Below are 114572 nucleotides of genomic sequence, written 5' to 3' on the forward strand. Positions count from 1 at the left end.
TGGTCGAGGGCGGCGGCGTTTCAATCAAGGGATCGCTGGAAGTCGACCAGAATGGCGATCTGTTGAATGCGAACTTCCCGACCTACGCGCCGTCTGACGGCGACAAGACCTCGCTGAAAGCCGAACGCGGCGCCGACGGTGTCGTGAAGGTCATGATGCGCGGCGACGTGTTCGACGGCCGCGGCTTTCTCAAGTCGGCGATCACAGGCAAGGAAGCTGATCCCAAGAGCAAGTCCAGGAACATCGACCTCGACATCGACCTCAAGCTCGGTGCGGTGGCCGGCTTCAACGGCGAGGCGTTGCGCAGCGTCGATAGCAAGTTCTCCCGCCGCAACGGTATCGTCAGAGCCTTTACGCTGAACGGCAAAGTCGGGCGCGATACGCCGGTGGCGGCGGACTTGCGCGGCCGCGGACAGGGGCAGGGCCGGGACATCATTGCGCTGCAGACCAATGACGCCGGCGCCTTCTTCCGCTTCACCGACATGTATTCCAAGGTAACTGGTGGCCAACTCGAACTCTTCCTGGAACCGCCGACGGTCGAACCCAGCGCCAAGGAAGGCCTCATCAACGTCCGCAATTTCTCCATCAAGGGTGAAGCCTCGCTCGACCGTGTCGCTGCAGGTGGTTCTACCGGCACTCAGAGCGGCGTTTCCTTCACGGCATTGCGAGCCGAATTCACCCGGCAGAGCGGACAACTCACGATCCGCGACGGCGTTGTGAGCGGGCCGATGATCGGTGCGACCATCGAAGGCAGCATCGATACCGTCGCCAATCAGGTTCGGATGAGCGGCACCTTCATTCCGATGTATGGATTGAACAACATGTTCGGCCGGATTCCGGTGCTCGGCCTGGTCCTCGGCAATGGCAACAATGAAGGCCTGTTCGGCGTGACCTATGAAGTGGTCGGCACCCCCGGCCAGCCCGTGCTGCGCGTCAATCCGATCTCGGCCATGTTTCCGGGCGTGACGCGAAAGATCATGGAATTCAACACCGGCAAGCAAAACAACCCGATCGAATTGCCGCCGAACAACTAGCGCCGCAGCGCCGGCACGACCAGGAACGGGATCATTCCGAGCACCACGGCGACCAGCGCGAAGGCGATGACGGGATCATAGCTGTGGGTCCAGTCGTGGATCAGGCCGCCGGCCCACGCCCCGAGTCCCGAGCCAAGACCGCTGCCGATCGAAATCGTGCCGTAGATCGTACCGACCCGCTCGCCGCGAAAGATCTTCATCGCGGTCGCCGTGATCAGCGGGCCGCGCGAACCGATCATGCTGCCGAAGGTCACGACGAAGGCGGTGAGCAGCCAGAAGTTCGGATAGAACTGCAGGAGCCACAGCAGGACGATGCCTAGAATCGAGATGGCGTAGCTGAGCAGCACCGACGGCCTTCGTCCGATGATGCTGTCGAGTTGCGTCACGCCCAGCATGCCGAACAGCAGCACGATTCCGGAAAAGCCCCAGGCGGTCGCCGCCTGCAGCGGCGGGAAGCCGGCGTCGATCAGATAGGCGACGATCTGCGCGGCAAGCGCATACATCCCCACCGCCGTGAAGAAGAAGGTTGCAAACAGCGCCCAGAATGCGTGGTGGCGCATGGCGCTGGCGAGCGTCCAGCCGGCGTCGACGAAATCGGGATCGGCTTTTCTGGCGATGTGTGGCGAGCCCGTGGAGAACAGCCGCCACGGCAGCAGCAACAACGGCACCAGCAGGCCAAGCGCTGCGACGCTGAAGATCTGGTAGGCGCCGCGCCAGCCGACATGATCGATCAACAGTTGCGAGGCGGGTAGCAGCACCAGCACACCCGCACCGGCCGCGGAATAGACGATTGCCATCGCCGTCGGCAGGCGCGGGCCGAACCAGCGGCCGAGCAGGATCGAATTCGGCACGTTGCCGATGAAGGCGATGCCGATCCCGACGGCGAGGCCGACGCTCAACTGAAATTGCCACAGCGCCTGCGCGTGCGACGCCACCAGGAACGCGCCGCCGAGCAGCAGCAGTCCCAGCGAATAAACGGTGCGGGGACCGTAGCGGTCAAACAGCCGGCCGACCACCGGCGCCATCAGTCCGCCGGCCAGCCAGGTCAGCGAATAGACCGAGACCGCCTGGGCGCGGTCCCAGCCGAAATTCTCCGAGATCGGTTTCAGGAAAACCGTAAAGCTCTCGCCGAGGCCACGGCCGATCAGCGCCAGCGTAAAGCAGAGCGCCAGCACGTTGAGCGCAACCCGCGCTGGCTTGAGCGGCTGCGTCGCGTTCTCCCCGCGGATCTTGTCATCCATGCGAGCAGGGAGCGCGTTTCGGCGGACACCCGCAAGCCTCAAAAACGAATGCGCCTATGCAGGCGGGCGCTGGATTCTTGTCTGGGCATGATCTCTTGGGAAATCCGGTTTCCCGGATCATGCTCACGCCGGCTTGAGCAGGACGTGCTTTTTCTTCCCCATCGAAAGCTTGATGACGCCTTCCGGCGTGAGGTTGGACGGCGTCAGAACCATCTTCTCGTCGGTGACGGCGACATCGTTGACGCGCAAGCCGCCACCCTTGATCTGGCGCCGTGCCTCGCCGTTCGAGGCCACGAGGCCGGCCTTGACGAAGGCGCCCAGGACGCCGATGCCGGCCTCGAGCTCGCCGCGCGAAACTTCCACGGTGGGCAGGCTCTCCGCGATCGCGCCTTGCTCAAAAGTCTGCCGGGCGGTTTCGGCGGCCGTATTGGCGGCGTCGCGACCGTGCAGCAGCGCGGTGGCCTCCGTCGCCAGCACCTTCTTGGCTTCGTTGATCTCGCCGCCCTGCAGCGCCGCCAGCTTTGCGATCTCGCTCATCGGCAGGATCGTGAACAGCTTTAGAAACTTGACGACGTCGGCGTCCTCGACGTTGCGCCAGTATTGCCAGAAATCGTAGGGCGAGAACTGGTCGGCGTTGAGCCACACCGCGCCCTGCGCGGTCTTGCCCATCTTGGCGCCGGAGGCCGTCGTCAGCAGCGGCGTCGTCAGAGCGAACAATTGCGCCGTGCCCATGCGGCGGCCGAGATCGACGCCGTTGACGATGTTGCCCCATTGGTCGGAGCCGCCCATCTGCAGCCGGCATCCGGTGCGCCGCGCCAGCTCGACGAAGTCGTAGGCCTGGCAGACCATGTAGTTGAATTCGATAAAGCTCATCTCCTGCTCGCGTTCGAGACGCAGCCGCACCGAGTCCATCGTCAGCATGCGGTTGACGGAGAAATGCCGGCCGATATCGCGCAGCATCTCGATCCAGTTCAACTTCGTCAGCCACTCGGCGTTGTCGAGCATGATGGCGTCGCTGGGGCCGGAACCGTAGTTCAGTACCTTCGCGAACACGCCACGGATCGAGGCCTTGTTGGCCTCGATTTCCTCGATCGAGCGGATGGCGCGCGATTCATCCTTGCCGGAAGGGTCGCCGACCATGGTGGTGCCGCCGCCCATCAGGGTGATCGGCTTGTTGCCGCTCTGCTGCAGCCAGTGCAGCATCATCATCGTCAGGTAGTTGCCGATATGCAGCGACGGGGCCGTGCAGTCGTAGCCGACATAGGCGGTCGCCTGGCCCTTGGCGGCAAGCGCGTCGAGGCCCTCGAAATCGGAACATTGGTGGATGAAGCCGCGTTCCTGTAAAATGTTCAGGAAATCTGATTTAAATGCGGTCATGGGCAGGCTGCTCTGATCATTCTATTTTCACTGTAATTGTAACGATTTGCGGAAACCATGGCGGAACAGGCTGCCGCAAGGCCGGGCGCTGTGGCATTATAAGATGTCCGTGTTTGGCACAAGCTGGTCGTCGTCGGCGGGACGAATCGAGCAGGGCGTCGCAAAGGCACGATTACAATGATGTTGACGGCACTTGGTCTGATGAGCGGCACCTCGCTGGACGGGGTCGATGTCGCTATGATTGAGACCGACGGCCGCCGGGTGAACGCCCTGGGACCGTCTGGATACCGGCCCTATACCGACGTGGAGCGCGGCCTGCTGCGACAGGCGCTGTACGAGGCCGCCGACCTGCCGGATCGCGCGGCGCGGCCGGGCTGCCTGCGCGAGGCCGAGCGGGTCGTCACGGCAGCGCACGCCGAGGCGGTAGCCGCCTTTACCGCGCAACACCGGCTGCGCTTCGACGACATCGACATCGTCGGCTTTCACGGCCAGACCGTGCTGCACCGGCCCGAGAAAAAGTTGACGGTCCAGATCGGCGACGCGGCCACCCTCGCCAAGCTGATCCACGTTCCAGTCATGTACGATTTCCGCGCTGCCGACGTCGAAGCCGGCGGGCAGGGCGCGCCGTTTGTGCCGGTCTATCACCGCGCGCTCGCCCAATCGCTGGATTGGGAGGGGCCGACGGTCGTGGTCAATATCGGCGGCGTCGCCAACATCACCTATATCGACGGCGACACGCTGATCGCCTGCGACACCGGTCCGGGCAACGCGCTGCTCGACGACTACATGTTCCGCTGGCTGAACCAGCGCTTCGATAACGAGGGCCGCACCGCCGCGCTGGGCAAGGTCGATGCGGCCTGGATCAACCGCGCGCTGCAGATGCCGTTCTTTTCGCTGCCGCCGCCGAAATCGCTCGACCGCAACGATTTCGTCGGGCTGAAGCTCGGCGATGTACCGCCCGAGGATGGCGCGGCAACGCTGACCGCATTTACCGTCGCTGCGATCGCCCGCGTGGTGCCATTGCTGCCGAAGGAGCCGAAGAACTGGATCGTGGCCGGCGGCGGCGCCCGCAACCTGACCATGCTGCGAATGCTGCGCGAGTGCCTGGAGCCCGCGACCGTCCGGGCCGCGGACACGCTGGGCTGGGCGTCCGACGCCATCGAGGCGCAGGCCTTCGGATTCCTGGCTGCGCGGGGCCTGAAAGGCCTGCCGCTGAGCTACCCCGCCACCACGGGGGTGCCGTTTCCCATGACCGGCGGGATGATCGCGCGGCCGTGAGGTCAGACACCCGTCGGCGGTGCACCGCGAGCTCAAACACAAAACTTCGAAAACAACCCCATGCAAAGTAGGAATGGGGCGCCCGTTGGCGCCATCGAAACTGCTTGCATCCGGGGCACGGGACGGCGGGCACACGCCTTGTTGTGTACTCCGGCAGGCGGCCAGTTGACAGATCAATGCATTTGCATCTAAATAGATGCAGGTGCATTAATCTGGAGGATTGCCATGGCCGCTTCCCTTAAGCTCATCAGCCACAAGCTTTGCCCCTATGTGCAGCGTGCGGTGATCGCGCTCACCGAAAAGGGCGTTCCGTTCGAGCGGATCGATATCGATCTCGCCAACAAGCCCGACTGGTTTCTGAAGATTTCGCCGCTCGGCAAGGTGCCGGTGCTGCTTGTCGAAACCGCGGGCGGCGAAGTCGCGCTGTTCGAGAGCAATGTCATCTGCGAATACATCGAGGAGACCCAAGGCGGAACAAAACTGCATCCGCAGGATCCACTGCAGCGGGCGCAACATCGCGCGTGGATGGAGTTCGGCTCGACGATTCTGGGCGAGCTCTGGGGCCTGGAAACAACGGGTGATCCCGCGGTATTTGAAACCAAGCGGAAGGCGGTAGCCGCGAAGTTCGCGCAGGTCGAGAAAACGCTCGGCGCCGGACCGTTCTTTGTGGCCAGGGATTTCAGCCTGGTGGATGCGGTGTTTGCACCGATCTTCCGCTATTTCGACGTGTTCGATCAGCTGATCGATCTCTCGGTGTTCGCCGATACGCCCAAGGTGCGCGCATGGCGAAAGGCGCTGGCGCAGCGGCCGAGCGTGCGTACGGCGGTCGGGCCCGATTATCCGCAATTGCTGCATGCGTTCCTGGTGCGGCATGACGCGCATATGCTGAAGCTGGCGGCTTAGGCACCGCGATGTCGCCGCAGGTCGCCTGGGTCGCGCTCGTCACCGCCGGCCTTCTCGACGTCGGCTGGGCGATTTCGATGAAATATGCCGATGGCTATACGCGCCTCGGCTGGAGCATCGCCTCGCTGGTCATGCTGGCGGCGTTCGTCTTCCTGCTCGGGCGGGCGCTGCAGGTGCTGGAGATCGGCGTCGCCTACACGGTGTGGACCGGCATCGGCGCGGTCGGCACGCTGACCATGGGCGTCTTGTTGTTCGGCGAGGCGCTGAGCCCGATGAAGATCGCGGGCATCATGCTCGTGCTGATCGGGATCGCGGCGCTGAAATTCGCGCCGGGATAATATCGTAGGATGGGTGGAGCGAAGCGATACCCATCATTCCGGCGGCGATGGTGATGGGTTTCGCTTCGCTCTACCCATCCTACGCATCACAACCCGGTCGGTCTCACCGCACGTTGGCGAGCCGCATGTCGAGATAGCCGGTCACCGTCTCCATCAGCGGCTCCAGCTTGCCGTCGAAGAAATGGTTGGCGCCCGGGATGATCTGCTGATCGATCACGATGCCCTTTTGGGTCTTCAGTTTCTCGACCAGCGTGTTGACGTCCTTCGGCGGCACCACCGCATCCTTCTCGCCGTGCACGATCAGGCCCGAGGACGGGCAGGGCGCGAGGAAGGAAAAGTCATAGAGATTGGCGGGCGGTGCGATCGAGATAAAACCTTCGACCTCGGGCCGGCGCATCAAAAGCTGCATGCCGATCCAGGCGCCGAACGAGAAGCCGGCGACCCAGCAGGCGCGCGCTTCGGGATTGATGGTCTGTGCCCAGTCCAGCGCGGAAGCCGCGTCCGACAATTCGCCGGTGCCGTGATCGAACGAACCCTGGCTGCGGCCCACGCCGCGAAAATTGAAGCGCAGTACCGAGAAACCGCGGTGCGCAAACGCGTAGTAGCACTGGTAGACGATCTGGTGATTCATCGTGCCGTGGAACTGCGGGTGCGGATGCAGGATCATCGCGATCGGCGCGTTCTTCTGCTTGGCCGGGTGATAACGGCCTTCGAGGCGGCCCGCAGGGCCGGTAAAAATGACTTCAGGCATTGATGATCCTTGGAAGGCTTCCTTGGGCAACGGACGTGATCTGGCGGAAAAAATGTGATCAAGCGTCGTTGGGCGATGCGCGGACGGGCGCTCCCGTGAACTGGTTGCGGCCTTCTAGCATGAGGCGAGGGGCAAAAAGCAAGCATCTTGAACATCTGGAAGGCCGTTCAAGGCGTTAGACGATGATTGTAAGAGACGGCGCGATCCCCAATTGCGATAAGGCGTCCGGCGCCGACGTGGGGCCGATACTCGCGGAAGCTGTTGGCCGATATAGGTAGTATTGTACGGAAATGCCCGACCGGGTCTATCTCGACTGGAATGCGACGACGCCGCTTCGCCCCGAGGCCAGGCAGGCGATGGCGGCTGCGTGGGAGGTGGCCGGCAATCCGTCCTCGGTCCATGCCGAAGGGCGTCACGCGCGCCGGCTGGTCGAGGATGCCCGCGCCGCCGTCGCGGCGGCCGTCGGCGCCCGGCCGCAGGATATCGTGTTTACGTCAGGTGGCACGGAGGCGAATGCGCTGGCGCTGACGCCGGGACTGCGCCGGGGCCCGGGTGAACCGACCCGCCGGCTATTGGTCTCGGCCATCGAACATACGTCGGTGCTGTCGGGCGGGCGTTTCGCGCCGGAGGCGATCGGGACTATCCAGGTCACCAGATCCGGCCTGATCGACATCGACCATCTGCGGAAGCTGGTTGCTGCGGGGCAGCCGGCGCTTGTTTCGGTCATGCTGGCCAACAACGAGACCGGCGCGCTTCAACCGGTCGTTGAAGTCGCTGACATCGTGCATGAAGCAGGTGGGCTGCTGCACGTCGACGCGATTCAGGCGCTTGGAAAAATACCATTTGATATCAAAATGATGAAGGCTGATCTGGTTACGCTTTCTGCGCACAAGATCGGCGGCCCCAAGGGCGCCGGTGCGCTGGTCCTGGCGGAGGACGTGCAGGGGCTGGAGCCGCTGCTGCGTGGCGGTGGTCAGGAGTTGGGTCGCCGGGCCGGCACCGAGAATGTCGCGGGGATCGCGGCGTTTGGCGCCGCCGTACGGGCTGCCATGGCCGCCCCGGAAGGCGATGCAGCCCGGCTGCGGGACCTGAGGAACCGACTTGAGGCCGGCCTGAAGCAAACGCCCGACATGATCGTATTTTCCGAGGATGCGCCTCGGTTGCCCAATACCACTTTGTTCACGGTTCCCGGGCTGAAGGCCGAAACAGCCGTGATTGGCTTCGATCTCGGCGGTATTGCGGTATCCTCAGGCTCGGCCTGCTCGTCCGGCAAGGTCCAGCCATCTCACGTCCTCGAGGCCATGGGCGTCGGCAAGGAACTGGCGCAGGGAGCGGTGCGGCTCAGTCTGGGCTGGTCTACCACGGAGGCAGACATTGATTTGGCCCTTCAGGCTTGGCGAAAGCTCGCCGATGCCTTACTTAGAGGGCGACGAAACACGGCTTGAAACGTTCTAAGTCTGTTTCGCCGGAACGCTTCGTCACTGATTTGTTTGGAATTGTTCCACCGCGGTCCTTGAAACCGCGAGCGGAGGATTGAATGCCAGCCGTACAAGAGACGGTCGAGCGCGTGAAGCGCATCGACGTCGACCAATATCGATATGGGTTTGAGACACTTATCGAGTCCGACAAGGCCCCCAAGGGTCTCTCGGAAGACACCGTCCGCTTCATCTCCGCAAAGAAGAACGAACCGGCCTGGATGCTGGAATGGCGTCTGGAGGCCTATCGCCGCTGGCTGACCATGACCGAGCCGACCTGGGCCCGCGTCAACTATCCCAGGATCGACTACCAGGATCTTTATTACTACTCGGCGCCGAAGCCGAAGAAGCAGATCGGCTCGCTGGACGAGATCGATCCGGAAATCCTCAAGACCTACGAGAAGCTCGGCATCCCCTTACGTGAAGTCGAGGTGCTGGAAGGCGTCGTCAAGCCGGCAGGCGAGCGCAAGATCGCGGTCGACGCCGTGTTCGATTCGGTTTCCGTCGCCACCACCTTCCAGAAGGAGCTGAAGGACGCCGGCGTGATCTTCATGCCGATCTCGGAAGCGATCCGCGAGCATCCCGAACTGGTGAAGAAGTATCTCGGCACGGTCGTGCCGACCTCGGACAATTACTTCGCGACGCTGAACTCGGCGGTGTTTTCCGACGGCTCGTTCGTCTACGTGCCGCCGGGCGTACGCTGCCCGATGGAGCTGTCGACCTATTTCCGCATCAACGAGCGCAACACCGGCCAGTTCGAGCGCACGCTGATCATCGCCGACAAGGGCGCTTACGTCAGCTATCTCGAAGGCTGCACCGCGCCGCAGCGCGACGAGAACCAGTTGCACGCCGCCGTGGTCGAACTGGTCACGCTCGACGATGCCGAGATCAAATATTCGACGGTGCAGAACTGGTACCCCGGCAATTCCGAGGGCGTCGGCGGTATCTACAATTTCGTCACCAAGCGTGGCGACTGCCGCGGCAACAATTCCAAGATCTCCTGGACCCAGGTCGAGACCGGGTCGGCGATCACCTGGAAATATCCGAGCTGCATCCTGCGCGGCGACAATTCGCGCGGCGAGTTCTATTCGATCGCGATCTCGAACGGTCACCAGCAGGTCGATAGCGGCACCAAGATGATTCATCTCGGCAAGAACACGACGAGCCGGATCATCTCCAAGGGCATCGCGGCCGGCGTGTCGCAGAACACCTATCGCGGCCTCGTCACCGCCCATCGCAAGGCGACCGGCGCGCGCAATTTTACGGCCTGCGACTCGCTCCTGATCGGCGACAAATGCGGTGCGCATACCGTGCCTTATGTAGAGGCGAAGAATTCGTCGGCGCAGTTCGAGCATGAAGCGACGACGTCGAAAATTTCCGAGGACGTGCTGTTCTACTGCATCCAGCGCGGCCTCAGCCAGGAGGAAGCCGTCGGCCTCGTGGTCAACGGCTTTGTGAAGGACGTGTTGCAGCAACTACCGATGGAGTTTGCGGTTGAGGCGCAGAAGCTGATCTCGATCTCGCTGGAAGGAAGCGTGGGGTAGTGCGTCGATGGTTGCAAAGGACGAACTTGTCGCCGCTCACGGTCACAGCATAAACAATCGTGGCCAACTGGATGCGAGCAGTGCGGCTGGATGTTTCTTTTGCAAATCGACGTTCGCGCCCGGCGAGGTAACTGATTGGTGCGACGAAGGGCAGACGGCGCTTTGTCCGAAATGCGGAATAGATTCGGTTCTGGGCAGTCACGCAGGTCTGCCAATTGCTGATCCGGCGTTTCTGGAAGCGATGCACCAGCATTGGTTTGAAAGGTAATTCTGATGTCACTACTCGAAGTCAAAGATCTGAAGGTTCGCGTCGAGGAGCGTGAGATTCTCCACGGGCTGACGCTGACGGTGAACCCGGGCGAGGTGCATGCGATCATGGGGCCGAACGGCTCCGGCAAATCTACGCTGTCCCATGTCATCGCCGGCAAGCCGGGCTATGAAGTGACCGGCGGCGAAATCCTGTTCAAGGGCGAGGACCTGCTGGAGATGGCGCCGGACGCGCGCGCCGCCAAGGGCGTGTTCCTGGCGTTCCAGTACCCGGTCGAAATCCCCGGCGTCGCGACCATGACGTTCCTGCGCACCGCGCTCAACGCCCAGCGCAAGGCTCGCGGCGAGAGCGAATATTCAACGCCGGACTTTCTGAAAAAGGTCCGCGCGGTAGCAAAGTCACTGAACATCCCGCAGGACATGCTCAAGCGCGGCGTCAATGTCGGGTTTTCCGGCGGCGAGAAGAAGCGCAACGAGATCTTGCAGATGGCGCTGTTCGAGCCTGCCGTCTGCATTCTCGATGAAATGGATTCCGGCCTCGACATCGACGCGCTGCGCGTCGCGGCCGACGGCGTCAACGCGCTGCGTTCGCCGGACCGCGCCATGGTGGTGATCACACACTACCAGCGGCTCCTCAATTATATCGTGCCTGATTTCGTGCACGTGATGTCGAAGGGCCGGGTCGTCAAAAGCGGCGGCAAGGATCTGGCGCTGGAACTGGAAGCTTCCGGCTACGCCCAGTTCGAAGACGCAGCCTGACAGGGATCGTGATGAATTTGGCTTTGGCTAAGAACGAGACGGGACGCGCGCTGAGCGACAGCTTTGCCGTTGCGCGCGACCGGCTGCCGGGCACCGGCAGGGTCGCCGAGGCGCGAAGCGCCGCCTTCGAGGCCTATGACCGCGTAGGCTTGCCGCACCGCCGGCTCGAGGACTGGAAATATACCGATCTGCGCGCGCTGATGCGCGAAGTGCTGCCGCTTGCGCCTGCGCCGGATGCGGCGGCGCTGAAGCGAGCTGCAACGGCCGTGAAACTGCAGTCGATCAAGGGCCTGCGCAGGCTGGTGCTGGTTGACGGCGTGTTCGTGCCAAAACTTTCCGAGCTGGACGGGCTGGAGAAGGGCGTTGCCGTCGGAACCTTGCGCGGCGTTCTGGAATCCGGCGAAGCCACTTTGCAGGGCCAATTGTTGACGCTCGACAACGCCAATCCGATGGTCGCGCTCAACACTGCGATGATGACCGACGGCGTGGTGATCCAGATCGCCAATGGCGTCGTGCTGACGCAACCGCTGCAAATCATTCATGTTGCGACGGGTACCACTCCCGCGGCGATGTTCACCCGCTCGCTGCTGCGGCTCGGCAAGGACGCCGGCGCGACGCTGGTGGAAAGCTACATCGCAGCCGATGGGGCGAAGACCTATCAGGTCCACGACTCGCTGGTTATCGCGATCGGTGACAATTCGCGGCTCGACCATGTCCGCCTGGTCGAGGACAGCCGTGAGGCCGTCAATATCTCCTCCGCCGTGTTCACGTTGGGTGCGCATGCGCACCTCAACACCTTCGGCATGACCTCGGGCGCTGCCGTCAGCCGCTACCAGGCGACCATCACCTTCGCCGGCGAGGGCTCCCGGGTCGAGACCAACGGCGTCAATCTGCTCAATGGCCGCCAGCACGCCGACACCACGCTGTTCATGGACCACGCCGTGGCGCATTGCGCCAGCCGTGAGGTGTTCCGTGCCGTCGCCGACGACCGCGCCCATTCGGTGTTCCAGGGCCGCATCATCGTGCGTCCCCACGCGCAGAAGACCGATGCCAAGATGATGACGCGGGCGCTGTTGCTGTCCGACGAGGCCGAGGCCGACAACAAGCCGGAGCTGGAAATCTTCGCTGACGACGTTACCTGCGGCCATGGCGCCACCACCGGCGCGCTCGATGAGAGCCTGCTGTTTTACCTGCGCGCCCGCGGCCTGTCCGAAAAGGAGGCCCAGGCGCTGCTGATCCAGGCTTTTGTGGGCGAAGCGATTGAATCGATCGTCAACGATGACCTGCGCGAACTTGCGATCACAGCCGCGCAGCGCTGGCTGGAGGCAAGGGGATGACAATGCATCCGGCGGTTTCCAACGGTGCATATGACGTCGCCCGCGTGCGGGAGGATTTCCCCGCGCTGGCGATGAAGGTTTATGGCAAGCCGCTGGTCTATCTCGACAACGCCGCTTCCGCGCAGAAGCCGACCGCCGTGCTCGACCGCATGACGGAAGCCTACAAAAGCGAATACGCCAACGTGCATCGCGGCCTGCATTACCTCGCCAATGCCGCGACCGAGGCGTACGAGGGCGGCCGCGCCAAGGTGGCAAAGTTCCTCAACGCCGCGCGCACCGAAGAGATCGTCTTCACCCGCAACGCCACCGAGGCGATCAACCTCGTGGCGTCGTCCTGGGGCGAGCCCAACATCAAGGCCGGCGACGAGATCGTGATCTCCATCATGGAGCATCACTCGAACATCGTACCCTGGCACTTTTTGCGCGAGCGCCACGGCGCCGTGATCAAATGGGCGCCGGTCGATGACGAAGGTAATTTCCTGATCGACGAGTTCGAGAAGCTGCTGACCGACCGCACCAAGATCGTCGCGATCACGCAGATGTCGAACGCGCTCGGCACCATCGTTCCGGTCAAGGACGTCGTGAAGCTGGCGCACGCACGCGGCATTCCGGTATTGATCGACGGCAGCCAGGCCGCTGTGCATCTGGCGATCGACGTCCAGGACATCGACGCCGATTTCTACGTCTTCACCGGTCACAAGCTGTACGGCCCGACCGGCATTGGTGTGCTCTATGCCAAGCATGAGCATCTGGTCGCGATGCGTCCGTTTAACGGTGGCGGCGAGATGATCCGCGAAGTCGCCCGCGACTGGGTCACCTATGGCGACCCGCCGCACAAGTTCGAGGCGGGCACGCCCGCGATCGTGGAATCGATCGGGCTGGGCGCTGCGATCGACTACGTCAATTCGATCGGCAAGGAGCGAATCGCCGCCCACGAGCACGATCTTCTGACCTACGCCCAGGATCGGCTGCGCGAAATCAACTCGCTGCGCCTGATCGGCACCGCGCGCGGCAAGGGACCGGTGATTTCCTTCGAGATGAAGGGCGCCCATGCCCATGACGTCGCGACCGTGATCGACCGGCAAGGAATTGCGGTGCGCGCCGGCACCCATTGCGTGATGCCGCTTTTAGAGCGGTTCAATGTCACAGCCACCTGCCGCGCGTCGTTTGGAATGTATAATACCCGGGAAGAAGTCGACCATCTGGCACAGGCGCTGATCAAGGCGCGGGAATTGTTCTCATGAGTGATACGGCCGAAGTCAAAACCGCCAACATGGAAACCCAGTCGGCGCTGCCGCCGGAGGAGACCGAGCGGCTCGGGACCGAAATCGTCGCCGCGCTAAAGACGGTGTTCGATCCGGAAATCCCCGCTGACATTTACGAGCTCGGCCTGATCTACAAGGTCGACCTCAAGGACGACCGCGGCGTCGACGTGACGATGACGCTGACCACGCCGAACTGTCCGGCGGCCGGCGAACTGCCGACCATGGTGGAGAACGCGGTCGCGAGCGTTCCCGGCGTCGGCGTCGTCAATGTGAACCTGGTTTGGGACCCGGCCTGGACACCGGATCGCATGTCCGACGAGGCGCGCCTCGTTCTGAATATGTGGTGAGTTGCGTGAGGGCTTAACGGCTTTAATGACTGGCATTGAATTGCCGCTGGAAATGATCACATGACTGATATGACACCCGCTTCACCCGCGCCAGCCGCCAAGCCGAAGCCGCGGCCTCGCCCGCAGGTCATGAAACTGACCGAGGCGGCCGCACAGCGGATTACGGAGCTGACCAAGCGCGCCGATTCCGAGATCGTGGGCTTGCGCGTCGGCATCAAGAACGGCGGCTGCGCCGGGCAGTCGTACACGGTGGAATACGCCCATGAGGTTCGTCCGACTGACGAAGTGGTCGAGGACCGGGGCGTAAAGATCCTGGTCGATCCCAAGGCGGTGTTGTTCCTGCTCGGCACCGAGATGGACTACAAGGCCGACAAGATGCAGGCCCAGTTCATCTTCAACAATCCGAACCAGGTCTCCGCCTGCGGCTGCGGCGAGTCCGTGCAACTGACGGCCGCGAAGGTTTAGGTTCACCCACCGACCTCATCCTGAGGAGCGCGCACCGCGCGCGTCTCGAAGGAGGGCCGGAGGCGAGATAGGGGCCTCATGGTTAGAGACGCCGCAAGCGGCTCCTCACCAAGAGGGGATGACGTCGGGGCTGAGGCCACATGGACCGCGATTTCCTGATCGACCTGTTCGCCGATTTCGGTCCGGTCACGATCCGCAAGATGTTTTCCGGCTACGGCATCTCTGCCGACGGCACCAACTTCGCACTCGCGCTGCGCGCTGGGCTTTATCTTCGTGCCGATGAACAAACGATTCCGCAATTCGAAGCCGAGGGATCGCAACCATTCCAATATCAGACGCGGACCAAGACGGTCACTGTGAACTCGTACTGGCAGTTGCCGGCGCGGCTGTTTGACGATTCCGAGGAACTGGCGGATTGGGCGCGGGCGGCGCTGGCCGCGGCGCAACGTGCGGCGCTTCGCAAACGGCCGAAGGCACGCAAGGCGGTGAAGCCGAAGGTTTCGAGCAAGGCTGTGAGCAAGCCGGCTGCTGTCCGCAAGCCGGCGGCGAAGCGGCGGGCAACGAAGGCGAGGAAAGCGCCGCGCCGGTAATTGGCGCTCAGGCGACCTGGCTGCGGCTTTCGGCGGCGTATTCGGGGTCGACTTCGCAGATCACGCGGTTGCGGCCGTTGCGCTTGGCGGCGTAGAGACAGGCGTCGGCGCGCTCGATCAATGAATCCGTATCATCGTCCGGTTTAAGCATGGAGACGCCGACGGAGATGGTGACGCGGCCGAGAATTTCGCCGGTGGATTTCTTCTTCAACTCCTTCGCCATCACGGCGCGGCGGATGTGGTCGGCGACCGTCAGCGCCTGACGCAGCCCCGTGTTGGGCAGCACCACCGCAAATTCCTCGCCGCCATAGCGGGCGGTGATGTCCTGGCCCTTGATGGTCTGCTTCAGCGACATCGCCACCAGCCGCAGCACCTGATCGCCGGTGAGATGGCCGTAGGAATCGTTGAACGATTTGAAATGATCGATGTCGAACATCAGGAGCGACAGCGGCTCGCCGCTTGCCAGCGCCGCCCGAACCGCCATGTCGAACGAGCGGTCGAAATATTTACGGTTGCCCAATCCGGTCAGCGGATCGGTCAGGCTCTCGGCGCGGATCGCTTCGAGGCTGTGCTGAAGATTGCTGATCTCGGTCTTCGACAGCGTCAGGCGATTCTCCAGCGCCTTGTTGGTCTCTTGCATTTCGTGGGTCGATTTCATCAGGCCGTCGACGACCGCCTTGATCTGTTCGCGGCTCGTTGCGTTCCTGAGCTTCTCGTTCGCACCGGTCAGCTTGGCGTCATAGCTCTGCGACATGCCGAGCGCGTCGATGATCAGGGTCATCACGTCGTCGATTTCGCCGATCACACGCGCACCGACCTTGTCGATGCGGTCGGAGGCCTTGATGTGGGAGAGATAGGTTTCGTAGATCTGTTCGAGATCGGACTCGCTCAGCCTGCCGTTGCGAGCCAGGGTCTCGTTGATGATCTTGTTGAGGGCTGCATTGTACCCGGTCGCGTAGACGTACCAGATTTCGTAATTGCGCGGGACGGCGGTTTGCCGGAGGGATTTGATCTGGCCCAACGCCACTTCGGCAAACGCCAATGTGCGTTCGTGTTCGTCCAGCAGCTTGACCACTGATCCGTCCCCAATATCGAGCAGCGCCGCTCGTTGCCGTGCCGCAATGATTAAATTATCGACGGCAGGTTAAGGGAGGAGAATGAACGGCCGGTAAACGGTTCCGGCCGCACGGCGCGTGGCGGATTCGTTCAGACGCGGGCGCGAACCGGCCGCAACAGGAACGCCGGAAGATGCGAGTGATCGGCGGGCTCCGATTCAGCATCGCGCTGGGCGCGCCGTGGTTCCGGACGACCGATCGAGGGCACGCGCGAAGGCTGTGCAGGGGCGGGCGGTGTGAAGGCTGGGGCCGCTGCCTGCGGCTGCGGGCCGGCACTGCGGCCGTTGCCCTTGGCATGCCGCGGTTCGCGTTCGCTGCGCTTGTCAGTACCCTTATCCGCACCTTTGGCGGCGCGCGGTTCGCGTTCGCTGCCATCGCTACCCCTGGCAGCACGTGGCTCGCGTTCACGCCGCGGCTTGCGGCCGCCGCGCGAACCATCCCGGGAACCCTCGCGTGAGCGATGTTCGCGCGGCTGGTCGCTCTCGCCGGACGAATCGGCGGCCACGGCATAATCGCCTTCCGCGGGGGGAATGTTTTGCCCGATCAGCCGTTCGATCGCGGCGATCGATTTGTTGTCGAGCGAGGTGACGATCGAAATCGCGGTGCCGGCGCGTCCGGCGCGGCCAGTGCGGCCGATGCGATGCACGTAGTCGTCGGCATGGTGCGGCACATCGAAATTGAAGACGTGGCTGACGGCGGGAATGTCGAGGCCGCGGGCGGCGACGTCGGAGGCGACCAGCAACGGAATCTCGCCCTTGCGGAATTGATCCAGAGCTGCGGTGCGCGCCGACTGGTCCATGTCGCCATGCAGTGCACCGACGCTGAAGCCGTGCTTCTGCAGCGACTTGTAAACAACGGCAACTTCGCGCTTGCGATTGCAGAAGATGATCGCGTTGTTGAGATCCTTGGCGTCGCGCAACAGGCGGCGAAGCAGTTCGCGCTTCTCGTGCGGCTCGCGTCCGCCGCGAACCTGGAACTGCGATACGCCCACCGCGGTCGTGGCGGGCTTGGAGACCTCGATGCGCTCGGGATTGTGCAGGAAGTCCTGGCTGATGCGGCTGATTTCCGGCGGCATCGTCGCGGTGAAGAACAGTGTCTGCCGCGTGAACGGGACCAGCTTGCAGACGCGCTCGATGTCGGGGATGAAGCCCATGTCCAGCATGCGATCGGCTTCGTCGATGACCAGCAGTTCGACGCCGGTGAGCAAGAGACCGCCGCGTTCGGTGTGGTCGAGCAGACGGCCGGGGGTCGCGATCAGGACGTCGACGCCGCGCGTCAGTTTGGTGTCCTGGTCGCCGAACGAGACGCCGCCGATCAGGAGGGCTACGTTGAGTTTCTGGCCGACGCCGTATTTGTCGAAATTCTCTTTCACCTGTGCCGCGAGTTCGCGGGTCGGTTCGAGGATCAGGGTGCGGGGCATTCGGGCCCGGGCGCGGCCCTTTTCCAGCATGGTGAGCATGGGCAGGACGAAGGCAGCGGTCTTGCCGGTGCCGGTCTGGGCGATGCCGAGAACGTCTCGCCGTGCGAGAACGTGGGGGATCGCCTGTTCCTGGATGGGGGTAGGGGTCGTGTAACCTGAAGCCGCAACAGCGGCGAGAACCTTATCGGAAAGGCCGAGATGGGAAAAAGACATTGAGCCTCTAGTCGACACCGCCGTTCGGAATCGAGGGTAAAAAGGCTGTCGCGTTTTGCCCCGAAACGGCGCGCTTTTGAAAAGCTGGGGGCTCTGACTTACGCAGACGAGCGGCTAACCTAGAGAATCGCGTTTCGATCCAAGGCCGCGTTGAGGGCGAACATAGGGTCGAAATGGCCAAAGTCAATCTGGGAGCGGGCCAAAAGGCCGAAAAGCCTTAATGTTTTCGCACAAATAAGCGCAGAACCCGTCATTTGCCCGTCAAATGAACCGATGCTGGCTGGCCGGATAAAGGGGCGCTGGCAGGCCCGGAAGGAGCGCCTTGCGCCCTGAATTCGCCGGGGGTCATCCCGACAGCGATATGAAAGACCCGATAGAACGTCGCCAGACTCTCGAAGCTGCAGGCGCGGGCGACTTCCGAGACTGGCCGTCTCGGCGCCTCACGGAGCAACTGTCCGCTCAGGCGGATGCGCTGCGCGATCACGGTCCGGGAAAAGCTGTGGCCTGTGCCCTCGAACAGCATGTGCATGTGGCGGACCGAAATCCCAAGCAGGCCGGCGACCATCGCGGCCGAGAGGCTCGCTTGCGACAAATGGCGCGCAATCAGCCGGCGTGCCAGCGACAGGCGGGCCACGCGCAATGCCCGTTGTCCGCGTCGGCTTCCTGCCGCGATCATGCCGCGCTCGATCAGCGCCAGCTCGGCCAGCGCCTTGACCAGTGGCACGGATCGCGTCGTGTCACCATCCGCCATCGCCTCCTTGAAGTCGGCGAAGCTGGCTTCCACAAGGGGTGCCAATCCACGATCGCCTGATGTCTCCCGACCGACGTCGTGGCAGACCAAACCGGGCGCCGGCGTCTTGTGGATCCGTAGGCCAAAACCGTCCGCGACAGGAGGCGAGCCGCCAGGCGCCGATCTCGTATCGCAATCGAGTTCGTGCTCACCATGCATGGCGGAGGACACCTTTGCCTGCGCAAGTGCGCGTGACGTTGGAGAACTCGCTTTTCCCAGATGAACCTCGGCCTGTCCTGAAACGGGGAGCGGAAGTTCTGAAGTTTTTCTGAAATTAGGTGTGATCGGGCGCCAGAAAGGGCGTTTCCAGCCTTTTCCGGCGGATGCCGATCCGTGGTACGGAGATCGTGGCCCGGAGCACCTGACCGATGCGGTGCGATGACGGGAGCCGAGTGATTGAACCGCTGCGGTGGGGAGGCCGACTACGTCATGAAATGGCCGCAGCAGCCGGGATTGGTCGTGCCGGGGGAACCTTGATGAGGCGTTGGATTTCAAGATTTTTGGCGGCGGCCGGAATGGCTGCCGCCTTCGCGGTATCCGCCGTGCCCGCGCACGCGGAAAAGCGCGTTGCGCTCGTGGTCGGCAACAACGACTACCGGAACGTGCCCAAGCTGCAGAAGGCGGTCAACGACGCCCGCACCATGGGCGATACGCTGAAGCAGCTCGGCTTCACGGTGATGGTGGCGGAAAACCAGAACCGGCAGGCGTTCAGCCAGACGCTGCTTGCCTTCGACAGGTCGGTCGAGGCCGGCGACACTGCGTTCTTCTTCTATGCCGGCCACGGCTTTGAAATCGCCGGCCAGAATTTTCTGCTGCCGACCGACGTTCCGGCGGCGACTGAAGGCCAGGAAGAACTGGTGCGCGACGCCTCGGTTCTCGCCGACCGCATCATCGAGCGGCTGCAGAACCGCAAGGTCCGCACTGCCATTCTGGTGTTCGATGCCTGCCGCAACAATCCGTTCGAGCGCGCCGGCACGCGCGCCGTTGCCGGTGGCGGCGGGCTAGCACCGATGACGCAGTTGCCGGAAGGCGTGTTCTCGATCTTCTCGGCGGGGCCGCGGCAGACCGCGCTCGACCGGCTCTCCAACGATGATGCCAATCCCAATTCGGTGTTCACCCGCACCTTCGCGAAGCAACTGACGGAGCCCGGCGCGAACCTCGTTCAGGTTGCGCAGCGCACGCGGCGTCTGGTCAGCGAAATGGCGGAGACCGTCCGCCACAAGCAGATCCCGGTCTATTTCGACCAGATGGTCGACGACGTATTTCTGAACGGCATGGCGAGCAAGGCGCAGCCCGAAGCGGCGGCGAAGCCCGCCGAGCCGCTGCAGAAGCTGGCGGCCCTGCCGCCGGTGCAGCAGCTCAAGCCGCAGAACGATTCCGTCAACGCGCCGATCGCGATGTTCTCGCGCCACAATGGCGGCTGGACCGTGGTGTTCTCGATCGCCGATCCGACGCTCGGCATTTCCTGGCGGCTCGGGGAGGCCGGCGATTTCCGCGAGACCGGCTTCACGGATACGCTCGACCCGCGGACCCGCAAGCGGATGCCCAACCCGTCGGTAGAGCTGCCGGCGGATGCACCTGCGGCCGTGATCCAGGTGCGCTATGTCGACAGCAACGGCGAACTGCAGGGCCCGTTCCCGATCCGCTTCGATCCGGAAGCCGCCCTGATCCGCGACCAGCGCAAGATCCTCGACATGACCGCAACGAGCTGGCTGGCGTTCCGCGAATTCAACGGCCTGCTGGTCTACTACACGCATCTGATGTCGTATCGCTGCGCGATCCGCGAAGTGCGCGTCGGCATCGACTCGACGGTACCCGACAAGGTTCTGAAAATGCCGCCGTGCGATCCCCGGGATCCCAGTGTCATTCCGCACGACGCGACGCCCTATTTGAAGCTCGCCCCGCAGACCCGGTCGGTCTCGGTCGAATTGACGTATCGCGATGGCAGCGTGTCGGAGATCAAGAGTTTCCGGCGGTAGTGTTTCCGCAGGATGGGTGTAGCGGAAGCGATACCCATCGCCCACACGACGGCATTGATGGGTATCGCTGCGCTCCACTCATCTCACCGCGGCGTATTCCGCCAAGGTTGTATGATCCTGATCATCCAATGAGAGGGCGCAGCAATGCCGGCTGCTCGACGGAATAATTTCGCGCGGCAGGCAGGATGACCCAAATCAGCCTGAGTTTGTTCACCAAAACGCCGTTTGCGCACAGCGATACTGGGAGGGTTTCAAGGGGTGGGCTGCGCCGGGAAGCGAGGCCGCGCCGCCGGATATGAGTTCGTCGAGCAAGGTGTATGTAAGTGCGTATCTCAAACGTCCTCTCCAGATCCGGGCCGATCGCCGTAAGGCTGCGTTCGCCGGTATCGCTGCAGTGCTTCCCCGCAGATGATGTCAGTGCAGGCGTGCGATGTCAGAGCTGACCGCACCCGCCGTACGGCTGGGAATCCCCGCGCAGATCGGCACGTGGCCGCAATCCCGGCTCTGGCTTCTCAGTGTCGATCTTTACCCGGCGCTGGCTGCCGCTTCGCTGCCATGGTCCACGACGGCGGTTTCCGTTTTCATGGTGTTGTGGCTGCTCGTGGTCCTTCCCACGATTCGCTGGGAGGAATTTTTCGAGGCGCTGCGCGCGCCGGCGAGCTACCTGCCGCTGGCCTTGCTGGCGTTGGCGGCGGCAGGCCTGCTCTGGACAGACGATTCCTGGCCGGTCGGAATTCAAGGCTTCGTGCCAGTGTCGAAGCTGCTGGCCGTACCGTTGCTGCTCTATCACTACGAACGCTCCGAGCGCGGGCATTGGGTGCTGTTCGCGTTCCTGGCCGCCTGTGTCCTCCTCATGGGATTGTCATGGGTAACGTACTTCGCGGACTGGAAGGTGCAGCCGGGCGGGATCGCTGGCGTGCCCGTCAGAAACTACATCGACCAAAGCCATGAATTCGCGCTGTGCCTGTTCGTCATGGCGCCGCTGATCTTGTCGTTGGCGACCAACGGCCATCGCGCGTGGACCCTCGCTTTCGCGGCCGTCATGCTGGGCTTCTATCTCGACATGCGGTTCGTCGCGACCTCGCGCACGGCATTCGCCTACTTCCCGATTTTGCTGATCGTGTTTGCCGTCAAATATCTGAGTCGGCGACGCGCGACTTACTTCCTGCTGCTTGCGGCAGCCGTCGAATTCGCTGTCCTGCTCTCATCGCCCTATCTGCGTGACCGGGTCGGGCGCACGGTGGAGGACTACAAGGTCGATCGCGACACCAGTGCCGCGACCTCGAACGGCCTGCGACTGGCGTATTGGCGCGTTTCCATCAAGTCGATTTCCGAAGCGCCGGTTTTCGGCCACGGCACCGGATCGACCCTGCAGCTCTTCAGCCGCGAAGCCGAAGGCAAGAGCGGCGAATGGGCCAACATCATTCGCAACCCGCATAACCAGACGCTTTACGTCGCGATCCAGTGGGGCATGCTCGGCTGCCTCGTCCTCTATGCGATGTGGTACTTTCATCTGCAGCTGTTTCGCGGATCCTCTTTTGCATCATGGATCGGCCTGGTGGTCGTGGTGCAGAACTTCATCAGTTCGCTGCTCAATTCCCACCTGTTCGATTTCCACGAAGGCTGGGTATACGTCCTGGGCGTCGGTGTCGCGGGCGGAATGGCCGCTCGCGCGCAGCGTCTATCCGGCACTATGCAGGCTTGGAATAAACGAGCCTGATCTTGGCGACGCGGCTGGTCCCGGCCCGTCTCTCGCTACTTTTGTTGAATACGACCGAGATAGTCGACAACGGCGAGGATGCGTTTTCGCACGACGACTTCCGGGCTTTGCTCCGGCCCGGCCATCTTCCAGTAGGACGGATCAACATAGTGAGGCAGGTTGATAATGGGGTTGAACCGTTCCCCCCAGATTGGCATTTCGCGCGTGCCGTGAGCGGGAACTGTTTTCGATCCATCGATGGTTTCGTAAACGGCGTTGTGGGGAAAGACCCCGTTGTTGTTCCTGGCCAACATCGTCAGATCGGAAGGCGGCACCTTGAGCTGCTCGCGGAGAGGTCCGTTGCCTTTTCCATCCGCGCCATGACAAGTCGCGCACGAAGACTGAAATTCCAACTTGCCGATGTCGAGGTCTTGAGCCTGAGCTGCACCTGCAATTCCGGCGGAAAGGCCGGCTATCATCAACCACTTCAGGCTACTGGCGATCATATCGTGCCCCCGCCGACGGCTTCAGATAGATCTTATAGCGGGCTTTTGCTTGGTTGAGTTTGACGCAGGTCAATGCAGCAGCCGCTTTGGGGCAATCGCGTCACTATCGGCCGACCAGTTCCGGTCCTTGCATCTTCATTCCCAATACTTGCGGTGCGAAGACCGGAAGAACGCGGCTATTCTGGTTCTCGGGCTTCCGCTGGCCACCACGATTTCCATCTATCAACTCAGGGGGTGGACCGCGTTGCGAAGCGGACTCGCGGGAAGCAGCTCTTTGGGCAGCGGAAGGCGAAGCTCGGGAAGCGGAGCTGGAAGGCCCGATGACGGCGCTGTTTTCGGGCGCAGGCTGGAGTTTGAAAACAATTCCCTCAGCAGCCGTCGAATAGCGGGCTCGACCTTCGCGCAGATGAACCAACTGACCAGGACCAGCATGGTTATACTCGCCCATACCGCCAGGGAGGCATCGACGCCGGCATCGGTCAGGACACGGATCATCGCCGTGCCGGTGACGTTGTGGGTCAGATAGAGCGGGTAGGTGATCAGCCCGAGCGTCCTCAGATAAGCCGGCGCTTCAGGCGAAGCGGTGCCGGTAGCCTGCCGGCTTTTCTTCGCGGCGAAGCCAATGAGCAGCACCGCCGCAGCCCAAACGAGGATCGGCAAGAAGACCGGTTCATCCGAAATGGCGGGTATGGCTTTCAGAAGGAAATCGGAGAAATAGTAGATCTCGGCACATCCGGATAGGCAAGCCACGGCCACGGCGACCCATTCGAGAGTCGTCAGTGTTCTATTCGCCGACATGAACAGCCAAATCCCGAGCGCGAAGAAGCAGCCATGGTTCAACATCCATGTTGCGCCCGGCACGCGGAACATCAGGACCATCCAATAGAGCATGTTGGATTCGAACGCACCCGACAGCACCACCATGGAGAAGGCGTTGAACGCGGCGCTATAGATGGTGAGACCCCAGGCCAGATGCCGCAGCGTGACTTTCTTCGTGAGCAGCGTGCAAAACACCAGCCCATAGAAGGCCATTTCCGCCGCCAGCGTCCAATAGACCGCGTCAAGCCACTTACCGTTGATCCCCTTGGGAATGAGCAGCATTGCCTGAAAGTAGGGAAGAATGAGCTCGGATGCCTTGTCACGCAGAAAGATGAGCAGAATGAGCAAGCTCAACGTGGAGGCAATCCAGACCGCCGGATAAAGCCGCAGTGCACGCCCGAACAGAAACTCCTTTGGGGAAGACTTGCTCGCGGAGTTCGCGATCACAAAACCGGAAATGACAAAGAATATTTCAACGCCCACCCAGCCGAACCACGTGTAAGGCGCGGCGTTCGGAAATTGAACGTCGGCGGCGAATAGCTGCTCAAAGCCCTGAGGGGCGCCGATTGAAGCCCCAGCCCAGGAGTAGAACATCAGGTGAAAAACCGCGACGAAGAGAGCGGCCCCGAAGCGCAGCGGATCCAGCAATGAGAAATAGTTTTTCACGGGAATTCACCAGGTTCATGGAGCAATCCCGTTGCAATTATTGGATCCGTTCAACCCGCTCTTTGACGAAGGTCACACAGCAGCTTGGCGAGGCCTCTGGAGGCGCGGCGACAAGCCAAGCTTGTGGGATTGATGCAGCCATCGGCGGCGTGAATGTATGTCTCGGACTGCGCCACTGAGCGGACCTGGCGAAGGTTTCTGCAGGCGCAAAGCGATCATTGTGCGCGGCGGCCGCGACGGGAGGGGATTCTTTTTTGCCCGCCGCCGGTGTTTGCTCCCCGCGGAGGAAGGGCGATGCGGGGATTCCTGGGAGAGGAGATCCGCGAAGGCGCTTTTTCGGACGTCCACGCCTGGGCGCCCGGTCAGGTCGTGAAGCTCTTCAAGGCCAGCGTCCGCCCACGCAATACCCCAGGTAAACCGGCTGCCCATTCCGACGATTGCATGCGCAGCCAGCCTAATTGATCACATCGTTTGTGATGACCATCACTGATTTCCTGCCAGGAGGACAATAGACCCACTGTTGCCTGTCACCGACTGGCCGCCAAACACACGATCGGATCGACGATCGACTGAGACTGACGAGGAAAAGTGACTATCACCACGGAAAATCAAGCCGTCATCCCTATCCATAAGTTGCAAGGGATTGCCTCATCCATAATCGGGGTAACCTCCATCATTTTCAACTTGCTGCTGGTCGGGATGGTAAAGAGCGGCACCGAACCACCAACGCCCATGAGTACCGCCCTGTCGGTGCTTTCCAACGGAATGCTGTGCGTCAACCTGATTGGAATCGCGTTGGGCTTTTTTGGCGCCAAAGATAGCTCGTCGAGAAAACTCTATCCGCTATTCGGGCTTACCCTAAACGTCGCCATCTTAATGTCCTTCCTGGTGCTGGCCCTTGTCGGACTGTCGATGAAAGCTCCCTGACGTCGTACAGGTGCTGGTCCAATGTCGCTGATGGGCCATCAACGGACCTCGGCGTGCTCAATCGCGATGTCCGCTCTGCGCCAATGAGCCGAATTCGTCAGCCTCACAGGTCACTTCCAAAAAGTGCCGACGGCGACATAGCGGGCTCACTCGATCACTTCGTCGGCGTGGGGACGTAGCGGCCGCGCTGGAGGCTCGGCCCGATGTCGATCATGCCCAGATCCACCAGCGTGCGATGGAATCGGCGCTTCCGTTCGGAAGGCGATGCAAAGTAAGTGTCCCGGCAATGCTCAAGCAGGCTGGCGCGGGTGGCAAATATCGGATCGAGCGGCAGCCCGGCTTGCTGCAGCGCAATGGTGCCAAGGAAAGCAATGTCGAGGTCCGCCCCTGGTCCTGGAGCCAGACGATCGGGGCCAGTGTTTAGCGACTCTATCGCATAAAATGTGCGGAACGCGCGCCGCGGATCGGCGGGGAGCTTGAGTTGCCGATCGATCCGCTTCGCCAATACCGGCTGATGGTCCCCGTAGTGCACGATGAGCATCGGACGTTTTGGAAAATTCGTCGTCAGTTCACGCTTGAGCCTTTTCCAGGTCGAGGCGGTCTCGGCAAGCCTAGCGTAATATTCGGCATATTGAGCATCGGGGAGGCTTGATACGGCAAAGGCGCGTTCCCTCTCGAACTGTCCGGGGGCTGCCAAGCTTCGGGTATGGGGGCCGTGATTGAAGTTGGTCAGTGCATATAGAAAGCGGGGCGCCGGGTCGGCTGCGATGGCCTTCGTGTGGGCCGCGAACGCCGCTTCCAGAAAGATGGCATCGGAATTCGTCGTCTCGAACTGGCGGACGTCGAACGGGGGAGGGAAGTCGTCCGCGAAGATGCGTTCGCCAATGCCAATCGAACGGTAAAATTCATCGTAGCTGAGAAAACTGCGACGGCAGCTCGACGCCAGCATGGTCCTGTACCCAAGCGCAGCCAACGCGTGGGGAAGGCTGTTGTGAAACCGGCCTGCGCCCTGCTTGAAAAGGTAATAGGCCTTTGAACCGAAGCTTGCACTGGAAAGACCGGTCAACAGGCTGAATTCGGATTGCCACGAACCTCCGCCGAAAATGTCGACGTTGAGGATTCCATGGAGGCCATTCCCTGGAGACAGAAACGCTTCGACCGTCGGCTCGATCGGAAGTCCCAAGATGCGGGGATCGAAGATCGATTCATGCTGGATGACGATAATGTCGGGGTAGTCGATGGTGCGCGCCGGGACGGCCGCCATCAGCGGCAACGGGTCATTTGCAATATCGCTCAGCGCCAATCCGCCGGCTTGCCGCCAGGAATGTGGATCAATCAGCGAAGCCATGAAGGTCGAATAGAAGCACCGCCGCTGGGCCGTGATCCGCTGGAAGGCAATGCCGCCGCCGCTCAGGCGGAAGGCCATTGCAACGCAAACAAGCGTAACGCTGAACAAGAAAACTCTGACGTCCAAGGGAACGGACGGACCGGCTCCGTGGGTCAGGGTCGCGATGACAACCAGGATGAATGCGGCAGTGCCGGTCAGAACGGCTAATACGGCGCGCGGATACTGCGATACAAAAAACGGAACGGTGCCCGCAAACATCAGCGGCACGTCGGTGACAGTCAGCTTGAGCGCGCTGTGGTCATGCTTGATCGTCGATGCGGCGGTGATGGCTGCGGCCAGCACGCCGGCCAGCAGCATCGCCCTGTCGAAATCGCCAACGAGAAACGAGATTGCGGCCGCGCTAAGGAACAGCGTCGCGATCGCGAATGGCAGGTGCTCGGCGCTGCGTTCCGCCAGCACAATGACACCGATCGCCGCCAGCAATATCAGGGTCAGGATCATGGGAGCAGGGTAGCCGGAGGTGAGCGGAATTCAACCCGCGTCACCTGCCGGCAGCTTGCGATTTGATCGAGACGCCTAGGCGCATGGCTCGTTTCCGGATGCGTTCCGGCGATCGATCCATCGCCTTTGCTATCTGCTCCAGCGTCCTTTTGGATTTGGCTAATTCCAGTAAGCGACGATCGTCCTTGAAGGACCAGGATTTCCGAACCATCGCCAAAAAGCTTCCTCCGCAGACAAACGGCAAGATCGGTACCCAAGCAGTGAGTATGTCGCCGAAAGTTCCCAAAGGTTCATTGAAGACGGCGCCGCCAGCCTTGGGGAGCAGCCTGACTCAGGCTCTTGAACGCGCCGCTCGCCGTTAGGCATTTCGTAAACGGTTGCGCTGTATCTTGGGGGCAATCGCGGATTGCCCCCAAGGCCCCGCGGGATTTAGTAACCGCGTAGGAAGCCCGCCAACTCAACCTGGCGGGCTTCTTGGTTATGGGAACGTTCCTGGCTGGTCGGCAGTTTGGCGGCGACGGAATCTTGCGAGGAACGGAAACGTCCCGGCATCAGGCCATGCAGCGTAACGACCCGCGTCGCCTTTGTCTTGGGGGGGCGGGGCCGCCTCTAGGGTACGAAGCGGCCCCTGATCGCGCAGTACGCAGGCTAACTGGGGGCCAATCTGCGCGACTGCAGGCCACGCTAGACTTGTTTGGATCGGCCGCAACGAAACTCGCATGTTAAGCTTGATGTCCGTCGCGCAGGTTAATTCTGGAACCCGGACGGCATCAGGTGAACAGGTTAACGCCGCTTTGCGCTTCAGGAGCGCGCCGCTCTCGCGCATGGCCGCGGACATCATGGAGAGCCCGGCGCGACCTTTTTCCAGGCTTCGTAGAGGTCTTCACCGTCGTCGCGAGCGCGAAGCCCCTGCAGTTTCATTTCGCGCTGGTTCGGCGGGCGTGCGAGCTCGACATAGCCACGTTCCGCGGAAAGCCCATAGGGGGCGCCATCCTCGTTGGAATAGGCGTAGTAGACGCTCGATACGCCTGACAGGTACATCGCCGTCAGACACATCGGGCAGGGGTATCCGCTGGCATAGACGGTGCAACCGGAGAGGTCGGTGCTGTCGAGCGCCTTTGCGGCGGCGCGCACGGCCTGCATTTCGGCGTGGGCGGTGGGGTCGCACAAATCGTCAACCTGATTGACGGCGCGGGCGACGATTTCGCCTTGCCGGGTGATCACGGCGCCGAAGGGGGCATTGGTGCGCCGACGGACGTTCTCCATCGCCAGCCGGATCGCTTCGATGAGATGCGCTTCCGCTTTGGGGTCCTGGTCCATTCCAGCCTCCTGTTGTTTCAACTGCCGCGATAGGTAGAGAAAAACCACGGCGAGCACAGCATCGGTACGTGATAATGCTGGGCAGGGTCAAAGATGGCAAAGCGTACCGGAACCACGTCGGACAGCCCGTCGGTCGCCTTGAAGTGATCGCCGACATGGAAGCGCAGTTCAAACTGCCCGGTGCGCGCGGACGCCGCTGGCAGAATGGGCGTGTCGGTCCGCCCGTCCGGATTGGTGCGTGTCTCGTTGAGCAGGGTCGGCGGGTCGGTTGCAACGTCGTAGAGTTCGATCTGAAGGCCGGAAAGCGGACGTCCAGTGGTAATGTCGAGGACGTGCGTCGTGATGCCGGTCATGAAGCAACTCCTTGTTCATTCGGGAAGACGGAAGGCGGCTAGCTGCCACGCGAATAGGTGTAGCTCCATGGTCCGAACTGGATCGGAAGGTGGATGCGCTCGGCAATGTTGACCACGCGGATGCGCACCGGCACCTTCGACAGGAATGGCGGCGTGGGCAGCTTGGCTTCCGTGCGAGAAAAATATTCGTCCACGTGCAGGAGCAGCTCGTAATCGCCGGCTTGATAGGATTCGCCGATCAGCAGCGGCTCGTCCGAGCGGCCGTTGGCGTTGGCAGTGACGGTGCGGATAAGCTTGTAACTCGTGCCTTCCAATCGGGAGAAGTCGATGCGAAGGCCGGCGGCGGCTGCGCCGTGGAAGGTGTCGAGCGCATGCACCGTCAGCCGCGGGCTGACGCCATGCAGCACGATCGGTCCGCTCCCCTGGGCCGGTGCCGCCGGTGTTTGCGCGGCCGCGCCCGCGGGCAAAAGCGCTGTGGCGCCCAGCGCCAGTCCTGACAGCGCGAACTGCCTGCGTGCAGGCTGCAACAAGTCGTCATCCGCCATCTGTTCCTCCCGAAGGTTTGTCCAACACGTTCATCCGTCCACCAGAGCGTCGATGCGCCCCCTTGTAATCAATCCGATCTGCTCGAGTGCGGCGCGGCGCTCCATCTCGGTGGTTTGCGATGTGCGTGCGCGGATCGCCTCGAAGATCTGCTGCTTGGTGTTGGCGCGTACGGCGATGATGAACGGGAAGCCGTGACGCTCACGGTAGGTACGGTTCAAGCCCTGAAGTTCATTGCGCTCCGCGCCGGTCAGCGCGTTGAGACCGGCGCTACCCTGCTCGCCGGTGGACTCGGCCGTCATCGTGCCGGTCTGCGCCTCGCGGCCGGCCAATTCCGGATGACCACACAGGAAAGCGAGCTGTTGTTCCTCGGGCGCCCGGCGGACCACGCCCAGCATGGCGGCATGCAGCGCTGCCACGCTGGCAAACGGACGTTCGGACCATGCACCCGCAGCGACCCATGGCGCGTTCTCGAAGGCCGGCCCGAGCACCGCGACAAAGGCGTCGCGGTCCATCGCATTGAGCGTGGTCAGCTCGAATGGAGGCGGGGCGGCTGACACGGGTCGGATGTCTCCCGGTTGGCGGGCAGGTCAGTGCGCCAGCGCTGCGCCGCCGATCTGCTGCTTGCGGAACGCCGGCACGAGGGCGAGGATCAAGAGAGTCGCGCAGAGTTCAACGGCCGCGACGACGTAGAGGCCCGGCGCGAGACTGCCGGTCGCGGTCTTGATGAGCCCGAGCATCCAGGGCGCGCCGAAACCGGCGAGGTTGGCGATCGAGTTGATCAGCGCCACGCCGCCGGCCGCTGCCGTGCCAGTGAGGAAGCGGTTCGGCATCTGCCAGAACACCGGGATGGCGCTCATGGTGCCGACGATCGCCAGCGTCAGCGCCAGCAGTACGACCATCGCGCTCTGGTTCAGGAAGATGGCGATCACGAGGAGCGATCCAGCGCCAAGTGCGGCGGCCAACGCGCAATGGTAACGCGACTCCTGATGCAGGTCGGAATGATATCCGTTCCAGATCATGCCGGCCGCGCCGCAGAGATAGGCGACGGCCATGATCCAGCCCACGGTGACGGGGCTCGTGAAGCCGACTTCCTTCACCAGCGTCGGGCCGTAGAACGTCAGCGACGAGTTGGCCGCGATGATGCAGAAGAAAATCAGGATCAGCAGCCAGATCCTGCCGTTCTTGAGCGCGGTGAGAAAACCGTGTTCGCGGTCGCCGAGCGACTGCCGGTCACGCTCCATGTCCTCGTGCACCAGCTCGCGCTCGCGGGCTGTCAGCCATTTGGCTTCTTCCGGCCTGTCGGTCAGGTAGAAATACGTGACGATGCCGGCGATGACGGAGGGAATACCTTCGAGCAGCAGCACCCATTGCCAACCCGTCCATCCGTTGACGCCGTTCAGGCCGGTCATGATGTTGCCGGCCAGCGGGCCGCCGATCACGCCGGCGAAAGCCGAGGCCGACATGAACATGCCGAAGGCGGTCGCGCGCCGGTCGTTGGGGAACCAGTAGGTCAGATACAGAATGATGCCGGGATAGAAGCCGGCTTCGAATACGCCGAGGAGGAATCGCAGTGCGTAAAACATGACCGGCGTCTGCACGAACATCGTCGCGATCGACGTCAGGCCCCAGCCGATCGTGATGCGCATGATGGTCTTTCGGGCGCCGATCTTCTGCAGCAGCAGGTTGCTGGGCACCTCGAAGAAGAAATAGCCGAGAAAGAAGATGCCGGCGCCGAAGCCGTAGACGGCCTCGCTCCATTTCAAATCGTCGAGCATGGTCAGCTTGATGAAGCCGATGTTGACACGATCGATCCATGCCAGCACCCACAGCAGCATCAGGAAGGGGACGAGGCGCTGAAATATCCTGCGATATACCCCGTCCAGTTCAGTCGTTGCCCGAGGAGTCATATGTGTCTCCTTTGCCGCGCGCCGGTGCGAAGCCAGCATAATCCGAGTCATGAACAAAGCAAATTCCGTGCCGCCAACTTTCCCGAAAATGCCGCAACAAGGTCGGCATAAAGATGCACGGAATGGATTTGTGCTGGCGGCTTGAAGCTACAGCGTTCCGCGCGGGCGTGGGGTCTGGCCCACCAAATGAGACGTTGGCCCAGGCGCGCCGATATGTTTTGATGACGGTAGCCTGTTCGGGTTGAAGGCCCGACTGACAGGCCCGTGCAAAGCGGCCCGTGGCGGTGCATCTACCTGCCATAGAAAAAGAAAAAACGGGAGGATACGGCAGTGCAAACGCCTGGCCGAACCTTGCTGGCCAAAATCTGGGACCAGCACGTCATCTGTCGCATCAGCGACGATACCGATCTGCTTCACGTCGACCGTCATTTGTTGCATGACCTGGGCGGCTCGCGTGGCTTGCTCGATCTCAAAAGTCGCAACCTGCCGGTACACAATCCAGAGCTGACCTTCGCAACGCCGGATCATGCGATCTCGACGGCGCGCGGACGAGCCGGCACCAGCAAGGTCGGGCTGGAATTGCTGGCGGGCTTGCGGACCGAGACCTCGGCGACCGGCATCCGGATGTTCGATGTCGATGAACCCGGGCAGGGCATCGTCCATGTGATCGGTCCTGAGCTTGGACTCAGCCTTCCGGGCTGCCTGATCGTGTGCGGCGACAGCCATACCTGCACCCATGGCGGGTTGGGGGCGCTGGCGTTCGGCATCGGCTCCAGCGAGTTGACGCATGTGCTGGCGACGCAGGCGCTGATCCAGCGCCGGCCGAAAACCATGCGGGTGCGGTTCGAGGGCCGGCTGCCGGCTGGTGTCACGGCCAAGGATCTCATCCTTGCCCTGATCGGTCATGTCGGCGCCGCGGCCGGCACTGGCTACGCGGTCGAGTATGCCGGCAGCGCCATTCGCGATCTGCCGGTCGAGGGCCGGCTCACCATCTGCAATCTGTCGATCGAACTCGGCGCCAAGATGGGCCTGATCGCGCCGGACGAGAAGACGTATGAATATCTGCGCGGACGGCCCTATGCGCCGCAGGGTGCGATGTGGGAGCAGGCGGTTGCGGCGTGGCGAAAACTGCCGAGTGATCCCGATGCGGTGTTCGACCGCGAAGTCGTCATCGATGTCGAAAAGATTATTCCGCAGGTGACCTGGGGCATCAGTCCGGAACACGTCGTGGGTGTCGATGGTCGCGTGCCTGATCCGGGCGAGGTCGCTGACCCCGCGCGTCGTGCCGCGATCGAGACGGCGCTCGACTATATGGGACTGGTGGCGGGCGCACCGATCGCCGGCACACCGGTCGATTGGGTCTTCATCGGTTCATGCACCAACAGCCGGCTCAGCGATCTCAGGGCCGCCGCCGAGATTGCGCGCGGCCGCAAGGTCGCATCGGGCGTTCGCGCCTGGGTGGTGCCGGGCTCGGAGACCGTCAAGCGCGATGCGGTCGCCGAAGGGCTCGACAAGATCTTTATCGATGCCGGCTTCGAATGGCGCGAGCCGGGATGCTCGATGTGCCTTGCCGCCAACGGTGAAGTCGTTGCGCCCGGCCAGCGCTCGGTCTCCACCTCCAACCGCAATTTTGTCGGCCGCCAGGGCCCGCGGGCGCGGACTCACCTGGCAAGCCCGGCCAGTGCGGCGGCCGCCGCCATCGCCGGCGCCATCGCCGACGTGCGAACGATCGGGCGCTGACATGCCGAAACCGTTCAACACCCTGACAGCAATTGCCGCTCCCATCATGCGCGGCAACATCGATACCGACGTCATCATCCGCATCGAGCGGCTGGTTGGAAACTCCATTCGCGGGACGCTCGGCAAATGGGCGTTCGGTGCGCTGCGCTATCTGCCCGACGGTTCGGAAAACCCCGAATTCATCCTGAACCGGGAGCCCTATCGGCAAGCGGAAATTCTGATCACCGGCCCCAATTTTGGCTGCGGCTCCTCGCGCGAAGGCGCGGTCTGGTCGCTGCAGGAAATGGGCATCCGGGCCGTGATCGGCTCGAGCTTTGGCGACATCTTCTTTGCCAATTGCTTCCAGAACGGCATCCTGCCGATCATCGTCGACAAGGAGATCGTCGACAGCCTTGCCGCTGACGTTCAGCAGACCCAGGGGGCAGGGCGCATCAGCATCGACCTGCAGCAGCAGACGATCATCTCGCCTTCGGGACAGCGGCACGATTTTGCGATCGATCCGCGCCGTCGCGAGGGCCTGCTGGAAGGTCTCGACGAAGTCGCGCTGACATTGCAGCGCGACGACGAAATCCGCGCCTTTCAGGCGGCCGACCGGGCGGAACGGCCCTGGATCCACTTCGCAACAACAACGGCAGGAAATGCGACATGAATGATCGGTCCAACATGATCAAGGTCGCCGTGGTCGGCGGCGAGGGCATCGGCCCAGAAGTGACCGCGCAGTCGCAGCGGGTGCTCAACTGGTTTACAGCGAAGCGTGGTGTTCCCGTGGCTTTGCGCGAGGCGCAATACGGCCTCATTCCCTATCTCGCGACCGGCAAGGTGATGCCGCCTGACACCGTCGAGGCGATGGAGGAGGCCGACGCGATCCTGTGGGGCGCGACCGGCGGGCCGGAGACGAAAGAAGTGCCGGCTGCGGCGCGCAAGGCAGGTAGTCTCCTGGGCCTGCGCAGCAAATACGATCTCTACGCCAATCTCAGGCCGATCGTTGCTCATCCGGCGCTGGCGGATTCGGCGCCGCTCAAGGCCAGCGTGCTGAGGGACGTCGACTTCGTCATCATCCGCGAACTGACCAGCGGCATCTATTTCGGCGAGCCGCGTGGCATCGAGACGCTTGCCGACGGGCAGCGCCGCGGTTTTAACACCGAGCAATACACGACCGATCAAATCCGGCGCGTCGCGCGTTCGGCTTTCGAGCTGGCGCGGACGCGAAAGAACAAGGTCTGTTCGGTCGACAAGGCCAACGTGTTGGAGGCCAGCGTGGTGTGGCGCGAGGAAGTCATTGCGCTGCACGAAGCGGAATATGCCGATGTCGAGCTCACGCACATGTATGTCGACAATGCCGCGATGCAGATCGTGCGCGAGCCCAGGCAATTCGACGTGATGGTGACCGGCAATATCTTTGGCGACATCCTGTCGGATTGCGCGGCGATGGCCTCCGGATCGCTCGGCATGCTGCCGTCGGCCTCATTGGGTCCGGTCGATCGGTTCGGCCGGCGCAAGGCGCTTTACGAGCCGGTCCATGGCAGCGCCCCCGACATCGCCGGCAAGGGCGTCGCCAACCCGCTCGGCTCCATTCTCAGCGTCGCCATGATGCTGCGCATGACGCTCAACCGGGCCGAGGATGCGGACCTGCTGGAAAAGGCCGTGGCGAGTGCGTTGTCGGGCGGCGCGCGAACCGCCGATATCGCCGAGGCGGGCGCAAAACGACTTTCAACGCAGGAAATGGGCGACGCGGTGCTGAACGCGCTGGAGAAAGTCGTGGCAAAGGAAAAGGAGCGCGCGTGATGGCACATGTCACCAGACGTTCGGCGCTGACGGTGATTGCGGCCGGCGGCGCCGCGATCGCCTCCGGGAGGGCATGGGCCGAGGACAAGCCCGGCCGCGCGATCTATCCGGTCGCGGTGCCGGTCTATCAGACGCAATTCCTCGCCGACAAATTGGGGTACTTCAAGGAGGCGGGGCTCGACTGCAAGCTGATCCAGGGCGGCAGCGGGGTCAAGACACGCGAAATTATCGCCTCCGCGCAGGGCGACATCGGCATCGGCGATATCACCCATCCGATGCAGCTCTCCAATCGCGGCCGCAATGGCCGCGTGCTGATGCCGGTCGATACCCGCTCTTCTTCGGTGATGTTCATCATCCGCAAGGATCTGTGGGACCAGGGCATCACCTCGCTGGAGAAGCTGACGGAATGGAAACGTCCCGACGGGCGCAAGCCGATCGTCTCGGTGTCGTCGCTGGGCGGCACCAACCACGTCTGGTCGTCCTATTACATGGAGACGATGGAGCTCGACCAGAAAGTCACCTGGATCGGCACCGGCAATGTCGACACCATGCTGGGTTCGCTGAAGACCAGGCAGGTCGATGTCCTCGTCAGTTCGCTGTCGCTGCTCAACGATTCGAAGGAGCAGGGGTGGGGCGCGCTGCTGTTCGACGGCACCGATGAAGCGATCTGGAACAAGTATATCGGCGGCAAGGTGCCGGTGACGGCGCATTTCACGCTGCAGGCGACCATCGACAAGGACCCGCCCAAGATGCAAGCCTTCGTTACCGCGATCTGGCGGGCGACGCAGTGGCTCAGGAAACATTCGCCCGACGAAGTCTATGACACGATCGAGCCCTATGTCGGCAGCACCTCGCGCCCCGCCAACATCCTCGAGATCACGGCGCTGCAAAAGGTCACGGACTATGATGCGTCGATCGACGCTGCGGCTTTCGCCCGCGGCGAAAAGGTCTGGTTCCGGGAAATGACCGGCATCAAACCGCTGACGCCGGCCGATCTGGTCAGCCCGACCTTTATCGAGGCAGCGCGAAAGGCGTATCCGGCTTGAACGTCCAGAACCTTTCCGCTGGCCTGCCGGATGGACAATCCAGTGTCCAGCGCGTCGACGTCAGGGGATTGAGCAAAACGTTTCAGCTTGCCGGCACCGCGATCGAGGCAGTGCGGGATGTTTCCTTCGGCGTCCGCCGCGGCGAGTTCGTCGCCCTTCTGGGGCCGTCCGGCTCCGGCAAGAGTACCGTTCTCAACATGATCGCGACATTGATCAAGCCGACCAGCGGTCAAATCCTGATCGACGGCGTGCCGGTCGTTGCGGGAAAAGCGACGCCCAATGTCGGTTACATCTTTCAGCGCGACACGCTGTTCCCGTGGCGCACGGTTGGCGACAATATCGGCTACGGTCTGGAGCTGGCCGGCGTTCCGGAGGCTGAACGCAAGGAACGGATCGCGGCCTGCGTGGCGCAGGCGGGCCTGCAGGGCTTCGGACAGGCTTATCCGTCGGCGCTGTCGGGCGGCATGCGTCAGCGCGCGGCGCTGATGCGAACGCTGGTGGTGGAGCCGCAGATATTGCTGATGGACGAGCCGTTCGGCGCGCTCGATACCCATACCAAGATCGACATGCATGACGTGCTGCTGCGGATCTGGGAGCGCGAGCAGCAGACCGTTCTGTTCGCGACCCACGACCTCGGCGAAGCCTTGACGCTGGCCGACCGGATCATCCTGTTCTCGGCCCGCCCAGGGCAGATCAAGGACATGTTCGAGGTGGACTTCGCGCGGCCGCGCGATGCGGTCAAGGTGCGTGAGACGCCGCGCTATGCCGAGCTGTTCCAGCACATCTGGCACTCGCTCGGGGAGGAATTCGTCAAGGGGCGCAGGCCATGAGGAGCCGTCGCATCGGCAATACGCTGGCCTGGCAGATCCTTATCTGTGTCGCTGTGCTGTCGATCTGGCAATGGGGCTATGACCTGCATGCGATCGCCCCGTGGCTGGTACCCGATCTGCTCGATCCGTATTTCGTGTCGAAGCCGTCGCAGATCTTCGAGCATTTTTTGATCCTGAGCTGCCTCAAATCCAAGCTCGGCGTATTCAACGGCTGGTTCAACGGCGACTTTGCCAAATGCATGGCGCGCAACGAGAACAATCTCTGGATCGCGACCGCGATCACGCTGAAGAACACGTTCTTCGGTTTTGTCACGGGCGTGTCGAGTGGCTTTGTCGCCGGCTTGATTCTCGGACGTTCAGACCGGCTCAGCGCGATCTTTCAGCCCTTCATCACGGCGGTGAATTCGATACCCCGGATCGCGCTGGCGCCGATCATCGTGCTGGCATTCGGGATCGGCGACACCTCGAAAATCGTGACTTCGTGGATCGTGGTGGTGTTTCTGGTGTTCTTCAATACGTTCGAGGGCGCCCGTTCGATCGACGAAGGCTTTATCAATGTCGCGCGGCTGCTCGGCGCCAGCGAATGGCAGATCACCCGCACCGTCGTGATCCCCTCGACCATGGCCTGGGTGTTTGCCTCGCTGTCGCCGGCGATCTCGTTTGCCCTGATCGGCGTCATCGTCGGCGAATTCATCGGCGCGGAGCGCGGCATCGGCCGCCTGATCATCGAGTCCGAGGCGCGGGCGGAAGCCTCCGGGATGATGGTCGCGGTGATCGTGCTGATGCTGGTGGGGGTGGCGCTTTCGGCCATGATCTGGCGGTTGCAGGCGCACCTGTTACGCTGGCAGCAGCACAATATGGTTGAGTAGGCCCGATGGCTGAGTAGGCTCGGCTCTGTCGATGCGAGGGAGCGAGTGATGAAAACACGTTGCTGCATCGTTGGCGGTGGCCCGGCCGGCATGATGCTCGGCTATCTCCTCGGACGTGCCGGCGTCGATGTCGTGGTGCTGGAGAAGCACGCGGATTTCTTCCGGGATTTTCGTGGCGACACCGTGCATCCCTCGACACTGCAGGTGATGGACGAACTCGGGCTGATCGATGGCTTTCTCAAATTGCCGCATCAGCGCCTGCAGAGGATGGAGGGCATGTTCGGCGGCGAGACGGTGCGGATCGCGGATCTCGGCCGGCTCAACGTCAAATATCCGTTCATTGCCTTCATGCCGCAGTGGGACTTTCTCAACTTTCTGCGCGAGGGCGGCAAGCGGTTCGCGTCGCTGAAAGTGATGATGTCGACGGAAGCGATCGATCTTCTGCGTGACGGCGATCGCATCACAGGGGTGAAAGCCAGGGCGCCCGACGGCGTGATCGATATCGAGGCCGACCTGACCATCGCCTGCGACGGCCGCCATTCGCTGGTGCGCGAACGCGCCGGCCTCGAAGTCGAAGAGATCGGCGCGCCAATGGATGTGCTGTGGTTTCGCGCCGGCAAGCGGGAAGGCGAAACCGAAAACCTGTTTGCCCGCGTCGATCCCGGCAAGATGATGGTGACGTTCGACCGCGGCGACTACTGGCAATGCGCGTTCGTCATTCCCAAGGGGCAGTATGACGCCGTGAGGGCGAGGGGACTGCCCGCGCTGCTCGACGACATCGCGCGGATGGCGCCGGTCCTGAAATCGGGGCTGTCCGAGGTGAAAAGCTGGGACGACGTGAAGCTGTTGACGGTTGCGGTCAACCGGCTGAAGCGCTGGACGCGGCCGGGGCTGTTGTGCATCGGCGACGCCGCGCATGCGATGTCGCCGATCGGCGGCGTCGGCGTCAACCTCGCGGTGCAGGATGCGGTCGCGACCGCCAATCTGCTCGCGTCACGGCTGACGATGGATGGGGTGCCCGCGGAGGACGAACTCGACGCCGTGCGCCGGCGCCGCGAGTTTCCGGTCAGGATGACCCAGCGGATGCAGGTCGTCGTTCAGAACAACATCGTGAACGCCGCGCTGAAGCCGGGCAATCAGCCGCTGAAAGCCCCATTCGTAATGCGGCTGCTCACTGCCGTGCCCTGGCTGCAGGGCATCACGGCGCGGTTTGTCGGCCTGGGTGTGCGGCCCGAGCATGTGCAGTCGCCGATTCGTGGACCTTAGGGCGCTACCGGCGGAGCGTGCAATAAAAGCCCCTGACGATGCCGGAATGAGGAATAATTAACCAATTTGCCCCGCCAAGTCGCAATCAGGACGTGCGAAGGCCGAATCCACAACACTGTTGCAGCGTAGTTACAGCTTTTCCGAGTACTTCTGGTTAGTTTCGCGGCAGAATTTCGGTTTTGCCCAACAGGATGTACCATGAAAAAAATCGCTCTCGCAGTTTCAGCCCTTCTGATGGGTTCCATGTCCGCTTCGGCCGCCGATCTGGCTGCACGGCCCTACACCAAGGCGCCCGCTATTGTGTCGGTCTATGACTGGAGCGGTTTCTATATCGGCGCTAACGGCGGCTGGGGCTCGAGCCACAAGTGCTGGGACTTCACGACCCCGGCCGGTGCCTTCCTTGTTGCTGAAGGTTGCCACGATTCGACCGGCGGTACCGCTGGTGGTCAGATTGGCTATCGCTGGCAGGCCAGCAACTGGGTGTTCGGCCTCGAAGCGCAGGGCAACTGGGCCGACTTCAAAGGCAGCAACACCAGCCTCGCCTTCCCGGCCTTCCGCAATTCCAGCAAAATCGATGCGTTCGGTCTGTTCACTGGCCAGGTCGGCTACGCCTGGAACAACGTCCTGTTCTACGTGAAGGGCGGCGGCGCCGTGGTTTCCGATCGCTTCAATAGCTTCGCGACGGCCACCGGCATTCAGGTTTCGAACAACGTTGACAGCACCAACTGGGGCGGCACGGTCGGCGTTGGCCTCGAATTCGGCTTCGCTCCAAACTGGACAGCCGGCGTCGAGTACAACCACATCTTCTTGCAGGACAAGTCCTATACCTTCATCAACAACGGCGTCGCCGGCGCCGCCGGAACCCTGTTCGGCACCGACCGCATCCGCCAGGACGTTGATCTGGTCACGGTCCGCGTCAACTACCGCTTCGGCGGCCCGGTCGTTGCCCGGTACTGATCTTTCCCGATCTGAAGACCTTAAAAGCCCCGGCATTGGCCGGGGCTTTTTCGTCTGCGTAGAGCTGGCGCCCACCGCCCCGGCTCAGGGAAGCCGCAAAGAAGTCGAAACTGTGTTGCGGCGGTGACAGCGATTCTCGCACATCTCTAGTAAGTCGGTTCCACTTGATTGAAGCGTTTGGGAGATCACCAGTGAAAAAGCTTGTCCTGATGTCCTTGGCTCTCGCGATGGGTTCCATGTCCGCTTCGGCCGCCGATCTGGCGGCGCGACCTTATACCAAGGCTCCCGTGGCTCCGATTGCCGTCTACAACTGGGGCGGTTTCTATATCGGCGGCAACGTCGGTGGCGCTTGGACCAACCAGGAGTGGGTCAATACCGCCAACACCACCCTGTTCGGCGACCTCGCACCCGGCCAGGGATTCCGTCAGCGCGGAACCGGCGTCATCGGTGGTGGCCAGATCGGCTACAACTGGCAGGCCAACAACTTCGTGTTCGGTCTCGAGGGCACCATCTCCGGCCTCGATACCCGGGGCGACGTGCTCAACAACGTCTTCGGCGTCGGACTTGATGACCGGTTCAGCTGGCGTGCCGACTGGATGGCGACGATCACCGGCCGTGCCGGTCTCGCATTCAACAACAACCTGTTCTACGTCAAGGGCGGGTGGGCCGGCGTGAACAACCGCTTGTCGGTCTCCGATACGGTACCGGCGAACACGGGTTCGGGATCGTCGACTCAGTGGCACAACGGCTGGACCGTTGGTGCCGGCTGGGAGTATGGCATCACCGCGAACTGGATCGTCGGACTTGAGTACGACTACTCGGCCTTTGAGACTAAGAGCTACCAGCTCGCTGGCGCCGCGGCTCCGGCCGTCTACACCTTCGATGCCAAGCCCAAGGACATCCAGTCGGCTGTGGTCCGTCTGAGCTACAAGTTCGGTGGCCCGGTCGTCGCGAAATACTGATCGACAGACAAGCCCAAACGAGGAAGCCCCGGTGCGAGCCGGGGCTTTTCGTTTGGTAGATCAGGCAAAACTGGTCTCCGGTTCTGCTGCCTGGAGCGCGATGGCTTTTGGCCGAATCAGCCGTCATCCCTGCGCGGGCACGCCATCCTGTCTCAGCCCATGATCGAGTAGCCACCGTCGACGGGAATCGCCGATCCGGTGACGAAATCTGACGCCGGCGAGGCGAGGAAGACCGCGATCCCGGCAAAGTCATCGATGGCGCCCCAGCGCGCTGCAGGCGTCCGCCCCAGCACCCGGTCGTGCAGGCCGTCGATCTCCTTGCGGGCGCGCTTGGTCAAGTCCGTATCGATCCAGCCTGGCAGCACGGCGTTGGCCTGGATGTTGTCGGCGGCCCAGGCGCAGGCGCAGGAGCGGGTGAACTGCACGATGCCGCCCTTGCTGGCGGCATAGGCCGGCGTGAAGCTGGCGCCGAAGATCGACATCATCGAGCCGATATTGATGATCTTGCCGCCGCCGGCCGCCTTCATGGCGGGATAGACCGCCTGCGAGCACAGGAAGGCGCTGGTGAGGTTGGTCTGGATCACGCTGTTCCACTCGGCGATATCGAGCGCATGCGGCGGCTTGCGGATGTTGATGCCGGCATTGTTGACGAGGATGTCGATTCGGCCGAGCTCGCCGGTGACGCGGCTGACCATGGCGGCGACGGCGGCCTTGTCGGTGACGTCGGCGGAGACCGCAATCGCCCTGGCGCCACCTTGCTTAAGCTCCGCGACCGCCTCCGCCGACTTGGCCTCGTTGCGGCCGACCACCACGATCGCCGCGCCGGCCTGTGCAAGCCCTCTGGCCATGCCGAGCCCGATGCCGCCATTGCCACCGGTGACGATGGCTACCTTGCCCGTGAGATCGAAGGGTCGTGCTGTCATGGTTGTCGTCCGTTTTTTTGTAGGATGGGTGGAGCGCAGCGATACCCATCATCCAACAACGCGCAGAGTTGATGGGTATCGCGCTGCGCTCCACCCATCCTGCGAAGCTACGAATCTAGCGGTTACCCTGCCAGATCAGGATCAGACCGACGGCGCCGAGCAGCGCGCCATATCCGGCCCATTGCAGTTGATTGATCATGAAACTCGATGGCGGCCAGCGGATGGCGCCGGTGCCTTGCCCAATCCACAGCAAGCCGATGGCAAGCGCCAGAAAGCCGATGATCGAAAGCGATCTGGCCATGGATTTCCCCCTGTTGCCGTCTCAGCCCCGGGCGGGGCTTGCGGCTTTGTCGTCGGCCACCAAGGAAACCGTTGCCTGCGGCGGCCGTAGCTTCCGATCGAATACAAAGCCGGCCGGCTGTGCAAGGCCGGAAGTCGTTGCACTGCGATGTCAGGGGCCATCATGAACCGCCGGACGGTCATTCCTGTGCACGGATGGAGACGGCGATGTGGCGCGGTTATTACGAGAAACGCTATGCCGCGCTGTTCGGCCGTCTCTACGAACTGTCGCGGACGCAGGTCGGCTTGTCGTCGCAGGACAGCTTCCGAATCGCGCTGTCCGCGGCACAGGCGCCAAGGCGTTCCAGCCAGCGCGCTCCCGCGCGGAGGCCGACGCTGCACTGCCGCCGCTGGGGACTTCTAACGCCTGCTCGCATCCGCCGTTCCCGGCTGCTTAGATGTCGCGGAAGCAGCGCGTCTCGATCTCGACTGGTGGCAGGCGAGGCGCGAAGCCGTGGGTCCGGAGCGATAGGGCATAACGGTCGCCCGCGGGGCCACGATCACCTACGGCGAGCCGGCGGACGACCCGTCGCTCTTGATATCAGGTGTCGGCCGTGCCGAAGCGATGGCCTATCGCGACGCACGCGGGCAGGCGATGACGGATCCGGACTGGTTGGAGATCGAGTAATCTGTTGCGGCGCGCCTACCGTCGCTGAAGGCGGCCATAACAGGCGGCTGATGCGGTCCGAAAGTCCCATATTCCAGACAACAAAAAAGCCCCGGACAATGCCGGGGCTCTTGAGCTGTTGATTTAGCAGGGATCAGTACCTTGCGGCGATCGGAGCACCACCCCAGTTGAAGCGATAGACGAGCGAAGTGCTAATGGTCTGCGTCCACGGCTTGAAGGTTGTGGCCGTACCGGTAAGGCCGCCGCCGAAGCCAGGCGTAAACGTCTCGGGCAAGGAGATACGGTCATAGAACGCCGAACGATATTCGGTTTTCATGAACCAGCCGGGTGCGGTGATTCCGAAAATGTCCAAGTTGTTCTCGACACCGCCGCCAATGAACCAGCCATTACGATTGAAGGAGGGGGTGGTCGTTACATTTACGCCGCCGGGGACGATGAACGACTGAGTCGTGCCTGACCACTCCGAGCCCGAGTAACCACCGTTGACGTACGACAGCACATTCGGGGCAACGAGGTAACCGACCCTCACGCCTGCCGCATAGCTGGTGCGAAGCTTTTCGCGGCCTTCAGTGCCGAAGAAGGGATCGCTCAGCGAGCCACGGATGTCGCCGAATTGGCCATCAGCGAATACGCCCGCAACCCAGCGACCGTTGAACTGCCAATCGTAACCGATACCAACCGTACCGAACCAGCCGCTGCCACCCAGACGCTGATCGCGGGTGATCGCGACGGCCCCAGGGGCGGTCTGCACGTTGCTGTCGGCTGCCCACAAGCCGCCGCCGCCGCCGCCAAAGATGTAGAAGCCGGTCCAGTTATAGGCTGGGGCGACCGCTACCGGCGCCTTGGTGTAGGGCCGAGCCCCGAGATCAGCCGCCGAGGCGGATCCAGTAAATGCCGCAACCGCGGTCAGAGCGAGCACCAACTTCTTCATGTCCAATCCCCAATTTCCAGTTCGCTTGACGAACAGCGCGAGCGCCGATTCCCAAAATCCGATACCGTGACTATACGTAGTTCAGGCCAAAAAGCTGTTGCGGGAGGAGCACACCTTCCGACAAACGAACGCCTGGGAAAGGTCTGAAAATTTGACGGATTCCAGCGCTAACCGAGCCCAAAAAGGCTAAAATAGCCCCGGAAACTGCCCAACAACGGTAAAATCACACGTCCAGCAGGTCGTCGCTGGCGAATTCCGCCTTGTCGGAAATGAAGGCAAACCGGGCCTCGGCCTTGGTCCCCATCAGCCGCTCGACAGAATCGGCGGTGCCTTCGCGGTCGTCGGCCAGAAGGACCACGCGGAGCAGCGTGCGCTTGGCCGGGTCCATGGTGGTTTCCTTCAGCTGCGCCGGCATCATCTCGCCCAGGCCTTTGAACCGGCCGACATCGACCTTGGCGTTGGCGTTGAACTCGCTCTTCAGCAGCGCTTCCTTATGCGCGTCGTTGCGGGCGTAAACCGTCTTGCTGCCGTGGGTAAGGCGATAGAGCGGCGGTACCGCGAGATAGAGATGCCCCTCGTCGATCAGCCGCGGCGTCTGGCGGTAGAAGAACGTGATCAGCAGCGATGCGATGTGTGCGCCGTCGACGTCGGCGTCGGTCATGATGATGATGCGGGAATAGCGCAGATCTTCTTCGCGATAATGCGCCAGCGTCCCGCAGCCGATCGCCTGCATCAGATCGGAGAGCTGCGCGTTGGCGGTCAGCTTGTCCTTGCCGGCGGACGCGACGTTGAGGATTTTTCCGCGCAGGGGCAGGATCGCCTGGGTCTTGCGATCACGCGCCTGCTTGGCGCTGCCACCGGCCGAGTCGCCTTCGACGATGAAGAGTTCGGAGCCTTCGGTGGCCGTGTTAGTGCAGTCCGCAAGCTTGCCGGGAAGGCGGAGTTTCTTCACCGCGGTCTTGCGTGAAGTCTCCTTCTCGGCGCGGCGGCGCAGCCGTTCGTCGGCGCGCTCGATGACGAAGTCGAGGAGCTTGTTGGCCTGCAGCGGATTGCCGGACAGCCAGTGGTCGAACGGATCCTTGATCGCCTGTTCGACGATCTTCTGCGCTTCGGCGGTAGCAAGGCGGTCCTTGGTCTGGCCCTGGAATTCCGGCTCGCGCACGAACACCGAGAGCATGACGGCAGCGCCCACCATGACGTCTTCCGAGGTGATGGGGGCGGCGCGCTTGCCCTGGCCGATGCGCTCGGCGTGGTCTTTCAGGCCGCGCAGCATCGCGCTGCGCATGCCGGATTCATGCGTCCCTCCGTCCGGTGTCGGCACCGTGTTGCAATAGGAGGAAAGGAAGCCGTCGGCATCGGCCGTCCACGCGACTGCCCATTCGCAGGCTCCGTGGGCGCCGTTGCGTCCCGATTTGCCGGAGAAGATATCCGGATGCACCAGCGTGTCGGCGTGGACAGCGGCGGCGAGATAATCCTTCAGGCCGCCGACGAAGTGGAATTCGTCCTCGGCGGGCACCTCTTCGATGCCGCGCAGCAGCTCGGGATCGCAGCGCCAGCGGATTTTCACGCCGCCAAACAGATAGGCCTTCGAGCGCGCCATCTTGAACAGCCGCTGCGGCTTGAACGCGGCTTTGGCGCCGAAAATATCGGTGTCGGGCTTGAAGCGAATCCGGGTGCCCCGGCGGTTGTTGATCTTGCCGAGATCCTGGAGTTTGCCTTTGGGATGACCGCGCTCGAACGACATCTTGTAGAGCTTCTGCTCGCGTGCGACCTCGACCTCGAGCAGCGAGGAGAGCGCGTTGACCACGGAGACGCCGACGCCGTGCAGACCGCCCGAGGTCTCATAGACCTTGGAATCGAACTTGCCGCCGGAATGCAGCGTGCACATGATGACTTCGAGCGCGGATTTCTTCGGAAACTTTGGATGCGGATCGACCGGAATGCCGCGGCCATTGTCGGTGACGGTCAGAAATCCGTCAGCGCCCAATTCCACCTCGATGAAGGAGGCGTGTCCCGCCAGCGCTTCGTCCATCGCGTTGTCGATGACTTCGGCGAACAGATGATGCAGCGCCTTTTCGTCGGTGCCGCCGATATACATGCCGGGACGCCGGCGTACCGGCTCCAATCCTTCCAGCACTTCGATGTCGGCCGCCGTATAGCCGGCCTCGGCGCTGGTCGCCCGCGAAGCGGCACGGGCGGGGGTGCGACCCTTCGGTTCCGCCCCGAAGAGATCGTTGGCGGATTTGGTTTTTGCAGCTGATTTCAATGGCTTGGACATGGCTCTTTAGGTGTTGCGCGCGATATCGCGCGAGCGAATCGGTTGCTCTGACTATGCCACGGATGGGCTCAAAAGGTGACGGTGGGGCAGGCGTGATTGCGCCTTCTTCCCGCTGTTGCACCGGATGGCGAGCCTCTATCAGGCTCGCGCGGTGCTGAACAGATGTCCGTAACGCCGTCAGCCCAGACAAGTCACGGTTTTTCGCTGGCGGGCAAGGCCGTTGCAGCGGTCGCGATGGAGGGCTGATCACAGGCCGTGCCAACCTTTGTGACTTGAAGTCACGCAAGCGGACGGCTTACCTGTCGCAAGCCTTGAATCAGCGGAAGAATTCAACGGCGCCAATGGGGCGGGGAAGGCACTCAAGAAATGCAAGATTTTGCGCGCGCTCTGGCTGATTTCGTGCGCGACAATCAGGCTTGGGCCGCCCCCATCGTCCTGGTACTGGCGTTTTGCGAATCGCTGGCCTTCATTTCGCTGCTGGTGCCGGCGTGGGGCGCGCTGGTGGCGATCGGCGCGCTGATCGGCGTCAGCGGCATCAGCTTCTGGCCGGTCTGGCTGGCCGGCGGCCTGGGTGCTGCGCTCGGCGACTGGGTCTCCTACTGGTTCGGCTACCGCTACAAGGAGCGGGTCGCGGAGATGTGGCCGCTGTCGCGCTATCCCGAGATCCTGCCGCGTGGCGAGGCGTTCGTGCAAAAATGGGGCGTGCCCTCGATCTTCATCGGCCGCTTCTTCGGGCCGCTGCGGGCCTCGGTGCCGCTCGCCGCCGGCATTTTCGAGATGGCTTACTGGCCGTTCCAGATCGCCAATTTCATCTCGGCGCTGATCTGGTCGGCCGCGCTGCTATTGGTCGGCGACGTGGTCGGGAAGCTCGCCGAATGGCTGTGGCGGGTGGCGTAGGACACGCATCGCCCCCAAGCCAGACACGGCGGACCCGCACACCCTTCGCGGGAAGATAAAATTTTCTCTATCCCAGCGAGACGCCAGTAATTTCGCGGTGTTAGCTGACTAGCCGGCGTAGCATCACCCCGGGGCCTTCAGCGATATGATCGAACGCATCTGTTCAGCGCTATTGCTGTTGCTGGTCTCGTCGGCCCTTGTTGCCGCCAATGACAAAACAAATCCAGATCCGGCGTCCGTCTGGATCGATCCCGGCTGGCGCCGAACGATCGCCCACTATGCCGTCACTTTCGACGAACAAGGAGCGAGCACGACGGTCTACGACTTTGAAATCCAGGCACTCAACGACAAGGGCGCCGAGGCCATTGCGCAGCAGACCTTCGCCTATAACAGCTATTTCGAAGAACTGTCCGCCGGCGATCTTGCCACCGTGAAGACGGATGGCCGTGTGATCGCGGTCGATGATCGTGCCATCCGCGACCAGCCGGTATCGGCCGATTCTTCGTCACCCTACTTTGACGAACGGCGGCTGAGGATCGTTGCCTATCCGCACGTCGCCGCAGGTGACAAGATCAGAGGCCGCCTGACCTACCAGGCAAAACGGCCGATGTTCGCCGGCGAATTCGCGCGTTACTGGAACCAGCCGGTGAACCAGCCGCCCGAGACGATCGAACTGACCGTCGAGGGTCCGGCCTCCAAGCCGTTGCGGATCGGCCGGCGCGGTGCCGAACATTTCGAAGAAAGGGTAGGCGACCGCATCGTTCATCATGTGCGCCTCAAGCAGGAGACGCCGCGGCCCGTCCAGATCGAAGGTGTTCGATTCGACGATTCCAGGCGTATCGAGTTCAGTACGTTTCCGAACTATGCCGCCTTTGCGGCGATGCTGAACGCCCGCAATGCGCCGATGGCGCGGCCTGACGAGGCCTTAAGCAAGCTCGCCGCCGAAATCGTCGGCGATGCCGACAGCACGCGTGTCAAGGCCGAGCGCATCCATAACTGGGTCGCGCGGAATATCCGCTATGTCGGGATCGGCTTCGAGGACGGCGGCTGGACTTCGCAGCCAGCGTCAGCGGTCCTCGCCGTGCGATACGGCGACTGCAAGGCGCATGCGACGATCCTCAAGGCGCTCCTCGCAGCCGAGGGCATTGAAGCCAACCTCGTCGCGGTGAACACGGACATGCAGTACACCTTGACGGAGGTCGCCACTGCAAATTTCAATCACGCCATCGTCTACGTGCCGGAGATCGATCAGTATCTCGACCCGACAGCGTCGTTGCAGGCTTTCGGTTCACTTCCGTTCAGCCTCGCAGGCAAGCCGGTGCTGAATATCGACAAGGGCGCGATGGCGAAGATTCCGGTGCCTGCGCCGGAGCGCTTCACGTTGACGACGGATACGCAATACGAGCTTGCAAGCGATGGTACGCGCCAGGCCCGTAGCATTCTGTCCGGCACCGGATCAGGAGCGTGGTTGGGCCGTGCCCTTGCGCAAGATCTGGAGACCGTCGATCGGCAAGGCGCCGCCCGAAAATTGATCGAACAGGCGGACCTGAAAGGCAAGGGCGACTACAATTTTCCTAACCCGCGGGAATTGTCCGATGACTACACCATCACCGCGACCTTTCAGATCAGTTCGCGGGGCAATCTCGGCGAGCGTTGGGGTCTGCGGCTGCTTCCTCTGACCGACCCCCGACCGTCGCTTCTCTTGCTGAGCACAGGAACCGCGAACGATCGTCCGTTCCGTTGCCGTTCGCTGGAATATCGAGAGACAAGTGTGCTCACGATTCCCGAGGAAACCAACTTCGAGCAAAAGCCAGCTCCCGTGGACTATCAAAGGGCGCTTAACGGCACGACACCGTATGGCTCCGTCAATGGTCGCATCGAAGTGCGGGCCGCCGCCGTCATCGAAGGCCGGACGATCCGCACGACCGCCAAGGTTCTGATCATCTTCGATTCACCGGTTTGCCCCGCTGAATTCTCCGCGATGATCAGAGGCGGCCTGGATATGTTCGGCGGGTTTCGGCACGGGCAAGTTCTTCTCTCGCCGAAACCGCGCTCCGTCGTCTGGGAGGTCAGCACAAAATTAAACGAGGGGGTGAATGCCTATCTCGCGGGCAACTACGAACTCGCAATCGCACGGCTCACGCCGTTTGCCGAGAGCGGGAACGCGAGCGCGCAGGCCTATCTGGGCAAGATGTATGAGAGTGGTTGGGGAGCCGAGCGCGACTATGGTGAAGCCTTGCGTTGGTTTCTGAGGGCCGCCGAGCAGGGTGACGCTTTCAGCCAGGCGCATGCCGGCTATCTGTACGAGCACGGACTGGGTGCCTCACGTGACGAGCAGCGCGCCGCCGAATTGTATGTGAAAGCGGGTGGTCAGGGCTTCGCGTGGGCGCAGATGAGTTTGGGATTGCTCTACATCGGCGGTCGGGGCGTTCCGCGGGACATACCCCAAGGGATAGTCCTGCTTCGCACGGCTGCCGAAGGACACAATGAGCGGGCTCAGTATAATCTCGGATGGGCCTATGAGAGCGGTACCGGCGTTCCCCGCGACAAGGCGCAGGCGATCGCCTGGTACAGGAAGGCCGCTCAAGCCGGCGACCTGCAAGCGCGCGCCCGTTTGCACGGGCTGGGCGCAGGCGAAGGCTTCTGGGATACCCTGTTGCGTCACGTCAGACTAAACGGCTGGTAGCAGACACAACTGCGAATGACTCGCAGTTAGGTCGTCGCCACGCCACGTGCCTTGGCGGGGTAGGGAGTGTTGCAGAGGATGCGGGAATAAGCCGACGGTCGGGGTGTTAGCCCGGCAGGATACCACAGTCATCTTCGCATTGCCGTCGCTTCGCCGTCGTCGCACCATCGCAGAAACGCTGATAGAAACGGCGGCGAGCGACAAGGGCACGCATAGGGCGGGGATACCGCCATCGCATCCATCGTCTCACAGGGAGGACATCACCATGGAACTGACACGTCGTCACGCACTCGCCGGCGCCGCCGCGCTCGCCGCCACGCCGCTCTTACCGCAAGCGCCCGCCAACGCCGCTGCGCCAATGGCCGACAAGCAGGCGCCGAGTTTCTATCGCTACAAGGTGGGCGACGTGCAGGTCACCGTCATTTCCGACGGTGTGAACACGTTCCCGCTCGGCGACAGCTTCGTGCTCAACGCCAAGAAGGACGAAGTCGCCGCGGCGCTTGAGAAAGCCTACGTGCCGAAGGACAAGGTCAGCATCCAGTTCGGGCCGCTGGTGATCAATTCCGGCGGCAAGCTGATCGTCCTCGACACCGGCAATGGTCCGGGCGCGTTTGCGTCGAGCAAGGGCGCTGTCGGCCAATTCGCCACCAACATGGCCGCGGCAGGCTTCGATCCGAAGAACGTCGACATGGTAGTGATCTCGCATTTCCATGGCGACCACATCAACGGTCTGCTCAATGCCGAGGGAACGTCCGCGTTCGCCAACGCCGAAGTGCTGGTGCCGTCCGTCGAATGGAAATACTTCATGGACGATGGCGAAATGGCCAAGCAGACCGGTGAGCGCATGCCGGGCGTATTCAAGAACGCCCGCCGCGTGCTCGAGACCGGTCTTCAGAAGAAGGTGACACCCTATGAGTGGGGCAAGGAAGTAGTTCCCGGCCTGCTCGCCGTCGAGACCGCCGGACACACCCCGGGCCACACCTCCTACGTGCTGTCGTCGGGCTCGGGCAAGGTATTCATCCAGTCCGATGTCACCAATATTCCCTACCTGTTTGCGGCCAACCCCGGCTGGCATGCCTTCTTCGATCAGGACCCCGCCATGGCCGAGAAGGCCCGCCGCAAGACCTACGACATGCTGGTGGCGGACAAGCTCCAGGTGCAGGGTTTCCACTACCCGTTCCCCGGGCTCGGAAACGTCGAAAAGGATGGCAATGGTTACCGGGTGATCCCGGCACCGTGGAATCCGGTGATCTGACACGAAGTGTCATTCCGGGATGGTCCGCAGGACCAGACCCGGAATCTCGAGATTCCGGGTTCGATGCTGCGCATCGCCCCGGAATGACATGGAAAAACTTGACGTCAGGCGGGCGCGGCCTTATAGCCGCGCCCATGATCAACGCTTCGACCATGTCCGCCGCTCGCCGCCGCCGCATTATCGCGGTTCGGGCGGTTGTCTGCGTTTAAGATCATCGCCCCTGCCGCCGGATCCGGTCCCGCGGCTTTTTCCTTTTCCAAAAAACGCGGACTGAACTGGCGGCTCCTACGTCAAGCAGGAGTTTGAGATGTATACGCCTCCACCGTTCAAGTCCGACCGCGCCGCGAGCCTGGCGTTCGCGGAAGCGCGCGGCTTTGGGCTGGCCTGCGCGTGGGACGGCAACAAGCCGGTCGCCTCGTCGCTGCCGTTCTATCTGACCTCGACCAATGACGGCACGTTGCGCGCGGCGTTTCACGTCGCGCGTCACAATCCGCTGGTAAAGCTCGCGGACGGGGCCACGTCCTGGCTGCTCGCGGTCAACGGCGCGGATGCCTATGTGTCGCCGGACTGGTACGTTTCGCCCGATCAAGTGCCGACATGGCTCTATCAGGCGGTGCATCTGACCGGCCCGGTGCGGGCGATGTCCGGGGACGAACTTGCCGCGCAGATCGAGACGCTCAGCGCCAAGTTCGAGGAGCGGCTGTTGCCGAAAAAGCCGTGGCTGTCGTCGAAGATGACGGCCGGGCGGCTGGAAGCGTTGAAGAAAGCGATTGTGGGCCTCGAGATGACGGTTGAAGAGGTGGAGGGCAGCTTCAAGCTGAGCCAGCACAAATCCGAGACCGACTTTGCCGCGGTCGCGGGCTCACTTGCCACGCAAGCTGACGCCGGCGCGCAGCATATTGCGCATTTGATGAGAGAGGCGCGGCCCGACGTGTTTGCAAACCAAGAGGCCTTTGCCAACGAAACGAACCAGCCCGAAAGGACCGTGCCATGACCCTCACCGACAGCCACCAGCCGAAAACCGTCGGCGGCGCGACCAAGCCCGCTGTGTTCGTTGACGGCGGGTCCGGAACGACGGGTCTCGGCATTCAGGAGCGGCTCCGGTTGCAGAACGACGTCGTGGTGAAAAACATCGCCGAGGAGAAGCGCAAGGATACCGCCGCCAAGCGGGCGCTCCTGAGCGAGGTGGATCTCGTCATCCTCTGTCTGCCTGACGATGCCGCGAAGGAAACCGTAGCCCTGATCGACAGCATGGGCGCTTCGGCCCCCAAGGTGCTCGACGCCTCGACCGCATTCCGGGTCGCTCCCGATTGGGCTTACGGCTTTCCCGAACTTACGCCTGAACAGGCCGACAAGATCCGGGCTGCGAAGAAGGTCTCGAATCCCGGTTGCTATCCGACCGGCGGCATCGCGCTGCTGCGGCCGCTGGTCGATGCCGGCCTGTTGCCTCCGGACTATCCGGTCACCGTCAACGCGGTGAGTGGCTATTCGGGCGGCGGCAAGTCGATGATCGCGAGTTTTGAGGATGGCAGCGCGCCGTCCTTCGAACTGTATGGCCTCGGTTTCGAGCACAAGCATCTGCCGGAGACGCAGCTCTACTCAAAGCTGACGCGGCGGCCGATCTTCGTGCCGTCGGTCGGTAATTTTCGGCAGGGCATGCTGGTCTCGGTGCCGCTGCATCTCGACACGCTGACGGGCAAGCCAAGCGGAGCCGACCTGCACGCCGCGCTGGCGAAGCGCTACGCGGGAAGCAAGTACGTCTCGGTGATGCCGCTCGAAAACGCGGCGACCAACGGCGGCAAGCTGGAGCCCGAGGCGCTCAACGAGACCAACATGCTCGAGTTGTACGTCTTTGCCAGCGAGAAGCATCGCCAGGCGGTGCTAGTGGCGCGGCTCGACAATCTGGGCAAGGGGGCGTCGGGTGCGGCCGTGCAGAACATGCGGCTGATGCTCGGTCTTGCCGACACGTAGCTGATATTCTCGCGGAGAGAGCAGGGTGGACGAGGACGCGCGTGCGTTCGCAGACCTGATGCGCGCGGCACGGCCGCCGGCCTTCGCTGCCGTTGCGGTACAAGACGAGCAAACGATTTCGCCTGAAAGGAACGTGCGATGGGCATGAAGAAGATCGGCATTCTCGGCGCGTCCGGCTACACCGGAGCCGACGCGGTGCGCCTGTTGGCGCGGCATCCGAATGCCGAGATCGCCGCGCTCACCGCCAACACCCATGCCGGCAAGGCCATGAGCGATGTGTTTCCGCACTTCTTCATGCTCGACCTGCCGAAGCTCGTCGAATGGGAAAAGGTCGACTGGAGCAGTCTCGACGCGGTGTTCTGCGGGCTGCCGCACGGCACCACGCAGGAGATCATCGCGGCGGTTCTCAAAGCCAACCCGGGGATCAAGGTCCTCGACATGTCCGCCGATTTCCGGCTGCGCGACAAGGACACTTACGCGCAGTGGTACGGCCATGAGCACCGGGCGCTGGAATTGCAGGGCGAGGCGGTCTACGGCCTGACCGAGTTCTACCGCGAAAAGATCGCGGCCGCGCGGCTGGTCGCCTGTCCCGGCTGCTATCCGACCGCCGTGCTGCTGGCGCTGGTGCCGCTTGCCAGGGCGAGGCTGATCGATGTCGGCGACATCGTCGTCGACGCGAAGTCGGGCGTCACCGGCAGCGGCCGTGGGCTGAAGCAGAACACACTGTTCAGCGAGGCGGGCGAGGGCCTGTCGCCCTATTCGGTCGGCACCCACCGGCACGCGCCTGAGATCGAGCAGGAGATCGGCGTCGCCGCCGGCTCCGCGGTAACGATCAACTTCACGCCGCATCTGATCCCGATGTCGCGCGGCGAACTCTGCACGTCCTACGTCAAGCTCAACGGCGCGACGCCGGACGATCTGCGGGCCGAACTGGAGAAGGCCTATGCCAACGAGCCCTTCGTGCATGTCGCGAAGAAGGGCGTGATGCCGCAAACCCAGAATGTGCGCGGCTCGAACTATGTGCAGATTGGCGTTGTCGCCGATCGCATCAAGAACCGGGCGATCGTGATTTCCACGCTCGACAATCTGGTAAAGGGTTCTGCCGGTCAGGCAATCCAGAACATGAACCTGATGTTCGGTTTGCCCGAAACGGCGGGACTGGAGCAGATCGCGCTATTTCCGTAACGCGAGGTGCAGGGGTGGACGAGGAAACACTGCAATTCTACCGCGGCCATGCCGAGGCCTATGCCGGGCGCGAGATCACCTCGCGCAAGGCGCGGCTGACGGCGTTTCTGGCGCTGCTGCCGCCGGGCGCTCGCATTCTCGAACTCGGATGCGGCGCCGGCGGCGACACGGCAGAAATGCTGGCGCGAGGGTTCGACCTTCGCGCCACCGATGGCTCGCCGGAAATGGCCGCCGTCGCCTCGCAGCGACTCGGCCGCAGCGTCGAGACGCTGCTGTTTCACGACCTCGATGCCGTCGAGGCCTATGACGCCGTCTGGGCCAACGCCTGTTTGCTGCACGTTCCGCGGGACGAACTCGCCGATGTTCTGGGATTGATCTGGCGCGCGCTCAAAGGCAACGGCTACTTCTTCGCAAGCTACAAGACCGGCGATGCCGAGGGGCGCGACACGCTGAACCGCTATTACAATTATCCATCGCCGGGCTGGCTGCGAACCAATTATGCTGGTGCCGGAAACTGGAGTTCGCTGGAGATCGAGAGCGGCGAGGTGATAGGTTTCGACAATCAATGGGCCTCGATGCTGTTCGTCGTGGCCAGGAAGGGCCGCTGACGCCCGGTTGAGCATCGCGGCTGGCGAAGAAAGATGCGGTCCTTGGAGTCCGGCAAGAAAATCATCGGCGTACTTGTTGTCGTTGCGATCGGGCAGGTCATTGGATGGGGCACGGTCGGCCTTCTGGCGGTCGTGGGCCGGGAAGTCGGCGCGGATCTCGGCATGGACATCTCGGCGGTATTTGCCGGCAATTCGATCTTCTATGTGGCTACGGGTTTGTCCGCGCCGGTTCTGGCCAAGGCATTCATCCGGTTTGGGGCACGGCGGGTGATGATCGCCGGCACCATTGTCGCCGCGCCGGGCTTCGTTCTGCTGTCCCATTCGACCGGCCCCGCGTCGTTCTTCGCGGCATGGGTCATCCTCGGTACGGCCGGCAGCGCGACGTTGGCCACCGCCACTTACATCCTGCTCAATGAGATGGCGGGCCGCGGTGCAAGGCGCGCGATCGGCGCTCTGATGCTGGTGACGGGCCTGGCCAGCAGCGTTTTCTGGCCGACCACCTCGTTTCTTTCCGGTGTGCTGGGCTGGCGCGGCACCTGTCTTGTCTATGCCGGGCTGATGGTTCTGGTCTGTCTGCCGCTCTACACGTTCGGATTGCCGCATCGCATTGAACGGAAAGAGGAGGTTGGTTCGTTGCGTTTGCCTGACGAGCCGCACATCGTCCGGAAAAGCACGTTCTACCTGATCGTATCGGCGACCGTATTGTGCGCGTTCGTCACCTTCGGATTCGGCGCCACGATGATCGAGCTCCTGAAAGCGGAGGGCCTGTCGCCGACGCAGGCCGTCACTTTCGGTTCGATGCTGGGCGTGATTCAGGTCAGCGCCCGGGGGCTCGATTTTCTCGGTGGTGGGCGGTGGGACGGGATCACGACGGCGCTGATCGCCACATCCACCCTTGTCGTGGCGATACTGCTTCTGATGATCGGCGGCGGATCGCACTGGATGATCGCAACCTTCATCCTGCTGTATGGCCTCGGCAGCGGTGCGCTTGCGGTCGCGCGTGCGACCATTCCACTGGTGTTCTACGACAACGTCGAATTTGCCAAGGCAACTTCGCGCATCGCGTTGCCGCTTAATCTCATCTCCGCCGCTTCGCCGCCAATTCTGGTTGGCCTGCTGTCGAATTTCGGCAGCAACGCCCTGCTTGGTTTCGGCATGCTGTGTGCGAGCGCGGCTCTGCTGATGCTGTACTGGCTCAGCCGCCACCGTCCGGCAATTTACCGAGGGTGAAGGAGCCCGCCGATACAGTGGCCGTCACTGCGTAAACCGGCAATAATTTCGCATGCGACGCGATGCTATGAGTTATCGCGGGCCATCTGTATCTGAACCGCCGTTCTCGCTGGCGGGGCGCCCTTGGTGCTTGCCACCACCGGTGTCTCCTCCGATAGGCCCGCCGTCACCTCGATGCGACCGTTATCGGTAAGACCCGTCTTGACGGCGAGGCGTGTGATACGATTGTCGGTGATGGTGTACACGAAGTTGCCGTCGTTATCCGACCCCACAGCTGCGGCGGGTAGGGTAAGCGCATCGGGGCGCCGGTTCGTTTCCAGCGAGACCTCCGCATACGTACCCGGATAAAGCTGCTCCTTGGGGTTGGGCAGATCGATCTCGGTGCGCATGTTGCGGGTCTCGGGATCGAGACGTAGGGAGAAGCGGGTTACCTTGCCAAGGAACGGCTTACCGTCGAAGCCGGATGGCCTGACGATGGCCGGATCGCCGACGTGAAGCTGAGGTACATCGTTCTCCGGAACGTCGCAAAACACCCGGATCGTGTCGATCCGCTGCAGCGTGAAAAGTGAACCTGCGGACGGGGTCGTCCGTGTGGCCGTAGCGGCCTGGACCAAAACGCCCCGGTTCACCCGGCGCCGTGCCACCACGCCATCAAAGGGCGCCACGATCTGCGTATAGGCAAGCAGGGTCTTGATCTTCTCCACGGTTGCGGCGGCGACATCGACCTGGTTGGCCGCGAGGTCGCGGTTCGCCTCCGCAACGCCGAGATCCGCCTTGGCGATGTCAGCGTTGGCGTGCACCTGATCAAGTGTCCGGTCGCTGATGAAATTCCGTCCCTCGCCCAACTGTTCCCGATCTTTCGCCAGGGCGTTCTGAAGCGCTAGGTCCGCCTTGTTGTGGTCCAGTTGGCGGCGCGCACTCTCCAGCGAACTTCGCTTGGATTCGAGCTGGGCTTTGGCCTCGGCAAGCTCCTGCTTCATTTCGGGAACGTCGATCACCGCGAGCACTTGACCCGCCTTCACGTGATCGCCGATATCGACGCGAACGTCGGACAGGTACCCGGAGACTTTGGCGAAGAGATCGGCTTCCTCAAAGGCTTCGAGGGTGGCGTTGGTTTGGAGACGGTGAGCCATCGTGACGCGGTACGGGCGCACAACCTCGACCCGCGGGGGGCTATCCGCGTTCGTTGAATTCACTGGCGATGGCGATGCCGCCAGGTGCCGCCCGGCAACGACGGCCGCAGCGCCGACAGCGACCACGACTACCAAGATATTTATGCCCATTCGACTCGTGAAATTCATTGTGTTCCGCCTTTATTCGTCTCGCTGTTCGCTTATTCCGTCGCGTGAGCATGGTGCTCAGCGCGTCCGTCGCCATCCGACACCGACCTGAGCCGCGGCTCCGACTCGAAATAGCGGCTCTGCGGGTCGTCAGGATCCAGCGACGCGGAAATTCGGGCATGGCGCGACTGGAACATGGCCAGGATCGCCGGCAGGATGATGAGGGTGGCGCACGTTGCGCCGAGGAGACCGCCGATCACCGCGCGCCCGAGCGGTGCACTTTGCTGTCCGCCTTCGCCTAGACCCAATGCCATCGGCATCATCCCGACCAACATCGCGAAACTGGTCATCAGGATCGGGCGCAGACGGCTCCGTGCGCCTTCAATTGCTGCCTCCCACGGTTCGCGGCCCTCGACCCGGCTGCGCTCAGCGAAGGTCACGAGCAAGATGGCGTTTGCCACGGCCACGCCGATCGCCATGATCGCGCCCATGAAGGATTGAATGTTGAGTGTGGTCCGGGTGAGCCAAAGCATAAGAACGACCCCGGCGATGACGGCGGGAATCGTCAACCCCACCGCCAGGCAAAGCCGGAGCGATTGGAAATTGGCTGCCAGCACCAGAAGGATGACACCGACCGCCATCAAGAGCCCAAGACGCAGTCCTCCGAACATCTCCGCCATCGGCTGGACTTGCCCGCGCACGGTGACGTTTACCCGATCGGGCGGCTTGCCCGTATCGTTGATCGCCTGTTGCACGCGAGCCGCCGCGCGCCCAAGATCCTCGCCGTGAATGTTCGCGCTGAGTGTCAGCATTCGCTGCATGTTGTAGCGGTCATATTCGCCGAGCGCCGTGCCGTCGGTCACGCCGGCCACATTGCGAAGGTCGATCTGTTGGCCCGACCGGCGGGTAATGGGAAGGTTCTTCACCTCCTCCAGGGAGTTCATCTTGTGCTCCGGGATCTCGACCTGAACCTGATAGCCAATGCCGCTCTTGGGATCGGCCCAGTAATTGGCGGAGGTGTAGCGACTGGACGACGTGCCTGCGACGACCGACTTCGCCACATCTTCCGTCGTCACTCCCAGGACGCCCGCTCGCTCGCGGTCTACTGTGACCTTCACGGTCGGGTAATCGAGTTCCTGCTCGAATCCCAGGTCTCGCAACGTCGGCACCTGCGCCAGTTTCGCTCGCAGTTTTTCGGCGTATCGGCGGCTATCGGCGAGGTTTGGCCCGCTCACCGCCACTTCGATCGGTGTCGGCGCGCCGAAGCTCATCACCCGGCTGACGATGTCGCTTGGCTCGAATGAGAAGCGTACACCCGGCAGTTCCTGGGGCAATTTCTGACGCAGCCGCTCCTTCAAATCCTCGATGCCGATCCCGGCGCCGCGCTTGAGCTGCACCTGCAGGACTGCTTCCTCGGAGCCGGAGCTCCATAGGTAAATGGTATTGATGGGGTAATTGGGCGGCTGCGTGCCGACAAAACCGAGGCTGATTTCCACGTTGTCTGGCCCGACCTCGCGCTTGATCACGTCGAGTGTTTTCAGCGCGATCTGCTCGGTCCGCTCGATGCGCGTTCCCGCCGGAGCTCGGAGATGTAGTTGGAGCTGGCCGGTATCCACGACCGGAAAAATCTCGGTGCCGAGAGCACCGCCGACCACGAAAATGATTGCGCCGCTGATAACGAGATAGGAAAGCACGACGATGCGCCGCCACCCCATGATGACGCGCAGGAACCAATCGTACCTGGCACGCAGCCGATCGAAAAACGTGTCTTGCGGCGTGTGGTGCATGCTGGGATTGCGCAATAGCCAGACCGATAATACCGGCACAAGGGTACTGGAAAGCAGGTACGACCCCACCATCGAAAAGCCGACCGCCAACGCCAGCGGCACGAACAGGTTGTGCGCAGCGCCGGTCATGAAGAAGGCAGGAATAAACACCGCCAGAATGCAGAGCATGGCGACGAACCGAGGCAGCGTCGTCTCTGCGGTGGCCTCGCTGGCGGCGCGGGCAAGGCTGCGGCCATCAGCAAGTTTCGTGTGGATGTTCTCGATGGTGACTGTCGCCTCGTCGACCAAAATGCCGACAGCCAGCGCCAACCCGCCCAGGGTCATGATGTTGATCGTCTGACCCGATACCCAGAGCGCCGTTACCGAAGCGAGGATCGCGAGCGGAATGTTCAAGACCACGACGAGCGAACTGCGCCAATCCCGCAAAAACAGCAGCACCATGAGGCCGGCGAGCACCGCGCCGAGTGCACCTTCGACGAATAGGCCCTGGATGGCGCGCGTCACGTAAGAGGACTGGTCGAACTGGTAACTGACCTCAACATCATCAGGAAGCACGGATTGGAAACGTGGCAAGTTGGCCTTGACGGCCTGGACGACCGCAAGCGTCGAGGCATCCGCTCGTTTGGTTACGGGGATGTAGACCGTGCGGCGTCCGTCCACCAGCGCGTAGCCGGTCTGGATGTCGGCGCCGTCTTCGACCGATCCGACGTCGCGTATGAAGATCGTCTGCGTTCCGCGCGACCGGATCGGAATGTTGTTCAGGCCCTTGAAATCCCCGACAACGGAGTTGACCGGCACCATTGGCATGAGGTCGCCGATGCGGACGTTACCCGATGGGCTAACCGTATTTCCGGCACCCAACGCCTGCACCACCTCGTCAGGCGACATGTTGTAGGAACGCAGCTTGTCGGGATCCAGGCGAACGAGGATGGTGCGCTGGCTCGACCCGAAGGGCGGCGGTGCCGATACGCCTGGCAGGGTCGCGAACAGCGGGCGCACCTTGAAGAGCGCCGCGTCCTGAAGCTCAGCGACCGTTTTCGTCTTGCTGGAGAAGACGAGGTCGCCGACTGGAACGCTGCCCCCGTCGAACCGCATCACAAAAGGCGGCACGGTTCCCGTTGGCATGAAGGCACGGGCGCGGTCGACGTAACCGACCGTCTCCGCTGTGGCCTGCGCCATGTCGGTGCCGGGATGGAATTGGAGCTTGATCAGCCCTACGCCCTGAATCGATTTGCTTTCGACATGTTCGATGCCGGTGATGTAGAGGAAGTGGTATTCATAATAGTTGACGATGAACCCTTCCATCTGCGCCGGGTCCATGCCGCCATACGGCTGGGCTACATACAGCACGGGCACCCCGAGATCCGGGAAGATGTCTCGAGACATACGACCGATCGCCAGAAAACCCACCAATGCAACGGCTACGACCATCGTCAAGAGTGAGATCGGGCGTCGCAAAGCAAACGACACTAAGTTCATGGTGCTGCCCAGCTCGCTTTGCTGCGGCCTGACGACCGCGCGTGCCTCGATGGCAGCAACAGTTTCGGAAGAATGCAGTTCATATTTTCCATCCACATGCATAGCCCTCAGGATCCAACGACCCTGAGCGGGGAGCAGAACTTGAACGGCGAACCGTTTTGGGATGGCCGGGGGCTGCTGGCCCCGACAACCGAATCTGGCAATCAAATTAGATCTTCTCAATTAAATTCAAATTCAGCTTTGCGGCCTTGAGGGGGGCGATCAGTTAGGACTTTCGTGCGAACGGCCCATATTCAGCGTAGGAAGCGATAATTCGCAGGTTCGACAATGCACCCGCGTTCAATTGACCAGTGGAAACACGATCACGCGTTCGTTCTGCTGGCAGGCCCGGCGTGCAGACAATCAAATGGGCAGCGCAGGCCTCGACGGTTGGTCCCGCTTGGCGGCGCCGTGTTGCCAAACAGGCAGCTCAATCAATTATGAGATCGGCTCGCGTGCCATGCTTCGAGAGCGGCCTTCTCTTCATCGGCTGTGAGACCGGTGACCGGTCCGCCCGCGGTGCGCGTCCAAAGCAACGTGTCGCGCGCGGTCTCCGAAATTGTTCGAAGCGTCAAGCCGGACGCGCGCGCGGGTGACGTGTCGCGCGTGTTGAAGCCCGCAAACTCCGGGAGCGGAAGCCACATCGGCAGCGAGCGCGGGCCAGACCAGCGTTTGATGTCGTGGCTTTCCAGAAATGCGCGGTCCACCCAGGTGAATGTGCAGGACGAGCCCACGGCCTCCGCGCAATCCGCCAAGAACTGGCCCCGGGTGTACGATGGCCCGATACCATCAAAATAACCGGTAAGACGGGTTTGCGCGGCATGCACGATCCACTGGGCGAGATCGCGCACGTCGATGAGTTGGACCGCATCATCTGGTGTTCCCGGGACGAGCACCTCGCCTCCGCGATCAAGCCGCATCGGCCAATAGGTGAACCGCCCCGTTGGATCCTCGGGACCTACAATCAGCCCGGGCCTGCAAATAAATGCGCTCTCACCGATCGCCTGCTCACACGCGACCTTGGCAGACCCATAGGTCTCTTCGGTACTGTGCTCGATTTCCGGTGCTGTAGGCGCCCGGAGTGGAGCGTTAATCGCTCTTTGCCCGGTCGTGCGGTTGTCAGCATATACTGTCACCGTCGACACAAAGGTCCAATGCTCGACGCGATGCTTAAGCGCCGCAACTGCGCGACGTACCTGGCCGGGATGACGCGACACATCGACGACGGCATCGAATGCCTCTCCGGCAAGCGGCGCGAGGCCGTCCGGTGTGTCGCGGTCCACGGGTATGAAGCGTGCGCGGTCCGGAACTTTTCCGGCGACGCCTCGTGCGGCGCACGTTATGTCATGGCCCAGCGCGCAGGCATGGGCCGCAATTGCGCGCCCGAGAAACTGCGTGCCGCCGAGGATCAACAGGCGCATTTGTACACCCAAAGAAATCGAGCAAATTCAGGAGTAACACCGCAGGTGGGTCATACCCGTGATGTGACGACCCATTCGAGCAGGGCATTTTGCGCGTGGAGAAGATAAGCCTTTGCAGCGACACTCTGGCAAGCTGGATGACGCATTGCGTCAGCAGTGACTTCCTTTCCCCTGGAAACGGGCGGGCAGGGAAGGAAAACAACGTCGGGGCGGCATTTCTCCAGAACAGACGCCGAAATCTGGTATTCCAGCATCTGTTCTTCATTTGCCTCACTTGGCCAGGAATCGGTAACGATCACGTCGGCGTCCAACAGCTCTGCGAGATCGGTACTCGCAGCGAAGTTTGGGCCCAATAATGAGGCGTCTCTAACGTGCCAGTTTTTCGGATAGACCTGTCTCACCTGGATAGGCATTGAGATGGAAGCTTCGACCCACGATCGGAAGATGTTGGCGTCCGGAGCAACGCCGACGACTTTCATTCCCTCAAGAGTTCCCCTCTTGCTTTGGATATAGGCTAGATCGCCGAGTGTTTCGCACGGGTGATTGGACCTCGTTCTCGCATTTACCACGGCAGCTCTGGCAATTGATGCGAGTTCCTTCAAGGCCGATAGCTCTTTGGTTCGGACGACCAAAATGTCGAACCAATTGTCGAGATACTCAGCTAGATCCGCCGTGGCTTCAGAGGCATTGAATCTGATTGGCGATTGGACGCAGATGCCACCCATGGCCTGTATGCCTATATCAAAAGCAGTCGTATTTCTCCATCCGCTATCGTCGGCAATGAGGGCAACACGTTTGCCGGACAAGCACTGAGGCATGCGGCGGTCGTCCCAGGCCGTCGCCAACGACTGAGCCCGGCCGATGAGGGACAAGATGATTTCTTTGGGCAACCCGTGGAATTCCAGAAAGTCTTTGCTGGATTCCATGTGCATTCTCGCTCCAAGGAGTCGCTATAACCAGACCCGGAATCTCAAAATTCCGGGTGCGCCCTTCAGCGCCCCGGATGACGATGCAATGAGATGGTGCCCGAAGAGTACTCGCCTTACACCAACTGGAAAATCGCCAGCGCCAGCACGGCTTGCGCCAGGAATCCGACGGTGAAGGCCAGGGTGCGGAACACCGGCAGGCCGAGCGTGTAGACGATCAGATGCGCGACGCGGGCCCAGAAGTACACGGCACAGGCCATCACGGTCCATTTGTCCGAATAGTCGATGGCGTTGAGGATCAGGACCAGCGGCGCGAAGATGATCAGATTCTCGATCGCGTTGTCGTGTGCGAACATCAGGCGGTTGGCCCAGTCGGCGTGCGGCTTGTCGTTGCGCGAGGGGTTGGCCATGGCGCCGGAGAGGCCGCGCACCTGACAGCGGTTGAGGATGTAGGGGACCCACAACAGCCCGGTCAAAATCACGGTCAGAGTCAGCCAGAACAATTCACGCGTCATTGGTTCCCCCTCAAACGATTTTCGAATCCCGGCGCGGGACGATCGATTATAGCGAACCGCGCCTGATGGCGCTATGCGCGGACCTTGACGTAGCTGCCGGGCGCGTCCTCGATCGGCGGCATCTCCTGCGAGCCGACGGGGCGCGCGGGCACCTGCTCGGCGTCCAGGCTCTCCAGCCATTGTCGCCAGTCAGGCCACCACGAGCCCTTGTGCTCGGTCGCGTTCTTGATCCAGTCGGCGAGCGTGACATCCTTGATCTTGTCGTTGGTCCAGTACTGGTATTTGCCACCGGCCGGCGGGTTGACCACGCCGGCGATGTGTCCGGAGCCGGACAGCACATACTTTACCGGTCCTCCGAAGAACTGCGAGCCGTAGAGCACCGAATCCGCCGGCGCGATGTGATCCTCTTTGGTCGCCAGATTATAGACGGGTACCTTGACCTTCGACAGGTCGAGCAGCGTGTTGTCGAGCACCATGCTGCCGGAGGTGAGTCGGTTCTCCAGATAGCAGTTGCGCAAATAGAAGGAATGGTTGGCCGCCGGCATCCGCGTAGCGTCGGAATTCCAGTGCAGCAGATCGAAGGCGGAGGGCGGCTGTCCCTTCAGATAGTTGCTGACGACGTAGGACCAGATCAGGTCGTTGGAACGCAGCATGTTGAAGGCCATCGCCATCTTGCTGCCTTCGAGAACGCCGCTTGCTTCCATCTCGCGCTCCAGCGTCGAGATCTGGTCTTCATCGACGAAGACGAGCAGATCGCCGGCGTGGGTGAAGTCGACCTGCGCCGCAAAGAACGTCGCCGACGTGACGCGCTGGCGCCGCTTTTCCGCGAGCCACGCCAGCGTGGAAGCGAGCAGGGTGCCGCCGACGCAGTAGCCGGCGGTGTGGACCTTCATCTCACCCGTCACCTTTTCGATGACGTCCATCGCGGTCAGCGGACCTTGCTTCATGTAATCGTCGAAGGTCTTCTTGCCGAGTTCCTTGTCCGGGTTGACCCAGGAGATCACGAACACGGTGATGCCCTGGTCGACGCACCATTTGATGTAGGATTTTTCCGGCTTGAGATCGAGAATGTAGAACTTGTTGATCCAGGGCGGCACGATCAGGAGCGGGGTGCGCAGCACCGTCTCCGTGGTCGGCGTATACTGGATGAGCTGCATCAGCTCGTTCTGGAAGATCACCTTGCCCGGCGTCGTCGCCATGTTGACGCCGACGACGAGGTTCGCCGGGTCGGACTGGCGGATGCGCAAATTGCCGCGGCCGGCTTCGATGTCCTCGGCGAGCATCTTCATGCCGCGCACGAGGTTGCCGCCATTCGAGGCCAGCGTCTCGCGCAGCACTTCCGGATTGGTGAGCACGAAATTCGACGGCGCGATCGCGTTGGTGATCTGCTGAACGTAGAACTCGGCCTTCTTGCGTGTGTGCGGATCGAGGCCGTCGGCATTCTTCACCAGTTCCTGCGCACACTGCGTGGTGAGCAGATAGAGCTGCAGCACGAAATCGAAGAACTGGTTCGATTTCCACTCCGGATCCTTGAAGCGCTTGTCGCGCGGCGACGGTTCGATCGCGGGCTTGGCCGCTTCGCCGGCCATGCGACGCGCGGCCTGACCCCAGAGATCGAGATAGGCCTTGCCGAGCTTCGCCTGCAGGTCCGTGGCGCGCGCGTTGTCGGAAAGCCAGTATTCCGCGACCTTGGAGAAGGTCTTGATGACCTCACCGACTTCGCTCGGCGGCTTGTCCTTTGCTTCACCACCCTCGCGCGGCTTGAGATAGGCCGCGAGCGCCTGGCCGCTCGTCTCCATCGCCTTGGCGATGTTCATGGCGAAGGCTTCGGCGTTGAAGCTCTTCGAAGCCTGGGTTTCGGTGTTGACGTCACTCATATCAAGGACACTATAGCTTCATTTCGGGTTCGTCACCGCGTGGATTGATGGCAAGCGGGTTGGGGTTAACCCTGTTGCACTGCGATAAAATTTGCGTGTTCACGCAAGTTGCACACATTGCAGCCGCACCGATCACATTTGCTCTTTGGGCTTTAATCGTTTCGGGCGACAATGGTTTGAACGGTTCTAGCGAAATCGACGCTGCGGGACAGCTTGGCGTTGCAAAGGTCGTACCACCGCATAGATGCGTGCGCGGTGTAAAGGTAGTTGGGGACTTCCGGACGGATGCCGGTCACTCGGACGATAAGGCTGTGGTCGATTGCCGCGCTGGTCGCGACGGCATTCGCGCTCGGCGGCTGCGCGAGCCAGATCGCGGATATGCCGGGCGTTGGCCTGCCGGCTGGCGCGCCCGAGCGTCCCAAGGAAGCCGGTGGCTATTTACCGGTTCATGACCTGCCGCCGGAGCGTGACGAGGCGGCGATCAAACCGGCCGAACTGGCTAAAATCCAGTCAGAACTGACGGCCGCGCGGGACCGTCAGGCGACGGCTTCTACCCCGGCAAAGCCGGCCAAGAAGTGAGAAGGCCGGCGTTTTTGGCGCGTCAGGCCGCCTTAAAACGCCATAAAAACTGGCGCCGCCGGGCTCCCGTGGTAAAAGAACCCAATTCAACCGCATTGCGGGTCCAGAGCCATAAGGACCTCGCGCCTGAACTCGCTCTAAATCCTTGATTGAGCGCGACTTCTGACCGAAGCCCAATCCGGTTTCGATAGCCGCGAAGGTTCCCCCGATTCTGTCCCGCCGGTTGTCGGAGCAAGGGTCCCATGGAAGATTTTTATCGCATCCGCCGTCTGCCGCCTTACGTGTTCGAGAAGGTCAATCAGGCCAAGGCGGCCGCGCGCAATGCCGGGGCCGACATCATCGACATGGGCATGGGCAATCCGGACCTGCCCACGCCGCCCCATGTGCTGGAGAAGCTGAAGGAGACGTTGGGCAAGCCGCGGACCGATCGCTACTCGGCCTCGCGCGGCATCAACGGCCTGCGCAAGGCGCAAGCTGCCTATTACGGGCGGCGGTTCGGCGTAAAACTCAATCCGGATACCCAGATCGTGGCGACGCTGGGCTCGAAGGAGGGTTTTGCCAATGTGGCGCAGGCGATCACCGCGCCCGGCGACGTCGTGCTGTGCCCCAATCCGAGCTACCCGATTCATGCCTTCGGCTTCTTGATGGCGGGCGGCGTGATCCGCTCGGTGCCGTCGGAACCGACGCCGCAGTTCTTCGAGGCGGTGGAACGCGCGATCATCCATTCGATCCCGAAGCCGTTGGCGCTCGTGGTCTGCTATCCCTCGAATCCGACCGCCTATGTCGCCGAGCTCGATTTCTACAAGGATCTGGTGGCGTTCGCGAAGAAGCACGAAATCTTCATCCTGTCGGATCTGGCCTACGCGGAAGTCTATTTCGACGACAACAACCCGCCGCCCTCGGTGCTGCAGGTTCCCGGCGCGATGGACGTCACCGTCGAGTTCACCTCGATGTCGAAGACATTCTCGATGGCGGGCTGGCGCATGGGCTTTGCGGTCGGCAACGAGCGCATCATTGCGGCGCTGGCGCGGGTGAAATCCTACCTCGACTATGGCGCGTTCACGCCGATCCAGGTCGCCGCCACCGCCGCCCTGAACGGGCCGGACGATTGCATCAAGGAAATGCGCGACACCTACCGCAAGCGCCGCGACGCGCTGGTCGAATCGTTTGGCCGGGCCGGCTGGGAGATTCCGCCGCCGCAGGCCTCGATGTTCGCCTGGGCGCCGTTGCCCAAGGCCTTCGAGGGCGTCGGCAGCATGCAGTTCGCGACCCTGATGGTGGAGAAGTCAGGCGTGGTGGTTTCGCCCGGCGTCGCCTTCGGCGAGCATGGCGAGGGCTATGTCCGTATCGCCATGGTGGAAAACGAGCAGCGGATCCGCCAGGCCGCCCGTGGGGTGCGGCGCTTCCTTGAAAGCGGCATCGAAACATTGCACAACGTGGTTCCTCTCGCCAACCGGCGCTAATTCCTTTTATTGCAGGTTCTCCCGTATATGGTCGCACCCCTGAGAGTGGGTATCGCAGGGCTCGGCACCGTTGGCGCCGAAGTCGTTCGCCTCATCGAAGCGCAGTCGCGGACGCTGTCCGAGCGCAGCGGCCGCGGCGTGCGGGTCGTTGCCGTCACCGCACGTTCGAAGGCAAAGAAGCGTTCGCTGGATCTGCGCGGTGTCGAGTGGGCCAAAAGCCCGCTGGCGCTGGCCTCTGACCCCAACGTCGATTGCTTCGTCGAACTGATGGGTGGCTCCGGCGAGCCGGCGCTGTCGGCGATCGAGACCGCGCTGAAGGCCGGCAAGTCCGTGGTTACCGCCAACAAGGCGCTGATCGCCAAGCATGGCATTCGGCTGGCGAAGGCCGCCGAGAAGCACGGCGGCGCCCTGAATTTTGAGGCAGCGGTCGGGGCGGCTATCCCCGTCATCAAGACGCTTCGCGAGGGGCTGGCCGGCACCGGCGTCAATCGCGTCTATGGCATTCTCAATGGCACCTGCAATTACATCCTGACCCGGATGGAGCAGGAGGGCCTGTCGTTTGCCGAATGCCTTAAGGATGCGCAGCGGCTCGGCTATGCCGAAGCCAATCCGTCGTTCGACGTCGACGGCCACGACACCGCGCAGAAGCTTGCGATTTTGGCGAGCCTCGCCTTCGGCACCAAGGTGGCGCAGAGCGCGGTTTATGTCGAAGGCATCTCCTCGATCGCGCCGGAAGATCTTCGCGCGGCGGAAGAACTCGGCTATCGCGTCAAACTGCTGGGCGTCGCAGTGCGAACCGCCAAGGGCATCGAGCAGCGCGTGCACCCGACCATGGTGCCGAAATCGTCCTCGATCGCGCAGGTGATGGGCGTCACCAACGCCGTCACCATCGACGGCGAAGGCATTCCGCCGATCACGCTGGTCGGACCCGGCGCCGGCGGCGCGGCGACGGCGTCCGCCGTCGTGGCCGATATCGCCGACGTGGCGCGCGGCATTCGCGCAAAGCCGTTCGGGCGCCCGGTGGAGCGGCTGCGCGAAACCAGCAAGGCGCCAATGGAGCGCCACGAGGGCGGCTACTACATCCGCCTGATGGCGCGCGATCTTGCCGGCACCGCCGCCACCATCGCCACCCGCCTTGCCGAACAGAAGATCTCGCTGGAATCGATCGTGCAGCGCCATCCAGAAGGCGTCGATGCGAACGGGTCCGCGAAGAAGCCGTCACCGGTTCCGGTCATCCTGATCACCTACGCCACTTCCGAGGATGCGGTCTACCGCGCGCTGGAAGCGGTGCAGCGCGACAAGGTGATCAGCGGCCGGCCGCAGGTAATACGGATCGAAAAGAACTAGCGCGCGTTCTGTTCGGAACGCGCCAGAGGATTGATTGCGGCCATGGGGCCGCTATGCAGGTTTAAAGGAGTAAGCCGATGTCGACCCATATTTCCGTTCCGCCGCAATTGCTGCTTGAGCGCATCCTGACGCTCGAAATCGTACGGGTGACGGAACGTGCCGCTGTTTCGGCCGCGCGGCTGCGCGGCCACGGCCAGGAGAAGGCGGCCGACCAGGCCGCGGTCGACGCGATGCGTCGCGAGCTCAACAAGCTGCCGATCGAAGGCACCATCGTGATCGGCGAGGGCGAGCGCGACGAGGCGCCGATGCTGTTCATCGGCGAAAAGGTCGGGCTCAACGCCGGTCCCCAGGTCGATATCGCCGTCGATCCGCTGGAAGGCACGACGCTGTGCGCCAAGAACATGCCGGGCGCGATCGCGACCATGGCGATGGCCGATGGCGGCACGCTGCTGCACGCGCCCGACGTCTACATGCAGAAGCTCGCAGTCGGCCCGGGCTACAAGAAGGGCGTGGTCGAGCTCGACGCATCGCCTGCCGACAACGTCAAGCGGCTCGCCAAAGCCAAGGGCGTCGATGCTTCGGCGATCACGGTGCTGGTGCTCGATCGCCCGCGCCACGCCGATATCATCGCCGGCGTCCGCTCTACTGGCGCCGCAGTGCGCCTGATCACCGACGGCGACGTGGCGGGCGTGATCCATTGCGCCGACCCCGATAACACCGGCGTCGACATGTATATCGGCACCGGCGGCGCGCCCGAGGGCGTGCTGGCCGCGGCGGCGCTGCGCTGCATCGGCGGCCAGATGCAGTGCCGGCTGATCCTCGACAGCGACGAGAAGCGGGAGCGCGCGCACAAGATGGGCGTGACCGATCCGAAGATGATCTACGGTATCGAGGACATGGCGCGCGGCGACTGCCTGTTCGCGGCAACCGGCGTCACCACGGGCTCGCTGCTGTCAGGCGTCAAGTTCCGCAAGGATGTGATCGAGACCGAGACAGTGGTGATGCGCTCGGTGACCGGTACGGTGCGCTACATCAAGGCCGAGCACCGGCAGTTGGACAAGTTTCATCTGGATTGAGTTGTCATTCCGGGGCGTGCGCAGCACGAGCCCGGAACTCCATTCATCCGCAAGGCTAGAAGCAAAATAGATTCCGGGTTCGCGCTTTGCGCGCCCCGGAATGACAAAAAGAAACGGGGAGGCTGACCAATGTCCGACGTGTCCGCAGTGAAAGCGCTGGTGTTCGATGTATTCGGCACCGTCGTCGATTGGCGCACCAGCCTCATCAACGATTTCACCAAATGGTCGGAGAAGTCGGGCAACCAAGCCGACTGGACCGCGTTGGTCGACGGCTGGCGCGCGGTTTACTCCGCCTCGATGGACGAGGTGCGCAAGCATCCTGAGCGCGGCTACCAGATCCTCGATACGCTGCACCGGCAATCGCTGGAAAAACTGGTGGCGCAGTTTTCGATTCAAGGCCTGAGCGAGGCCGATCTGCATTACCTGACGATGGGCTGGCACCGCCTGCACGCCTGGCCCGACAGCGTGCCGGGGCTGACGCGGCTAAAGACAAAATACATCATCTCGCCGCTCTCCAACGGCAACGTCGCGCTGCTGACCAACATGGCGAAGTTCGCAGGTCTGCCGTGGGACCTCGTGATGTCGGCGGAATTGTTCGAGCACTACAAGCCCGATCCCGAAACCTATCTCGGCGCCGCCAAACTGCTCTGCCTGCCGCCGGAGCAGGTGATGATGGTCGCCGCTCACAACAACGACCTGAAGGCCGCGCAGAAACTCGGCCTGAAGACAGCCTTCGTCGCGCGTCCCACCGAATACGGCCCGCACCAGAAATACGATTTCGAAGCCAGGGGCGATTGGGACATCGTCGCCAAGGATTTTGGCGGCATCGCCGACAAGTTGGGGTGCTAGCAGCGCCGAGTCAGTCCGTAGGATGGGTAGAGCGAAGCGAAACCCATCAGCCGCAACCGCTGATCCGTGATGGGTTTCGCTTCGCTCTGCCCATCCTACGAATATGCTTGCCGGCCAAGTCAACGTTTTGCCATGGCCTTGCGGGCCACTGCGGATTTCGACTGCATCTCTAGCGCTTGCGCCAGTCGCTCGACCGCGGGAGCGATCGTTTGGCGTGCATGGCCGCTGAAGCCGAGCACCAGCGCCGACCGCGGCGCCGCCGCGAGATATAGTCGGCTCATCGGCCGGACGACGACGCCGTGCTGGTGGCCGGCACGCTCGATGGCGGTGTCCGAGAGGCCGCGCCGCGTGAAGGCCACGAGATGCATCCCCTGGTCCGGCGCGTTGACCGTCAGGTCGGCGCCAAGTTGTTTCTGGATAGCGGCAACCAGCTCGTCGCGCTGCTCCCTGTACAGCACGCGCATGCGACGAATATGGGCTGCGAAGTGTCCCTCGTGCATGAAAGCGGCAACCACGGCCTGGCTTAGGGTCGATGGCTGCCGGTCCATCAAATAGCGGGCGGCAACGAACGGCCGCAGCAGCGAATGCGGGATGACGGCGTAACCGATCCGCAGGCCCGGAAAGAGCGCCTTGTTGAGCGTGCCGATATAGATGACGCGCTCGCCCTCATCGAGACCCTGAAGCGAGGCGAGCGGCCGGCCGCCGTAGCGGAATTCGCTGGCGTAGTCGTCCTCCACGATCCATGCATTGTTCTTCCGTGCCCAGGCGAGAAGTTCAAGGCGGCGGGCCATCGAGAGCACGACACCTGTCGGGAATTGGTGGGAGGGCGTCACGAAAACGGCGCTGGCGTTCGGCGCCGAAGCGATACCTCTGCCGACGTCGATGCCTTGGCCATCGACCGGAATCGGATGCACCGTCGCGCCCGCGGCCAGCAGCGCCTGCCGCGTCAGCGGATAACCGGGATCTTCAACCCAAACCTCCTTGTTGCGGTCCGGAAGGACCCGGATGACGATGTCGATCGCCTGGTGCGTTCCGGCCGTGACCACGATCTGGTCGGGATCGCATCTCACTGCCCGAGCTGCCTGCAGATAGTCGCAGATCGCCTTCCGCAGTTCGATCGTCCCGCGTGGGTCGGAATATCCAAAATGGCTTGCATCCAGCGACCGAAAGGTACGTGCGCTCAGCTTGCGCCATAGCTCCAGCGTCCTGTCGTCGATCAGCGTGCGTCCCAAATTGAACGGCCGCTGATCGCTCTGCATCGTGACATCGACGAAATCGCCGAGGGGCTGCAGTTGCACGGCTTTGGACGGGATCGGCGCAGCAGGTTTCTTGCGTCGCTGAGGATTTCCTTCGATCGGCTCTGGAAGATCCGGCGATATGTAGGTGCCGGACCCGTGCCTGCCGGATGTATATCCCTCGGCGAGCAGCTGCTCGTAGGCGCCAACCACAGCGGAGCGCGACACGGCAAGCTGCGAGGCAAGCTCCCGCGTCGACGGCAGCTTCGTTCCGGGCCGCAAGCGTCGTGACAGGATGGCCGCGCGAAGCTGCAGATAGAGCTGGCGGAACAGCGGCGTGTCGCTCTCGCGGATGACCTCGAGCGCATAAAGCCCGGCCCAGCTTTGTCGGCTTTTCATGTCGGCATCCGGATCAACATCGGCGTGAAGTGGTATTGCAATCTTGCGATAAGTGGACCTTTTCGACGGACCACTCCGCAGGCTATGCCGACGTCGAGGGCGATTCAAGCCGATGCGATCGCCGAGGGTGCGCCTTCAATCGCTTTCACGGAGATCCGCATGAGTTCGCCTCAACTGCGTCGTGCCGATCGCGCGATGTCCGAGCAACGCGCATATGAAATGCTGGAGCGCGGGTTCAGCGGACAGCTCGCGACCTCAGGGGAGGACGGCTATCCCTATTGCATTCCGCTGCTCTACATCTGGATGGACGGAGAACTATACGTACACACCGGCAGCGCCAGGGGGCATTTGCGGGCGAATGTCGAACGCGAGCCGCGCGTTTGCTTTGAGGTCGACGAACCCGATCAGGTGTTCGACTACGGCCGCTTTGAATGCGATTCCGGCCTGGCGTACCGAAGCCTGATCCTTTTCGGCAAAATCCGGATCGTCGAGGAGAGGGCGGTCAAGCAACGCTTCTGCGAGGCGCTGATGGAAAAATACGGCAAACCGGATAGTACGCGGCCCAAAGGCTTTTTCCCGCGCATTGACGGGATCACGGTCTACGCGATTGCCGTCGAGCGAATGACAGGCAAGGAGATGGCGTTACCCGCGCTCTCCGAGCAGTGGCCCGCGAAAGACCGAACCAAAACGCCGAACGCACGCCCGTAACGAATGAATGGATAAAGCAACGTTCATCCGCCGGCTCCCGCAATGAAGCAGCGCCACAACGGGGTCATGCTTCCATCCATGTCGTAGGACGGCGCCCACCAAACCATCGCGACGCCGCTGATGTTCGGTTTGTCGACCACGACGGAGTAGGGCACGTCAAACCATTTCGCTGGTTCGTTCGGCCGGTACGGATGCTTCAGCAAGACCCTGTATCCACGCTTTGCCATATCCCACTCGGCCCGCGCGTGCTGGCCGTCTCCGCCGTCGCAGCACGACTGGCCTGCCTTGTTCTTGAGACTTTTGAACCACGCATTGAGCTCCGGTCGATTTGGGTCATGCGGATGGGCGGCGCCGATGTCGAAAAAGCCAGCTGCACTCAATCCGACTGTGAGAGTCGCGATCGTCGGGTAAAGTCGCGCCGGCCGACGTCCACTGGGCGTCATGCCTATCCCCCGAGTTCACCACCGATGACATCGCCGAACAATTCCCAACGTTCGCCCTTGAATTTCCTGAGCTGAAATTGCTTGATCGGAGCGAAGTCATCTGCGCTGGTGTTGATCGTGACGCCGGGCAAGAGCCCTTCGAGCTGCAGACCCTGGATGCTCGCAGCCTGCTTCATGATATTCGCGCGGGTGAGATCGTCGCCGCAGTTTTTCAGGACGTGTACCATCGCTTGAGCAACGTTGTAGCCACCCACTAGAAGGCCGTCCTCACGATTCCCCTCCGGGAAATATTTCGTAAGGAATGCGTCAAAGTTCCTAATACCTGCGTCGTCCTGCCACTGCGGGTCCGTGGCATCTTTCTGATAAATTGCGGATATTATGTTTTGCCCGTTTTCAAAACCTGCCGGCCTCATGACGGCCGCGGTAGATGAGCCAATGCTGTTGAGAATGAACAGCGGTTTCCAACCAAGCTCGGCTACTTTCTTGATGGACTGCGCCGCAAATTTCGGTGTCGTGATGCTGATGAAAGTATCTGCCCCCTTCGACTTGAGCGCCACGACGTGCGAGTCGATGGTAGGGCTGCTGGTTTCATAGCTTTCTTCACCGACAATCATCGCCGTCGCCCTGGCGCCCAGACCGTCGCGGATGCCCTTGACGTAGTCTTTTCCATAGTCATCATTCTGATAAAGGATACCGATTTTTCCGGTCGGCTTTTCCTTCAAAATGTACTTGGCGTAAATGCGGCCTTCGCTCTGATAATTGGGCACCCAGCCCATCGTCCAGGGAAACTGCTTAGGGTCGTTCCACTTTGCTGCGCCGGTTTGAACGAACATCTGAGGCACCTTCTTCTCGTTCATGTACTTTTGAATTGCAGAGTTGGACGCCGTACCGAGCGTGCCGAAAATCAACAGAACCTCGTCGCTTTCAACGAGTTTGCGGGCCTGTTCTACGGTTTTCGGCGGGCTGTAGGCGTCGTCATACGAGATATACTTTATCTTGCGGCCGTTGATGCCGCCCTCTGCGTTGATCTTCCTGAAGTACGCGGCTTCTGTCTTGCCGATAACGCCATAAGCGGAGGCTGGTCCGCTATAAGGCATGATGTTGCCGATTTTGATCTCGGTATCTGTCGCGCCAGTATCGTATTTCTTCTGGGCGAGGGCGCCGGTGCTGGCTGCGACGAACACGATCATGGTTGCCGACAGCGCCTGTAGTCGATCGCGAAAACCTGGCATGATAGACCTCCGTCAGTCAGCTGCCTCAGTGTTTCTCAAGCCGACATACTGAATTTGGACGATCGCCTGCACGGAGTAGCCCGCTGCGGGTTTGTTCACCACGGCCATCGGCTGAGCCTGGCACTTGGGTGAGATATATTCCCGCCCGTGCGCGCAAGGGTGGTCTAGCGTTTCTCCGGCAGGAAACCCGCAGAGTGTCGTCTGCACTGCCTTCCTTGTAGCCCATCGAGAGGCTACTGTCGGGCAGGGCCGCTGTCTTGATCGAGGCCTGAAATTGCCTTGAGGTAATCCTGAATTTTTGCGGCCCGTGGCTGCGAAACAACCGCGTCGTGGTGCCCCAATGCTTTATCGCTTCGAGGGCTGCACCCTGGATCTCACACGGGGATGTCTTGAGGCTGCCGGCCACGAGGTCGAACTGCGGCCCAAATGCTTCGACGTCCTGCGGCACCTCTTGGAGAACGGCAACAGATTGATATCAAAGGAGGAACTCGTTGCAGCGGCGTGGCCGCAGGTCGCGGTGACCGACGAGTCGTTGGCGCGCTGCATTAGTGACGTGCGTGCGGCGATCGCCGATCACGAGCACAAGATCATCAAGACGGTGCCGCGTCGCGGCTATCTCTTTACCGCAGACGTCACCCGCCATGAGCACGCCGAGCCTCGGGAGCAGCAGGGCGGCCCGGCGGCCGTGACCGAGCACGTCCTGACCGAACGGCCGTCGATCGCCGTTCTCGCCTTCACCAGCATGAGCGGCGATCTGGATCAGGAGTACTTCAGCGACGGCATCACCGAGGACATCATCACAGAGCTGTCACGGTTCTCCGAGCTGCTCGTTATCGCCCGCAATTCCAGCTTCCGGTACAAGGGCCAGTCCGTCGACGTGCGGCAGGTCGGACGCGAGCTTGGCGCGCGCTACGTGCTGGAGGGCAGCGTTCGCCGCGCCGGCGACTGCATCCGCATCACTGTCCAGCTTATCGACGCCACGACCGGCGTCCATCGCTGGGCCGAGCGCTACGACCGCAAACTCGAGGACACCTTTGCCGTCCAGGATGAGGTCGCCAGAACAATCGTGCGGGTGCTTGCGGTGCACGTGAACAAGGCCGAGACCGAGCGCGCCCTCGCGAAGCCGCCCGCGGCGTGGCTGGCCTATGACCATTACTTGCGGGCCGCCCATACTTTTATTCGCTTCCATTCCTCTTTCGACAAGGACGATCTCCTCCAGGTGCGGCGCAGCCTGGACCGGGCGCTGGCCATCGACCCCAACTACGCCCGGGCCCATGCCCTCCTTTCCAAGAGTTGTATCGAGCTGTGGGTTCACAGATGGGACGATGGTTGTCCGTGGCCAGCGGCCATCGACGCCGCCTATCAGTCAGCGCGCGAAGCAGTGCGGCTGGCTCCCGATCGGTCTGGCGCCCACGTCGCACTCGGCTGGGCATTGAGTTTCATGCGGCAGCACGAAGCAGCCGTTGCCGAGTTCGAGCGCGCGACTGAGCTCAATCCAAATCTCACCGACCATCACTTTGCATTCGTACCGTTGGTTGCCGGAGATCCGGCCAGAGCAGTCCAGACGCTTGAGGCGCAGATGCGGCTTGATCCGTTCTATCTGCCACGCGTTCCCAGTTTGCTGGGGTTTGCCTACTACCTGCTCGGGCGCTATGCGGACGCCCTGGCGCAATTGCAGACAGCCGTGCCGCGCGCACCTAACCATGGTCACTGCCGTCGTTACCTGGCCGCCACTTATGCCCAATTGGGTCAACTGGACAAAGCCAGGGAGGAGGTCGCCGAAGCGCTGCGTATCGACCCTTGGTTCACAATCAACCAGGCGTTCTTCGCGAAGATCTGCAAGCGCCCCGAGGATGGCAAGCACTTCAACGATGGCATGCGCAAGGCTGGGTTTCCGGAGTGATTGCGCGCTTGCCGCATAACCCGGGCATGCGCTGCAATATCCGTAGCGCTACGCTCCGCCCTGGATCACGCCGAACCAGCCAAGCCCCTTATAGGTCTCGTAGCCGGGCGTGGTGTGGAACGCGATCAGTGCGCCGGAGCGGTCCTGCGAGAAGCCGGAGCGTCGTCCCTCCAGTGGAAGCGAGACGCGTTCGGTGAGCAGGCCCTGGCCGTCGGACGCCGCGATCACCCGGAAATTCGAATCGACCAGCAGCACGCGCGCCTTGTCGGCGGCGCCGACGCGTACGCCCTGGACGATGGCGCGGGCCTGCGGCTCCCAGTCGAAATGGATCGCCAGCACGCCGATCGGTTTAGCGTTTGCCTTGCCGCCGGCGCGAACGCTGGCGCAATAGGTCACGACCTGGGCGTTGCCGAGCAGCGGCTGGCATTCGACGTCGCCGACGGCGTAATCGTCACCGGAGCGCAGGTCGCGCGCCGCCTTAAACCACTTGGTGTGCGCCACGTTCTGGCCCACGACGTTGAAGCGATCGGCGCGGCCGTTGGCGCGCACATTGCCGTCGAGATCGCACAGCCAGAGATCGAGATAGACGGTATAGGCGCCAAGGATCACGGCCAACCGTTCCGAGACATGGGCCACGGCGGCAGCCTCCGGCGCAGCCGCGCAATCGACCACCGCGGAATCGGTCGCCCACCAGCGCACGTCGCAGGTCCGCTCATAGAGGTTGCGATCCATCAATTCGATGGCGTTCAGCGACAGATCGACCATGCGCTCGCCGCGCGAGCGGTCGGCCATCTGCGCGATCGAGGTCATCAGGTTGCCGGTGCGGTTGGTAAGCTGGCTTTCGAGCTCGCGGGCGATGGTCTCGACCTGCTGGCCGACATTGCGGACTTCCTGCGCCACCACGGCAAAGCCGGCGCCTTGCGCGCCGGCGCGCGAGCTCTCGATCAGCGCGTTCAGCGCCAGCATCTTCATCTGGTTGGTGATCTTCTGGATCGACTTGGTCTTCTCGCAGGCGACCTGATTGACCTCGGCGGTCAATCTGGCGATCAGCGTGGAGACATCGGATTCATCCTCGGCGCTCGCCGCCGCATTGGCGGATTGTTTTGCGATCGTTGCAGTCTTGGAGCGAAGCGCGACGGACATTGGCGGAAATTCCTCAGTCTTTGTGCGGATGTCGATCTTCTGCGGATCGGCGGGACTCAACGACAGCGTGTTTGACTCCTTTGTCGGAGATCATGGCTAACGATTGGTTTATGTTTCAGGGCGTTGCGGGTAGTTTTCCGGAACAAGTTGCATCTTCTTTGTGCAAGTTGCTTTTGGCGGCAGAAGCCAAGCCGGGGGCCGGACGAGCGTCACCGCGCACGATTCGTTCGCCGGGACGGCACGCCATCGCCCCGGTTTGTCCCCGGTTTGCGTTTGCCGAAGGGCCGCTTTGCCCCTATTCCTCGAAGGCATCATGACGCTTCCCGCATCCGCAATCCCCGTTGAACTACCGCCGGCGTTTCTCGGCGTGTCGCGTTCAGCGACCGGCAAATTGTGGCGCGACCGGCTCGACGCCAGGGGGGCGGCGCGGGCGCTGGCGATCACGCAACGCTACCAGTTGCCGGAGATGCTGGCGCGGGTGCTGGCGGGCCGTGATGTCGGGATCGACGAGGTCGAAGACTTTCTCGATCCAACTATTCGCAAGCTGATGCCCGATCCCCATACCGTGACGGCGATGGAGACGGCGGCGAGGCGGATTGCGGATGCGGCTGTACGCTCCGAGAAGGTTGCGATCTTTGGCGATTACGACGTCGATGGCGCGACCTCGGCGGCGCTGCTGACCTGGCATTTACGCCATTGCGGGCTCGATCCGCTGATTCACATCCCCGACCGCATCTTCGAGGGCTATGGCCCCAACGTCGAGGCGGTGCGCGGCCTTGCGGCCAAGGGCGCGACGCTGCTGGTCACCGTGGATTGCGGCACCACCAGCCTCGAGCCGCTGGCGGAAGCCCGGAAACTCGGCATGTCGGTCGTCGTCATCGACCATCACCAGACCGGCGATGAATTACCCGAGGTCGATGCGCTGGTGAACCCGAACCGGCCGGACGATCTCTCCGGCCTCGGCCATCTCGCCGCCGTCGGCCTGGTGCTGATCACGCTGGTGGCAGTGAACCGGGAATTGCGCGGCCGCGGCTTCTGGAATGCCGAACGGCCGGAGCCGGATCTGCTCGGCATGCTGCACCATGTGGCGCTTGGCACCGTGGCCGACGTCGCGCCCTTGACCGGGCTCAACCGGGCCTTCGTCGCCAAGGGGCTGATCGCGATGCGCCGCCGCGACCATGTGGGCCATACCGCGCTGATGGATGTGGCGCGGCTGACCGGTCCTCCCGAAGCCTGGCACCTCGGCTTCATGCTGGGGCCGCGCATCAATGCGGGCGGCCGGATCGGGCGCGCTGATTTAGGCGTGCGGCTGTTGCTGGAGGGCGACGTTTCGGAGGCCGCGCGGATCGCTGCCGAGCTCGACCGGCTCAACAGCGAGCGCCGCATCATCGAGCAGGCGGCGGAGGCGCAGGCCGAGGCCGAGGCGCTGGCCTCGCTCGGGCTTGAGGACAAGGGCGCTGTGATCGTGACCGCCGCCGAGGGTTGGCACCCCGGCATCGTCGGCCTGGTCGCCGCGCGGCTGAAGGAGAAGTTTGCACGTCCCGCCTTTGCCATTGCGCTGGAGCCGGGCGGCATCGGCACCGGGTCGGGCCGCTCGATCTCGGGCGTCGATCTCGGCAAGGCCGTACGGCAGGCGGTGAAGGAGCGGCTCCTGATGAAGGGCGGCGGCCATGCGATGGCCGCGGGCGTGACGCTGCGGAAAGAGAAGCTCGCGGAATTTCGCGCCTTCATGGAAAGCGCGCTGGCCGAGGACGTCGCCAATTCCCGCCACGAGCACGAGCTGTTCATCGATGGCGCGGTCAGCGCGCGCAGCGTGACCGTGGAATTCGCGACGATGCTGAACCGCGCCGGGCCGTTCGGGGCCGCCAATCCGGAGCCGGTGATCGCGCTGCCGGCGCATCAGCTCGTCTATGCCGACGAAGTGGGGCAAGCGCATTTGCGCCTGCGCTTCAAGTCCGGCGACGGCGCCATCGTCAACGGCATTGCGTTCCGCTCGGTCGGCCAGAAACTCGGCCATGCGCTGACGCAAAACCGCGGCCAGCCCTTGCATGTCGCGGGATCGCTCGCGGTCGATCGCTTCCAGGGTTCTGAACGCGTGCAGTTGCGCGTGCTCGACGTTGCGGTGCCCGATCCGGGACCGGCCTTGATCAGGTAGTTCAACAACCAAGAACAATGGGAGTGGAAATGACAGGGCAGGTTCAGGGCAAGGTCGCGCTGGTGACGGGTGGTGCGTCCGGTATTGGCGAAGCGGTTTGCGAGTTGCTGGCGCGCGAGGGCGCCTCGGTCGCGGTAACCGATGTCGACGATTTGAAAGGCCCCGAGGTGGTGGCGCGGATCAAGAAGGCGGGCGGGGAGGCGAGCTTTTGGCACCACGACGTCACCAGCGAGGAGCGCTGGATCGAGGTCGTGGCTGACGTCATGAAGCGCTATGGCCGGCTCGACGTGCTGGTCTCGAATGCCGGCATCGGCATTTCCGTGCCGACAATCACCGAGATGTCGCTTTCGGACTGGCGGCGGCAGACCGCGATCAATCTCGACGGCGTATTCCTGTCCGTAAAGCATTGCCTGCCACCCATGCGCAAGACCGGCGGCGGCTCCGTCATCATGATGTCGTCGCTGGCGGGCCTGCGCGGTGCGGCTGGTCTGTCCGGCTATTGCGCGACCAAGGGCGGCGTGCGGCTGTTTGCGAAAGCGATCGCGATGGAATGCGCCACCTTCGGCGACGGCATCCGCGTCAACTCGGTGCATCCCGGAATCATCGATACGCCGATCTGGGGCAAGATTCCGACGGAAGCGGCGGGCGCCGGGCAGAACGCGCCGATCGATCCGGAGGAGCGGGCAAAGATGGCAACGCCGCTGGGGCGCGCCGGCCGTGCTGAAGAAATCGCGCAGGGCGTCCTGTATCTCGCATCTGACGCATCACGTTACGTGACGGGGACGGAGCTTGTCATCGATGGCGGGATGTATGCGGGTGGCGTCGCGCGGAGATAGCTTCTCGTCATTGCGAGCGAAGCGAAGCAATCCATCTTCTTTTCGCGGAGTATGGATTGCTTCGCTTCGCTCGAATGACGGCTGGGCTTAGCCGCCCTGCCTCAACCGTGCCAGCACCTTGAGCCCGCCATAGCCGTCGGCCGGCAACAGCCCCATCTTGCTCTGATAGTCCTTCACGGCCTTCATCGTGTCATTGCCGACGCGGCCGTCAGTGCCGCCAGTGTCGAAGCCAGCCTTTGTCAGGCGCGTCTGGACCTCCTGGACTTCGGCGAGCGTCAGCGCGCGTTCCGAGCCGGGGAAGGGGTTGATGAAGGGCGGCGCGCCCAGAATGCGATCGCCGAGATGGCAGATCGCCAGCGCGTAGTTCATCGACGGGTTGTAGCTTTTCACCGAATAGAAATTCGGACCCAGCAAAAACGAAGGTCCGCCGGCGACCGGCACCCACATCTGCGCCGATGCGTTCGGCTGCGGGAACGGTTTTCCGTCGGCGCGCGTGACGCCGGCGCTGGCCCATGCCGCATAGGTCCGGCTGCCGCTCGAAGCGCCTCCCGAGCTGCTCACCTCATAGCCCCAATGCTCGCCGCGGTGATACTTGCCGCGGTTGAGCAGATAGCGCGCGCTGGAGCCGAGCGCGTCGTCGGGCTTGCCGAACGGCGAGACGCGGCCGTCCTTGTCGTAGTCCATGCCGACATTGAGCCAGACTTCCGGCATCCATTGCGTATGGCCCATCGCGCCGGCCCAGGAGCCGCGCATTTCCTCCGGCGTGCTCCAGCCGCGGTCGACGATCTTCAGCGCGTTGATCAGCTCGGTTTCCCAATAGGCGCGGCGGCGTGGCTCGTTCCAGGCAAGGGCTGCGAGCGAGGGAAAGACCGGGCGCATGTGGTTCTGCTGCACCAGCGGATCGCCATAGGCGGATTCAACACCCCACAGCGCCAGCAGCGTGCCGCGCTCGACGCCAAAATCCTGCTCGATGCGGGCGAACAGCGCCTCATGCTTCTTCAGGGCCTCGCGGCCGTTGATGATGCGCCAGTCCGAGACGCGGCGGTTGATGTATTGCCAGATCTGCTCGTTGAATTCCGGCTGCTTCTGCATCTGCCGGAACACGCTCATGTCGGGCTCGATGCGGCCCATCACCCGCGTCCAGGTCGCGTCCGAAATGCCCTTTGCAAGGGCGCGCGCGCGAAAACTGTCGCGCCATTGGTCGAAGCCGGGTGGCGCAGCAAATGCTGCAAGCGGTGTGGCGAGCAGGGCGCCGGCGCCGAGGCCGGCCTTCAGCACGGCGCGGCGGGTCGGGGCTTGGGAATCAGGCTGTTTCATACCGGCATTCTAGCGGCGCGGCGGCCCCGCGCCAAAAGCCATGACGCCGCGGGAACCTCGATTTCGCCAGCTATTGCCACGATTTTGCTTGCGGCGTCCGGCCATGGACGGGGTGTGTGGGGTTCCTATAATGATCCAGAGCGCTACCAATAAGAAGGCTTGAGGAAAAATGTCACACGCCCGGCGCTCGGCCAGGTCGCGGGCAAGGCCGGCATGGACAAGCAACTGCTCGAACTGATCAAGCTGCGCGCCTCGCAGATCAATGGCTGCGCTTTCTGCGTGCAGTATCACATCCTGAAGGGCGAGAAGCTCGGCGTGCCCACCGACAAGCTCAATCTGGTGGTGGTCTGGCGCGAGGCGCCGCAGTTCTCGCAGCGCGAGCGGGCCGCGCTGGCCTGGACGGAAGCGCTGACCTTGCTCGCCGACGGCGTCAGCGACGAGGTCTATGCGCAGGCGAGCAGCAAATTCTCCGAGAAGGAGCTCGCCTATCTCACCTCGGCGGTCGCCTCGATCAATGTCTGGAACCGGTTTGGCGCCGCCTTCCGCTGGACGCCGCCGGCACGGAAGACAGTCGTTGGTGCGGCAGCTTCGTAAGAACCCGCTCTCAAAATCCGCAGTTGCTATGCAACGGTCGGGAGGAGCCGCCCCACTTCTTCCTGCAGATCGGCGATCGCCCTACGATCCCCGGAGAGGTGTCGCAGCAGGCATCGCTGGAATAGTCCATCAAACAGCGCATAAAGGGCCCCCCGGGAGACGGCAGGCTGTCGATCACCGAGTGAGGCAAACCGCGACGCGATGCGCCACACCATGTCTTCCAGGCTCTTGTCGATCTCGGCTACGTCGTCGCGAAAGGCCTCTTCGAACAGACATTGAGAGCGAAGGTCGTACCAGAGACGATGCATTCGAGCTTCATCGCGAACCGTCTCACCGAGCTTTTCCAGAAAACCCTTCAGCAATTCGTCGCGGCTTTGTGCGGCCGATGTGATCTGGTCGTACCGCGTGACGCACTTCGCCTTATAGTGACGAACGCAACAGCAGATCAGGTCGACCTTGTCGCTGAAGTAATAGTGCAGCACCCCGTGCGTAAACTCGGATTTTTGCGCGATCTCGCGCAGGCTGGTTCTTGCATAGCCGAGTTCGGCCAACGTTTCCAACGCGGCCTCGGCTAGTTCGATTCGTCGTGCACTGAATTTATCGACACGCGATCGCTCGATTCGATCGGAAGGTTTGCTTAGCCGGGTCGGCGTTTCAATTTTCCGCCTCACTGCAGTTTGCTTGCGCACGTCCAAACTCCGAATTGCCGCGTCACTTCGGCGGCAATAACGCCCTGAAGTGCCTTCCGAAATCATCCTCGCTCCTTCCTGTTAAACATTCCTTGACAAGTGTCAAGATGTTGACAATCGTCAAGATAATCTTGGACAACTGTCAAGGTTTTCGAGACTCGCAGCCGGAAGAAGCTGTGCATCGGGAGAAACGTGCTGGCGACGCGCCTCGGCAGGCCGCCGCGCGTCACAACGGAAATCACAAGGGGAGGAGCTACGATGAGTGAGAAAAGTCTGGCTGGCCGCAAGGCTCTGGTGACCGGCGGCGCGCGAGGCATCGGCGCTGCGATCGCGGAGGCGCTGACGAATGCCGGCGCGTCGGTGATGATCGGCGACATTCTCGCCGATCCAGGCAAGGAAACCGCGGGCCGCCTTGCCAAAACGGGCGCAAAAACCGGCTTTGTGGAGCTGAACGTCACCGACGATGCGCAATGGGAAAAGGCTGTCGCCGCCACCATCGCCACGCTCGGTGGCTACGACATCCTGATCAACAACGCCGGCATTGAGATCACCTCGCTCGTCGTCGATCTGAAGGCTGAGGATCTGCGCCGGATGTGCGACGTCAACATCGTCGGCACCGGTCTCGGCATGAAGCACGCGTTTCGCGCGATGCGACCCGGCGGAAGCCCAGGCACCGGCGGCGCCATCGTCAATATCGCCTCGGTCGCGGCCACCATCGCATTCCCGGCCATTGCCGGGTATTCCGGCACCAAATCGGCCGTGGACCGTATGACGCGGATCGCTGCGGTCGAAGCCGGCAAGCTCGGCTACGGCGTGCGGGTCAACTGCCTCTATCCCGGCCTTGTTCCTACCGACATGGGCATGCAACTGGCCAACGACATCGTTGCCGCAGGTCTAGCACCGGACGTCGGCGCCGCCGTCGCCTCGGTCGTCGAGCAGACACCGCTTGGCCGGTTGGGCGAGGTCGGTGACATGGCTGATGCCGCCGTTTTCCTTTGCTCCCATCAAGCCCGCTTCATCACCGGTGCCGGCCTGCCGGTCGACGGCGGCATGGGCACGTAAATTACCAAACGCCAAGAACAAGAATTCGGACAGAAATTCGGGAGGATATGAACATGAGCGAGAAGAAGCCTGTCGTCGTCTATGGCGTCTCGGGGTACACGGGGCGTCTGGTTTGCGAATATCTGCGGGAATACAACATTCCCTTCATTGCCGCCGGCCGCGACGCGGCCAAAGTGAAGGCAGTCGTCGAGAAAATTCCCGGCATCGAAACCGCGGACTATGAAGTCGCCGAGGTAGAGCACACGGTCGAAGCGCTGACCAAGCTGTTTAGGGGCGCGAAGGTCGTCAGCAATATGGTCGGCCCATTCATCAAATACGGCCCGGAGGTCGTAGAAGCCTGTCTTGCTGCCGGCTGTCATTATTCCGATACGACCGGCGAGCAGGACTGGGTGCTGCTGGCGCAGGAACGCTGGGGAGAAAAATTCGCGGCTAAGGGATTGCTGCTCGCGCCCAACATCGCGCAGATGTACACGACGGGCGAAATCGCAGCGAACATATGCCTCGAAACGCCCGGCCTCGATACGCTCGACATCCTGGTGCTGTGGAAGGGATTCCCGACCTACGCCTCGACGCAGACGATTTTCACCATCCTCAAGGCGAACTGGTATTATCTCGTCCAGAACAAATTTGTTGAATGGGACGTCACCGCCAATTTCGAGGTCAACGTTCCCGGTCAGCATGAGGGCGCCATCGCCGTGCCGTGGGGCGGCACTGCGCATCCGGTCTGGTTCAAGAACGATCCGCGTGTGTCCAACTGCAGGGTGCTCGGCGGCGTCATGCAGCGCGACGTCATGTTGGGCGTGGTTCAAACCCAGGAGATGGTGAAAGAGAAGATCAAGCCGCTTCCGCCCGACCAGCAGGAGAAGGCGCTGGCCGACATCGCGGCAACGCTGCAAGCCACCATGCCGCCGCGCGAAAATCCGCGCATCAATACCTCGATCGATTCCGTCTATGCATCGGGACCGCTCGGTCGCGCCCATTGCGTGATCCACGGCAACTGCAATTACAAGCAGACCGGAATGCTGCAGGCCTATGTCGCCTTCTCGTTGCTGCAGACGGCTCCCAGGAAGGTTGGCTTTGCCTCCGCCTGTCAGGCGTTCGGGCATCGGGAACTGCTGGGCCAGTTGCGAAGCTTCGGACTGGTGATGAATCCAATTCTGACGGTCCACAATTGATGCAACCGGATGGCGCGCACGACCGCGCCATCCGCCCTCTTTCCGGGAGGTAGTCCATGCGGCTTGTCGACTATCTGGATAAAGGCGTCTCGCTTGGCGCCGATGCGCCATGCCTGACCATGGACGGAAAAGACCTGAGCTATGGCGAGGTGCAGCGCCTCAGCTATCGGATCGCACGCGGACTCTCCAATTCCGGCGTCGCCCCCGGGGAGAAAGTCGCGATCCTGTCCGGCAACGATCCGGCCGCCTTTGCTTGCGTATTCGGCATTTCGCGCGCCGGAGCCGTCTGGTGTCCGATCAATCCACGCAACGAGGCGGCGGAGAACCAGTTCATCATCGATGCGTTCGATTGCAGCGTGTTGCTGTTTCACAGCGGCTTCGCGCCGATGGTCGAAAAATTAAGGCCTGATCTGCCGAAGCTGCGAAAGCTCGTATGTCTCGACACCGAGATGTCTTTCGCGCCGTCGTTCGAGTGCTGGCTTGCCAATGTCGAAGGCCATCCCTTTCAGCGCGATCCCGTTGATGATCTCGCGCTCATACCCGGCACCGGCGGAACGACCGGCAAACCCAAAGGCGTGATGCTCTCGGGACGCAACATCGAAACGATGACGGCGTTGACCCTGATGGGCTATCCGTTCAAGGGGCGCCCGACCTATCTTGCGCTCGCGCCGCTGACGCACGCTGCCGGTGTGTTGTGTTTTCCGATCATGACGCTCGGAGGGCGAGTGGTGATCATGCATCACCCGGACATCGGCGAATTCCTCGATCTGATCGCTCGCTACCGGGTCACGCACACATTCCTGCCGCCGACCGTCATCTACATGCTGCTGGATCATCCGAAGCTCGAAAGCGCCGATCTCAGCTCGCTGCAATGCTTCTGGTACGGCGCGGCCCCGATTTCGGTGGCGCGCCTGACCGAGGCGCTGGAAAAGATCGGCCCTATGGCGCAGCTCTTTGGGCAGACCGAAGCACCGATGATGATCTCGATGATGCCGCCCGCGGACCATTACAACCCCGACGGTTCGATCGCGACTGGACGTCTGTCGTCGGCGGGCCGTGTCGGGCCGCTGGTTCAGGTCGGGATCATGGATGGCGACGGAAATCTGATGCCTGCCGGAGAACGCGGCGAGATCGTCGTTCGCGGATCGCTGGTGATGGATGGGTACTACAAAAACGCCGAAGCAACGGCGGAGGCGTCCCTGCACGGCTGGCATCATTCCGGTAATATAGGATACCTGGACGCGGACAATTTTCTTTACATCGTCGATCGCGCCAAAGACATGATCATTACCGGCGGCTTCAACGTCTATTCCGTCGAAGTCGAGAACGCCCTTCAGGCCCACGAAAGCATTCAGGATTGTGCTGTTATCGGTTTGCCTGACGAGAAGTGGGGTGAACGCGTTGTCGCCGTGGTGCAGCCGAGAGCAGGACGCACCGTCGATGTCGCCACGGTATCGGCTTTCGTGAAGCAGCGGGTCGGAAGCGTCAAAACGCCCAAGCAAATTGAGGTCTGGAATGACCTGCCGCGCTCCAAAGTTGGCAAGGTGCTGAAATCCGAGATCCGCGCCAGATTGCTAACAAGCGAAGAGACATGACGATGGCCGGGCATGGTACCTCTTAGCAGGGAGCCGCACCGCCAAGAGGAGAACACTGCGCCAGTTCCGACTTGCCGAACGAGATCCCGCCCTTCTCGAAGCGCCGGCCAACCGACAACACTGAGAGCGCTCAGTTCCGCACTTCCAATCCATGATGAGCAAGTTCGGGCGGGCTCCAGCAAATGAGAGGATGCGCTTCGCTTCGCAGATGCGCAAAGACCGGAGGCCGCTATCGAATCGGACTTTCGGTTAGTTCGGCTTCGCGCCCGTTGCTTGCAGCAAGCGCTGCCATTTGGTGATTTCCTCGGCGACAAACTTGTCAGTTGATTCCGGTGTCGAGTTTTGCGAGACGATCATGCCAAGCTCTGAGAGCCGCGTGGCCAGTCCCGGCTCGGCTAGCGCCGCGTTGATCGCCGAATTCATGATAGAAATACTTGTCGATGGTGCGCCAGCCGGGGCCAGAATTGCGTTCCAGGTGTAGGCTTCGTAGCCGGGCAGGGTTTCGGCGACCGTCGGCACGTCTGGAAGTGCGGCGAGGCGTTGCGAGGTCGTTACGGCAAGGGCGCGCGCCGATCCACTTTTCGCGTGCTGTATGGCAGTGGCCGCGCTGTCGATGACAAGGTCGAGCGTACCGCCGATCAAGTCGGTCACCGCGGGTCCGCTTCCACGGTAAGGGACGTGCTGAAGATCGATCTTCGCGACGCTCTTCAACAGCTCCGCGGCCAGGTGCTGCGCCGAGCCGATGCCGGCTGATCCATAACTGAGGCCGCCGGGTCGGGCGCGCGCCAGCTCAACCAGTTCACGCAAGTTCGTGGCCTGAACGCTGTTGTTGACAAGAACGACCTGCGGAACAATTCCGACCAGCGCCACCCCGCGAAAATCCTTCAAGGGATCGAACGGAAGGTTGGCAAACAGGGCCGAGTTGACGGCATGGGCAACGGTGGCGACGAGGAACGTGTGGCCGTCCTTCGCCGTCGCCACTCTGGTCGTACCGACGACGGTGCCGGCTCCGGTGACGTTTTCGACGACCATGCGTTGTGGAAACTTGCCGGATAGTGCTTCGGCCAGCAGCCGGGCTGCGACGTCGGTCGGTCCGCCGGCAGAGAAGGGGACGACGAGGTGCAGCGTGGTTGCTGGCCATGATTGCGCTTGCGCGGCAGCGGATGCCAGGCCGGACGGCACGAAAAGGGCCGTCATCAGAAAAGAGCGGCGGTTCATTTGACTTGTCCTTCCAGCAGTTCGACATGGCCCGAGAGCCAGCACTGATCGCCGCGGAACGTGACGGTAATCTTCGAAGGCCGGCCCATCGCTTCGCCCTGGTGTACGGTCACCCTGGTGCTGGTTGTCACGCCCAATTGGCGCAGGCCGGATGCAAGGGCCGTCGCCGCGATGCCCGTCGCCGCATCTTCAGGGTATCCGGACGATCGGGGAAATTGCCTTGCGGCAAGCGTAGCCGCCGCGCGGTCAACGATCGCAAAAGGATAGAGTCCGGTTGAGCCGATAGCGTCGCAGACCTCAGCGATCCCTGAAAAGTCGGGGGCGATTGAATCCAGAACCGCGCGCGAGCGCACGGGCACGAGCGTTTTGGTCCGGCTCGTCGCCGCATTCATGACCGGCAAGCCTTCAAGGTCGGATTTGTACAGCCCGAGCACGTCGAGAATGGCGGCTGGCTCATCGACAAGCGTGCAGCGTCCGGCCGGCTGACTGATGGCGGGTCCTTCTTCCGTTATGCGCGCGGTAACAATCCCCGAAAGGGTGGCAATCGTCAGTTCCGGCTCAGGGAGAAGCCCTAGGTGTTTTAGCAGCCAGACCGTGCCCAGCGTCGCGTGACCGCACATTTCCATCTCATGGTTCGGCACGAAAAATCGCAAGGAAACATCGCAGCCGTCGCGCCCAGGCAGCACAAAAGCGCTCTCGTGTTTGTATTGTGCGGCCAGTTCGCGCATGGCCGTCACCGTCATTTCAGATGCATCAAGCACGATGGGCGCCGGATTGCCTCCGCCCGGGCCATCACGGAACACGTTTACGACGAAGACATTTCGATTTCGGCCGGCGTGCATCATCGTCCGACTTTGACAGAGGCACCAATCGGTCGCGCGTCCCGCCGGGCCTCCGAATGCGACCCATCGGGCCACGCCGGAAAGTGCCGCACAGGCTGCAGCGCCCGTAGCTGGACACGGCGAGGCGTGATAAAATCGGAGTGTGCTTCGATCGTATGACCAGATCCGCTTCGATGTGCCGGCGTCGCGCCTGTTGGCCGCAGGCGAGCGATGCTTCATGGTCGACGGCGGCGGCAAACGCTACCGCACGCAATGGCACTGGCACGATTGCGCGATGATCCTGCTACCGATCAGCGGCTCGGTAGAGTTTAGAGATGAGTCCCGGCACGCCGGAACGTGGCTCGCGCAGGACCGCTTCGTCGTCGTACCCAAGACCCAAATGCACGAAACGGTGGCCGCGACGGGACATCGGCACCTTGCGGTCTATGTTTCGGATTCCTTGATTGCGGGAGCGCAGTCGTCGCTGGGCACGCTCGCGCGGCTAAGCAAACCTGCCGGGAGCGCCCTGGTCTTCCCGGTCACGGCAGACATTCGCGCACTGCAGCGCCTTTGCTCGGCGGCGGTCGGCGATCCCTTGGGCGCGGGGCTGTCGGGTCCTCATCTGGCCGCGGCATTGCTTGCCCGCCTTCTCGTTCATATCGAGCGAACCGAGCCGTTCCCGAATGCCAGAACACGCGACTACGGCGAGATGCTGATGGCCGACGTCCGTTCCTTCATCGACGAACGTATCGCCGAAAATTTGTCGCTCGATGCAATCGCGCAGAGATTTGGCCTCTCCAGGAGACACCTGACGCGGTGCTTTCGGCAGTGGTCCGGCGTTTCGATCGCGGGATACCAGGAACGGCAGAGAATCCGCATGGCCGAAGAGATGCTGATCGAAACGACGCTGCAAGTGGGCGAAATCGCCTGGCGTGTCGGCTTCGAGTCCGGATCTGCACTGGCAAGGGCGATGCGCAGGATCACGGGTCGTTCCCCCAGCGAAATGCGCGCGCGCCAGCGTGAGCGGCATAGGTGAAAGCGACGTCAGTTCGGTTCGAGATCGATCGGGATCAGGAAGGCGAATGCGTACTTCGTATCCTCGCCGCGGGCCCCGTCCAGTCCACGCTGGAGTGACACCGCAGCCATTTCGGTCGGCAAAGCCGCTCTGACGCGGCATTGATCGTTCGGACCCAAAACGAGTCTCCCGTTCGAACGCATCCGGGCCAACTCTTCGATAAACCACGGCTCGCGGATTCTTGCCCGCGCCGCCCGGTCGGATGTCGCGTCAAACGCCAGGACTGGCGTTCGGTTTATCTCCAGCACGAAGGTCGATTGGCCTCGAACGTCCTTGACGCGGCGATTGCCGGCGTCCCGGAGTCGCGGGCGATCGCCGATCGGAACAAGTCGCTTCATGTCTACTTGCCTGGCTGGGTTTCGTCGGCTTTGTCAGCTTCCGTCAGGTGACGAGAGCCGCCGCTAGAATCTCGCCCGTGCCAGCACCCGTACCGTACGGCCTTGGCCCGGAGAGAGATTGTTATTGCCGTCCGCGGTGGCCCAATAGCCCTTGTTGAAGATGTTCTCGACATTGAGCTGGGCGCTCCATGTCTCGTCGATCTTTGCGAACAGGCCCGCATCAAAGCGCCAGAAGCCGGGGAGCCGCACGCTGTCGTCGGACGAGGCAAAGGAGTCGGAGAAATAAATCACGCCGAGCGAAGCCGCCCATCGCGAATCGATCTGATACTTGTTCCACCAGCCGAACTGGTTGTAGGGCACGAGTTGCACGCGGTTGCCGGCGACGATGGTCGCGGATGTATCGCTCGTAATGCGCGCGTCGGTATAGGCGTAGCCGAAAGTCGTCTGCCAGTCGGGAGTCACATATCCAGTCGCGGCCGTCTCAAGACCGCGGATCTTTTGGGCTCCACTTGGGAAGAAGAAGCCGGGATTATTGGGATCTGCAAGCGGCACATTGGTACGAATGAGCTCATACACCGCCGCTGTGAGCAGGAGCTTCGGCTGGATATTCCATTTGACGCCGACCTCGGTGTTCTCGAACTTTTGTGGCTGCAGGATCAGCGTTCCCGGCGAGAGCGCGCTGAACTGGTCTCCGGATGCGGGTAAATAGGAGGTGCTGTAGGCGGTGTAGATAGACAGATTGTCGATGGGCTTGACGATGACTGCCGCACGCGGGGATATCTTCTCATCGACCCTGTTACGCGTGATGTTGGTGTTGAGATCCAGCGCCGACATATCAAAGCTGTCGTAGCGGGCGCCGACGAAGAGCTGTAGCCAGCGGGTCAGCTCGACCTGGTCCTGCACATAGCCCGAGGCGGTGTTCAGCCGATACTTGCTGTTGGCATCGCTTGCGAGATGATTGAATACGACCGGGCCGAAATAAGTTGGATTGAACGGATTGACGACGTCGAAGGCCTTGTTGGCGTTGTTCGGGAAGATGCCGGAATCGCGTCGCGACAGACCGGTCTGCCGGCCGAACTCGGTGCCGAACGCGACCGTGTGCAGCACCGGTCCGGTCGCCGTCTTGTAGATGAAATCGGTCTGGTTGAACGCGTTCTCGCGCGGCGTGTAGTTCTGGTAGGCGTTGAGCGACACCTGCGTGAGGTCGGGCGTCACCGCTCCGCCACCGGGGCCGCCGCCCGTGCCGCCGGGATAGACGTTGCGATAGCCACGGTTGTAATCGGCGTAGAGTGAGGAGTTCTTCACCGTCAGCCCGTTGCCGAAATCGTGCTCGATCACGGCCATGCCGGTCTGCACCTCGACCTTCGCAGCGTTGTAGATCGGGCTGCCGTAGAATGTCGTCAAGTCACCGTTGGGCGCGAAAGGCACGGTGGGATTGAACCGCGTCGCGCCCCCGGGGACACCGAGCGAGGGGTTGCCGCGATCGGCCAGGCGGAAGTCGTGGTAGAACTCGTAGGAGAGCTTGACCTTGGTGTCGTCGGTCGGCTTCAGCGTCACGGTCGGGTTGAAGCCGTAGCGCTCGAAGTGGCCGTACTGACGGAACGTGTCGCTGTTTTCGTAGAAGGTGTTGAGCCGCACCGCGACATTCTCGTTCACGGCCTGTCCGGCGTCGAGCGACACGCGCTTATCGTTGTAAGAGCCGACCTGTGCGGTCGCTTCGTAAATTCGCTGGCCGTCGGCTTCCTTCAATGTCCGGTTCACCAGACCGCCGCCGGCGCCGCGTCCGAACGTAAGCGCACTCGGTCCCTTCAGGATCTCGATGCTCTGTGTGTTGTAGAGGTCGCGGAAATACTGGACGTCGTCGCGGAAGCCATTGACGAAAAAGTTCGCGCTGGAATCGACGCCGCGAATCACGAGTTCGTCACGGTTGCCTTCGCCCTGATGGATCGCAACACCCGGCACGTAGCGCGTCACGTCGGTCAGGGTCTGAAACGACTGATCGCGGATAAAGTCCTTTGTCAGCACCGTGATGGACTGCGGGATGTTGACCAGCCTGGTGTTGGTTTTCGTCGCCGTCGAAGTGCTGTCGGAATAGACGCCGACCGTCCCGGTGCGCGCCTCCTGCGTTGGACCGAAGGACGGTTTTGCCGCTGGCGCAGTTTCATTCCTGCGCGCGGCCTGTGTGCGTCGGGACCGTCCGGTGTTCGTGCTGCTGCGCGCGGTCGAGGGCGTGCGGCGTTGCCGGGTCTCGGGTGCGGTGACTGTAACGGCCGGCAGCGATGCTCCGCCCTGCTGCGGTGCCGGCTGGGCCTGCGCATCGGCTTCCCGAATTGGCAGGAACAGCGCGAGATAGCTCGCTGATACGAACAATACGACGCGCGATCGAACAACAGCCCGCGATGATCTCATCATGTCTTGACGCCCCAAAGAAGTTTTTTATCTCGCGCGCGTCATGCGCGCGCGACCACCAAGATCCTGAACAAGTGGAAGCCCGCGCAATTCCGCACTAAGCATTTTGAATAGTTCAAATCTGATCGGGCAGGAAACAAACGTCGATTGGAATGCCTCTAACTTTTCTGCCAGGAAGCAAATGTCGATTGGAATGCTTCTAACTTCGCGGACAACACGCGTTGCGCCACAAACACACACGCGCACGAAATCGTCCTCCAACTCAGTTGGGACCTTGCGTGATAACCCGACTTGAGTATGGAGCGCTCATCAAAGCGGACGTCAGTCGACCACTTCGGATTCGTGGGGGAAGCTTTAATTCTCCCTGCCTTCGCTGCGGCGGAGAGCGATCGGCAAGGCATGGGCCACGGCGGCGGCGATCGGAGGATCGGTGCCGATCTCGCGGCCGCGGCCACGGATCAGTCGCTCATAGGATGCGATCAGGGTGGTGTAGGGATTGACCCAGATCCAGCCGTCGCGCGTGAACACCTGTATGTCGAAGTGAAGATGGTATGAGGTGCCGTTCGGGAAATCGAGGTAGTTGGAGACCACGCCGATCTTTTCGCCCTCGGCGACCCGGCGCCCGTTGAGAATGCCGTCCGCATCCAAGGCTGACGGGTTCATGTGCATATAGCGAAAGCGGATGTGCTCGTTGCTTGTGTTGATCTGCAGCGTCGCCGCCTGCTGCTTCAGCGCGCGGATCACGATGCCGTCGCGGACGGCCACGACGGCCTGCTTCCTCGGGTGACAACTGCTTGCGCTGTTGCTGTTCGGCAGGCAGGGCGCGGGGCGGATGTCCTGGCCCTGATGCCCGAAGCCGGCGGCGCATTGCCCGACTTGGAAGCTGCGCGCTTCGCAAAAATTGTCGCGCCACGGATAGACGCCGCGGCCGATCTCGGAATTTTTCCTGCCGAAAGATTGCGAGCGGATGGCGGCCGGGCCTTTCTCCAGCGGAAAACGGATTTGCGAATAGGCGGCGAAGTCGGCGCGTCCGCCGCCCCGGCGCAGGCTGCTGCGGGTGATGATGTCGCCGCCCGGGTAATAGCTGAAGTCGGGCGAAACCGCCGTCGGCCGTTCGGCGACCTCGGACGAAATGTCGTAGCGCGGCTGCGCCGGTTGTCCGCCCGCGATGCGCAAGGCTCTCAGAAAGCGCTCGGCAATGGGATAGGCCTCGCGGCAGGCGAGCCGCCGCGTCCGCGGGGTCGAGTCGAGACACTGGATCGACACCACATAGGGCACGCCGAAGCGCGTGAAGGCGTAGCGCACATAGCCTTCGCGGATGAAGCGGCGCATGCCGGGATACAGCGCCGCCAGCGCCTTGACCGGCTCGCCCCTGCTGCCGAGCGGGTCGGCGAGGTCGTAGACGAGGATCGAGCCGGTGATCTGCACTTCCACCGGCCTGGCGAAGGTCCGTGACGGCAGACCTGCGCCTGCGCCGGGCTGCAGCGAAAACACCGCGTCGTAGCCGGCCTGACCGGCGTGAAACAGGTCTGCGCGACTGAAATCGGCCTGGTAGCGTGGCAGCGGCAGCGGTGTGCCATCGGCCTGGTCATCGAGGTAGCCTGCGGTATCGAACGGCAAAAGCACCGGCACTGGACTGCGTCCGATCCCGGCGAACAGGCTTGCGTTGATGGCATTCAGTTGCACCAGCGCGGGCGTTGCGCGGGCATCCCATGCCGGCACCCGACGCTGGCCGGCGTACGTAAATCGGGAAGCGATCGCCGGGCGGCTGCCGATCTCGGTGCGGAGCTGATCGAGAACCGCCCGCCATTCGACGCGGATGGCCGTGATCGACGGCGTCCTGAACTCTTCAGCGGTCGCGCCGGTGAGCCCGGCTGCGAGCAAACAGAGGGCTGTCAGCGAACGCCTGAGCAAGCGGACAGCCCTTGTATTCAATGCAATCGCCCCCCGGCGTGCCGACCTTCAAAGAATTATCGGTTCTGATTGATGCAGAACCGACGCCTTAAATTCATGTTTTGACGCGCGTTCTACGCGCATCGCTACGCACTTCGCTTCAAAACACTTTAATCGCGTGATCTTAATCCTTTGCGCGCTCGACGTAAGAGCCGTCCTCGGTCATGACCACGATCCGCGTTCCCGCCGCGACGTGCGGCGGCACCGCGGTGCGCACGCCGTTGGAGAGAATAGCAGGCTTGTAAGAGGAAGACGCGGTCTGACCCTTGGTGACCGGCTCGGTCTCCACAACTTCCAGCGTCGCGCGCTGCGGAAGCTGGATCGCGACCGGATTCATGTCGTGAAGCGACAGCTTCACGGTCATGTTCTCCTGCAGATAGGGTGCGGACGAACCGACGATTTCCTTGGAGATCTGGACCTGGTCGTAAGTCTCGGCATTCATGAAATGGAAGCCGTCGGCATCTTCATACAGATAATTGAAATTGTGATCCTCGACGGTCGCCTTCTCGACCTGGTCGGTGGTCTTGTAGCGTTCCGAAATCTTCACGCCATCGCCGATCCGGCGCATTTCGATCTGGCTGACCGGGGTTCCCTTGCCGGGATGGATGTTTTCGGCGGTGAGGACGACGTAAAGCTTGCCGTCCTGCTCGATGATGTTGCCCTTGCGAATAGAACTGGCGATGACTTTCAAAGCGGTTTTCCTGAATTTCTGGCCTTCAGCCAGTCCGGGACATGGGCGTCCGTGGGGCCGATCGGGCGGTTTCGGGCTGCAACATACTGATTTTGCCCGTCGATGCCAGCGTTTTGCCGCCATATCAGGCGGAATGCCTCAGGCCGTAACGGCCCTATTTTGTTGGACTTATCGGCGGCTCCGGTCGGGGAACTCGACTGCTTTGGCGTTGTGGTCGGCGAAATCGGTGGGAATCGAGAATTGCCCGGTTTTCGTATCGAAGACACAGCGCCAGTCCTCGATCCAGGGCAGCGGCTTGTCCTCACCCTGTGAATCGAACGAGAGGGTGAGCACGATATAGCGGCTGTCGGGCCAATGTTTCCGCATCCCGGCGTAATTATCGTCCATCCCCTGGACCAGATGTACCTGCACGTGATTGAGCGAATCGCGATCCCTGGATTTCCGATGCATCTTCCTGGACAGTGGCTGGTTGAAGAAATAGTCCCAAGCCATATCGCCTAACGGCTTTGGCGTTGCCGGTGAAAATTGGTCGCCGGTCCGCCGGTACAGAAACAGCGTGTGATAGCCTGCGCCGAGCTTCTGCATCCGCACCAGCCATTGGCTGTTGCGGCTGAATCGAAATCCGGCCGGGTAGCCTGCAAGATCGGAGTCTTCGTCGCGGTTTAGCAGCGCGGCGTTCTGATGTTTCCCGTCGAAGGTCCAGAACTGGTACACGCGATCGTATTCGTCCTTTTTCTTCGAATATTGTTCGACGCGTACCTGGCCATCCGGCGAGGTGAACGTGTGGTCGGCATCCGGCAGCCGTTCCAATTCGCTCCCGGGGCTGTCGGCGCTGGCCGGCACCACCGTGACCAGCGCCGTTAACAAAAGGATTGCGGTTCTTCCCAACCAGCCGCCAGACATGCCCTTATCCTGTTGCAAATTCTGGCCATTGGACGGTGGAGCCGGCGACAAGGTTCAGCACCCCGGGGCGTCGGCGATCGAGCGGAATGGACAAGGTGAGCGGGTTTCGCCATGACAGGATGGATAAAGTGCGGGACGTTGCCGCCGCTGATGGAAATCATAGAGAAAGTCGAACAATTTCAATGGTATTTACCGATTCTTTAAATGCCTGTTGGGGCTGCCCGGAGACCGCAGCGTGGCTGAGCGAGGGGCGTTGCTGATGGTTGGGAGGGACCACCCGTCGCCCTGGTGGTCGCCTGCGCGGCACGCCGACCGAAGGCCGTTTTTGATGGCGCGGAGCGCGATCACGGGGGCCGTGCGGGCCTGGTTCGACGAGCAGGGGTTTACCGAGGTCGAGACCGCCATCCTCCAGATATCGCCGGGCAACGAAACGCATCTGCATGCGCCACGCACCGAAATTGTCGGCAACGATGGCACGCGGGCTGCGCGCTACTTGCGCACGTCGCCGGAGTTCGCTGCCAAGAAACTCCTCGCCGCCGGAGAAGCCAAAATCTTCGAGCTCGCGCGCGTGTTCCGCGACCGTGAGCGCGGCGATCTGCATCTGCCCGAGTTCACGATGCTGGAATGGTACCGCGCGGAAGCGAGTTACGATGCGGTCATGGCCGACACCATCGTCGTGATCGCGCATGCGGCGCAGGCGACCGGGATTGGCCGGTTTTCGTTCCGCGGCAAAACGGCCGATCCTTTTGCCGAGCCGGAACTGTTGACGGTGGCGGCGGCGTTCGAGCGCTTTGCCGGGATTGATCTCCTGGCCACCGTCACGAATGCCGAGGGCGACCGCGCGGCCCTTGCGGCGGCGGCGAACGCGCGGGTACGAATCACCGACGACGACACATGGTCGGACATTTTCAGCAAGGTGCTGGTCGAGCATGTCGAACCGAATTTGGGGCAGGGGCGTTTGACCGTCCTGTTCGAATATCCGGCGCCGGAGGCTGCATTGGCGCGGACAAAGGCGGGGGATCCGCGCGTCGCCGAACGGTTTGAGGTCTATGCCTGCGGCGTCGAGCTCGCCAACGGGTTCGGCGAACTGACTGACGCCGCCGAACAGCGTCGCCGCTTCGGCGCCGATATGGATGAGAAGGAGCGGCGCTACGGTGAACGCTACCCGCTCGACCAGGATTTTCTCGCAGCGGTGGCCGCGATGCCGCCGTCGAGCGGCGTAGCCCTGGGTTTCGACCGGCTGGTAATGCTGGCCAGCGGCGCGTTGCGGGTCGACCAGGTGATATGGACGCCACCGGCAGGAGAGCCATGAACAGGATCGATCCGAAACTGGCGGCCACGCTGCGGCAACCCACTGAGCTCGTCGAGCGCGGGTTGGCGAAGGCAACTGATCTGGCCGACCTCGAACGGGTCGCCGCGCGCTATGCCGTCGCCGTGACGCCCGATATTGCCGGCCTGATCGACACGGAAAACCCGGACGATCCGATCGCGCGGCAATTCATTCCGAGCGCGCTCGAATTGGTGAGCGCGTCAGGCGAAAATGCCGATCCGATCGGCGACGACGCCCATTCGCCGGTTCCCGGCATCGTCCACCGCTATCCCGACCGCGTGCTGTTCAAGCTGGTGCATGTCTGCGCGGTGTATTGCCGGTTCTGCTTTCGCCGCGAGATGGTTGGACCGGGAAAGGCCACGGCGTTGTCGGAAGCGGCCTATCGCGACGCGCTGGATTACATTCGCGGGCACACAGAAATATGGGAAGTCATCCTGACCGGCGGCGACCCGCTGATGTTGTCGCCGCGGCGGCTGGCCGAGATCATGACCGACCTCGCCGCCATCGATCACGTCAGGATCGTCCGCATCCATACCCGCGTGCCCGTGGCGGCGCCGGCGCGTATCGATGACGAGATGGTCAAGGCGCTGCGCGTCGACGGCGCGACGACCTGGGTCGCCGTTCATGCCAATCATCCGCGCGAACTGTCGGGCGAGGCGCGCTTGGCCTGCGCCCGGCTGGCTGACGCCGGCATTCCGTTGGTCAGCCAGACAGTGCTGCTCCGCGGCGTCAATGACGATGCTAAAGTCTTGGAGGCGCTGATGCGGGCCTTCGTCGAAAACCGGATCAAGCCGTATTACCTGCACCATGGTGATCTTGCGCCGGGAACGGCCCATCTGCGCACCACGATTGCGCATGGCCAGCAATTGATGCGAACTTTAAGGGGACGTGTTTCCGGCCTGTGCCAGCCGGATTATGTACTCGATATTCCCGGCGGCCACGGAAAGGCGCCGATTGGCCCGAATTATTTGTCGCATGCGAATTCGCAGGGAAGTGAACTATCCTCGGAAACGCGGTATCGTATCGTCGACTATTGCGGCGACGTTCACCTCTACCCGCCAAAGCCGTGATCCGGCGATGACGGAGGACGGCGAGGGGAAACGGGAGCCGCCGGAAGATGAGGGCCATCGCGGCATCGAAAATGCCGTGATGCTCGGCTTCTTCGTGGTGCTGGTGGCCGCCGGAATCTGGTTGCTTGCCACCATGGCCGATGTACGAAAGGCGCAGGACTGCGCCGGCCAGGGACGCCGCAACTGCGCAACGATCGACGTGCCGGCGCGATAACAAGAGACAGGAAACGGGAGAACCAAGATGCGAACAACAATCCTTTCGATAGCACTGGTGGTCCTGATCGGCGGGGCGGATGCATTCGCGCAGGGGTCTTCGTCGGTGCCGAAAAACTCGGGCGGAGGTGGAGGCGGAGGGGTGATACAGGCGCCGGTCGGTCATCGCCAGCCGCGCGTCAGCGATGTGCCCAGCGAGAAAAACCTGAGCGACCCGAACGATCCGCTGAGCAAGGAAAACCAGGCTCTCGACCGCAAGATCAAGAGCATCTGCCGCGGCTGCTAGGGCGCGTCCGCAAATCTGACACGGGAGATCGCAATGCCCGCCAACATATTGCGAATGATTGCGGTTGCCGTTGTCTGCTTCTGTTTCGGTGCATTTGCCGCGGCCGCCAGGCAGCCGGGCCATGCACCGTCCGTTCAGGGATCGGCTAGCTCTGCTCGATCCACGGACACGCTCATAGCGCCCCGGCGAGCGAAACAAAATGCCGCTCGGATTCGGCACGCCAACCGCGACTCCCATGTCGATCCGGCGGCGCCTTATAAAGCCAATCGTCTTTCGTCGCCGCGGGCGAGCGAGCCGATCCTCAACATTCCCGGTCAAACCACCGTCCTGACGCGGGAGGTGCTTGACGACATGAAGGCCACCAGCGTCAAGGACGCTTTGCGGTCAACCGCGGGCGTGACGGTCGGAACATGAGAGAAGCGGCCTTGCTCTGGCTGCTTTCGACGTCGTCATCGCAGCTAGTAATCGAGATCCGACAGGAATGTGGTGTTCACGATTTCGAATTCGGACTCGCGCCAATCCTTGAATAATTCCGCGCGCGCCAAACGATGTGTTGCCAGATCTGATGTGCTGCATTTGACGGCGTTGTGATCGATGCCGGAAATCTCGAGCAGCGCATCGAAGCTTGCCTGGCGATCCTCGCGATTCTCAACTTCGGCGAAGTAGATGGTGTGGTCGAACTTTCCCATTGCCCAACAAAATTGAACGCGGTCCTGGTCGGCGGCATGTGCCAAATTCGGGACAAGCAGCGCAGCGGTCAACAACAGTCCAATGACCGGGGCAACCCTGTTTATGATTCTTGGCGTCATCGCGCGATTCCAAACGTTGTTTGAGGGCGTCCGGCCCAAGTCCGCCACGGCTTGGTGACGGGCCTGACCGCTGCAGCAACGTATATTTCGGCGCGTGATTTCTTCATGTGAGGTACGCCACAGGCTGGTCGATTCTTGCCAAGCCTACGATGGTGCCCGTTATGGGTAATCATCTGTTTGGATGAGACGCAACCCGGATTTATGCGTCCGCGCTCCGGATCAAAGGCGCAGCCTCATTGAAGCGGGGCAGGGCGCGCCTATTGCGTGCCCTGCTTCACGATCATTCGCCCGGCTTGGCTAGGCCGAACGCTCCTCCGGGACACTGCGCGATGGCGCATTCCTTCGTGACGCCACCGCATCGGCCAGCACGTTCAGCGTGGATACCGTCGTCTCCCAATCGATGCAGCCGTCAGTGATGCTCTGCCCGTAGGTCAGCGGGTTGCCCGGCACCACGTCCTGGCGGCCGGCGACCAGGTTGCTCTCGATCATGACGCCGGTGATGCGCTGCTCACCGTGCGAGACCTGCTGGGCGACGTCGGCCACGACCAGCGGCTGGTTCTCCGGCTTCTTGTTGCTGTTGGCGTGGCTGGTGTCGATCATCAGCCGCGGCGCCACGCCGACGCGGACAAGTTCGAGGCAGGCGGCATCGACGCTTTGCCGGTCGTAGTTCGGCTTATGGCCGCCACGCAGGATGATGTGACAGTCCTCGTTGCCGGTGGTTGCCGCGATCGCCGAGCGGCCGCCCTTGGTCACCGCCATGAAATGGTGTGGGTGCGAGGCCGACTTCACGGCGTCGGCTGCGATGCGGACATTGCCGTCGGTGCCGTTCTTGAAGCCGACCGGGCACGACAGCCCAGAAGCCAGCTCGCGATGGATCTGGCTCTCGGTGGTGCGCGCGCCGATCGCCGCCCACGCCATCAGGTCGGCGATGTATTGCGGGGTCGTCATGTCGAGGAATTCGGTTCCGGCCGGCAGGCCGAGATTGTTCACCGCCGACAGCACGTTGCGCGCCAGCCGCAGCCCCCTGTTGATGTCGAAGGAGCCGTCGAGGTTGGGATCGTTGATCAGCCCCTTCCATCCGACCGTGGTGCGCGGCTTCTCGAAATAGACCCGCATCACGATTTCGAGGCGGTCGGCGAGTTTTTCACGCACGGCGGCGAGGCGCTCGGCGTATTCAACGGCGGCGACGGGATCGTGGACCGAGCAGGGGCCGACGACGACCAGCAGGCGGTCGTCGGTCCCGTTCAGGATGGCGTGGATGGCGTTGCGCGCCGCCATCACCACCCGCGTCGCGGTCAAGGTGCGCGGGATCTCACCCATCACCTCCTGCGGCGTACTCAGTTCTTTCAGTTCACTAATTCGAAGATCGTCGGTGGTGCTCAACACGGCTATGGCTCCTGCTTTCTGGGGAACCTGCCGGCCAATAAAAAAGCCGCCAGGTTTGGCGGCTGTTCGGACTTCTTGGCTGCAATTTGTCAGATTGAGCGCGATCCTCCCACCGCCAGCGAGCTGTCGAAGCTAAAATACCAAAAGTTGCTGGCGGCGATCATGATCATGGCGGGCTCTATAGCCCACCGGTCCGCGCTTGTCACCCCCTGAAGCCTTTTCCGTTCCGATTGAATCGGAACGGGCTCTAGGTTTCTGTTTTGACGCGTTTTCTTGGCGCGAACCGGTCTCCACTTCGCTGGAAAACGCTCTCTAATCGGCGGCGTCAGGACTTGCGGGCGGCGAGCGCCATGCCGACCATCGACGCGCCGCCGAGCACGAGGTTGATCCCGACCAGGAGGCCGATCGCCCACTGTGACGAATCCGGCAGGCCTGCGACGATGATGAACGCAATCAGGAGGTCCATCACGCCCGAGATCAGCAACCAGGCCCAGCGCTCCGACAATTCGCGGCGATGCTCCAGCGCGTACATGATGGTGACGACACCCTCGGCCAGGAAATACGCGCCGACCACGATGGTGAGCGTGAGGATGCCCTGCTCAGGTTTTGCGAGCAGGATGCCGCCGGCCAGAACGGCCAGCGCGGCCGAAAACAGCGACCACCAGAAGCCCGGCATCTGCCGCGCCCAGTAGGTGGCGAACAGGCCCGCAATGCCGCCGATCAGGAACATCCAGCCGAGGAAGATGGTGACGGCGAGGCTCGCCAGCGGTGGCACGATCATCGCCGCCAGCCCGAGCACTACGAGCACGATGCCTTCGAACAGGAAGGCTTTCCAATTCGCCTTCACCGCGGCGTTCATCTGCGACTGCAGTTTGCCGATGTCGTCCGGTGGGATGTGTTGAGGATTGTCCTGGGGAAGGGTCACTGGAAACTCCCGATGCCTGCCGCGTCGATTGAGTACCCAATATAGCTTGTGCGCCGCGTGCGGGTAAAATTTGTTCGCAGGCCTTTTTGAGCGAGATCAACGACGGAAGGATGACATTCAGCCGGGGCCGGGCGCGGACGAAAAGCCCTCCGAGGACGTCCTGATGCGGTTACGGCCGAACACATAAACCGCCGACGTCGCCAGCAACAATCCCAGGCCGATCAGAATGGAGGTCAGGCCCAGCGGAATCAGGAGCAGGGAGGCGTTGCGCTCGGGATTGACGAACCAGTGATGGAGCGAGGTCAGCACGAATGCCGCGCCAGCGAAGCCGGCCCCGCTGCCCACGAGCAGCAGGGCCCACATTCGCCGCAACACGCTCAGCCGCTCGCGCCCGATCTCGGTGCGCGGCGCATGGTGGCGGCCGACCCGCCGCACCAGCCGAATGGCAAATCCGATCGAACTGAATCCGATCAGCAGGCTCGCCGCCCCGAGCATCATGCGCGTGGTGGCGCCGAGATCGGGATGTTTCTGCAATGTCAGCAGCGGAAAATCGAATGCGGCGTGCAGCGCGACTGGCGCGAATAGCGCCAGACACCAGCTTGAAATCCGCGCCCAGTCGCGATGATGGCGGTGGGCGCCGAGCGCCGTTCCGGCACGCGCGATCGCGATATAGGCGCCTGCGATAATGCCGAGCGCGCCGTGAAACGGCACGGTCAGCACGCTGCGCAAGGCGGCCAGCGATCGCCACATGTCGGAGTGCTGCACGAGATAAGCGAGGTTTTCGTAGGCGGCGAAGCCAAGGCCGGCGGCCGCCCCGTAGACCACGGTATCCATCGGGTCCGCAAACGTGCGGCGGCGCACCGACACGGCGATGATCACGAGGACCTTCACGATCTCTTCAGGCGCGGCGACGCCGAAGACCGAACGCAGGCCCTGCGTCATCCAGGGGTTTCCCGGCACCGCGAGGATCGCGGCAAATGGGGCGCGCGCAATGCCCAGCAGGGAAATGCTGGCGGCGCCGAGGATGAAGGCGAGCCATACCCGCGTGGGCGGGCCAGGGCGCTCGTCGGCGGCAATGACGAGCCAGAGCACCAGCAGCGCCGGGGCAATGGCGGCGACGCCGATCGATGTGGGGAGGGCCTGAAGCAACAACATGCGGGAAACATTACCTCGCTTACGAAAATGGCCGCAAGTTCAGCCGTTTGCAAGAAAAGTCAGACGCGACTCCTTGTCGCCAAGCCGTTTTGAAACTTCGTGAATTTTCGGCACTTTCGGCGCGAATTCTTGAGCCGGTCGCCACTGCGGACGTATCAGAGGATGCTTGGCTCGTCCAAGCAACCGGCACGGGGAAAGCGGGGCTGCAAGAGAGTACCCCGGATACCAGGTCACGGCAGCATAGACGTCAGCTGCCCGGCCGTTGTCTTCAGTCTCGGCAGGATCTCGCTTTGCACCCGTGCTTCGTCGGTACGCGCGGCGCTCGTGCTGGCATTGAGGGCGGCTACCATGAGGCCGGCGCGGTTGAACACCGGGACGGCGATGCCGATCAGGTCATCCTCGGTCTCTTCGTAATTGAGGGCGTGGCCGTCGCGGCGGGCGGCTGCGATGGCCTTGATGATTTCGGTCTGGTTGACGATAGTCCGGCGGGTCAGCCGGACGATGCGCGTGCGGGCCAGCAGCTTCTTCACGTCGGCGATCGGGCGATGCGCCAGCAGCATGCGGCCGGACGCGGAACTGAAGGCCGGCAGCCGCATGCCTGTCGTGACGACATAGGCCAGCCGGCGGCCCGGTATATCGGATCGCGCGACGAACACGACTTCGGCGTCATCGAGAACCGAGATCGAAACGGTTTCCCTGATGTTGCGCGCGAGATCGTCTAAAAACGGCTGCAGCGATGCCCCGAGACCGGCCGAAGAGAGAAACGAATAGGCGAGCCGCAGCACGTGCGTCGTCAATTCGAAGCGGCGTTCATGAACGTGGACGAAGCCGAGATGGACCAGCGTCAGCAACAGCCGGCGCGCCACGGCGCGGTCGACGCCGGTTCGTTCGGCCACTTCCGCCACCGTCATGGAGCGGTTGTCGGGGCCAAAACTTTCGATCACCTTGAGACCGCGCGCAAAGCTCGAAACGAAGGCGCGGCCGTCAGGGGGCATTGCGGTGTGTTTGCTTGCCATCATGCAAGTTCGCCCGCCGCTTGGTCCAGCCCGAAAAACGCCAGCTGAATGTCGCGCTGCGCCTCCGCCATCGCGCGGCCGGTCTGCACCGTGAGGCCGCAGGCGCGGGCAGCGGCCAGCAGCGGCGAGATTTCCGGCTCGGTCACGACGTCGGCGACATGCGCGTGAGGGGCGAGCCGATCCGGCGCGAACGGCAAGGGGTCGTCCGGCCGCATCCCGAGCGGGCTGGCGTTTACGGCGATATCAGCTTCGGGATAGGTGCTGATCGCATCGAGCGTGACGCGATCGGCAAAGCCGGCGCTTTCAGCCAGGCGGTGTAGCGCCGCGCGCCGGTCGCCATCCGGCTCGTGAAAGGCGACCCGCGATGCGCCGGCTTCGCAGCACGCCAGCAGTATGGCGCGTCCGACCGCTCCGCCGCCGAACACGGCGACCGACTTGCCCTGCGCCGAGACGCCTTGCTGGGCGGCGGCCGCGAGAAAGCCGAGGCCATCGCTCATGTCGCCCTCGAGCCGGCCATCGGGAAGGCGCCGCACCATGTTGACCGCTCCCAATAGCCGCGCGCGATCCGACAACGCGTCGACATATTCCGCCGCCGCGATCTTGTGCGGGATCGTCACGATTGCGCCGGGTGTATTCTCGAAAGCGCGCAGCACCGTGAAGAAGGCGCCAAGCGCGCTCGCTTCGATATCGACGGGGACGAGAACGGCATCGATGCCGCGGCGCGCCAGCTCGGTGTTGACGACGATGGGCGAGCGCACCTGTCCGATCGGATGCCCGATGATCGACAGCACGTGGGTGCGGCCGGTCGGAAGAAGTGACGGCGTCGGCGCCTGCTCCATGCTGCGATCCCCTTTGACGTCGTGCGCATAGCGCACAAATTGGCAGTATTTCGCACGATTCGAACTAGCACGGGACAGGCGGCAGAACTACCGTCTTGCGCAGGGCAGGCAAGCGCAGCCGGTGAACGGCCAGAGGTTAAGGGTGTGACGAGACGGGCGAAGGCCGATGTGCTGATCGTCGGCGGCGGCCTCGGCGGCGTTTCCGCCGCGCTGACCGCGGCGCGGCTTGGCGCGCGCGTCGTGCTGGTGGAGGAGCTGGACTGGCTGGGCGGGCAGCTCACCGCGCAAGGCGTGCCGCTTGACGAACATCCCTGGGTCGAACTCGGCGTCGGATCGAAGAGCTATCTGGCGTTGCGCGATGCCATTCGCGAGCATTATTTCCGTTTCTATCCGGTCACGCCGGCCGCGCGGGCGGAGCATCCGTTCAATCCCGGCATGGGCAATGTCGGCACGCTGTGCTGTGAGCCGAAGGTGGCGGTGCGCGTCATCGAGGCGTTGCTTGGGCCTTACGAAAGCCGCGGCCTGTTGACGGTGATGCGCGGATGGCGCGCGTTGGCGGCCGATGTCGTCGGCGACAGGATCACAGGCGTCGCCTTCGCCGAGGTCGCCAGCGGTCAGCGCCGGACGATCGAGGCGCGCATCGTGGTCGACGCCACCGAGACCGGCGACCTGCTCGAACTGGCCGGCGTCGAACATGTTCTCGGCGGCGAGGCGCGCATCGATACCGGCGAGCCGAACGCGCTCGATGTCGCCGATCCCTTCGACCAGCAAGCGGCCACCTGGTGCATGGCGCTCGACTATCTGCCCGACGAGGATCACACGATCGAGAAGCCGGCGCGCTATCAAGAATTCCGCGAATTGAAGCTCGATTGCTGGCCGAACCGGCAATTTCACTGGACCGTCAGCGATCACGTCACCCACAAGCCGCTGGCGCGGCGTCTGTTCGCGGGTGATACCGACGCGCCCTATCTGTTCGATCTCTGGCACGCACGGCGCATTGCCTGGCGGCGGAATTTTGCGCCGGGAAGTTACCCCAGCGATATCTCGATCGCGAACTGGCCGCAGATGGATTATTGGCTGCGTCCGCTCGTCGGCGTCAGCGCCGAGGCGCAGGCCGAAGCGCTGCAGGAGTGCCGGCAGTTCAGCCTGGCCTTCCTGTACTGGATGCAAACCGAGGCGCCGCGGCTCGACGGCGGCCAGGGCTATCGGGGCTTGCGTCCGCGTGGCGATGTGCTCGGCACGGCCGACGGCCTCGCCAAGCAGGTCTATTTCCGGGAAGGGCGGCGCATCATGGCCGAGTTCACGGTGCTGGAGCAGCATGTCGGCGTGTCGGCGCGTCCCGGCGCGGACGCCGCCGAGCGTTTTCATGACAGCGTCGGGATCGGCGCCTACCGGATCGACCTGCATCCGCCGACATCGCGGGCGCGCGACACCGTGGATATCGACAGCTTCCCGTTCGAAATTCCGCTGGGGGCGCTGATCCCGGTACGAACGGATAATTTAATCCCGGCCTGCAAGAATATCGGCACCACACGCATTACCAGCGGCGCCTATCGCGTTCATCCCGTCGAGTGGAGCATCGGCGAAGCCGCGGGCGCGTTGGCGGCAACCTGCAGCCGGCTCAATTTGCCGCCACGGGCGATCCGCGCCAACGCGCGTCGCCTCGAAGATTTCCAGCAGCTCATGATGGATCTGGGCGCGCCGATCAGGTGGCCGGTTTTCGGCGCCCTGACGCCTTCGACCCGGCGCGGGTATCGCCCGCCCGTCACCGACCATGCAACAGCGGGATAGCTCATGTCGAAGCCAATGGATTTGTCGCGGCGGACTTTTCTGGTGGGCAGTGCCGCAGCCTTGCTGCCGGTCGCAGCCGCGCGCGGGCAAGGACCGTCGTTGCCGAAGACGATCACCATTCATGTCGGCTTCCCGGCCGGCGGGCCGGCCGACACCACCGCACGCCTGATCGCGGAGAAATTGCGGGAAATTACCGGATCGTCGGTGGTGGTGCTCAACCGTCCCGGCGCCGGCGGCACTTTGGCGGCGGCTGCGGTGGCGCAGATGGAGCCCGATGGCGCGAACCTGCTGCTGGTTTCGAGCGGGCATGCCGGGGCACCCGCGCTCTATCCGAACCTGAAGTTCGACAGCCAGCGCGACTTCACGCCGATCGTGGCGCTGGCGCAGTCACCGGTCATTATTCTCGTCCGCAAGGATTCGCCGTACCGCAGCGTCGAAGAGCTGATGGCGGAGATGCGCGCGAAGCCGGCCGTGCTGAAATTCGCGACCGGCGGCGGCGGTGCGACGTTGACCTCGTTGGGGGCGCTGCTGCTGCGTGCCCAGCTTGGCTATGATGCGCTCGCGGTGGCCTATCGCGGCACCGGTCCTGCCAATATCGATCTGATGGGCGGCGTCATCGACTTCAGCTTCGACACGGTTTCCGGCGCGATCGGTCTGTTGCAGTCCGGTGATGTCCGTGGACTCGCCGTCACCAGCAAGACTCGCGCTGCGGCCATTCCAGACGTCCCGACGATCGCGGAAACGGTCAAGCCGGATTTCGACGTCACCGGCTGGTTCGGACTGCTCGGCCCGGCGCGGATGCCGGCCGCTCTCGTCACGCGGCTGAACGAGGATCTGAACCGCGTCGTGCTGGCGCCGGAGTTTCGCGCCCGGCTGGTGACGCTCGGCATCGATGTGATGGGCGGCACGCCAGAGGCTTTTGGCGCCTTAATTGCGTCAGAGACAATCCGTTGGGGGAAGCTGATCAGGGAGCTCGACCTGCAACCGCAGTGAAGGCTGCTGTCGCTATTCGCGCGCGTCCTTGCCGCCGATCTTGCCCCGCGCCATCAGCAACCCCACGAGCGCAATCAGCGCGAAGCCGGCGCCGGCCAGGAAGGTTCCCTGCGGTCCGGTGATGTCCCAGAGCGCGCCCGCGATGATGCTGGCGGCGAGCATCGCCAGACCGCCGAGCAGGTTGAAAAATCCATAGGCGGTGCCGCGCAGTTCGGCCGGCGCGGTGTCCGCCACGAGGGTGGCCAGTAACCCTTGCGTCAGCCCCATATGCAGGCCCCACAGAACGACGCCCAGCGCAACGCCGCCGATCGACGGCAGCAGGGCCAGCGCGATATCGGCGGCAACCAGCAGCAGCATGCCGCCCGCCAGCACCGCCGTGCGGCCGATGCGGTCCGAGATTACGCCGGCGGGATAGGCCGCGACGGCATAGACGACATTCATCGCCACCAGCACGGCGGGCACCAGCATGATCGGCAGCCCGACATTCTGGGCACGCAGAATCAAAAATGCCTCGCTGAAGCGCGCCAACGTGAACACGCTCGCCACCGCCACCACCCACCAATAGGCCGGTCCGAGGTTTTTGATTTCGGCCAGGCTGATCGGATTGCGCACGGTCCGCAGTTCTCCCGGCCGCTCCGGCTCCCGCACGGCAAAAACAATCAGCGCCAGCGCCAGGAAGGCCGGAAGCACGGCAAACCAGAACACCGCCTTGAAGTTGTCTGATGTCCACCACATCAGGGCGATGGCGAGCAGGGGACCCATGAAGCCGCCGATCGTGTCGAGCGATTGGCGTAAGCCAAAGCTCGCGCCGCGCAGTTCGGCCGGCGACAGGTCTGCCACCAACGCGTCGCGCGGGGCGCCGCGAATGCCCTTGCCGATCCGGTCGACGAAACGAGCGGCCACCAGCCAGCCGATAGTCGGCGCCAGCGGAAACACCGGCCTGGTGAAGGCCGCCAGACCGTAGCCGGCGGCCGCGAGCCATTTGCGCTTGCCGAGCCGGTCCGAAAGCGCGCCGGAGAATATCTTTGTAATGGAGGCGGTCGCCTCGGCGATGCCCTCGATGACACCGACCGTCACCATCGATGCGCCAAGCACCGTGACCAAATAGATCGGCAGCAAAGCGTGGATCATCTCCGACGAGACGTCCATCAGCATCGAGACGAAACCGAGGACCCATACGCTCGCGGGAATGTCCCTGATCGAATAGGTCGGCTTGGTTTCAGCGGCCATGTCGCCTCTCGTAGCGCCTCATGGCGCCAACAGCCGCCGGCACGCGTCGACAAAGACCTCGGCCCCCGTGACGATATCGCCGTCGGCGGTGTTCTCGGTCCAGTGGTGCGAGATGCCGCCGATCGAGGGCACGAACAGCATGCCTGCCGGCATGACCGTCGCGAGAGTCTGGGCGTCGTGACCGGCGCCGCTCGGCATCCGGATCGACCTGCCGCCGGCACAGGCTGCGCCGGCTTGTTCGATCGCCTGCTGGAAGGAAACATCCATCAGCGCAGGCGCGCCGGTGCGAATGCGCTCCACCGCGACGCTGCAGCGGCCCTGTTTATCGACCTCCGCGGCCATGGCGCGCAGGAGATCCTCCAGCCGCGCAATCACGGCCGGATCGTCGTCGCGAATCTGGAACAGCATTTCCGCAGCGCCCGGGATGATGCTGGGCGCGCCGGGATCGAGGGTGATACGGCCGGTGGTCCACACCGTGCGCGGACCGCAAGTGGCGGGGAAGCGCTCATCGATAGCGACGCAAAATCTCGCAAGCGCGAGGCCGGCGTCCCTGCGGATCGCCATCCGTGTGGTGCCGGCGTGGTTTTGTTCGCCCGTAAACGTGATGCGGTATTGCCAGATCCCGACGATGGACGTGACGATGCCGATCTTGAGATCGCTGCTTTCGAGCATCTCGCCCTGTTCGATATGGGCTTCGAGATATCCGATATGCCGGCCGGGTTCGCACCGCGCGCGGGCGCGGCCGGCAAGGCCGGCGTCGCGCAGCGCCTCACGCATGGTTCTGCCGCTGTTGCGGTCGCGCGCCGCGTCGATGTCGGCGTCGGTGACGCCGCCGACATAGGAGCGGCTGCCGAGGAAGTGTCCGAAATGACCTTCCTCGTCGCACCATGACGCCACTTCAACCGCGCCGTTTATGTTCGGATCGCGATTGATGGTGCGGGCGGCTTCGAGCGCATAGATCACGCCGAGCGGTCCATCGAGCCAGCCCGCGTGGTTCTGGCTTTCCAGATGCGACCCCGCCAACAATTTCGGCCCGGGCTTCGTGCTGGTGCCGAGGATGTTGCCGATGCCGTCGATCTCGCCCGCGAGGCCGGCCTCGGAAAGACGTTGCACCAGCCACTGCAGGGAAGCGAGATGCGGTTCCGAAAACGTCGGCTTGTGAACGCCGGTCTTGTAGGCGCCGATCGTACGCAGCGCGTGAAGATCGGCGAGAACACGCACGCCATCGGCGCGTGAGAGATTGTCGGTCATGGCTTCACGCACCTGCGTATCCGTAGTTCTCCGGGGGAGAACAAAGTTCCTGATGTGTCCCGAATAGAACAAAGTTCCAGGCGTGTCGCCAGCCGCGTTGGTTATCCTGCGGACAACAACGCCAACGCGATGATGGCAAGCCACGTCACGATGACGAGCGCCGCCACCGCGCCAGCGGTTATCTTCGCCTTCTCCTTCAGCGTGTAGCCGCGCATTTTTCTCGCAAACGGGTGAGGGGCGTTCAGGAACTTTGCGGGAGAATATTCGATCACTCGCATCAAGGAAACAGTTCACGTCGTGCGAGCAGAAGGTGCGGTGCGAGCAGGAACCGCCCTGCGCCGTGGGAGCGCCACGGCCGCCGTCGTCGCCGCGGCCTGCGAGCGAACCGGACGGCCGTGCTTGAGGTCTGACGGGAAGCCGCTTCCAGCGGCATCAGGAGAGTTCGCCTTGCCGCATGTCGACCATGGCGCGATCTTCGGCCAGACCATTTTTCATGGCGGCGACGACCTCATTGGTGAGCGCGATTTGAGGATCTATCAGCGCTCTCTCTTGGCTGTCCCGCTTATCTGATTGCCAGGAAATGGTGGCGTTCGATCTCTCGCGAATGGCGCGCTGTCCCTTCGAGCGATTTCGAAAGAGGGCAAACGCGGGCCGACAATTGAAGGGCTGTCGCCGATCACATCGCAAACGCAACCGGCCAAGGCTTGCGGCATGCCGGACAACTGCGGCGCTAACGCCGAATTAATCTCATCAGCCTATAGTCTCATGCAGTTTAGTTGGGTGCTGCGTAAAGGAGCCGTCGCGAGGACGATCCAGCGGTGGCTCCTTTTTTGTTCACTCATTTGAGGTTGATGCACGTGACCCAGACATCGGAAAAGCAGAGCCAAACCGAACAGCCCGAATCCGCGGCACCGACCCAGAAGTCGAGCCGGAAATCGATCCTGGCGTTTGCGATATTCGCTCTTGGAATAAACACGAGTGCGGCCGTCTATACACTGGCGCCTTCTGATCTTGCCCTGCCGGATATCAGCAAATTGGCCGAAATACTTCCGCTCCAGAAAGCTTTCGATCCCGTATCGGATCCGGCTCTCGCTGCATTAAAGAACATTCAGGCGGGCCAGCAGCAACACGTTGCCTCGCTGCAGGAGAACAGCTTCCTGCTGCAGCAAAACACCGATCTGCTTCAGCAGGGCTCAATGACGCTCGCCTCTCTGAGGCAGAGCGTCGTGGACGAGCACGTCGACGTGAAGAAAATATCCGCTCAGATAACGGATGAGCATGCAGACGTGAAGAAGGTGTCTACTCAGATTTCCACGCTCATAGCGAAGGTCGACTCGCTGCAGAAAACGATAAACCCGGATGTAACTTCCTCCATCCCCACAAGGCACGCTCGTAACCGGCTATCCCGGGCAGCGCAAAAGAGGATGGCTCGGCAGCCTAAACCTGTCGGACCTATTTCGCTTGGAGGAGCGCCCTTTACTCTTCCGGCAACCGCGCCGAGCCCACAAAGCTAAAGATCGAGCAAACGAGGCGCGGGGCTTCGGTCCCGCGCCTTGTCTATTTGAAGAAGTGATAGATTCCGTTCAGCCCGAGAAGGCCGGCGATAATCAGATAGACCGCCACTGCGACGCTGACGATGCGGGGCGCGATCAGCAAAAACACTCCCGCGGCCAGGGTGACGAGTGGCAGTAGGGGGTTGGCTGCATCGGGATGCATGTAGATTTTATAGCAGATTCGGGCCGCCTTACCCGATCGACAGTGAATTGCCCATATGCTGGAGCCGCGCCGTCAAAGCTTGATGGCCTGCAGCGGGCAAAGCAGCAGCGGCGTTGCCTGATTCATCCAAGGTCCATTCCGCCAATCGTGTCTGCGGTCGCTGCACCTGCTGGTGACCAATGTCTACTCAGGCAGCCCCGTCCCAACTCCACGAGCCAGATCACAAATGGGCGAATGCAGACATGCCCACCCGTTGATGTGGGGCGAACATTGGATATGGAAGGGTGTGAGCTAAGCCATTGAAATAGCTGGCGCTCCCTAGCGGAATCGAACCGCTCTCTCCACCGTGAAAGGGTGGCGTCCTAACCGATAGACGAAGGGAGCAAAACAACCGGAGAATCAATGCGTTAAGCGCTTGATAAGCCGTGTTGGCCGCCAGCCGTCCATGTTCCATGGAGGCGGCGACGGGCGAACGTATAGTGGCGTTTGGCCGGGCGGGCAAGCCGCTCGAAAACCCGTTTTTTGACCGTTCCGGATCGCCATCGGCTCGGGGGATGGACCGGATGCAACGGAATTTAAAGCCGCATGGCGTAAGGCTTTGGTCGGGGGAACTTCCGACATGGCCTTGCTTTCCAAACTATCGAGCAACAAAAAGCGCGAGACGCGCAAATCATTGAGTCAGCCCGGGTGGATCACGCTCGACGGTGGTTTTGCCGCGCGCCAATGCGTGGTGAAGGATCTGTCCACGACGGGGGCGAAGGTCACGATCGATGATCCCAATTCGCTGCCGGCGAAGTTGCGATTGGCGTTTTCGCGCGACGCCAGAACCGGACGCCGCTGCGAGGTGGTCTGGCGTCGCGGCAAATCAGTCGGCGTCAAGTTCGTCCGCTAGTCTGGCCCTGGTCGGCATGGGGCGATAAAAGACGGGATGCGAAAATCCCTGCTGATCATCATGATCGTGGTGCTCTCTTCCGTTGCCGTGGCCGCAGAGCAGCCCCGTCTTCAGAAGCCCGACAGGGCCGCAACATCCGGCAAGCTGCTGCCGGTGAAGCGCTCGAATTCCGCCAATGCCTGCGCGGAGTACGGCGCGGGCTTCGTCAAGATCGACGGCACCAATACGTGCATGAAAATCGGCGGCGCGGTGAGCGTCGGCGCGGGTGCGTCCAGCGGCTCGCGCTAGGTCATGTCATCGGCGGCGCGATGAACTGCGCAAAGCCGCGGCGGGCCGCGAACTGCGCAAACCAGCGCTCGAGGTTCGGCAGTTCCGGCTTGGTGACGCCCTCGACGCCGAGCCAGCGCCGCGCATAGGCGCCGATCGCGATATCGGCGAGCGTGAACTGGTCGCCCTCGATGAAGCGACGGTTCGCCAGTTGCGCCTCGACGATCCGCCACACCACGGCTTCCGCATCGACATCCTTCTGGATCGCCACCATGTCGCGCTTCTCGACCGGCGTGCGCACCAGCGCCCAGAATACCGGCCGGTCGACCGGCTGCAGCGTCGACAGCGTCCAGTCGAGCCAGCGGTCGACACCGGCGCGCGCCTTCGGCTGCGCGGGATAGATCGGCGAATTCTCGCCATAGGCCATGCAGAGATAGCGCATCACCGAATTGGATTCCCACAGCACATAGTCGCCATCGACCAGCGTCGGCACGCGGCCGTTCGGGTTCATGGCCAGATAGGCGGCCTCGGTGTTCTTGCCGAACTGCATGCCGGCGTCGATGCGCTCATAGGCGAGGTCGAGCTCGGCGAGACACCACAGCACTTTTTGAACATTGACCGAATTGGCCCGGCCCCAGATGGTGAGTTGTTGTTTCTTGTTATTGGCCACGCGTTGTCGCTCCCGCTGATCTTCTTCCGATCGCCGTTCATAGCTGAAGATCGGCGAAAAAGCGCTTCTGCGCGGCCTAAAACCATACAAAAAAATCGGGCTCCGCCGCAGTGCGACAGAGCCTCGATTCATGCGTAACGCGCAGGTTGGCTGGCGTCAGCTGCTCAGCGGCCGAAGAATAGCCACAGCAGAATGATTACCGGAATTGGCACGCCCAGCAACCACAACAAAAGTCCTCGTCCCATCATGTCCTCCTCAAAATGCAATCGAGGAGAGAACGCGCGATGTCATGGCCGGTTCCTGCGCGCAAAAGAAGCTGGCGCGAGGGAACGTTTTACGATTGGGATTTCCGAGAGCGACAATCCGATCTCAAACAGCGAGTAGCCATCGCGATCGACCGTCTGGCGCACTTCGGCGTTGACGTCGCCGGAATGGCGGCTGCGTGTCAGCCGCCATTCGCTTTCTCGCGCGCCTGATGGAAACGGCGCATCCGCCATGGTCACGAGCCGGTAGCTCGGATGACGGACGTGCACGAAGAAGTTGTACAAGGCTTACCAGTGGCCGGTGTTCGGCATCGAGGACCACGGCTCCGCCGGCGGCTTCGGTTCGCCCTTTTGCAACAGCTCGATCGAATGCAGATCCGGCGAGCGGACGAAGGCCATATTGCCGTCGCGCGGCGGCCGGTTGATGGTGATGCCGGCCTTCATCAGGCGGTCGCAGGTCGCGTAGATGTCA

At 62.5% G+C, this 114572-nt stretch carries 106 protein-coding genes and 1 tRNA gene (2 of these 107 running past the window's edge); 57 read left to right on the plus strand and 50 right to left on the minus strand.

Annotation, left to right across the window (positions count from 1 at the left end):
• On the plus strand, positions 1–1034 hold the final stretch of the coding sequence (locus ACPPVP_RS21840; RefSeq protein ID WP_426524286.1) for a DUF3971 domain-containing protein. 2638 nt of this gene lie to the left of the window's left edge; only the last 1034 of its 3672 coding nucleotides appear in the window; its start codon lies off the left edge, out of view; its stop codon occupies positions 1032–1034.
• Here the strand turns inward: ACPPVP_RS21840 and ACPPVP_RS21845 are convergent.
• Positions 1031–2275, minus strand: a complete 1245-nt coding sequence (locus tag ACPPVP_RS21845) for an MFS transporter (RefSeq protein ID WP_426524288.1) — start codon at positions 2273–2275, stop codon at positions 1031–1033. The two genes, ACPPVP_RS21840 and ACPPVP_RS21845, sit on opposite strands and share 4 nt — an antisense overlap.
• Before the next feature lie 123 nt (positions 2276–2398).
• Positions 2399–3652 (minus strand): tyrosine--tRNA ligase, encoded by a 1254-nt coding sequence (gene tyrS, locus ACPPVP_RS21850; RefSeq protein WP_426524290.1) that lies wholly within the window; start codon positions 3650–3652, stop codon positions 2399–2401.
• Positions 3653–3829: 177 nt separating this feature from the next.
• Between tyrS and ACPPVP_RS21855 the strand changes: the two genes are divergently transcribed.
• The 3 genes from ACPPVP_RS21855 to ACPPVP_RS21865 all read left to right on the plus strand — a co-directional run bounded on the left by ACPPVP_RS21855 (position 3830) and on the right by ACPPVP_RS21865 (position 6171).
• Positions 3830–4930: an anhydro-N-acetylmuramic acid kinase gene (locus tag ACPPVP_RS21855; RefSeq protein WP_426524292.1), complete on the plus strand. Its 1101-nt coding sequence runs from the start codon at positions 3830–3832 to the stop codon at positions 4928–4930.
• Positions 4931–5155: 225 nt separating this feature from the next.
• Complete coding sequence (locus ACPPVP_RS21860; protein WP_426524294.1) at positions 5156–5833, plus strand: glutathione S-transferase family protein; 678 nt, start codon at positions 5156–5158, stop codon at positions 5831–5833.
• 8 nt (positions 5834–5841) lie between these two features.
• Positions 5842–6171 (plus strand): DMT family transporter, encoded by a 330-nt coding sequence (locus ACPPVP_RS21865; RefSeq protein ID WP_426524296.1) that lies wholly within the window; start codon positions 5842–5844, stop codon positions 6169–6171.
• A 103-nt stretch (positions 6172–6274) separates the two neighbouring features.
• Here the strand turns inward: ACPPVP_RS21865 and ACPPVP_RS21870 are convergent, their stop codons facing one another.
• Complete coding sequence (locus ACPPVP_RS21870) at positions 6275–6922, minus strand: alpha/beta hydrolase (protein WP_025589847.1); 648 nt, start codon at positions 6920–6922, stop codon at positions 6275–6277.
• Positions 6923–7212: 290 nt separating this feature from the next.
• Here ACPPVP_RS21870 and ACPPVP_RS21875 point away from each other — a divergent pair, with 290 nt between their 5' ends.
• The 8 genes from ACPPVP_RS21875 to ACPPVP_RS21910 all read left to right on the plus strand — a co-directional run bounded on the left by ACPPVP_RS21875 (position 7213) and on the right by ACPPVP_RS21910 (position 14971).
• A complete protein-coding gene (locus ACPPVP_RS21875) occupies positions 7213–8367 on the plus strand; it encodes a cysteine desulfurase family protein (RefSeq protein WP_426524298.1) in 1155 nt (384 codons plus the stop codon).
• A gap of 92 nt (positions 8368–8459) precedes the next feature.
• A complete protein-coding gene (gene sufB / locus ACPPVP_RS21880; RefSeq protein WP_426524300.1) occupies positions 8460–9941 on the plus strand; it encodes a Fe-S cluster assembly protein SufB in 1482 nt (493 codons plus the stop codon).
• Positions 9942–10214: 273 nt separating this feature from the next.
• Positions 10215–10967, plus strand: coding sequence for a Fe-S cluster assembly ATPase SufC (sufC, locus tag ACPPVP_RS21885; RefSeq protein ID WP_426524302.1), 753 nt, complete (start codon positions 10215–10217; stop codon positions 10965–10967).
• Between the two features lie 11 nt (positions 10968–10978).
• Positions 10979–12304, plus strand: a complete 1326-nt coding sequence (gene sufD / locus ACPPVP_RS21890) for a Fe-S cluster assembly protein SufD (protein ID WP_426524304.1) — start codon at positions 10979–10981, stop codon at positions 12302–12304.
• The gene (locus ACPPVP_RS21895; RefSeq protein WP_426524306.1) at positions 12301–13548 is read left to right on the plus strand and encodes a cysteine desulfurase; all 1248 of its coding nucleotides are present in this window, start codon (positions 12301–12303) and stop codon (positions 13546–13548) included. Before sufD ends, ACPPVP_RS21895 begins: the two co-directional genes overlap by 4 nt.
• On the plus strand, positions 13545–13916 hold the full coding sequence (locus ACPPVP_RS21900) for an SUF system Fe-S cluster assembly protein (protein ID WP_025589839.1): 372 nt from the start codon (positions 13545–13547) through the stop codon (positions 13914–13916). Before ACPPVP_RS21895 ends, ACPPVP_RS21900 begins: the two co-directional genes overlap by 4 nt.
• Before the next feature lie 60 nt (positions 13917–13976).
• Entirely contained in the window at positions 13977–14381 is a 405-nt protein-coding gene (locus ACPPVP_RS21905; RefSeq protein ID WP_426524308.1) for a HesB/IscA family protein, read from the plus strand.
• 140 nt (positions 14382–14521) lie between these two features.
• On the plus strand, positions 14522–14971 hold the full coding sequence (locus ACPPVP_RS21910) for a TfoX/Sxy family protein (protein ID WP_426524310.1): 450 nt from the start codon (positions 14522–14524) through the stop codon (positions 14969–14971).
• A 7-nt stretch (positions 14972–14978) separates the two neighbouring features.
• Here the strand turns inward: ACPPVP_RS21910 and ACPPVP_RS21915 are convergent, their stop codons facing one another.
• The 3 genes from ACPPVP_RS21915 to ACPPVP_RS21925 form a co-directional block, all read right to left on the minus strand.
• Positions 14979–16046 carry a GGDEF domain-containing protein gene (locus ACPPVP_RS21915; protein ID WP_426524312.1) on the minus strand — a complete coding sequence of 356 codons (1068 nt, stop codon included), beginning with the start codon at positions 16044–16046 and terminating at the stop codon, positions 14979–14981.
• A gap of 131 nt (positions 16047–16177) precedes the next feature.
• On the minus strand, positions 16178–17719 hold the full coding sequence (locus tag ACPPVP_RS21920) for a DEAD/DEAH box helicase (protein ID WP_426524314.1): 1542 nt from the start codon (positions 17717–17719) through the stop codon (positions 16178–16180).
• Between the two features lie 250 nt (positions 17720–17969).
• The gene (locus ACPPVP_RS21925; protein ID WP_426524316.1) at positions 17970–18515 is read right to left on the minus strand and encodes a helix-turn-helix transcriptional regulator; all 546 of its coding nucleotides are present in this window, start codon (positions 18513–18515) and stop codon (positions 17970–17972) included.
• A 509-nt stretch (positions 18516–19024) separates the two neighbouring features.
• Between ACPPVP_RS21925 and ACPPVP_RS21930 the strand changes: the two genes are divergently transcribed.
• Together ACPPVP_RS21930 and ACPPVP_RS21935 are read left to right on the plus strand one after the other, a co-directional pair.
• Positions 19025–20488 carry a caspase family protein gene (locus ACPPVP_RS21930; RefSeq protein WP_426524318.1) on the plus strand — a complete coding sequence of 488 codons (1464 nt, stop codon included), beginning with the start codon at positions 19025–19027 and terminating at the stop codon, positions 20486–20488.
• A 430-nt stretch (positions 20489–20918) separates the two neighbouring features.
• Positions 20919–22208, plus strand: a complete 1290-nt coding sequence (locus ACPPVP_RS21935) for an O-antigen ligase family protein (protein WP_426524320.1) — start codon at positions 20919–20921, stop codon at positions 22206–22208.
• Between the two features lie 35 nt (positions 22209–22243).
• Here ACPPVP_RS21935 and ACPPVP_RS21940 read toward each other — a convergent pair whose 3' ends face one another.
• Together ACPPVP_RS21940 and ACPPVP_RS21945 are read right to left on the minus strand one after the other, a co-directional pair.
• Positions 22244–22693 carry a c-type cytochrome gene (locus tag ACPPVP_RS21940; protein ID WP_426524322.1) on the minus strand — a complete coding sequence of 150 codons (450 nt, stop codon included), beginning with the start codon at positions 22691–22693 and terminating at the stop codon, positions 22244–22246.
• A gap of 222 nt (positions 22694–22915) precedes the next feature.
• Positions 22916–24178, minus strand: a complete 1263-nt coding sequence (locus ACPPVP_RS21945) for an acyltransferase family protein (RefSeq protein WP_426524324.1) — start codon at positions 24176–24178, stop codon at positions 22916–22918.
• Between the two features lie 588 nt (positions 24179–24766).
• Between ACPPVP_RS21945 and ACPPVP_RS21950 the strand changes: the two genes are divergently transcribed.
• Entirely contained in the window at positions 24767–25105 is a 339-nt protein-coding gene (locus ACPPVP_RS21950; protein WP_426524326.1) for a hypothetical protein, read from the plus strand.
• Positions 25106–25259: 154 nt separating this feature from the next.
• Here ACPPVP_RS21950 and ACPPVP_RS21955 read toward each other — a convergent pair whose 3' ends face one another.
• From ACPPVP_RS21955 to ACPPVP_RS21980, 6 genes are all read right to left on the minus strand, one after another.
• The gene (locus tag ACPPVP_RS21955; protein ID WP_426524328.1) at positions 25260–26936 is read right to left on the minus strand and encodes a sulfatase-like hydrolase/transferase; all 1677 of its coding nucleotides are present in this window, start codon (positions 26934–26936) and stop codon (positions 25260–25262) included.
• A gap of 855 nt (positions 26937–27791) precedes the next feature.
• Positions 27792–28274, minus strand: coding sequence for a nucleoside deaminase (locus ACPPVP_RS21960; protein ID WP_426524330.1), 483 nt, complete (start codon positions 28272–28274; stop codon positions 27792–27794).
• A gap of 17 nt (positions 28275–28291) precedes the next feature.
• Positions 28292–28627: a hydroxyisourate hydrolase gene (gene uraH / locus ACPPVP_RS21965; RefSeq protein WP_426524332.1), complete on the minus strand. Its 336-nt coding sequence runs from the start codon at positions 28625–28627 to the stop codon at positions 28292–28294.
• Between the two features lie 38 nt (positions 28628–28665).
• Positions 28666–29172 carry a hydroxyisourate hydrolase gene (locus ACPPVP_RS21970; protein WP_426524334.1) on the minus strand — a complete coding sequence of 169 codons (507 nt, stop codon included), beginning with the start codon at positions 29170–29172 and terminating at the stop codon, positions 28666–28668.
• Positions 29173–29202: 30 nt separating this feature from the next.
• Complete coding sequence (gene uraD, locus ACPPVP_RS21975; RefSeq protein ID WP_426524336.1) at positions 29203–29730, minus strand: 2-oxo-4-hydroxy-4-carboxy-5-ureidoimidazoline decarboxylase; 528 nt, start codon at positions 29728–29730, stop codon at positions 29203–29205.
• A gap of 30 nt (positions 29731–29760) precedes the next feature.
• Positions 29761–31080 (minus strand): MFS transporter, encoded by a 1320-nt coding sequence (locus tag ACPPVP_RS21980; protein WP_426524338.1) that lies wholly within the window; start codon positions 31078–31080, stop codon positions 29761–29763.
• A gap of 330 nt (positions 31081–31410) precedes the next feature.
• Here ACPPVP_RS21980 and leuC point away from each other — a divergent pair, with 330 nt between their 5' ends.
• The 9 genes from leuC (at position 31411) to ACPPVP_RS22025 (ending at position 40535) form a co-directional block, all read left to right on the plus strand.
• The gene (leuC, locus tag ACPPVP_RS21985; RefSeq protein ID WP_426524340.1) at positions 31411–32820 is read left to right on the plus strand and encodes a 3-isopropylmalate dehydratase large subunit; all 1410 of its coding nucleotides are present in this window, start codon (positions 31411–31413) and stop codon (positions 32818–32820) included.
• Position 32821: 1 nt separating this feature from the next.
• Positions 32822–33469: a 3-isopropylmalate dehydratase small subunit gene (leuD, locus tag ACPPVP_RS21990; protein ID WP_426524342.1), complete on the plus strand. Its 648-nt coding sequence runs from the start codon at positions 32822–32824 to the stop codon at positions 33467–33469.
• On the plus strand, positions 33466–34605 hold the full coding sequence (gene leuB, locus ACPPVP_RS21995) for a 3-isopropylmalate dehydrogenase (protein ID WP_426524344.1): 1140 nt from the start codon (positions 33466–33468) through the stop codon (positions 34603–34605). The genes leuD and leuB overlap by 4 nt, the downstream gene beginning before the upstream one ends.
• Positions 34605–35651, plus strand: coding sequence for an ABC transporter substrate-binding protein (locus tag ACPPVP_RS22000; protein WP_426524346.1), 1047 nt, complete (start codon positions 34605–34607; stop codon positions 35649–35651). The genes leuB and ACPPVP_RS22000 overlap by 1 nt, the downstream gene beginning before the upstream one ends.
• Positions 35648–36481 (plus strand): ABC transporter ATP-binding protein, encoded by an 834-nt coding sequence (locus ACPPVP_RS22005; RefSeq protein WP_426524348.1) that lies wholly within the window; start codon positions 35648–35650, stop codon positions 36479–36481. The genes ACPPVP_RS22000 and ACPPVP_RS22005 overlap by 4 nt, the downstream gene beginning before the upstream one ends.
• On the plus strand, positions 36478–37350 hold the full coding sequence (locus tag ACPPVP_RS22010) for an ABC transporter permease (protein WP_426524350.1): 873 nt from the start codon (positions 36478–36480) through the stop codon (positions 37348–37350). The genes ACPPVP_RS22005 and ACPPVP_RS22010 overlap by 4 nt, the downstream gene beginning before the upstream one ends.
• Before the next feature lie 48 nt (positions 37351–37398).
• Positions 37399–38616: an FAD-dependent oxidoreductase gene (locus ACPPVP_RS22015; RefSeq protein ID WP_426524352.1), complete on the plus strand. Its 1218-nt coding sequence runs from the start codon at positions 37399–37401 to the stop codon at positions 38614–38616.
• A gap of 198 nt (positions 38617–38814) precedes the next feature.
• Positions 38815–39573 carry an outer membrane protein gene (locus ACPPVP_RS22020; protein ID WP_426524354.1) on the plus strand — a complete coding sequence of 253 codons (759 nt, stop codon included), beginning with the start codon at positions 38815–38817 and terminating at the stop codon, positions 39571–39573.
• 209 nt (positions 39574–39782) lie between these two features.
• Entirely contained in the window at positions 39783–40535 is a 753-nt protein-coding gene (locus ACPPVP_RS22025) for an outer membrane protein (RefSeq protein ID WP_426537989.1), read from the plus strand.
• Positions 40536–40687: 152 nt separating this feature from the next.
• Here the strand turns inward: ACPPVP_RS22025 and ACPPVP_RS22030 are convergent, their stop codons facing one another.
• The 4 genes from ACPPVP_RS22030 to parE form a co-directional block, all read right to left on the minus strand.
• Positions 40688–41458 (minus strand): SDR family NAD(P)-dependent oxidoreductase, encoded by a 771-nt coding sequence (locus tag ACPPVP_RS22030; RefSeq protein ID WP_426524356.1) that lies wholly within the window; start codon positions 41456–41458, stop codon positions 40688–40690.
• Between the two features lie 115 nt (positions 41459–41573).
• Entirely contained in the window at positions 41574–41759 is a 186-nt protein-coding gene (locus tag ACPPVP_RS22035; protein WP_057835483.1) for a hypothetical protein, read from the minus strand.
• Positions 41760–42558: 799 nt separating this feature from the next.
• Entirely contained in the window at positions 42559–43356 is a 798-nt protein-coding gene (locus ACPPVP_RS22040; protein ID WP_426524358.1) for an outer membrane protein, read from the minus strand.
• Between the two features lie 223 nt (positions 43357–43579).
• Positions 43580–45634: a DNA topoisomerase IV subunit B gene (gene parE / locus ACPPVP_RS22045; RefSeq protein ID WP_426524360.1), complete on the minus strand. Its 2055-nt coding sequence runs from the start codon at positions 45632–45634 to the stop codon at positions 43580–43582.
• 366 nt (positions 45635–46000) lie between these two features.
• Between parE and ACPPVP_RS22050 the strand changes: the two genes are divergently transcribed.
• The 8 genes from ACPPVP_RS22050 to ACPPVP_RS22085 all read left to right on the plus strand — a co-directional run bounded on the left by ACPPVP_RS22050 (position 46001) and on the right by ACPPVP_RS22085 (position 55466).
• The gene (locus ACPPVP_RS22050; protein ID WP_426524362.1) at positions 46001–46531 is read left to right on the plus strand and encodes a DedA family protein; all 531 of its coding nucleotides are present in this window, start codon (positions 46001–46003) and stop codon (positions 46529–46531) included.
• A gap of 145 nt (positions 46532–46676) precedes the next feature.
• Complete coding sequence (locus tag ACPPVP_RS22055; protein ID WP_426524364.1) at positions 46677–49217, plus strand: DUF3857 domain-containing protein; 2541 nt, start codon at positions 46677–46679, stop codon at positions 49215–49217.
• Between the two features lie 265 nt (positions 49218–49482).
• Positions 49483–50472 carry an MBL fold metallo-hydrolase gene (locus tag ACPPVP_RS22060; RefSeq protein WP_426524366.1) on the plus strand — a complete coding sequence of 330 codons (990 nt, stop codon included), beginning with the start codon at positions 49483–49485 and terminating at the stop codon, positions 50470–50472.
• Positions 50473–50779: 307 nt separating this feature from the next.
• Positions 50780–51466 (plus strand): FMN-binding negative transcriptional regulator, encoded by a 687-nt coding sequence (locus ACPPVP_RS22065; RefSeq protein WP_426524368.1) that lies wholly within the window; start codon positions 50780–50782, stop codon positions 51464–51466.
• Positions 51463–52443, plus strand: a complete 981-nt coding sequence (gene argC / locus ACPPVP_RS22070) for an N-acetyl-gamma-glutamyl-phosphate reductase (RefSeq protein ID WP_426524370.1) — start codon at positions 51463–51465, stop codon at positions 52441–52443. The genes ACPPVP_RS22065 and argC (ACPPVP_RS22070) overlap by 4 nt, the downstream gene beginning before the upstream one ends.
• Before the next feature lie 138 nt (positions 52444–52581).
• Complete coding sequence (gene argC / locus ACPPVP_RS22075) at positions 52582–53628, plus strand: N-acetyl-gamma-glutamyl-phosphate reductase (protein ID WP_426524372.1); 1047 nt, start codon at positions 52582–52584, stop codon at positions 53626–53628.
• A 14-nt stretch (positions 53629–53642) separates the two neighbouring features.
• On the plus strand, positions 53643–54236 hold the full coding sequence (locus ACPPVP_RS22080; RefSeq protein WP_426524374.1) for a class I SAM-dependent methyltransferase: 594 nt from the start codon (positions 53643–53645) through the stop codon (positions 54234–54236).
• A gap of 33 nt (positions 54237–54269) precedes the next feature.
• Positions 54270–55466: an MFS transporter gene (locus tag ACPPVP_RS22085; RefSeq protein WP_426524376.1), complete on the plus strand. Its 1197-nt coding sequence runs from the start codon at positions 54270–54272 to the stop codon at positions 55464–55466.
• Positions 55467–55531: 65 nt separating this feature from the next.
• On the opposite strand, the gene ACPPVP_RS22090 is transcribed toward ACPPVP_RS22085, so the two are convergent.
• The 6 genes from ACPPVP_RS22090 to ACPPVP_RS22115 form a co-directional block, all read right to left on the minus strand.
• Positions 55532–56767 carry an efflux RND transporter periplasmic adaptor subunit gene (locus tag ACPPVP_RS22090; RefSeq protein ID WP_426524378.1) on the minus strand — a complete coding sequence of 412 codons (1236 nt, stop codon included), beginning with the start codon at positions 56765–56767 and terminating at the stop codon, positions 55532–55534.
• A gap of 32 nt (positions 56768–56799) precedes the next feature.
• Positions 56800–60114, minus strand: a complete 3315-nt coding sequence (locus tag ACPPVP_RS22095) for an efflux RND transporter permease subunit (protein WP_426524380.1) — start codon at positions 60112–60114, stop codon at positions 56800–56802.
• 371 nt (positions 60115–60485) lie between these two features.
• A complete protein-coding gene (locus tag ACPPVP_RS22100) occupies positions 60486–61472 on the minus strand; it encodes an NAD-dependent epimerase/dehydratase family protein (RefSeq protein ID WP_426524382.1) in 987 nt (328 codons plus the stop codon).
• 50 nt (positions 61473–61522) lie between these two features.
• A complete protein-coding gene (locus ACPPVP_RS22105) occupies positions 61523–62404 on the minus strand; it encodes an ornithine carbamoyltransferase (RefSeq protein WP_426524384.1) in 882 nt (293 codons plus the stop codon).
• 110 nt (positions 62405–62514) lie between these two features.
• On the minus strand, positions 62515–62913 hold the full coding sequence (locus ACPPVP_RS22110; RefSeq protein WP_426524386.1) for an MAPEG family protein: 399 nt from the start codon (positions 62911–62913) through the stop codon (positions 62515–62517).
• Between the two features lie 71 nt (positions 62914–62984).
• Positions 62985–64790: a PHA/PHB synthase family protein gene (locus ACPPVP_RS22115; RefSeq protein WP_426524388.1), complete on the minus strand. Its 1806-nt coding sequence runs from the start codon at positions 64788–64790 to the stop codon at positions 62985–62987.
• A gap of 285 nt (positions 64791–65075) precedes the next feature.
• Between ACPPVP_RS22115 and ACPPVP_RS22120 the strand changes: the two genes are divergently transcribed.
• From ACPPVP_RS22120 to ACPPVP_RS22140, 5 genes are all read left to right on the plus strand, one after another.
• Positions 65076–65369 (plus strand): hypothetical protein, encoded by a 294-nt coding sequence (locus tag ACPPVP_RS22120; protein ID WP_426524390.1) that lies wholly within the window; start codon positions 65076–65078, stop codon positions 65367–65369.
• A 242-nt stretch (positions 65370–65611) separates the two neighbouring features.
• Positions 65612–66832 (plus strand): LL-diaminopimelate aminotransferase, encoded by a 1221-nt coding sequence (locus tag ACPPVP_RS22125; RefSeq protein ID WP_426524392.1) that lies wholly within the window; start codon positions 65612–65614, stop codon positions 66830–66832.
• Positions 66833–66859: 27 nt separating this feature from the next.
• Positions 66860–68179 (plus strand): homoserine dehydrogenase, encoded by a 1320-nt coding sequence (locus ACPPVP_RS22130; RefSeq protein WP_426524394.1) that lies wholly within the window; start codon positions 66860–66862, stop codon positions 68177–68179.
• 77 nt (positions 68180–68256) lie between these two features.
• Positions 68257–69255, plus strand: coding sequence for a class II fructose-bisphosphatase (gene glpX / locus ACPPVP_RS22135; RefSeq protein WP_426524396.1), 999 nt, complete (start codon positions 68257–68259; stop codon positions 69253–69255).
• A gap of 129 nt (positions 69256–69384) precedes the next feature.
• Positions 69385–70104, plus strand: coding sequence for a haloacid dehalogenase type II (locus ACPPVP_RS22140; RefSeq protein WP_426524398.1), 720 nt, complete (start codon positions 69385–69387; stop codon positions 70102–70104).
• A 119-nt stretch (positions 70105–70223) separates the two neighbouring features.
• Here ACPPVP_RS22140 and ACPPVP_RS22145 read toward each other — a convergent pair whose 3' ends face one another.
• Positions 70224–71738, minus strand: coding sequence for a PLP-dependent aminotransferase family protein (locus ACPPVP_RS22145; protein ID WP_426524400.1), 1515 nt, complete (start codon positions 71736–71738; stop codon positions 70224–70226).
• A gap of 159 nt (positions 71739–71897) precedes the next feature.
• Here ACPPVP_RS22145 and ACPPVP_RS22150 point away from each other — a divergent pair, with 159 nt between their 5' ends.
• Entirely contained in the window at positions 71898–72446 is a 549-nt protein-coding gene (locus ACPPVP_RS22150; RefSeq protein WP_426524402.1) for a pyridoxamine 5'-phosphate oxidase family protein, read from the plus strand.
• 23 nt (positions 72447–72469) lie between these two features.
• Here the strand turns inward: ACPPVP_RS22150 and ACPPVP_RS22155 are convergent, their stop codons facing one another.
• Both ACPPVP_RS22155 and ACPPVP_RS22160 read right to left on the minus strand, forming a co-directional pair.
• The gene (locus ACPPVP_RS22155; RefSeq protein WP_426524404.1) at positions 72470–72889 is read right to left on the minus strand and encodes a hypothetical protein; all 420 of its coding nucleotides are present in this window, start codon (positions 72887–72889) and stop codon (positions 72470–72472) included.
• Positions 72890–72891: 2 nt separating this feature from the next.
• Positions 72892–74079 (minus strand): ABC transporter substrate-binding protein, encoded by a 1188-nt coding sequence (locus ACPPVP_RS22160; RefSeq protein WP_426537991.1) that lies wholly within the window; start codon positions 74077–74079, stop codon positions 72892–72894.
• Positions 74080–74461: 382 nt separating this feature from the next.
• Between ACPPVP_RS22160 and ACPPVP_RS22165 the strand changes: the two genes are divergently transcribed.
• Complete coding sequence (locus ACPPVP_RS22165; RefSeq protein WP_426524406.1) at positions 74462–76024, plus strand: winged helix-turn-helix domain-containing tetratricopeptide repeat protein; 1563 nt, start codon at positions 74462–74464, stop codon at positions 76022–76024.
• Positions 76025–76072: 48 nt separating this feature from the next.
• On the opposite strand, the gene ACPPVP_RS22170 is transcribed toward ACPPVP_RS22165, so the two are convergent.
• Complete coding sequence (locus tag ACPPVP_RS22170) at positions 76073–77167, minus strand: methyl-accepting chemotaxis protein (protein WP_426524408.1); 1095 nt, start codon at positions 77165–77167, stop codon at positions 76073–76075.
• A gap of 313 nt (positions 77168–77480) precedes the next feature.
• Here ACPPVP_RS22170 and recJ point away from each other — a divergent pair, with 313 nt between their 5' ends.
• Complete coding sequence (recJ, locus tag ACPPVP_RS22175; RefSeq protein ID WP_426524410.1) at positions 77481–79322, plus strand: single-stranded-DNA-specific exonuclease RecJ; 1842 nt, start codon at positions 77481–77483, stop codon at positions 79320–79322.
• A 29-nt stretch (positions 79323–79351) separates the two neighbouring features.
• A complete protein-coding gene (locus tag ACPPVP_RS22180) occupies positions 79352–80158 on the plus strand; it encodes an SDR family NAD(P)-dependent oxidoreductase (protein WP_426524412.1) in 807 nt (268 codons plus the stop codon).
• Positions 80159–80245: 87 nt separating this feature from the next.
• Here the strand turns inward: ACPPVP_RS22180 and ACPPVP_RS22185 are convergent, their stop codons facing one another.
• Positions 80246–81475 carry a lytic murein transglycosylase gene (locus tag ACPPVP_RS22185; RefSeq protein ID WP_426524413.1) on the minus strand — a complete coding sequence of 410 codons (1230 nt, stop codon included), beginning with the start codon at positions 81473–81475 and terminating at the stop codon, positions 80246–80248.
• A gap of 213 nt (positions 81476–81688) precedes the next feature.
• On the opposite strand from ACPPVP_RS22185, the gene ACPPVP_RS22190 reads away from it, so the two are divergent.
• Complete coding sequence (locus ACPPVP_RS22190) at positions 81689–82069, plus strand: carboxymuconolactone decarboxylase family protein (protein ID WP_426537993.1); 381 nt, start codon at positions 81689–81691, stop codon at positions 82067–82069.
• Positions 82070–82095: 26 nt separating this feature from the next.
• On the opposite strand, the gene ACPPVP_RS22195 is transcribed toward ACPPVP_RS22190, so the two are convergent.
• Positions 82096–82758: a TetR/AcrR family transcriptional regulator gene (locus tag ACPPVP_RS22195; RefSeq protein WP_426524415.1), complete on the minus strand. Its 663-nt coding sequence runs from the start codon at positions 82756–82758 to the stop codon at positions 82096–82098.
• Between the two features lie 258 nt (positions 82759–83016).
• On the opposite strand from ACPPVP_RS22195, the gene ACPPVP_RS22200 reads away from it, so the two are divergent.
• The 3 genes from ACPPVP_RS22200 to ACPPVP_RS22210 are packed head-to-tail and all read left to right on the plus strand — an operon-like array spanning position 83017 to position 86590.
• Entirely contained in the window at positions 83017–83820 is an 804-nt protein-coding gene (locus tag ACPPVP_RS22200) for an SDR family NAD(P)-dependent oxidoreductase (RefSeq protein ID WP_426524417.1), read from the plus strand.
• A 53-nt stretch (positions 83821–83873) separates the two neighbouring features.
• Complete coding sequence (locus ACPPVP_RS22205) at positions 83874–84995, plus strand: DUF5938 domain-containing protein (protein ID WP_426524419.1); 1122 nt, start codon at positions 83874–83876, stop codon at positions 84993–84995.
• Between the two features lie 56 nt (positions 84996–85051).
• Complete coding sequence (locus ACPPVP_RS22210; RefSeq protein ID WP_426524421.1) at positions 85052–86590, plus strand: AMP-binding protein; 1539 nt, start codon at positions 85052–85054, stop codon at positions 86588–86590.
• Positions 86591–86839: 249 nt separating this feature from the next.
• On the opposite strand, the gene ACPPVP_RS22215 is transcribed toward ACPPVP_RS22210, so the two are convergent.
• Both ACPPVP_RS22215 and ACPPVP_RS22220 read right to left on the minus strand, forming a co-directional pair.
• Positions 86840–87808: a tripartite tricarboxylate transporter substrate binding protein gene (locus ACPPVP_RS22215; RefSeq protein WP_426524423.1), complete on the minus strand. Its 969-nt coding sequence runs from the start codon at positions 87806–87808 to the stop codon at positions 86840–86842.
• Positions 87805–88653, minus strand: a complete 849-nt coding sequence (locus ACPPVP_RS22220; protein ID WP_426524425.1) for a PhzF family phenazine biosynthesis protein — start codon at positions 88651–88653, stop codon at positions 87805–87807. Before ACPPVP_RS22220 ends, ACPPVP_RS22215 begins: the two co-directional genes overlap by 4 nt.
• Positions 88654–88867: 214 nt before the next feature.
• Between ACPPVP_RS22220 and ACPPVP_RS22225 the strand changes: the two genes are divergently transcribed.
• Positions 88868–89665, plus strand: coding sequence for a helix-turn-helix domain-containing protein (locus ACPPVP_RS22225; RefSeq protein WP_426524427.1), 798 nt, complete (start codon positions 88868–88870; stop codon positions 89663–89665).
• Positions 89666–89673: 8 nt separating this feature from the next.
• Here the strand turns inward: ACPPVP_RS22225 and ACPPVP_RS22230 are convergent, their stop codons facing one another.
• The 5 genes from ACPPVP_RS22230 to ACPPVP_RS22250 all read right to left on the minus strand — a co-directional run bounded on the left by ACPPVP_RS22230 (position 89674) and on the right by ACPPVP_RS22250 (position 95998).
• Positions 89674–90042 (minus strand): hypothetical protein, encoded by a 369-nt coding sequence (locus ACPPVP_RS22230; RefSeq protein ID WP_426524429.1) that lies wholly within the window; start codon positions 90040–90042, stop codon positions 89674–89676.
• A gap of 63 nt (positions 90043–90105) precedes the next feature.
• On the minus strand, positions 90106–92454 hold the full coding sequence (locus tag ACPPVP_RS22235) for a TonB-dependent receptor (protein ID WP_426524431.1): 2349 nt from the start codon (positions 92452–92454) through the stop codon (positions 90106–90108).
• A 351-nt stretch (positions 92455–92805) separates the two neighbouring features.
• On the minus strand, positions 92806–94386 hold the full coding sequence (locus ACPPVP_RS22240) for a M23 family metallopeptidase (protein ID WP_426524433.1): 1581 nt from the start codon (positions 94384–94386) through the stop codon (positions 92806–92808).
• 142 nt (positions 94387–94528) lie between these two features.
• Positions 94529–95095: an elongation factor P gene (efp, locus tag ACPPVP_RS22245; RefSeq protein WP_426524435.1), complete on the minus strand. Its 567-nt coding sequence runs from the start codon at positions 95093–95095 to the stop codon at positions 94529–94531.
• 168 nt (positions 95096–95263) lie between these two features.
• Positions 95264–95998, minus strand: coding sequence for a hypothetical protein (locus tag ACPPVP_RS22250; RefSeq protein ID WP_426524437.1), 735 nt, complete (start codon positions 95996–95998; stop codon positions 95264–95266).
• 259 nt (positions 95999–96257) lie between these two features.
• Between ACPPVP_RS22250 and epmA the strand changes: the two genes are divergently transcribed.
• Genes epmA through ACPPVP_RS22275 form a run of 5 tightly spaced genes read left to right on the plus strand, consistent with a single transcriptional unit; the run spans position 96258 to position 99311 of the window.
• Complete coding sequence (epmA, locus tag ACPPVP_RS22255) at positions 96258–97310, plus strand: EF-P lysine aminoacylase EpmA (RefSeq protein ID WP_426537995.1); 1053 nt, start codon at positions 96258–96260, stop codon at positions 97308–97310.
• A complete protein-coding gene (locus ACPPVP_RS22260; RefSeq protein WP_426524439.1) occupies positions 97307–98398 on the plus strand; it encodes a lysine-2,3-aminomutase-like protein in 1092 nt (363 codons plus the stop codon). Before epmA ends, ACPPVP_RS22260 begins: the two co-directional genes overlap by 4 nt.
• A 7-nt stretch (positions 98399–98405) precedes the next feature.
• Positions 98406–98612 carry a hypothetical protein gene (locus ACPPVP_RS22265; RefSeq protein ID WP_426524441.1) on the plus strand — a complete coding sequence of 69 codons (207 nt, stop codon included), beginning with the start codon at positions 98406–98408 and terminating at the stop codon, positions 98610–98612.
• A 27-nt stretch (positions 98613–98639) separates the two neighbouring features.
• Entirely contained in the window at positions 98640–98897 is a 258-nt protein-coding gene (locus ACPPVP_RS22270) for a hypothetical protein (protein ID WP_426524443.1), read from the plus strand.
• A gap of 54 nt (positions 98898–98951) precedes the next feature.
• On the plus strand, positions 98952–99311 hold the full coding sequence (locus ACPPVP_RS22275; RefSeq protein WP_426524445.1) for a TonB-dependent receptor plug domain-containing protein: 360 nt from the start codon (positions 98952–98954) through the stop codon (positions 99309–99311).
• Between the two features lie 44 nt (positions 99312–99355).
• Here the strand turns inward: ACPPVP_RS22275 and ACPPVP_RS22280 are convergent, their stop codons facing one another.
• The 6 genes from ACPPVP_RS22280 to ACPPVP_RS22305 form a co-directional block, all read right to left on the minus strand.
• Positions 99356–99658, minus strand: coding sequence for a hypothetical protein (locus ACPPVP_RS22280; protein WP_426524447.1), 303 nt, complete (start codon positions 99656–99658; stop codon positions 99356–99358).
• A 345-nt stretch (positions 99659–100003) separates the two neighbouring features.
• Positions 100004–101092 carry a 3-deoxy-7-phosphoheptulonate synthase gene (locus tag ACPPVP_RS22285; RefSeq protein ID WP_426524449.1) on the minus strand — a complete coding sequence of 363 codons (1089 nt, stop codon included), beginning with the start codon at positions 101090–101092 and terminating at the stop codon, positions 100004–100006.
• Between the two features lie 325 nt (positions 101093–101417).
• Positions 101418–102017, minus strand: coding sequence for an HdeD family acid-resistance protein (locus ACPPVP_RS22290; protein ID WP_426524451.1), 600 nt, complete (start codon positions 102015–102017; stop codon positions 101418–101420).
• Between the two features lie 117 nt (positions 102018–102134).
• Positions 102135–103172, minus strand: a complete 1038-nt coding sequence (locus tag ACPPVP_RS22295; protein WP_426524453.1) for a PrsW family glutamic-type intramembrane protease — start codon at positions 103170–103172, stop codon at positions 102135–102137.
• 230 nt (positions 103173–103402) lie between these two features.
• Complete coding sequence (locus tag ACPPVP_RS22300) at positions 103403–104191, minus strand: IclR family transcriptional regulator domain-containing protein (protein WP_426524455.1); 789 nt, start codon at positions 104189–104191, stop codon at positions 103403–103405.
• A complete protein-coding gene (locus ACPPVP_RS22305) occupies positions 104188–105027 on the minus strand; it encodes a shikimate dehydrogenase family protein (RefSeq protein ID WP_426524457.1) in 840 nt (279 codons plus the stop codon). The genes ACPPVP_RS22300 and ACPPVP_RS22305 overlap by 4 nt, the downstream gene beginning before the upstream one ends.
• 144 nt (positions 105028–105171) lie before the next feature.
• Here ACPPVP_RS22305 and ACPPVP_RS22310 point away from each other — a divergent pair, with 144 nt between their 5' ends.
• Both ACPPVP_RS22310 and ACPPVP_RS22315 read left to right on the plus strand, forming a co-directional pair.
• A complete protein-coding gene (locus ACPPVP_RS22310) occupies positions 105172–106818 on the plus strand; it encodes an FAD-dependent oxidoreductase (protein WP_426524458.1) in 1647 nt (548 codons plus the stop codon).
• A gap of 3 nt (positions 106819–106821) precedes the next feature.
• The gene (locus ACPPVP_RS22315) at positions 106822–107811 is read left to right on the plus strand and encodes a Bug family tripartite tricarboxylate transporter substrate binding protein (protein WP_426524460.1); all 990 of its coding nucleotides are present in this window, start codon (positions 106822–106824) and stop codon (positions 107809–107811) included.
• Between the two features lie 12 nt (positions 107812–107823).
• Here the strand turns inward: ACPPVP_RS22315 and ACPPVP_RS22320 are convergent, their stop codons facing one another.
• Both ACPPVP_RS22320 and ACPPVP_RS22325 read right to left on the minus strand, forming a co-directional pair.
• Complete coding sequence (locus tag ACPPVP_RS22320; protein WP_426524462.1) at positions 107824–109041, minus strand: MFS transporter; 1218 nt, start codon at positions 109039–109041, stop codon at positions 107824–107826.
• 18 nt (positions 109042–109059) lie between these two features.
• Positions 109060–110292: a Zn-dependent hydrolase gene (locus ACPPVP_RS22325; RefSeq protein WP_426537997.1), complete on the minus strand. Its 1233-nt coding sequence runs from the start codon at positions 110290–110292 to the stop codon at positions 109060–109062.
• A gap of 447 nt (positions 110293–110739) precedes the next feature.
• Here ACPPVP_RS22325 and ACPPVP_RS22330 point away from each other — a divergent pair, with 447 nt between their 5' ends.
• The gene (locus ACPPVP_RS22330) at positions 110740–110862 is read left to right on the plus strand and encodes a hypothetical protein (RefSeq protein WP_426524464.1); all 123 of its coding nucleotides are present in this window, start codon (positions 110740–110742) and stop codon (positions 110860–110862) included.
• Between the two features lie 281 nt (positions 110863–111143).
• On the plus strand, positions 111144–111806 hold the full coding sequence (locus ACPPVP_RS22335) for a hypothetical protein (protein ID WP_426537999.1): 663 nt from the start codon (positions 111144–111146) through the stop codon (positions 111804–111806).
• Between the two features lie 43 nt (positions 111807–111849).
• Here the strand turns inward: ACPPVP_RS22335 and ACPPVP_RS22340 are convergent, their stop codons facing one another.
• The gene (locus tag ACPPVP_RS22340) at positions 111850–112008 is read right to left on the minus strand and encodes a DUF3096 domain-containing protein (RefSeq protein WP_426524466.1); all 159 of its coding nucleotides are present in this window, start codon (positions 112006–112008) and stop codon (positions 111850–111852) included.
• 309 nt (positions 112009–112317) lie between these two features.
• Positions 112318–112392: transfer RNA gene (locus ACPPVP_RS22345), tRNA-Glu, on the minus strand.
• 235 nt (positions 112393–112627) lie between these two features.
• Here ACPPVP_RS22345 and ACPPVP_RS22350 point away from each other — a divergent pair.
• Positions 112628–112900, plus strand: coding sequence for a PilZ domain-containing protein (locus ACPPVP_RS22350; RefSeq protein WP_426524468.1), 273 nt, complete (start codon positions 112628–112630; stop codon positions 112898–112900).
• A 36-nt stretch (positions 112901–112936) separates the two neighbouring features.
• Positions 112937–113188: a porin gene (locus ACPPVP_RS22355; protein WP_426524470.1), complete on the plus strand. Its 252-nt coding sequence runs from the start codon at positions 112937–112939 to the stop codon at positions 113186–113188.
• A 1-nt stretch (position 113189) separates the two neighbouring features.
• On the opposite strand, the gene ACPPVP_RS22360 is transcribed toward ACPPVP_RS22355, so the two are convergent.
• The 3 genes from ACPPVP_RS22360 to ACPPVP_RS22370 form a co-directional block, all read right to left on the minus strand.
• Positions 113190–113837 carry a glutathione S-transferase family protein gene (locus tag ACPPVP_RS22360; RefSeq protein ID WP_426524472.1) on the minus strand — a complete coding sequence of 216 codons (648 nt, stop codon included), beginning with the start codon at positions 113835–113837 and terminating at the stop codon, positions 113190–113192.
• Between the two features lie 287 nt (positions 113838–114124).
• Positions 114125–114385 (minus strand): hypothetical protein, encoded by a 261-nt coding sequence (locus tag ACPPVP_RS22365; protein WP_426524474.1) that lies wholly within the window; start codon positions 114383–114385, stop codon positions 114125–114127.
• A 3-nt stretch (positions 114386–114388) separates the two neighbouring features.
• Positions 114389–114572, minus strand: partial view of a VOC family protein gene (locus tag ACPPVP_RS22370; protein ID WP_426524476.1) — the final stretch only. Its footprint extends 269 nt past the window's final position; only the last 184 of its 453 coding nucleotides appear in the window; its start codon lies off the right edge, out of view; the stop codon is at positions 114389–114391.

Source organism: Bradyrhizobium sp. McL0615 (assembly GCF_049993905.1).
In the GTDB taxonomy this organism is placed as follows: Bacteria; Pseudomonadota; Alphaproteobacteria; order Rhizobiales; family Xanthobacteraceae; genus Bradyrhizobium.

Excerpts from the sequence above, each read along its gene's own strand:
- ACPPVP_RS21845 (WP_426524288.1), bottom strand. The coding sequence starts at position 2,275 with ATGGATGACAAGATCCGCGGGGAGAACGCGACGCAGCCGCTCAAGCCA.
- tyrS (WP_426524290.1), bottom strand. The coding sequence starts at position 3,652 with ATGACCGCATTTAAATCAGATTTCCTGAACATTTTACAGGAACGCGGC.
- ACPPVP_RS21855 (WP_426524292.1), top strand. The coding sequence starts at position 3,830 with ATGATGTTGACGGCACTTGGTCTGATGAGCGGCACCTCGCTGGACGGG.
- ACPPVP_RS21860 (WP_426524294.1), top strand. The coding sequence starts at position 5,156 with ATGGCCGCTTCCCTTAAGCTCATCAGCCACAAGCTTTGCCCCTATGTG.
- ACPPVP_RS21865 (WP_426524296.1), top strand. The coding sequence starts at position 5,842 with ATGTCGCCGCAGGTCGCCTGGGTCGCGCTCGTCACCGCCGGCCTTCTC.
- ACPPVP_RS21870 (WP_025589847.1), bottom strand. The coding sequence starts at position 6,922 with ATGCCTGAAGTCATTTTTACCGGCCCTGCGGGCCGCCTCGAAGGCCGT.
- ACPPVP_RS21875 (WP_426524298.1), top strand. The coding sequence starts at position 7,213 with ATGCCCGACCGGGTCTATCTCGACTGGAATGCGACGACGCCGCTTCGC.
- sufB (WP_426524300.1), top strand. The coding sequence starts at position 8,460 with ATGCCAGCCGTACAAGAGACGGTCGAGCGCGTGAAGCGCATCGACGTC.
- sufC (WP_426524302.1), top strand. The coding sequence starts at position 10,215 with ATGTCACTACTCGAAGTCAAAGATCTGAAGGTTCGCGTCGAGGAGCGT.
- sufD (WP_426524304.1), top strand. The coding sequence starts at position 10,979 with ATGAATTTGGCTTTGGCTAAGAACGAGACGGGACGCGCGCTGAGCGAC.
- ACPPVP_RS21895 (WP_426524306.1), top strand. The coding sequence starts at position 12,301 with ATGACAATGCATCCGGCGGTTTCCAACGGTGCATATGACGTCGCCCGC.
- ACPPVP_RS21900 (WP_025589839.1), top strand. The coding sequence starts at position 13,545 with ATGAGTGATACGGCCGAAGTCAAAACCGCCAACATGGAAACCCAGTCG.
- ACPPVP_RS21905 (WP_426524308.1), top strand. The coding sequence starts at position 13,977 with ATGACTGATATGACACCCGCTTCACCCGCGCCAGCCGCCAAGCCGAAG.
- ACPPVP_RS21910 (WP_426524310.1), top strand. The coding sequence starts at position 14,522 with ATGGACCGCGATTTCCTGATCGACCTGTTCGCCGATTTCGGTCCGGTC.
- ACPPVP_RS21920 (WP_426524314.1), bottom strand. The coding sequence starts at position 17,719 with ATGTCTTTTTCCCATCTCGGCCTTTCCGATAAGGTTCTCGCCGCTGTT.
- ACPPVP_RS21930 (WP_426524318.1), top strand. The coding sequence starts at position 19,025 with ATGGCTGCCGCCTTCGCGGTATCCGCCGTGCCCGCGCACGCGGAAAAG.
- ACPPVP_RS21935 (WP_426524320.1), top strand. The coding sequence starts at position 20,919 with ATGTCAGAGCTGACCGCACCCGCCGTACGGCTGGGAATCCCCGCGCAG.
- ACPPVP_RS21940 (WP_426524322.1), bottom strand. The coding sequence starts at position 22,693 with ATGATCGCCAGTAGCCTGAAGTGGTTGATGATAGCCGGCCTTTCCGCC.
- ACPPVP_RS21960 (WP_426524330.1), bottom strand. The coding sequence starts at position 28,274 with ATGGACCAGGACCCCAAAGCGGAAGCGCATCTCATCGAAGCGATCCGG.
- uraH (WP_426524332.1), bottom strand. The coding sequence starts at position 28,627 with ATGACCGGCATCACGACGCACGTCCTCGACATTACCACTGGACGTCCG.
- ACPPVP_RS21970 (WP_426524334.1), bottom strand. The coding sequence starts at position 29,172 with ATGGCGGATGACGACTTGTTGCAGCCTGCACGCAGGCAGTTCGCGCTG.
- ACPPVP_RS21980 (WP_426524338.1), bottom strand. The coding sequence starts at position 31,080 with ATGACTCCTCGGGCAACGACTGAACTGGACGGGGTATATCGCAGGATA.
- leuD (WP_426524342.1), top strand. The coding sequence starts at position 32,822 with ATGCCGAAACCGTTCAACACCCTGACAGCAATTGCCGCTCCCATCATG.
- leuB (WP_426524344.1), top strand. The coding sequence starts at position 33,466 with ATGAATGATCGGTCCAACATGATCAAGGTCGCCGTGGTCGGCGGCGAG.
- ACPPVP_RS22000 (WP_426524346.1), top strand. The coding sequence starts at position 34,605 with ATGGCACATGTCACCAGACGTTCGGCGCTGACGGTGATTGCGGCCGGC.
- ACPPVP_RS22010 (WP_426524350.1), top strand. The coding sequence starts at position 36,478 with ATGAGGAGCCGTCGCATCGGCAATACGCTGGCCTGGCAGATCCTTATC.
- ACPPVP_RS22015 (WP_426524352.1), top strand. The coding sequence starts at position 37,399 with ATGAAAACACGTTGCTGCATCGTTGGCGGTGGCCCGGCCGGCATGATG.
- ACPPVP_RS22020 (WP_426524354.1), top strand. The coding sequence starts at position 38,815 with ATGAAAAAAATCGCTCTCGCAGTTTCAGCCCTTCTGATGGGTTCCATG.
- ACPPVP_RS22025 (WP_426537989.1), top strand. The coding sequence starts at position 39,783 with ATGTCCTTGGCTCTCGCGATGGGTTCCATGTCCGCTTCGGCCGCCGAT.
- ACPPVP_RS22030 (WP_426524356.1), bottom strand. The coding sequence starts at position 41,458 with ATGACAGCACGACCCTTCGATCTCACGGGCAAGGTAGCCATCGTCACC.
- ACPPVP_RS22035 (WP_057835483.1), bottom strand. The coding sequence starts at position 41,759 with ATGGCCAGATCGCTTTCGATCATCGGCTTTCTGGCGCTTGCCATCGGC.
- ACPPVP_RS22040 (WP_426524358.1), bottom strand. The coding sequence starts at position 43,356 with ATGAAGAAGTTGGTGCTCGCTCTGACCGCGGTTGCGGCATTTACTGGA.
- parE (WP_426524360.1), bottom strand. The coding sequence starts at position 45,634 with ATGTCCAAGCCATTGAAATCAGCTGCAAAAACCAAATCCGCCAACGAT.
- ACPPVP_RS22050 (WP_426524362.1), top strand. The coding sequence starts at position 46,001 with ATGCAAGATTTTGCGCGCGCTCTGGCTGATTTCGTGCGCGACAATCAG.
- ACPPVP_RS22055 (WP_426524364.1), top strand. The coding sequence starts at position 46,677 with ATGATCGAACGCATCTGTTCAGCGCTATTGCTGTTGCTGGTCTCGTCG.
- ACPPVP_RS22060 (WP_426524366.1), top strand. The coding sequence starts at position 49,483 with ATGGAACTGACACGTCGTCACGCACTCGCCGGCGCCGCCGCGCTCGCC.
- ACPPVP_RS22065 (WP_426524368.1), top strand. The coding sequence starts at position 50,780 with ATGTATACGCCTCCACCGTTCAAGTCCGACCGCGCCGCGAGCCTGGCG.
- argC (WP_426524370.1), top strand. The coding sequence starts at position 51,463 with ATGACCCTCACCGACAGCCACCAGCCGAAAACCGTCGGCGGCGCGACC.
- argC (WP_426524372.1), top strand. The coding sequence starts at position 52,582 with ATGGGCATGAAGAAGATCGGCATTCTCGGCGCGTCCGGCTACACCGGA.
- ACPPVP_RS22085 (WP_426524376.1), top strand. The coding sequence starts at position 54,270 with ATGCGGTCCTTGGAGTCCGGCAAGAAAATCATCGGCGTACTTGTTGTC.
- ACPPVP_RS22090 (WP_426524378.1), bottom strand. The coding sequence starts at position 56,767 with ATGAATTTCACGAGTCGAATGGGCATAAATATCTTGGTAGTCGTGGTC.
- ACPPVP_RS22095 (WP_426524380.1), bottom strand. The coding sequence starts at position 60,114 with ATGCATGTGGATGGAAAATATGAACTGCATTCTTCCGAAACTGTTGCT.
- ACPPVP_RS22100 (WP_426524382.1), bottom strand. The coding sequence starts at position 61,472 with ATGCGCCTGTTGATCCTCGGCGGCACGCAGTTTCTCGGGCGCGCAATT.
- ACPPVP_RS22105 (WP_426524384.1), bottom strand. The coding sequence starts at position 62,404 with ATGCACATGGAATCCAGCAAAGACTTTCTGGAATTCCACGGGTTGCCC.
- ACPPVP_RS22110 (WP_426524386.1), bottom strand. The coding sequence starts at position 62,913 with ATGACGCGTGAATTGTTCTGGCTGACTCTGACCGTGATTTTGACCGGG.
- ACPPVP_RS22115 (WP_426524388.1), bottom strand. The coding sequence starts at position 64,790 with ATGAGTGACGTCAACACCGAAACCCAGGCTTCGAAGAGCTTCAACGCC.
- ACPPVP_RS22120 (WP_426524390.1), top strand. The coding sequence starts at position 65,076 with ATGCCGGTCACTCGGACGATAAGGCTGTGGTCGATTGCCGCGCTGGTC.
- ACPPVP_RS22125 (WP_426524392.1), top strand. The coding sequence starts at position 65,612 with ATGGAAGATTTTTATCGCATCCGCCGTCTGCCGCCTTACGTGTTCGAG.
- ACPPVP_RS22130 (WP_426524394.1), top strand. The coding sequence starts at position 66,860 with ATGGTCGCACCCCTGAGAGTGGGTATCGCAGGGCTCGGCACCGTTGGC.
- glpX (WP_426524396.1), top strand. The coding sequence starts at position 68,257 with ATGTCGACCCATATTTCCGTTCCGCCGCAATTGCTGCTTGAGCGCATC.
- ACPPVP_RS22140 (WP_426524398.1), top strand. The coding sequence starts at position 69,385 with ATGTCCGACGTGTCCGCAGTGAAAGCGCTGGTGTTCGATGTATTCGGC.
- ACPPVP_RS22145 (WP_426524400.1), bottom strand. The coding sequence starts at position 71,738 with ATGAAAAGCCGACAAAGCTGGGCCGGGCTTTATGCGCTCGAGGTCATC.
- ACPPVP_RS22150 (WP_426524402.1), top strand. The coding sequence starts at position 71,898 with ATGAGTTCGCCTCAACTGCGTCGTGCCGATCGCGCGATGTCCGAGCAA.
- ACPPVP_RS22155 (WP_426524404.1), bottom strand. The coding sequence starts at position 72,889 with ATGACGCCCAGTGGACGTCGGCCGGCGCGACTTTACCCGACGATCGCG.
- ACPPVP_RS22160 (WP_426537991.1), bottom strand. The coding sequence starts at position 74,079 with ATGATCGTGTTCGTCGCAGCCAGCACCGGCGCCCTCGCCCAGAAGAAA.
- ACPPVP_RS22165 (WP_426524406.1), top strand. The coding sequence starts at position 74,462 with ATGCTTTATCGCTTCGAGGGCTGCACCCTGGATCTCACACGGGGATGT.
- ACPPVP_RS22170 (WP_426524408.1), bottom strand. The coding sequence starts at position 77,167 with ATGTCCGTCGCGCTTCGCTCCAAGACTGCAACGATCGCAAAACAATCC.
- recJ (WP_426524410.1), top strand. The coding sequence starts at position 77,481 with ATGACGCTTCCCGCATCCGCAATCCCCGTTGAACTACCGCCGGCGTTT.
- ACPPVP_RS22180 (WP_426524412.1), top strand. The coding sequence starts at position 79,352 with ATGACAGGGCAGGTTCAGGGCAAGGTCGCGCTGGTGACGGGTGGTGCG.
- ACPPVP_RS22185 (WP_426524413.1), bottom strand. The coding sequence starts at position 81,475 with ATGAAACAGCCTGATTCCCAAGCCCCGACCCGCCGCGCCGTGCTGAAG.
- ACPPVP_RS22190 (WP_426537993.1), top strand. The coding sequence starts at position 81,689 with ATGGACAAGCAACTGCTCGAACTGATCAAGCTGCGCGCCTCGCAGATC.
- ACPPVP_RS22200 (WP_426524417.1), top strand. The coding sequence starts at position 83,017 with ATGAGTGAGAAAAGTCTGGCTGGCCGCAAGGCTCTGGTGACCGGCGGC.
- ACPPVP_RS22205 (WP_426524419.1), top strand. The coding sequence starts at position 83,874 with ATGAGCGAGAAGAAGCCTGTCGTCGTCTATGGCGTCTCGGGGTACACG.
- ACPPVP_RS22210 (WP_426524421.1), top strand. The coding sequence starts at position 85,052 with ATGCGGCTTGTCGACTATCTGGATAAAGGCGTCTCGCTTGGCGCCGAT.
- ACPPVP_RS22215 (WP_426524423.1), bottom strand. The coding sequence starts at position 87,808 with ATGAACCGCCGCTCTTTTCTGATGACGGCCCTTTTCGTGCCGTCCGGC.
- ACPPVP_RS22220 (WP_426524425.1), bottom strand. The coding sequence starts at position 88,653 with ATGATGCACGCCGGCCGAAATCGAAATGTCTTCGTCGTAAACGTGTTC.
- ACPPVP_RS22225 (WP_426524427.1), top strand. The coding sequence starts at position 88,868 with ATGGTCGACGGCGGCGGCAAACGCTACCGCACGCAATGGCACTGGCAC.
- ACPPVP_RS22230 (WP_426524429.1), bottom strand. The coding sequence starts at position 90,042 with ATGAAGCGACTTGTTCCGATCGGCGATCGCCCGCGACTCCGGGACGCC.
- ACPPVP_RS22235 (WP_426524431.1), bottom strand. The coding sequence starts at position 92,454 with ATGATGAGATCATCGCGGGCTGTTGTTCGATCGCGCGTCGTATTGTTC.
- ACPPVP_RS22250 (WP_426524437.1), bottom strand. The coding sequence starts at position 95,998 with ATGTCTGGCGGCTGGTTGGGAAGAACCGCAATCCTTTTGTTAACGGCG.
- epmA (WP_426537995.1), top strand. The coding sequence starts at position 96,258 with ATGGTTGGGAGGGACCACCCGTCGCCCTGGTGGTCGCCTGCGCGGCAC.
- ACPPVP_RS22260 (WP_426524439.1), top strand. The coding sequence starts at position 97,307 with ATGAACAGGATCGATCCGAAACTGGCGGCCACGCTGCGGCAACCCACT.
- ACPPVP_RS22265 (WP_426524441.1), top strand. The coding sequence starts at position 98,406 with ATGACGGAGGACGGCGAGGGGAAACGGGAGCCGCCGGAAGATGAGGGC.
- ACPPVP_RS22270 (WP_426524443.1), top strand. The coding sequence starts at position 98,640 with ATGCGAACAACAATCCTTTCGATAGCACTGGTGGTCCTGATCGGCGGG.
- ACPPVP_RS22275 (WP_426524445.1), top strand. The coding sequence starts at position 98,952 with ATGATTGCGGTTGCCGTTGTCTGCTTCTGTTTCGGTGCATTTGCCGCG.
- ACPPVP_RS22295 (WP_426524453.1), bottom strand. The coding sequence starts at position 103,172 with ATGTTGTTGCTTCAGGCCCTCCCCACATCGATCGGCGTCGCCGCCATT.
- ACPPVP_RS22300 (WP_426524455.1), bottom strand. The coding sequence starts at position 104,191 with ATGATGGCAAGCAAACACACCGCAATGCCCCCTGACGGCCGCGCCTTC.
- ACPPVP_RS22305 (WP_426524457.1), bottom strand. The coding sequence starts at position 105,027 with ATGGAGCAGGCGCCGACGCCGTCACTTCTTCCGACCGGCCGCACCCAC.
- ACPPVP_RS22315 (WP_426524460.1), top strand. The coding sequence starts at position 106,822 with ATGTCGAAGCCAATGGATTTGTCGCGGCGGACTTTTCTGGTGGGCAGT.
- ACPPVP_RS22320 (WP_426524462.1), bottom strand. The coding sequence starts at position 109,041 with ATGGCCGCTGAAACCAAGCCGACCTATTCGATCAGGGACATTCCCGCG.
- ACPPVP_RS22325 (WP_426537997.1), bottom strand. The coding sequence starts at position 110,292 with ATGACCGACAATCTCTCACGCGCCGATGGCGTGCGTGTTCTCGCCGAT.
- ACPPVP_RS22335 (WP_426537999.1), top strand. The coding sequence starts at position 111,144 with ATGCACGTGACCCAGACATCGGAAAAGCAGAGCCAAACCGAACAGCCC.
- ACPPVP_RS22340 (WP_426524466.1), bottom strand. The coding sequence starts at position 112,008 with ATGCATCCCGATGCAGCCAACCCCCTACTGCCACTCGTCACCCTGGCC.
- ACPPVP_RS22350 (WP_426524468.1), top strand. The coding sequence starts at position 112,628 with ATGGCCTTGCTTTCCAAACTATCGAGCAACAAAAAGCGCGAGACGCGC.
- ACPPVP_RS22355 (WP_426524470.1), top strand. The coding sequence starts at position 112,937 with ATGCGAAAATCCCTGCTGATCATCATGATCGTGGTGCTCTCTTCCGTT.